At 67.9% G+C, this 91475-nt stretch carries 87 protein-coding genes and 3 tRNA genes (1 of these 90 only partly in view); 42 read left to right on the forward strand and 48 right to left on the reverse strand.

Features of this window, described 5'->3' with window-relative positions; genetic code table 11:
* The 5 genes from B3D50_RS04190 to B3D50_RS04210 form a co-directional block, all read left to right on the forward strand.
* On the forward strand, positions 1 to 1066 hold the 3' portion of the coding sequence (locus B3D50_RS04190; protein WP_286949583.1) for an aspartate kinase. 224 nt of this gene lie to the left of the window's left edge; the window shows 1066 of its 1290 coding nt (coding positions 225-1290); the start codon falls outside the window, past its left edge; its stop codon occupies positions 1064 to 1066.
* Positions 1067 to 1128: 62 nt separating this feature from the next.
* Positions 1129 to 3408 carry a phosphoenolpyruvate--protein phosphotransferase gene (ptsP, locus tag B3D50_RS04195; protein WP_286949585.1) on the forward strand — a complete coding sequence of 760 codons (2280 nt, stop codon included), beginning with the start codon at positions 1129 to 1131 and terminating at the stop codon, positions 3406 to 3408.
* 98 nt (positions 3409 to 3506) lie between these two features.
* Positions 3507 to 4631, forward strand: coding sequence for a helix-turn-helix domain-containing protein (locus B3D50_RS04200; protein ID WP_286949587.1), 1125 nt, complete (start codon positions 3507 to 3509; stop codon positions 4629 to 4631).
* Positions 4632 to 4709: 78 nt separating this feature from the next.
* Entirely contained in the window at positions 4710 to 5861 is a 1152-nt protein-coding gene (gene ispG, locus B3D50_RS04205; protein WP_003164167.1) for a flavodoxin-dependent (E)-4-hydroxy-3-methylbut-2-enyl-diphosphate synthase, read from the forward strand.
* Positions 5858 to 6460, forward strand: a complete 603-nt coding sequence (locus B3D50_RS04210; protein WP_286949588.1) for a glutathione S-transferase N-terminal domain-containing protein — start codon at positions 5858 to 5860, stop codon at positions 6458 to 6460. The genes ispG and B3D50_RS04210 overlap by 4 nt, the downstream gene beginning before the upstream one ends.
* Positions 6461 to 6466: 6 nt before the next feature.
* On the opposite strand, the gene B3D50_RS04215 is transcribed toward B3D50_RS04210, so the two are convergent.
* A complete protein-coding gene (locus B3D50_RS04215) occupies positions 6467 to 7246 on the reverse strand; it encodes a sulfite exporter TauE/SafE family protein (protein ID WP_286949589.1) in 780 nt (259 codons plus the stop codon).
* A 79-nt stretch (positions 7247 to 7325) separates the two neighbouring features.
* The gene (locus tag B3D50_RS04220; protein ID WP_269300476.1) at positions 7326 to 7958 is read right to left on the reverse strand and encodes a response regulator; all 633 of its coding nucleotides are present in this window, start codon (positions 7956 to 7958) and stop codon (positions 7326 to 7328) included.
* 187 nt (positions 7959 to 8145) lie between these two features.
* Here B3D50_RS04220 and prfA point away from each other — a divergent pair, with 187 nt between their 5' ends.
* The 6 genes from prfA to B3D50_RS04250 all read left to right on the forward strand — a co-directional run bounded on the left by prfA (position 8146) and on the right by B3D50_RS04250 (position 12393).
* Positions 8146 to 9213: a peptide chain release factor 1 gene (gene prfA, locus B3D50_RS04225; protein ID WP_046654433.1), complete on the forward strand. Its 1068-nt coding sequence runs from the start codon at positions 8146 to 8148 to the stop codon at positions 9211 to 9213.
* Between the two features lie 72 nt (positions 9214 to 9285).
* Positions 9286 to 10500, forward strand: a complete 1215-nt coding sequence (locus B3D50_RS04230; protein WP_286949590.1) for a DNA recombination protein RmuC — start codon at positions 9286 to 9288, stop codon at positions 10498 to 10500.
* A gap of 94 nt (positions 10501 to 10594) precedes the next feature.
* On the forward strand, positions 10595 to 11023 hold the full coding sequence (locus B3D50_RS04235) for a hypothetical protein (protein ID WP_235362878.1): 429 nt from the start codon (positions 10595 to 10597) through the stop codon (positions 11021 to 11023).
* A 10-nt stretch (positions 11024 to 11033) separates the two neighbouring features.
* Entirely contained in the window at positions 11034 to 11231 is a 198-nt protein-coding gene (locus B3D50_RS04240; RefSeq protein WP_003164157.1) for a helix-turn-helix transcriptional regulator, read from the forward strand.
* Positions 11232 to 11267: 36 nt separating this feature from the next.
* The gene (locus tag B3D50_RS04245) at positions 11268 to 12221 is read left to right on the forward strand and encodes a TraB/GumN family protein (RefSeq protein WP_286949591.1); all 954 of its coding nucleotides are present in this window, start codon (positions 11268 to 11270) and stop codon (positions 12219 to 12221) included.
* 97 nt (positions 12222 to 12318) lie between these two features.
* Positions 12319 to 12393: transfer RNA gene (locus B3D50_RS04250), tRNA-Gly, on the forward strand.
* Positions 12394 to 12536: 143 nt separating this feature from the next.
* On the opposite strand, the gene B3D50_RS04255 is transcribed toward B3D50_RS04250, so the two are convergent.
* Positions 12537 to 15320 carry a M14 family metallopeptidase gene (locus B3D50_RS04255; protein ID WP_286949592.1) on the reverse strand — a complete coding sequence of 928 codons (2784 nt, stop codon included), beginning with the start codon at positions 15318 to 15320 and terminating at the stop codon, positions 12537 to 12539.
* A 399-nt stretch (positions 15321 to 15719) separates the two neighbouring features.
* Between B3D50_RS04255 and B3D50_RS04260 the strand changes: the two genes are divergently transcribed.
* Together B3D50_RS04260 and B3D50_RS04265 are read left to right on the forward strand one after the other, a co-directional pair.
* Positions 15720 to 17003, forward strand: coding sequence for a dicarboxylate/amino acid:cation symporter (locus tag B3D50_RS04260; RefSeq protein ID WP_286949593.1), 1284 nt, complete (start codon positions 15720 to 15722; stop codon positions 17001 to 17003).
* A 390-nt stretch (positions 17004 to 17393) separates the two neighbouring features.
* Complete coding sequence (locus B3D50_RS04265; protein ID WP_269300459.1) at positions 17394 to 17963, forward strand: helix-turn-helix transcriptional regulator; 570 nt, start codon at positions 17394 to 17396, stop codon at positions 17961 to 17963.
* A 10-nt stretch (positions 17964 to 17973) separates the two neighbouring features.
* On the opposite strand, the gene B3D50_RS04270 is transcribed toward B3D50_RS04265, so the two are convergent.
* Positions 17974 to 18225 carry a hypothetical protein gene (locus B3D50_RS04270; RefSeq protein ID WP_286949594.1) on the reverse strand — a complete coding sequence of 84 codons (252 nt, stop codon included), beginning with the start codon at positions 18223 to 18225 and terminating at the stop codon, positions 17974 to 17976.
* Positions 18226 to 18398: 173 nt separating this feature from the next.
* Positions 18399 to 18929: a hypothetical protein gene (locus B3D50_RS04275; RefSeq protein ID WP_269300456.1), complete on the reverse strand. Its 531-nt coding sequence runs from the start codon at positions 18927 to 18929 to the stop codon at positions 18399 to 18401.
* A gap of 149 nt (positions 18930 to 19078) precedes the next feature.
* Between B3D50_RS04275 and B3D50_RS04280 the strand changes: the two genes are divergently transcribed.
* Entirely contained in the window at positions 19079 to 20281 is a 1203-nt protein-coding gene (locus tag B3D50_RS04280; RefSeq protein ID WP_286949595.1) for a threonine ammonia-lyase, read from the forward strand.
* Positions 20262 to 20804, forward strand: a complete 543-nt coding sequence (locus B3D50_RS04285) for an FKBP-type peptidyl-prolyl cis-trans isomerase (protein ID WP_286949597.1) — start codon at positions 20262 to 20264, stop codon at positions 20802 to 20804. Before B3D50_RS04280 ends, B3D50_RS04285 begins: the two co-directional genes overlap by 20 nt.
* Before the next feature lie 83 nt (positions 20805 to 20887).
* Here B3D50_RS04285 and queG read toward each other — a convergent pair whose 3' ends face one another.
* The 3 genes from queG to B3D50_RS04300 form a co-directional block, all read right to left on the reverse strand.
* Positions 20888 to 22063, reverse strand: a complete 1176-nt coding sequence (gene queG / locus B3D50_RS04290; protein WP_286949598.1) for a tRNA epoxyqueuosine(34) reductase QueG — start codon at positions 22061 to 22063, stop codon at positions 20888 to 20890.
* A 25-nt stretch (positions 22064 to 22088) separates the two neighbouring features.
* On the reverse strand, positions 22089 to 22775 hold the full coding sequence (locus B3D50_RS04295; RefSeq protein ID WP_138142049.1) for a glutathione S-transferase family protein: 687 nt from the start codon (positions 22773 to 22775) through the stop codon (positions 22089 to 22091).
* Between the two features lie 64 nt (positions 22776 to 22839).
* Positions 22840 to 23820 (reverse strand): cation diffusion facilitator family transporter, encoded by a 981-nt coding sequence (locus B3D50_RS04300; protein ID WP_286949600.1) that lies wholly within the window; start codon positions 23818 to 23820, stop codon positions 22840 to 22842.
* Positions 23821 to 23947: 127 nt separating this feature from the next.
* On the opposite strand from B3D50_RS04300, the gene B3D50_RS04305 reads away from it, so the two are divergent.
* Complete coding sequence (locus B3D50_RS04305) at positions 23948 to 24754, forward strand: undecaprenyl-diphosphate phosphatase (RefSeq protein WP_046654460.1); 807 nt, start codon at positions 23948 to 23950, stop codon at positions 24752 to 24754.
* Between the two features lie 75 nt (positions 24755 to 24829).
* On the opposite strand, the gene B3D50_RS04310 is transcribed toward B3D50_RS04305, so the two are convergent.
* Together B3D50_RS04310 and B3D50_RS04315 are read right to left on the reverse strand one after the other, a co-directional pair.
* A complete protein-coding gene (locus B3D50_RS04310; RefSeq protein ID WP_286949602.1) occupies positions 24830 to 25801 on the reverse strand; it encodes a complex I NDUFA9 subunit family protein in 972 nt (323 codons plus the stop codon).
* 145 nt (positions 25802 to 25946) lie between these two features.
* Complete coding sequence (locus tag B3D50_RS04315) at positions 25947 to 27611, reverse strand: amidohydrolase (RefSeq protein ID WP_286949604.1); 1665 nt, start codon at positions 27609 to 27611, stop codon at positions 25947 to 25949.
* A 75-nt stretch (positions 27612 to 27686) separates the two neighbouring features.
* Between B3D50_RS04315 and B3D50_RS04320 the strand changes: the two genes are divergently transcribed.
* Positions 27687 to 28118, forward strand: coding sequence for a DUF488 family protein (locus tag B3D50_RS04320; protein ID WP_286949607.1), 432 nt, complete (start codon positions 27687 to 27689; stop codon positions 28116 to 28118).
* 6 nt (positions 28119 to 28124) lie between these two features.
* On the opposite strand, the gene B3D50_RS04325 is transcribed toward B3D50_RS04320, so the two are convergent.
* The 10 genes from B3D50_RS04325 to hppD form a co-directional block, all read right to left on the reverse strand.
* Positions 28125 to 30095 (reverse strand): M1 family metallopeptidase, encoded by a 1971-nt coding sequence (locus B3D50_RS04325; RefSeq protein ID WP_286949610.1) that lies wholly within the window; start codon positions 30093 to 30095, stop codon positions 28125 to 28127.
* 52 nt (positions 30096 to 30147) lie between these two features.
* Positions 30148 to 31434, reverse strand: a complete 1287-nt coding sequence (locus B3D50_RS04330) for a multidrug effflux MFS transporter (protein ID WP_286949612.1) — start codon at positions 31432 to 31434, stop codon at positions 30148 to 30150.
* Positions 31435 to 31569: 135 nt separating this feature from the next.
* A tRNA-Leu gene (locus tag B3D50_RS04335) sits at positions 31570 to 31654 on the reverse strand.
* 72 nt (positions 31655 to 31726) lie between these two features.
* On the reverse strand, positions 31727 to 32581 hold the full coding sequence (locus tag B3D50_RS04340; protein WP_286949615.1) for a hypothetical protein: 855 nt from the start codon (positions 32579 to 32581) through the stop codon (positions 31727 to 31729).
* Between the two features lie 76 nt (positions 32582 to 32657).
* Positions 32658 to 33665 (reverse strand): fumarylacetoacetate hydrolase family protein, encoded by a 1008-nt coding sequence (locus B3D50_RS04345; RefSeq protein ID WP_003164036.1) that lies wholly within the window; start codon positions 33663 to 33665, stop codon positions 32658 to 32660.
* A gap of 66 nt (positions 33666 to 33731) precedes the next feature.
* Positions 33732 to 34022, reverse strand: a complete 291-nt coding sequence (locus B3D50_RS04350; protein ID WP_286949618.1) for a hypothetical protein — start codon at positions 34020 to 34022, stop codon at positions 33732 to 33734.
* On the reverse strand, positions 34013 to 34486 hold the full coding sequence (locus tag B3D50_RS04355) for a methyltransferase family protein (protein ID WP_286949620.1): 474 nt from the start codon (positions 34484 to 34486) through the stop codon (positions 34013 to 34015). The genes B3D50_RS04350 and B3D50_RS04355 overlap by 10 nt, the downstream gene beginning before the upstream one ends.
* On the reverse strand, positions 34483 to 35568 hold the full coding sequence (locus B3D50_RS04360) for an isoaspartyl peptidase/L-asparaginase family protein (protein WP_286949622.1): 1086 nt from the start codon (positions 35566 to 35568) through the stop codon (positions 34483 to 34485). Before B3D50_RS04360 ends, B3D50_RS04355 begins: the two co-directional genes overlap by 4 nt.
* A 111-nt stretch (positions 35569 to 35679) precedes the next feature.
* The gene (locus B3D50_RS04365; protein ID WP_003164030.1) at positions 35680 to 35865 is read right to left on the reverse strand and encodes a hypothetical protein; all 186 of its coding nucleotides are present in this window, start codon (positions 35863 to 35865) and stop codon (positions 35680 to 35682) included.
* A complete protein-coding gene (gene hppD / locus B3D50_RS04370) occupies positions 35866 to 36951 on the reverse strand; it encodes a 4-hydroxyphenylpyruvate dioxygenase (protein WP_286949625.1) in 1086 nt (361 codons plus the stop codon).
* A gap of 224 nt (positions 36952 to 37175) precedes the next feature.
* Here hppD and B3D50_RS04375 point away from each other — a divergent pair, with 224 nt between their 5' ends.
* Genes B3D50_RS04375 through B3D50_RS04385 form a run of 3 tightly spaced genes read left to right on the forward strand, consistent with a single transcriptional unit; the run spans position 37176 to position 38955 of the window.
* Positions 37176 to 37757 (forward strand): YqaA family protein, encoded by a 582-nt coding sequence (locus B3D50_RS04375; RefSeq protein ID WP_286949627.1) that lies wholly within the window; start codon positions 37176 to 37178, stop codon positions 37755 to 37757.
* A gap of 55 nt (positions 37758 to 37812) precedes the next feature.
* Positions 37813 to 38352, forward strand: a complete 540-nt coding sequence (locus tag B3D50_RS04380; protein ID WP_003164027.1) for a disulfide bond formation protein B — start codon at positions 37813 to 37815, stop codon at positions 38350 to 38352.
* A gap of 12 nt (positions 38353 to 38364) precedes the next feature.
* Complete coding sequence (locus B3D50_RS04385; protein ID WP_269300399.1) at positions 38365 to 38955, forward strand: demethoxyubiquinone hydroxylase family protein; 591 nt, start codon at positions 38365 to 38367, stop codon at positions 38953 to 38955.
* Between the two features lie 67 nt (positions 38956 to 39022).
* Here B3D50_RS04385 and B3D50_RS04390 read toward each other — a convergent pair whose 3' ends face one another.
* From B3D50_RS04390 to B3D50_RS04410, 5 genes are all read right to left on the reverse strand, one after another.
* Positions 39023 to 39976 carry a hypothetical protein gene (locus B3D50_RS04390; RefSeq protein ID WP_286949630.1) on the reverse strand — a complete coding sequence of 318 codons (954 nt, stop codon included), beginning with the start codon at positions 39974 to 39976 and terminating at the stop codon, positions 39023 to 39025.
* Positions 39977 to 39978: 2 nt separating this feature from the next.
* The gene (locus B3D50_RS04395; protein WP_286949632.1) at positions 39979 to 42630 is read right to left on the reverse strand and encodes a fimbria/pilus outer membrane usher protein; all 2652 of its coding nucleotides are present in this window, start codon (positions 42628 to 42630) and stop codon (positions 39979 to 39981) included.
* Positions 42627 to 43511 (reverse strand): hypothetical protein, encoded by an 885-nt coding sequence (locus tag B3D50_RS04400; protein WP_286949634.1) that lies wholly within the window; start codon positions 43509 to 43511, stop codon positions 42627 to 42629. Before B3D50_RS04400 ends, B3D50_RS04395 begins: the two co-directional genes overlap by 4 nt.
* Before the next feature lie 142 nt (positions 43512 to 43653).
* A complete protein-coding gene (locus B3D50_RS04405; protein ID WP_286949635.1) occupies positions 43654 to 44415 on the reverse strand; it encodes a hypothetical protein in 762 nt (253 codons plus the stop codon).
* A gap of 156 nt (positions 44416 to 44571) precedes the next feature.
* Positions 44572 to 45102, reverse strand: a complete 531-nt coding sequence (locus B3D50_RS04410; RefSeq protein WP_286949636.1) for a hypothetical protein — start codon at positions 45100 to 45102, stop codon at positions 44572 to 44574.
* Between the two features lie 207 nt (positions 45103 to 45309).
* Between B3D50_RS04410 and B3D50_RS04415 the strand changes: the two genes are divergently transcribed.
* Complete coding sequence (locus tag B3D50_RS04415) at positions 45310 to 46170, forward strand: hypothetical protein (RefSeq protein WP_286949637.1); 861 nt, start codon at positions 45310 to 45312, stop codon at positions 46168 to 46170.
* Between the two features lie 18 nt (positions 46171 to 46188).
* On the opposite strand, the gene B3D50_RS04420 is transcribed toward B3D50_RS04415, so the two are convergent.
* From B3D50_RS04420 to B3D50_RS04455, 8 genes are all read right to left on the reverse strand, one after another.
* Positions 46189 to 46695 carry a helix-turn-helix transcriptional regulator gene (locus B3D50_RS04420; RefSeq protein ID WP_286949638.1) on the reverse strand — a complete coding sequence of 169 codons (507 nt, stop codon included), beginning with the start codon at positions 46693 to 46695 and terminating at the stop codon, positions 46189 to 46191.
* A 330-nt stretch (positions 46696 to 47025) separates the two neighbouring features.
* Positions 47026 to 47460, reverse strand: coding sequence for a hypothetical protein (locus B3D50_RS04425; protein WP_040344483.1), 435 nt, complete (start codon positions 47458 to 47460; stop codon positions 47026 to 47028).
* Positions 47461 to 47675: 215 nt separating this feature from the next.
* Positions 47676 to 48644, reverse strand: a complete 969-nt coding sequence (locus B3D50_RS04430) for an esterase-like activity of phytase family protein (protein ID WP_286949639.1) — start codon at positions 48642 to 48644, stop codon at positions 47676 to 47678.
* The gene (cobT, locus tag B3D50_RS04435) at positions 48641 to 50524 is read right to left on the reverse strand and encodes a cobaltochelatase subunit CobT (RefSeq protein ID WP_286949640.1); all 1884 of its coding nucleotides are present in this window, start codon (positions 50522 to 50524) and stop codon (positions 48641 to 48643) included. The genes B3D50_RS04430 and cobT overlap by 4 nt, the downstream gene beginning before the upstream one ends.
* A 121-nt stretch (positions 50525 to 50645) precedes the next feature.
* Positions 50646 to 50996, reverse strand: coding sequence for a hypothetical protein (locus B3D50_RS04440; RefSeq protein ID WP_286949641.1), 351 nt, complete (start codon positions 50994 to 50996; stop codon positions 50646 to 50648).
* 75 nt (positions 50997 to 51071) lie between these two features.
* Complete coding sequence (locus tag B3D50_RS04445; RefSeq protein ID WP_003164024.1) at positions 51072 to 51812, reverse strand: NYN domain-containing protein; 741 nt, start codon at positions 51810 to 51812, stop codon at positions 51072 to 51074.
* Between the two features lie 206 nt (positions 51813 to 52018).
* Complete coding sequence (locus B3D50_RS04450) at positions 52019 to 54871, reverse strand: M16 family metallopeptidase (protein WP_286949644.1); 2853 nt, start codon at positions 54869 to 54871, stop codon at positions 52019 to 52021.
* Between the two features lie 130 nt (positions 54872 to 55001).
* Positions 55002 to 55523, reverse strand: coding sequence for a MarR family winged helix-turn-helix transcriptional regulator (locus tag B3D50_RS04455; protein ID WP_286949647.1), 522 nt, complete (start codon positions 55521 to 55523; stop codon positions 55002 to 55004).
* A gap of 3 nt (positions 55524 to 55526) precedes the next feature.
* On the opposite strand from B3D50_RS04455, the gene B3D50_RS04460 reads away from it, so the two are divergent.
* Positions 55527 to 56219, forward strand: a complete 693-nt coding sequence (locus tag B3D50_RS04460) for a glutathione S-transferase family protein (protein WP_286949649.1) — start codon at positions 55527 to 55529, stop codon at positions 56217 to 56219.
* Positions 56219 to 56572, forward strand: coding sequence for a DUF3883 domain-containing protein (locus B3D50_RS04465; protein WP_286949651.1), 354 nt, complete (start codon positions 56219 to 56221; stop codon positions 56570 to 56572). The genes B3D50_RS04460 and B3D50_RS04465 overlap by 1 nt, the downstream gene beginning before the upstream one ends.
* Before the next feature lie 51 nt (positions 56573 to 56623).
* On the opposite strand, the gene B3D50_RS04470 is transcribed toward B3D50_RS04465, so the two are convergent.
* Positions 56624 to 57370, reverse strand: coding sequence for a TetR/AcrR family transcriptional regulator (locus tag B3D50_RS04470; RefSeq protein WP_286949653.1), 747 nt, complete (start codon positions 57368 to 57370; stop codon positions 56624 to 56626).
* On the opposite strand from B3D50_RS04470, the gene B3D50_RS04475 reads away from it, so the two are divergent.
* Positions 57369 to 58079, forward strand: coding sequence for an HD domain-containing protein (locus B3D50_RS04475; protein ID WP_286949654.1), 711 nt, complete (start codon positions 57369 to 57371; stop codon positions 58077 to 58079). The two genes, B3D50_RS04470 and B3D50_RS04475, sit on opposite strands and share 2 nt — an antisense overlap.
* 108 nt (positions 58080 to 58187) lie before the next feature.
* Here B3D50_RS04475 and lepA read toward each other — a convergent pair whose 3' ends face one another.
* Entirely contained in the window at positions 58188 to 59996 is a 1809-nt protein-coding gene (gene lepA / locus B3D50_RS04480; RefSeq protein ID WP_286949655.1) for a translation elongation factor 4, read from the reverse strand.
* A gap of 330 nt (positions 59997 to 60326) precedes the next feature.
* Between lepA and B3D50_RS04485 the strand changes: the two genes are divergently transcribed.
* Genes B3D50_RS04485 through B3D50_RS04500 form a run of 4 tightly spaced genes read left to right on the forward strand, consistent with a single transcriptional unit; the run spans position 60327 to position 62934 of the window.
* Complete coding sequence (locus tag B3D50_RS04485; RefSeq protein WP_286949656.1) at positions 60327 to 61046, forward strand: hypothetical protein; 720 nt, start codon at positions 60327 to 60329, stop codon at positions 61044 to 61046.
* Between the two features lie 57 nt (positions 61047 to 61103).
* Positions 61104 to 61508, forward strand: coding sequence for a hypothetical protein (locus tag B3D50_RS04490; RefSeq protein ID WP_286949659.1), 405 nt, complete (start codon positions 61104 to 61106; stop codon positions 61506 to 61508).
* Entirely contained in the window at positions 61505 to 62236 is a 732-nt protein-coding gene (locus tag B3D50_RS04495) for a C39 family peptidase (protein WP_286949660.1), read from the forward strand. The genes B3D50_RS04490 and B3D50_RS04495 overlap by 4 nt, the downstream gene beginning before the upstream one ends.
* A gap of 5 nt (positions 62237 to 62241) precedes the next feature.
* Positions 62242 to 62934, forward strand: coding sequence for a hypothetical protein (locus tag B3D50_RS04500; RefSeq protein ID WP_286949661.1), 693 nt, complete (start codon positions 62242 to 62244; stop codon positions 62932 to 62934).
* Positions 62935 to 62987: 53 nt separating this feature from the next.
* On the opposite strand, the gene B3D50_RS04505 is transcribed toward B3D50_RS04500, so the two are convergent.
* From B3D50_RS04505 to B3D50_RS04515, 3 genes are all read right to left on the reverse strand, one after another.
* Positions 62988 to 64253 (reverse strand): transporter, encoded by a 1266-nt coding sequence (locus tag B3D50_RS04505; RefSeq protein ID WP_286949662.1) that lies wholly within the window; start codon positions 64251 to 64253, stop codon positions 62988 to 62990.
* 117 nt (positions 64254 to 64370) lie between these two features.
* Entirely contained in the window at positions 64371 to 65126 is a 756-nt protein-coding gene (locus tag B3D50_RS04510; RefSeq protein WP_286949663.1) for a Crp/Fnr family transcriptional regulator, read from the reverse strand.
* A gap of 242 nt (positions 65127 to 65368) precedes the next feature.
* A tRNA-Arg gene (locus B3D50_RS04515) sits at positions 65369 to 65445 on the reverse strand.
* 194 nt (positions 65446 to 65639) lie between these two features.
* On the opposite strand from B3D50_RS04515, the gene B3D50_RS04520 reads away from it, so the two are divergent.
* Positions 65640 to 67376: a gamma-glutamyltransferase family protein gene (locus tag B3D50_RS04520; RefSeq protein WP_409516112.1), complete on the forward strand. Its 1737-nt coding sequence runs from the start codon at positions 65640 to 65642 to the stop codon at positions 67374 to 67376.
* A 15-nt stretch (positions 67377 to 67391) separates the two neighbouring features.
* On the opposite strand, the gene B3D50_RS04525 is transcribed toward B3D50_RS04520, so the two are convergent.
* Both B3D50_RS04525 and B3D50_RS04530 read right to left on the reverse strand, forming a co-directional pair.
* Positions 67392 to 68222, reverse strand: coding sequence for a lipid A-modifier LpxR family protein (locus B3D50_RS04525; protein WP_286949668.1), 831 nt, complete (start codon positions 68220 to 68222; stop codon positions 67392 to 67394).
* A gap of 186 nt (positions 68223 to 68408) precedes the next feature.
* A complete protein-coding gene (locus B3D50_RS04530) occupies positions 68409 to 70292 on the reverse strand; it encodes a ribonucleoside-diphosphate reductase subunit alpha (protein ID WP_286949670.1) in 1884 nt (627 codons plus the stop codon).
* 279 nt (positions 70293 to 70571) lie between these two features.
* Between B3D50_RS04530 and B3D50_RS04535 the strand changes: the two genes are divergently transcribed.
* A complete protein-coding gene (locus B3D50_RS04535) occupies positions 70572 to 71309 on the forward strand; it encodes a phosphatase PAP2 family protein (RefSeq protein ID WP_286949671.1) in 738 nt (245 codons plus the stop codon).
* Positions 71310 to 71433: 124 nt separating this feature from the next.
* The gene (locus B3D50_RS04540) at positions 71434 to 72753 is read left to right on the forward strand and encodes an acetyl-CoA hydrolase/transferase family protein (protein ID WP_286949672.1); all 1320 of its coding nucleotides are present in this window, start codon (positions 71434 to 71436) and stop codon (positions 72751 to 72753) included.
* Between the two features lie 3 nt (positions 72754 to 72756).
* Here B3D50_RS04540 and B3D50_RS04545 read toward each other — a convergent pair whose 3' ends face one another.
* A complete protein-coding gene (locus B3D50_RS04545; RefSeq protein ID WP_286949674.1) occupies positions 72757 to 73413 on the reverse strand; it encodes a glutathione S-transferase family protein in 657 nt (218 codons plus the stop codon).
* 149 nt (positions 73414 to 73562) lie between these two features.
* Here B3D50_RS04545 and B3D50_RS04550 point away from each other — a divergent pair, with 149 nt between their 5' ends.
* Complete coding sequence (locus tag B3D50_RS04550) at positions 73563 to 74609, forward strand: ribonucleotide-diphosphate reductase subunit beta (protein WP_286949676.1); 1047 nt, start codon at positions 73563 to 73565, stop codon at positions 74607 to 74609.
* A gap of 72 nt (positions 74610 to 74681) precedes the next feature.
* Here B3D50_RS04550 and B3D50_RS04555 read toward each other — a convergent pair whose 3' ends face one another.
* The 3 genes from B3D50_RS04555 to B3D50_RS04565 form a co-directional block, all read right to left on the reverse strand.
* Positions 74682 to 75200, reverse strand: a complete 519-nt coding sequence (locus tag B3D50_RS04555) for a cell wall hydrolase (protein WP_286949678.1) — start codon at positions 75198 to 75200, stop codon at positions 74682 to 74684.
* Positions 75201 to 75302: 102 nt separating this feature from the next.
* Positions 75303 to 76808, reverse strand: coding sequence for a sensor histidine kinase (locus tag B3D50_RS04560; protein WP_286949679.1), 1506 nt, complete (start codon positions 76806 to 76808; stop codon positions 75303 to 75305).
* On the reverse strand, positions 76805 to 77533 hold the full coding sequence (locus B3D50_RS04565; protein ID WP_088411018.1) for a TVP38/TMEM64 family protein: 729 nt from the start codon (positions 77531 to 77533) through the stop codon (positions 76805 to 76807). The genes B3D50_RS04560 and B3D50_RS04565 overlap by 4 nt, the downstream gene beginning before the upstream one ends.
* A gap of 180 nt (positions 77534 to 77713) precedes the next feature.
* On the opposite strand from B3D50_RS04565, the gene rpmH reads away from it, so the two are divergent.
* The 6 genes from rpmH to B3D50_RS04595 all read left to right on the forward strand — a co-directional run bounded on the left by rpmH (position 77714) and on the right by B3D50_RS04595 (position 82441).
* Positions 77714 to 77848, forward strand: coding sequence for a 50S ribosomal protein L34 (rpmH, locus tag B3D50_RS04570; protein WP_003164000.1), 135 nt, complete (start codon positions 77714 to 77716; stop codon positions 77846 to 77848).
* 33 nt (positions 77849 to 77881) lie between these two features.
* Positions 77882 to 78310, forward strand: coding sequence for a ribonuclease P protein component (gene rnpA / locus B3D50_RS04575; RefSeq protein ID WP_040344591.1), 429 nt, complete (start codon positions 77882 to 77884; stop codon positions 78308 to 78310).
* A gap of 5 nt (positions 78311 to 78315) precedes the next feature.
* Positions 78316 to 80118 carry a membrane protein insertase YidC gene (gene yidC, locus B3D50_RS04580; protein WP_138142017.1) on the forward strand — a complete coding sequence of 601 codons (1803 nt, stop codon included), beginning with the start codon at positions 78316 to 78318 and terminating at the stop codon, positions 80116 to 80118.
* 4 nt (positions 80119 to 80122) lie between these two features.
* On the forward strand, positions 80123 to 80791 hold the full coding sequence (gene yihA, locus B3D50_RS04585) for a ribosome biogenesis GTP-binding protein YihA/YsxC (RefSeq protein WP_286949681.1): 669 nt from the start codon (positions 80123 to 80125) through the stop codon (positions 80789 to 80791).
* A 73-nt stretch (positions 80792 to 80864) separates the two neighbouring features.
* On the forward strand, positions 80865 to 81374 hold the full coding sequence (locus B3D50_RS04590; protein WP_286949684.1) for a DUF3617 domain-containing protein: 510 nt from the start codon (positions 80865 to 80867) through the stop codon (positions 81372 to 81374).
* Between the two features lie 71 nt (positions 81375 to 81445).
* Entirely contained in the window at positions 81446 to 82441 is a 996-nt protein-coding gene (locus B3D50_RS04595; RefSeq protein ID WP_286949686.1) for an LLM class flavin-dependent oxidoreductase, read from the forward strand.
* Here B3D50_RS04595 and B3D50_RS04600 read toward each other — a convergent pair.
* The 4 genes from B3D50_RS04600 to B3D50_RS04615 are packed head-to-tail and all read right to left on the reverse strand — an operon-like array spanning position 82438 to position 86394.
* On the reverse strand, positions 82438 to 82944 hold the full coding sequence (locus B3D50_RS04600; RefSeq protein WP_286949688.1) for a hypothetical protein: 507 nt from the start codon (positions 82942 to 82944) through the stop codon (positions 82438 to 82440). The genes B3D50_RS04595 and B3D50_RS04600 overlap by 4 nt on opposite strands.
* 5 nt (positions 82945 to 82949) lie before the next feature.
* Positions 82950 to 84098, reverse strand: coding sequence for a polysaccharide biosynthesis/export family protein (locus B3D50_RS04605; protein WP_286949690.1), 1149 nt, complete (start codon positions 84096 to 84098; stop codon positions 82950 to 82952).
* A gap of 35 nt (positions 84099 to 84133) precedes the next feature.
* The gene (locus tag B3D50_RS04610; protein WP_286949692.1) at positions 84134 to 85399 is read right to left on the reverse strand and encodes a glycosyltransferase family 4 protein; all 1266 of its coding nucleotides are present in this window, start codon (positions 85397 to 85399) and stop codon (positions 84134 to 84136) included.
* Positions 85399 to 86394 (reverse strand): KpsF/GutQ family sugar-phosphate isomerase, encoded by a 996-nt coding sequence (locus B3D50_RS04615; protein WP_286949694.1) that lies wholly within the window; start codon positions 86392 to 86394, stop codon positions 85399 to 85401. The genes B3D50_RS04610 and B3D50_RS04615 overlap by 1 nt, the downstream gene beginning before the upstream one ends.
* A 177-nt stretch (positions 86395 to 86571) precedes the next feature.
* Between B3D50_RS04615 and otsB the strand changes: the two genes are divergently transcribed.
* The 4 genes from otsB to B3D50_RS04635 form a co-directional block, all read left to right on the forward strand.
* Positions 86572 to 87357 (forward strand): trehalose-phosphatase, encoded by a 786-nt coding sequence (gene otsB / locus B3D50_RS04620; protein WP_286949696.1) that lies wholly within the window; start codon positions 86572 to 86574, stop codon positions 87355 to 87357.
* Positions 87354 to 89138, forward strand: coding sequence for a glycoside hydrolase family 15 protein (locus B3D50_RS04625; RefSeq protein ID WP_286949698.1), 1785 nt, complete (start codon positions 87354 to 87356; stop codon positions 89136 to 89138). Before otsB ends, B3D50_RS04625 begins: the two co-directional genes overlap by 4 nt.
* Entirely contained in the window at positions 89135 to 90511 is a 1377-nt protein-coding gene (locus B3D50_RS04630; RefSeq protein WP_286949700.1) for an alpha,alpha-trehalose-phosphate synthase (UDP-forming), read from the forward strand. The genes B3D50_RS04625 and B3D50_RS04630 overlap by 4 nt, the downstream gene beginning before the upstream one ends.
* A 213-nt stretch (positions 90512 to 90724) precedes the next feature.
* Positions 90725 to 91475 (forward strand): outer membrane protein (locus tag B3D50_RS04635; protein WP_286949702.1); only part of this gene is annotated, 751 nt, incomplete at its 3' end.

The following is a 91475-nucleotide window of genomic DNA, read 5'->3' on the forward strand; positions in this document are numbered from 1 at the left end:
GTCGGATGACGAATATGACGTGGTGGTCGCCTCGGGCGAGCAGGTGACGTCGGGTCTTCTGGCCCTGACCCTGCGCAACATGGGCCTGAAGGCGCGCAGCTGGATGGGTTGGCAGATTCCGATCCTGACCGACGACGCCCACGGCCGCGCCCGCATCGAAGAGGTGCCTGGCGACGCGCTGGGGGCTGCGCTGGACGCGGGCGAGATCGCCATCGTGCCGGGCTTCCAGGGCGTGACCCGCGAGGGGCGCATCACCACCCTGGGCCGGGGCGGCTCGGACACCTCGGCCGTGGCGGTGGCGGCGGCCCTGGGCGCGCCGTGCGACATCTACACCGACGTGGACGGCGTCTATACGACCGATCCGCGCATCCAGAGCCGCGCCCGGCGTCTGGAGAAGGTGTCCTACGAAGAAATGCTGGAGATGGCGTCGCTGGGCGCCAAGGTGCTTCAGACCCGCTCGGTCGAACTGGCCATGCACAAGCGCGTGCCGGTGCGCGTCCTGTCCAGCTTCATCGAGCCGGACGAAAACGGAAACCTGCCGCAACACGCCGGCACCCTGATTTGCGACGAGGATGAGATCGTGGAAAAGCGCATCGTTTCCGGCGTGACCATGAGCCGGGACGAAGCCCGGATCACGCTGCTTGGCCTGTCGGACCGGACGGACGCTCCGGCCGACGTCTTCACCCGCCTGGCCGAGGCCGAGGTCAACGTCGACATGATCGTGCAGAGCCAGGCCCGCACCGAAGGCGCGGTCAACCTGACCTTCACGACCGGCCGCCGCGACGCGCGCCGCGCCGCCGACCTGATGACCGCCGCCAAGGCCGAGATCGGCTTCGAGGAACTGCGGGTCGACGACGACGTGGCCAAGGTCTCGGTGATCGGCGTGGGTATGCGCAGTCACGCGGGCGTGGCCCAGACCATGTTCCGCGCCCTGGCTGACAAGGGCGTGAAGTTCCAGGCCATCTCGACCTCCGAGATCAAGATCAGCGTACTGATCGATTCGGATTACGCCGAGCTGGCGGTCCGGGCGCTGCACGCGGCCTACGGTCTGGACGCGGAAGACTAGGATATCGGAAGGGCCGCCCTATCTGGAAACTGAAACCAGAGGGCGGCAAGGCGGGAGCAGGCATGGTGAAGGGCGTGGCAGTGACGGCGAGGGGGCCCCGCCTTCTGCTGCGCCAGATCCGCGAGGCTCTGGCCGGGGCCGACGGCGCCGTTCCCGCCCAGGACCGGCTGAACATGGTGGTGCGGATCATCGCCCGCTCCATGGTGGCCGAGGTCTGCTCCATCTATTTGCGGCGCGCCTCGGGCGAGTTGGAGCTGTTCGCCACCGAGGGTCTGAACCCCGAGGCTGTCCACAACACCCGCCTGAGCCCCGGCGAGGGCCTGGTCGGCGAGGTGGCGCGCACGGCCGCGCCGATCAGCCTGTCGGACGCCCAGTCGCATCCCAGCTTCTCCTACCGGCCCGAAACCGGCGAAGACCCCTATCACGCCTTCCTCGGCGCGCCCCTGCTGCGCGGCGGCCGGGCCATCGGCGTCCTGGTCGTCCAGAACCGCGCCGCCCGTCGTTATGACGAGGAAGAGGTCGAGGACATCCAGACCATCGCCATGGTCCTGGCCGAGACGGTGGCTTCGGGCGAGCTGCTGGCGCTGGAGGAGCTGCGCGACGTCGAAGTCGCGCCCCATCGGCCCGAGCGGCTGAAGGGGCAGAAGTTCGCCGAGGGCCTGTCGTTCGGGCAGGCCGTGCTGCACGAGGCGCCGATCGCGCCGGAGCAGCTGCTGTCCGACGATCCGGCCGCCGAAGAGGTGCGGCTCAAGGAGGCGCTGGAGCGTCTGCGCACCAGCATCGACGCCCTGCTGGAAGGCAGCCAGGGCAAGCTGGGCGGCACTCCCTATGAGGTGCTGGAGACCTATCGGATGTTCGCCGACGACCGGGGCTGGAACCGGTCGCTGGAGGAGGCGGTGCGTTCCGGCCTGACGGCCGAGGCCGCCGTGGACCGCGTCCGCAACGAGCACCGCGCCCGCTTCGCCAACGCCCGCGATCCCTATATCCGCGAGCGGCTGCACGACTTCGAGGATCTGGCCAACCGCCTGCTGCGGCTGATGGCGGGCGATCATCCGGGCCAGCGCGACCTGCCCGACGACGCCATCCTGGTGGCCAAGAACCTGGGACCGGCGGACCTGCTGGAGTATCCGCGCCACAAGCTGCGGGGCCTGTTGCTGGAAGAAGGCTCGGCGGCCGCCCACGCGGCCATCGTCGCCCGCGCCCTGCAGATTCCCTGCGTCGGCCGCCTGCAGGGCCTGCGCGATCGCCTGACCGAGGGCGATCAGGTCATCGTCGACGGCGAGACGGGCGAGGCCTACTTGCGGCCCCGCCCCGACATGCTGGCGGCGGTCGAGAGCCGCATGGCGGTGCGCGAACAGCGCCGCGCCGAGTTCGACCAACTGCGCGACACCCCCGCGGTCACCAGGGACGGCAAGCGCATCATGCTGCTGACCAACGCCGGCCTGGCGGTGGATCTGGAGAATCTGGACGCCACGGGCGCCGAGGGCATCGGCCTGTTCCGCACCGAATTCCAGTTCATGGTCTCGGACGAGCTGCCGCGCCTGGACGCTCAGGCGGCGCTCTACAAACTGGTGCTGGATGCGGCGGGCGACCGGCCCGTCACCTTCCGCACGCTGGACATCGGCGGCGACAAGGTGCTGCCCTACCTCGACAATGAGCGCGAAGAGAACCCGGCGCTGGGCCGCCGCGCCATCCGTCTTGGGCTGGATCGTCCGGCCCTGCTGCGGATGCAGCTGCGCGCCCTGCTGAGCGCCGCCGCCGGGCGCGAGCTGCGCGTCATGTTCCCCATGATCGCCACGGTGGACGAGTTCCGGGCCGCCCGTGAACTGGTCGACGTCGAATGCGACTGGGCGCGGCGCCGGGGGCGGCCTCTGCCGTCCCTGCTGCGGGTTGGGGCCATGATCGAATGCCCCAGCCTGCTGTGGCACCTGGACGCCCTGCTGCCGCTGACCGACTTCGTTTCGATCGGCACCAACGACCTGCTGCAGTATATGTTCGCCGCCGACCGGACGAACCCGCGCGTGTCGGATCGCTACGATCCCCTGTCGCCGCCCTTCCTGCGCGCCCTGGCGGATATTCAGCAGAAGTGCGCCGACAGCGCCACGCCCGTCTCCGTCTGCGGCGAACTGGCGGGCCGCCCGCTGGAAGCCTTCGCCCTGATCACCCTGGGCTACAGCCGTTTGTCCGTTCCGGCGGGCGGGGTGGGACCGGTCAAACGCATGATCCTGTCGGCTGATCTGAACGCGGCGCGGCGGGGGATGAACGCCCTGCTCGGCTCCTCGGCCGGGTCGGTGCGCGGCGAGATCGAGTCCCTGGCGCGCAAGCTCAATGTCGAAGTCTGAGAAAGCGGGGCCGCTTTCCCGCGTTGCCCGCGCTCCCGGCCTCGTCTAAGCGGGGGTGACGGGCGCATCGGCGCCCAGCGTGACGGAACACCGACCCTATGGACCAGGATCGGCAAGCCGCGTTCGACTTCGACGCCGACGCGACGCTGGATCAGACCCCGGAGGCGACGCCCGAAGCGGCGCCTGAAGAACCCTCGGACGATTCCCTGGGCGCGTCCCTGCGCGCCGCGCGCCTGGCGTCGGGCCTGTCCATGGCCGAGCTGTCGACCAAGACGCGGGTGCATCCGCGTTTCCTGACCGCGCTGGAGCAGGGCGAGTACGCCGTCCTGCCGTCGCGCATCTTCTCCATGGGCTATGTGCGCGCCTACGCCGGCGCCCTAGGCCTGGACGAGTTGAACGCGGTCGAGCGGTTCAAGCAGGAATACCCCGATGCGGCCGTGCCGCTGCAGCCGCCGACGGGCGCCGCCCTGCAGCAGATGCGCCAGAACTCGCCCAAGATCCTGGGCGTGATCGGCGTCTTCCTGGCGGTGGTGATCGGCTGGAACGTCTTCCAGCGCATCAACCGGATCGAGGCGCCGCACCCCTCCGACCTGGTCGCCGTGCCCAAGGACTGGGCCGAGCAGGCCGATCATCAACGGGACCGCGCCCTCTATCTCGGCGCGCCCAAGGCGGCGCCGCCGGACCAGACGACGCCGGCCATGTACATCACCCCGGGGCTGGAGGCTCAGCTGACCGGGATCGACCCGGACGACCCCAACGCCGCGCCTCCGCCCGCGCCGCCGGTGCAGGCCGCCTTTAACCCGCGCGGGGCCATCTACGGCGCCTCGGCCACGGTCTCCCAGGTCACGCTTCAGGCGCGCAAGCCCGCCATCCTGGTCATCCGCCAGGGCGACGGCCGCATCCTGTTCGCGCGTCAGCTGGCCGCGGGCGAGGCCTGGCGCGCGCCGCCCGGCGTGGCGGCCACCATCGACACGCCCGATCCGGCGGCCTTCGACGTCTATCTGAACGGCGAACACGGCGGCGTGCTGCCCGCGCCGCAGTCGCCGCTCGGGTCGCTGAACAACCGCGCCCAGGCGGCGGCGCGCGAGTCCGAGGCCCGCGCCGCCGCCGCCGTCGAGGCCCGGGCCCGCGCGGCTCAGGCGGCTGCTGCTGCTGCGGCCGCCGCGACGCCTTCGCCGACGCCGACCCAGGCCGCCGCCGCGGCTCCCGCGCCCGCCGCCTGATCCTTTCCTCGACGAAGGCGCGATCTTTCGCCGCCTGTCGTGGTTTTGCCGCTCTTCCTGTCCTATGTTCCCGGCGTCATGAGCGACCATTCCGAACTCGGCCATATCCGCCCCTGGCGCCACATCGAGCGCCGCAAGAGCCGCCAGATCATGGTCGGCTCCGTCCCTGTCGGCGGCGACGCCCCGATCAGCGTCCAGTCGATGACCAATACGCCGACGACCGACGCGGCGGCGACGCTGGAGCAGATCCGTCAGCTGGAAGAGGCCGGGGCCGACATCGTGCGCGTCTCCTGCCCGGACGAGGAATCGACGGCGGCCTTCAGGACCATCGCGCGCGAGGCCCGCGTGCCGCTCGTGGCCGACATCCACTTCCACTACAAGCGCGGCATCGAGGCGGCCCAGGCGGGCGCCGCCTGCCTGCGCATCAACCCCGGCAACATCGGCTCGATCGAGCGGGTCAAGGAAGTCGTTCAGGCCGCCCGCGACCACGGCTGCTCCATGCGCATCGGCGTCAACGCCGGCTCGCTGGAGAAGGAGCTGCTGGAGAAATACGGCGAGCCCTGTCCGGATGCGATGGTCGAAAGCGCCCTGAACCACGCCCGGATTCTTCAGGATCTGGACTTTCACGAGTTCAAGATCTCGGTGAAGGCGTCGGACCCCTTCCTGACGGTCGCCGCCTATCAGCAACTGGCTGACGCCATCGACTGCCCCCTGCACCTCGGCGTGACCGAGGCGGGCCCCTTGCGCACCGGCACCATCAAATCGGCCATCGGCATGGGCAATATGCTGTGGTCGGGCATCGGCGACACCATTCGCGTGTCCCTGGCCGCTGATCCGGTCGAAGAGATCAAGGTCGGCTTCGACATTCTGAAGTCGCTGGGCCTGCGTCACCGGGGGGTGAACATCATCGCCTGCCCGTCCTGCGCGCGTCAGGGCTTCAACGTCATCGAGACGGTGGGGATTCTGGAAGAGCGACTGGCGCATGTCTCGACGGCCATGTCGCTGTCGATCATCGGCTGCGTGGTCAACGGGCCGGGCGAGGCCCTCTATACCGACATCGGCTTCACCGGCGGCGGCAAGGGGGCGGGCATGGTCTATCTGAACGGCAAGATCGCTCACAAGCAGGCCAATGAGGGCATGATCGACGAGATCGTCGCCCAGGTCGAAGCCAAGGCCGCCGAACTGGACGCCGCACGCGCCGCCGCCATCGCTCTCAACGCCGCCGAATGACCATGAAGCTCTACATCACCACCCCGTCGCCCTTCGCCCGCAAGGTTCGCATCGTCGCTCGCGAAAAGGGGCTGGCCGACCGGATCGAGGAGATCGTCGTCGATCCCTACGCCGACGCGCCGGAACTGCTGTCGACCAACCCCGTGGTTCAGGTTCCGACGCTGATCGCCGCGGACGGCCTGCCGCTGACCGACAGCCCGGTCATCGCCGAGTATCTGGACGCCCTGGGTTTGGGACCGCGTCTGCTGCCGTCCCAGGGGGCGGAGCGCCTGCGGGTAAAGCGGCTTGAGATCCTGGCCAACGCCGCGTTGGAGATGGGCGTCAAGCTGGTGCTGGAGAAGCGGCGACCCGAGCATGAACGCTCGCCGTCGTGGATCGCGCGCTGGACCGTAAACATGGGCCGCGCCCTGGATGCGCTGGAGACCGCCGCCCCGGACGCCGAGGCGCTGGACATGGGCGTGCTGACGGCCGGGATCGCCGTCACCTGGATCGGCTTCCGTCACCCGGACTACGACTGGAAGACGGGCCGCCCGAACCTGGTCGCTCTGCAGGCGGCGCTGGAGCAGCGTCCCAGCTTCATCGACACCTTCCCGCGCTAGACGGGATCAGCCGATCAGTTTCAGCAGTTGCGCGCCCTGGAAGGCGGCGAGGATCAGCAGCAGGAAGCCGACCGCAAAGGTTAGGGCCTTGCGCGGGACTTTCTTGACGATCAGTCCGGCGAAGGGGGCGGCGATCAGGCCGCCGACCACCAGGCCGCCGACGGCCGCCGCGTGGTTCTGGAGCGCGCCCGCCTCTTCCCAGTGGCCGCTGACCAGGGCCCAGACGAAGGTGGCCGAGACGGCCACGGTCAGGAAGAACTCGGCCGTGTTCACCGTGCCGATGGCCTTGCGCGGCTCATGCCCGGCGCCGACCATGGTCGAGGAGACGGTCGGCCCCCAGCCGCCCCCGCCCACGGCGTCCAGAAAGCCGCCGACCAGCCCCAGCGGCGCCGTGACCCAGGCGGGCAGGTGGCGCGGGCGGATGTCATGCCCGGCGCGCCACAGGATCCACACCCCGACCAGGGCCAGGTAGCCGATCACGAACGGCTTGATGGTCGAGGCCTCCAGCCCCGTCAGCACATAGGCGCCCAGCACCCCGCCGATCACGCCGGCGACGGCCAGGGGCAGCAACAGCCGCCACTCGACGTTCTTGTGCCAGACATGGCTTCCGGCCGAGGCGGCGGTGGTGAAGACCTCGGCGGCGTGGACGCTGGCCGAGGCCGTGGCCGGGGGCACGCCCAGCGCCAGCAAGACGGAGGAGGAGATGACGCCGTAGGCCATGCCCAGGGCGCCGTCGACCGCCTGAGCCAGCACGCCGACCAGAAGGAACAGGAAGAAGGTGTCCATTCAGCGCCTCGGGCCGGTGGGGTTGAGGGCCATCAGGCGCAGGTCGCGCGCCGCCTGGCAATGGCCGTCATGAGCCGGCTCAGGCGGACTCCAGCCGGGACAGGGCGTCCAGCACGTCGCGACCGCGATAGGGCTTGATGACCATGGCGGCGGCCAGTTCGGCGTTCTGCGCCGCCGCCGTCACGTCGCCGGACAGGAAGATCACCGGCACCCCCCAGCGCGATTTCAGGCTGCGGGCCAGGTCCACGCCCGTGTTCTCGCCCGACAGGTTGATGTCGAGCAGGGCCACGTCGATGGGGTGAAGCGCGGTCGCCGCCGCTGCGGCTTCGGCGCTGTGGAAGGGACCGACGACGCGGTGCCCGGCGGCGTCCAGCGCCTCGGTCAGGTCCAGGGCGGCGTCGGCGTCATCCTCGACCAGCAGGACGGTCAGGGGGGCGGCTTCGGCCGCCGGGGTCGTGGTCGGTTCGGTCGAGGTCCGCTCCGGCGCCGGGGCCTGGCGCACCAGGACGGCGCGGACATAGGGCCACAGTTCGGCGGCGGGGCGCTCGGCGTCCAGGTCGAAGATCTTGGCCAGGGCTCTCAGCTCGCGCTCGGCCTCGGGCGACACGGCTCCGCCCGCCTGCAACAGGCCGTCGTAGAGGGCGCACAGTCGCGCCGCATCGGTATTCGCCGCGCCCGGCGGGGCGGCGTTCTGAGGCGTGATGACGGTCATGCCCCTGTCTCCTTCTGTTTCAGCCTCACAGGAGCTAGGGGTTTTGCAGTTGCGAAAAAACCGGCCTGACGGGCTTGTGACGGCTGTTCACGATTGCTCCATGAACGCGTGTAGAGGCGTTTTTATCGACACGGCGGCGCGTCGCGGGTAAGGCTCCGCGCTCGATTTTCTCAGCAAGGACACGCCGTTGCGACTGCCTCAGGCCCGGCTCGATCAGGTGCTCGACCGCTTCCATCAGGTGGAGGCGCGCATGGGCGCAGCCACGGACGGCGCCGAGATCGTGCGCCTGTCGAAAGAGCACGCCGAGCTCAAGCCCGTGGCCGACGCGGTTCAGGCCCTGGCCCGCGCCCGCGCCGAGGCGGACGATCTGAAAGCCATGGCCGCCGACCCGGAAATGGCCGCCCTGGCCGCCGATGAACTGGACGCCCTGACCGAGCGCCTGCCGACGCTTGAGCGTGAAGTCGCGCTTCTGCTGGCCCCGCGCGACGCCGATGAAAACGCCTCGGCCGTGCTGGAAGTGCGCGCGGGCACCGGCGGCGACGAGGCGGCGCTGTTCGCGGGCGACCTGTTCCGCATGTACTCGCGCTACGCTCAGTCGCGCGGCTGGCGGGTCGAGATCGACAGCGCCGCCGAGGGCGACGCCGGCGGCTTCAAGGAGATCATCGCCACCGTCAGCGGCGAGGGCGTCTTCGGCCGCCTGAAGTTCGAGAGCGGCGTCCACCGCGTCCAGCGCGTGCCGACGACCGAGGCGGGCGGCCGCATCCATACCTCGGCGGCGACCGTCGCCGTCCTGCCCGAGGTCGAAGACGTCGAGATCGAGATCCTCGACAAGGACATCCGCATCGACACCTACCGCTCGTCCGGCGCGGGCGGTCAGCACGTCAACAAGACCGACTCGGCGGTGCGCATCACCCACCTGCCCACCGGCATCGTCGCCACCTCTTCGGAAAAGTCGCAGCACGTGAACCGCGACAAGGCGATGAAGAACCTGCGTGTGCGCCTCTACGACATGCAGCGCCAGGCCAAGGACGCCGCCCGTTCCGACGCACGCAAGTCCCAGGTCGGCTCGGGCGACCGCTCCGAGCGCATCCGCACCTACAACTTCCCGCAGGGACGGGTGACGGATCACCGCATCGGCCTGACGCTGCACAGCCTGCCGCAAATCCTCGAGGGCGACCTCGACCCCATGCTCAACGCCCTGATCGCCGAAGACCAGGCCGCCCGCCTGGCCGATCTGGAAGCCGAACTGGGCTGAGGGCGCCGAGGCGCGTCCGCGTCTGACGCGGCCCCGCTTTAACCTGGCTCCGACTCCCGCTAGGAACGGAGCATGAACATGCTGGACATCATCCTGTTGGCCTTTGCGGCGGTCGCCGCGGGGGGCTTCCTGTGGGCCTATATGGGCTGGCAGAAGACACGCGGCGCGCTGGACGCCGCCGATGCGCGGCTGGCGCTGATGGAGGAGAGCCGGGACTCCATGGCCGAGTTCCTCAAGGCGCAGGCCGCCCAATCGGCCGAGGCCGTGGCGTCCAAGCTGGTCGCCCGCGCCACGGAGACCTTCCAGGCCCAGGACCGCGTCGCGCGCGAGCGGATGGAGGCCCAGCTCAAGCCCGTCTCCGAAACCCTGGCCAAGTTTCAGGAACACGTGACGGCCTTGGAGAAGGCGCGCGCCGACGAGACGGGCGGGCTGAAGGAGCAGCTCGGCCTGCTGATGGCGGCCTCCACCGCCACCCGCGACGAGGCGCGGCGCCTGACCGAGGCGCTGAAGGGCAACACCGGCCGTCGCGGCCGCTGGGGCGAGCAGACCTGCCGCAATGTGCTGGAGGCCGCAGGCATGGCCGGCCGCTTCGATTTCGAGGAGCAGAACTCGTCGGCGACGGACGAGGGCCGCCAGCAGCGCCCGGACTTCATCGTGAAGTTGCCCGGCGGCGGCATGTTCGTCATCGACGCCAAGGTGTCCCTGGCCTTCGCCGACGAGGCGGACGGCGATGAAGAGGCCCAGGCCCGCGCCATGTCCCTGCGCACTGCGGCCAGCATGAAGACCCACGTGCGCCAGTTGTCGTCCAAGGCCTATCAGGATCAGTTCAAGCCCAGCCCCGACTTCGTCGCCATGTTCGTGCCGGGCGACGCCTTTCTGGCCGCCGCCCTGGACCATGAGCCGGACCTGATGACCACGGCCATGGCCTCGCGCGTGGTCATCGTCACGCCCACCACCCTGTTCGCCCTGTGCAAGGCGGTCGCCTACGGCTGGCGCGCCGAGGAGCAGGCCCGCAACGCCGAGGACGTCGCCAAGCTGGGCAAGGAGCTCTACAAGCGGCTGTCGGTCATGGGCGGCCACGCCGCCTCGGTCGGCAAGGCGCTGGACGCGGCGGTTTCCCGCTACAACCAGTTCGTCGGCTCGCTGGAAAGCCAGGTCATGGTCTCGGCCCGCCGCTTCGAGGATCTGAAGGTCGATCACGAGGGCAAGGAGTTGCCCGAACTGAACGCCGTCGAACAATCGCCCCGCGCCGTCAGCCGCCCGGAGTTGCTGAACGCGCCGGAGTGACGACTGAGTGTGACAAACATGCTTGACGCCCTGCGGCCGGGCTGTAAAACTTGCTTGTCAAGTCAGTTTTACGCGCGGCGAGCCTATGAAATCGATGAAACCCCTCGGCCTGAAAGGCGTCGCGACCATGTTCGGCCTGGTCATGCTGATCGGCTTCGTCGGGGGCTTGGGCAGCGGTTTCCTGGCCGACCAACCCGGTACGGCGGCGTTTTGGACGACCGTCGCCTTCACGACGGTGATGATGGCTGCCGTCTTGGGCGTATCCTTCTGGTGGTGGAGCCGTCTCGACGAGGCCGCGCGCGAGGCGCACAAATGGGCCTGGTACTGGGGCGGCAGCACGGGAATGTTGGTCGGTCTCGTCCTCATGCTGATGCTGACCACGCGTCCGGGCGACATCGCCATTCCCGCCAGCCTGGGCGAGACGCCGGCTGATCTGGTCGCCGCCGGCATGATCATGATCTTGGGCTTCCAACTCATCGGCTACGGCCTGGCCTGGGTCTGGTGGTGGCTGGGCCGTCGTTGAGGAGGACGCCGTGAAGAACCGCCTCAAGGTGCTGCGCGCCGAGCGCGACTGGAGCCAGGCGCACCTGGCCGACGAACTGGGCGTGTCGCGTCAGACGGTGAACGCGCTCGAGACCGGCCGCTACGACCCCTCCCTGCCGCTGGCGTTCAAGATCGCCCGGCTGTTCCAGATGCCGATCGAATCCATCTTCATCGACGAAGAAGGCTGACGGCTGTTTCTCTTTTGCGACCCTAGGAGCCTGACCATGATCCGCCGACTCTGGAGCCGCGCCGCCGCTTCCGTCTCCGCCGCCGCCCTGACCGCCGTCCTGCTGGCGCCGACGACGCCCGCCTTCGCCCAGGCCGCGCCCGCCGCCGCCGATCCGGCCGCCGTGACCGTCGCCCCGGCCGGGTCCGGTCCGCGACTGTGGGTGGTCAAGGATGCGGACTCCACCCTCTATCTGTTCGGCACCGTCCATGTGCTGAAGCCCGAGACGCCTTGGGGCAGCGCCAAGCTGGATCGCGCCTTCGCCGCCGCCGACGAATACTGGTTCGAGATCGCCGATCTGAACGACGTCGCGGGCGCCGTGCCGATCATCCAGTCCAAGGGCGTCTCGCCCGATCGTCCCCTGTCGAGCCTGCTGACCGCCGAGGAACAGGCCGACCTCGACGCCGCCGCCCGCTCCATCGGCGCGACGGCCGCCCAGTTGGACCCGCTGCGCCCGTGGTTCGCGGCCCTGCAGCTGGCCATGGCCAGCATCACCAAGGCCGGCTATCTGCCGCAGAACGGCGGGGACCAGGTGCTGCACGCCCGCGCCGCCGCCACGGGCAAGCCGATCAAGGGCTTAGAGACCATGCCCCAGCAGGTCGGCTTCATCGCCGACATGTCGGAAGAGGCGCAGCTGGCCATGCTGCGCTCGGGCCTGAAGGAGTTCGATCAGGCGCCGGAGTTCCTGGGCCGCATGGTCGGCGCCTGGTCGACCGGCGACGTGGACGGTCTGGACGTCTTGATCGGCCAGGAGATGAAGGCGGAATCGCCGGAGATGTACGAGGTCATGCTGACGCGCCGCAACGCCGACTGGACCAATCAGATCGTGACCCTGCTGGAAGGCTCGGGCACGGCCTTCATCTCGGTCGGGGCCGGCCACCTGGCGGGGGCCGACAGCGTTCAGGCCATGCTGGCCAAGCGCGGCGTCACGGTCGAGGAAGTCCGCGACTGATCCGTCGCGACCTCTGTCAAAAAAACCAAAGGCCCGGTTCGCCGGGCCTTTTCTTTTGCCCCGCGCCCTATATCTTCACGCTCCGCCTCGGCGCGGCGCGGGTATAGTTCAGAGGTAGAACGTCAGCTTCCCAAGCTGAATGTCGCGAGTTCGATTCTCGCTACCCGCTCCAATATTTTCCTGACCAGGGAGATTGCGGCAGCCGTTCAAGCGACGGTTTGCGACGTGCGCCCAAGACGTGGACCCGAGCAGTCAAGAAAACGGCCGCCCGGTTGATCGCCGGGCGGCCTTCCTATCCGTGGCGACGCTTGAGACTTAGCGCGCCGTTGTCGCGGGGCCGTAGAACAGGGCGTTGAACAGCAGGCGGCTGGAGGCGCGGGCCTGGGCGCGGTTCACCACGTCGGGGCCCAGGACGATGACCCGGCCCTGGCCGTGCTCCAGATCCAGTACGGCGTCGGCGCCCGCCAGCCTGTCCGAGCCGATGGCCCAGCCGCTGGAGACTGAGACCTGTTGCGGATAGCGCACCAGGGACGCGCCGTCGCCCGCATGGCGGAAGCCCGCATTGCGGTTGAAGAAGACGTCCATCTGACGCGGCGCGCCGAAGGTCAGGGGGCGGCTGTTGTCGACCTCAGTCTTCATCACCGCGCCGGGGATGAAGAAGTCGGTCGAGGCCAGAGGCTTGCCGTCGGCGCCCGTCAGCACGTCCTGCACCGGCGCGCCCATGGCGGCGGCCAGGCGGTGGGCCGAGCCGATGGTGACGACGCTGCCGCCGGCCCGGGCGAAGGCGTCCAGCTGGGGCACGGTCTTCTCGGCGGTGATGTGGCCCAGCCAGCTGCGGTATTCGGCGGGGATGCTGTCCGGCGCCGGTTGCGGGCGCTGGGCGGCGGCGGACAGGTCGGCCGGGATCATGTCCGAGGCGAACAGCAGGACGTCGAAATCCTTGTTCAGGTCGCCCGCGTCGAGGCGCTGCGGATAGACGACCTCGAACGGATATTCGAACTGCTCCAGCATCCACTTCGTCCAGCCCGAGGCCATCGAGCCGCCGTAACGGTCGACCAGGCCGATGCGGACCGGCTTCAGCGTGATCCGCTCGCCGCCGGGAGCGCGGGCGACGGCGTGGGCGTTCAGGCCCAGGTCGCGCACGGCGGCCTCGACGATCGGGCGGGCCCTGTCGTCGGCGGGAATCCACAGGGCGCCGGGCGCCAGGGTCGCCCGGCCCGCACGGGTTTCGCCTTCCTGCCAGTAGACCGGTACGCCCGCCGCCAGCAGGCGGTTGGTCAGCAGATAACCGTTGAGCGGCGCATGGTCGATCAGCCAGCCGGCGCGGCCATTGCCTTCGATCCTGCCGGGCGGCGGGGCCATGACGTCGGCGACGCGCTCGGTCGGCGCCTCGAAGCCGTCGAGGATGCGGTCGAACGTCACGCCCATCTGCATGGCCAGGGTGTAGCCGGTGGCGTCATAGGGCAGGGCGGGCGGGCCGCCCGGATACTGCAGGTCATGCGGGTGGTCCTGCGGCTCGAACATGTCCAGCACATGCGGGCGATAGGCCTGGGCCGTCTTCACCACATAGGAGCCGGCCGGATAGGTCTTGCCGCCCACGGTGAAGGCGCGGACAGCGCGTTCGACGTCGACGCCGGTCTTGATCAGGCTGTTCAGGAAGGCGACGGCGGTCGGCAGGTCGGCCTGATCCGCGGGGATGACATAGCCGCGCGGGTCACGCCGGGCCGGGTCGCGCATGATGCGCTCATACAGGGCCGGATCGACCCCGCGACGGGCGTCGGCCTGCGTTCCGGCCGCGGCGTTCAGCGCATCCACCGCCGAGGGGGTGAGGCGCCAGGTGTCGGTATTGCCCTTGTCGATGGCGTTCTGGCCCATGCGCCAGATGTTGAACAGCACCCGGTCCTTGTTGCGCGAGGCGTAGTTCAGCACGGCGCGGTTGATCGACTGCGAATAGTCGATCGACTGGGCGAAACGCCAGGTCTGCGGCGCGACCGGCATGGGCAGGTCGTTGCGCGGCAACTGGTTGTCCGGGATCAGGCGGATCTGGCTGGGCGTCGGGTGGCCCGTGATCTCGGTCAGCAGGCCGACGGCGTTGTGGAAATAGGTGACGGAGCGCTCCATCCCGTTGTTCCACGTCGAATAGTTGGCCCCGCTGCGCATGGTCGAGCCGGGCTTGCCCTCTTCGATCAAACGGCTGTGCATGGCGGCGCCGACCTCGGACAGGGTGCTCATGACCAGCGGGTCGTAGTTGTAGTTGAAGGGGTCGCGGAACGGCGGCATGAAGACCACGGTCCCCGCCGGCGCCGTCTGGTGGTGGTTGTAGATGATTTGCGGGAACCACTCGCGGAAGAACTGCCGGTTGACGTTGGTCGTCTCGGCCATGGCCGACAGGTAGTAGTCGCGGTTGTTATCGTGGCCGACGTACTTCTGGTACAGCACCGGGATGCTGTCGTACTCGCGCTTCAGCGGGTCTTCGTTGCGCATGTACCAGGTGGAGACCAGCTCCCACCCGTCCGGGTTCAGCGGCGCGAACAGGATGACCACATCGTCCAGGATGCGCTTGGCCTCGGCGTCCTCGGCCGTCAGCCATTCATAGAGGGCGGCGATCAGGGCCTGGGGCGGCACCGTCTCGGTGGAGTGCAGGCCGCCGTCGATCCAGACCACGGCCTTGCCCTCGGCGGCCAGGGCGCGGGCCTCCTCCTCGCTGACGCCTTCGGCCTTGGCCAGGCGGCGCGCGATCTCCTGATAGCGGTCGATATTGGCCAGGTTCTGCGGCGAGGAGACGACCGAGAGGTATTGCGTCCGCCCTTCCGACGAGCGGCCGATCTCCAGCAGCTTCATCCGGTCCGACTGTCCGGCCAGGGTGTGCAGATAGCGCTCGAACTGGGTGTAGGTGATCAGGCGATAGTCCGCCCCGACCTCATGGCCGAACGCTTCCATCGGCGTGGTCAGGGCGCGGGCGGGCGCAGCGGCCGCCGCGGCCGGGGCGGGAGAGCGGGAGGCCGCCGCCTCCAGCGCCAGGGCGCTGGTCGATGAGAGGGCCAGGACAGCCAGTCCGGCGGCCAACCGGCGTGCGGAACCAAGGATGGGGCGGGACATGCGGACTCCTGATGCGTTCACTCGATCAGCCTTCTGCGAGGCTTGGACGCAGCTTGGCGTCTTCCAGGCGCGGACGCAATTTGCGCCGCATCAGTCTCCGGCGCCTCAGGCGCGTAATTTTCCTGCGCCATATCAGACAATTCGGGTGAGATCGCTCCTTTCGGAAATTTCCTTCAAACGGAGAGGAATTTCCGGGCCTTCGGCCGCAAAACATTCGTTTTCGCGCCGAAATTCGGCGGCCAATCCATGTCTCGCGCGCCTAGACCTCCAGGAGTTCGTTGGAGGTCAGAGGATTTTCGTTTATTCGCTGCCTCTTCCTTTTGGGCGGGTGGGGATCCTCCATCGGTTTGTAACTGCGGTCCAGCGACGCTGGGCCTGCAAAGCTGGACGACTTTTTGTATGAAACGCTTGTTCGCCTATTTCATCGTCGGAGCGATGATATTGGGGGTTCTCACGGGGTGGGGCCTCAATCATTTCCTGACGGCGGATCAGGCCTCGGCCGCAGCGTCGAACCTGAATCTGATCACCGACGTCTTCCTGCGCCTGATCAAGATGATCATCGCGCCGCTGGTGTTCACGACCCTGGTGGCGGGCATCGCGCACATGGAGGACGCTGCTTCGGTGGGGCGGATCGGCGTCAAGACCATGACATGGTTCATCGGCGCCTCGATCGTGTCGCTGGTGCTGGGTCTGGTGATGGTCCAACTGCTGCAGCCGGGCGCGAACATGCATCTGCCTGAAGCCGTGGCGGCCAGCGCGCCGGCGGCTTCGACGGACGCCTTCTCGCTGCATGGCTTCATCACCCATCTGGTGCCGACCTCGATCTTCGACGCCATGGCCAAGAACGAGATCCTGCAGATCGTCGTCTTCTCGGTCTTCGTCGGCACGGCGGTCGCCGCCCTGGACGACAAGGCTCCGGCGGTGCTGCACCTGGTTGAACAGGCCGCCTCCATCATGCTGAAGGTGACCGAGTTCGTGATGAAGCTGGCGCCCTTCGCCATCTTCGCCGCCCTGGCCTCGACCATCGCCACGCAAGGGTTGGAGATGCTGGGCACCTACGCCAAGTTCGTGCTGGGCTTCTACGGCTCCATGGGCGTGCTGTGGGGTCTGTTGTTCCTGGCCGGCGCCGCGGTGCTGGGCAAGCGGGTGATCCCCCTGTTCCGCGAGATCCGCACTCCGACCCTGCTAGCCTTCTCGACGGCCAGCTCGGAAGCGGCCTACCCGCGCATCCTGGAGGCCCTGCCCAAGGTCGGCGTGCGCCGTCGCATCGTCAGCTTCGTCCTGCCGCTGGGCTATTCGTTCAACCTGGACGGGTCGATGCTCTATTGCACCTTCGGCACCATGTTCATCATGCAGGCCCACGGCGTGCAGCTGAGCGTGTCGCAACAGATCTTCATGCTGCTGCTGCTGATGGTGACGTCCAAGGGCATCGCCGGCATTCCGCGCGCGTCGCTGGTGGTGATCATGGCGACCCTGACCTACTTCGGCCTGCCTGAGGCGTGGATCGCCATCGTTCTGGGCGTCGACCACCTGCTCGACATGGGCCGCTCGGCCACCAACGTCGTCGGCAACTCGGTCGCCGCGGCGGTGGTCGCCAAGTGGGAAGGCGAACTGGACGACATGCCTGTGGGCGACGGTCCTGTGGCCGGGGCTGACGGCGCGGAGCGCCCGGCGACGGCCTGACGGTCTTTCAGACGATCAAGCGAGAGCGGCGGCCCTGTGAAGGGCCGCCGTTTTCAATTGCGTTTCGGGCGACGCGCAGCGCCTACATTAAGCGATCAGATGGGTCGCGAATCTGTCAATTGCAGCTACGCTTTGCTCAAAAATGCAAAATTCAAGACTCAAAAAGCAATAAGCGTGCGTCTTCTGTGGATATGCGTTAAGATGTCGTTAGTGCTCAGGCGTAGCTTAGGTTGAAGAGGCCGCCGGTTTCGAGCGAGGCCGTGCGCCAGTCCTGGAGCGTTGGCGTTGGAACAAGCTGTGTGGGAGGCCGGTCGGGCGGGACGCCGGGCCGCAGAGGGGGCGTGGTTCGCCCCGGACAGACGATCAAACCCGGATCGCCGTCGACGGCCATTGACGGCGGCCGCCGACGATGTCGAGGGGCAGTGCAATCGCGCCCTGGCCGCCTGGATCGATCACGAGATGCGCGCCCGCCTGCTGGTCACGCGCACGCTGGAAGTGGTGTGGCTGAATGAGGCCGCGCGCGCGCTCCAGGAAGACGGCGACCTGTTCGGGGTCGAAGGGGGGCGGTTGTCCATGAAGTCGCGCGCCCTGCCGCGTTTGATGGCGCAGGCGCGGTCAGATGAGACGCGGTGTCTGGCGACGCCGGGGTCTGACGGACGGACCTGGGTGATCTGGGCGCGCGAGGTGGCGTCGGCCCCGACCTGCCTGATCGGCCTGACCCTGCAGTGCGTCGGCGGCGAAGCGCGCTTCCAGGCCCTGATCGAGACCCACCTCTTGTCGCCGTCCGAAGGGCGGATCGTGGAGATGTTGCTGGCGGGGAACGAGACCGGCCGCATCGCCCAGATCATGGACGTCTCGCTGGAGACGGTCCGCTCCCACCTCAAGCGCGCCTATCAGAAGATGGGCGTGCGCAGCCGCGGCGAACTGTTCGCACAGGCCCTGGCTTTCGTGGTCCCTTGAGCGAAGGCGTTTAGGGCGCGCTTGGCGTCGTCAGCGGCGCGGCCGCCGCCGCCGGGGCTTCGACGGCCTTGTCGATCAGCAGGGGCCCCATGGCGAAGGCGGCCACGGCGGCGCCGGCCGACAGGGCCAGCACGGCCACCACCCCATAGGCGATCAGCGAGCGCGACCGGCGACGGCGAAACCCGCCCGGCCGCACGTTTCGCACCAGCACATAGGGGCGGTTGGTGAAGGCCTCGGAGCCGATGATGTTGTGCTGGGACAAAGAAGACGCTCCCGACTTTTCCTTGAACGGAACGCCTCAGAGAGCGGCTTCTTGGGGCCAAAGGATGGCGAACGCCGGTCAAACGACGACGGCCGCGCAGGGGCGCGGCCGCCGAAAAACTGCTCAGCTAACGGCCTAGTTTACGGCCCAGCTAACGGCTCAGCTGAGGGGGCTCAGCCCCCCAGGGTGACGTTGACGGCGCGGCCGCCGCGCGTCTGCACCCGGCGCATCAGCACCATGACGCTGTCGTCGGCCTTGACCGGGGCGATCAGGAACCAGCTTCCGTCCGGCAGGCCGGAGAAGCGGAAGCCGCCGTCGGCGCAGGGCTCGGCCCGTTCATAGGAGCGATAGTCGGCGCCCTGCTCGCCGGCCGACCGGGCGCGCACCACGGCGGCCGGGACGGCGGCGCGATCGGCGGCGCCGTACAGGCGGTCGATGCGGGCGCGAGTATAGCGGGTGTCGGGGATCAGGCCGACGTTGCCGGCGCACTGGAAGACGCGACCGTCCTGAGCGAAGGCCACGCGACCCTCGATCGAGGCCTGGCCCGCGCGGGTCGACCAGGCGAAGTCGTCGGCGTTGAAGACGGCGGGGCCGACGGCGCTGCCGCCCATCGGGGTCGTGGCGCAGGCGGAAAGGGCCAGACCGCCGATCACGAGGGCGGCCAGCCCCTTGAGGCGGGCGGGCGAGCGCGAGAAGGTGGTCATGAGGGCGGCTCCCGGTTTCAGTTCAGGCGTCGGCCCGGCATGACCTTGCAGGGCGGGGCGAGTCAAGGTTGCTCGCCGTCGCGCCCTGTTCCAAAAGGAGGCCGTAGACCGGACGAAAGAGGCCGGCCGTAAACAAAATCAGGGAATTCATGACCGTCACCATCGACGACATCCGCGCGGCGCAAGAACGCATCGCCGGTCAGGTCGACCGCACGCCCGTCCGCTATTCCCGCCGCCTGTCGCAACTGACCGGCGCCGAGATCTGGATCAAGTTCGACAATCTGCACTTCACCGGCAGCTTCAAAGAGCGCGGCGCCCTGAACCGGCTGCTGCAGCTGACGCCGGACGAGAAGAAGCGCGGCGTCGTCGCCGCCTCGGCGGGCAACCACGCCCAGGCCCTGGCCTATCACGGCGGCCGTCTGGGCGTGCCCGTGACCATCGTCATGCCCGAGGGCACCCCCTTCGTGAAGGTGGACGGCACCCGCGCCCACGGCGCCAATGTCGTCATCCACGGCCTCGACTTCTCCGGCTCGACCGAGGAGGCCAAGCGGCTTCAGGCCGAGCACGGCTATGTCTTCGTCTCGGCCTTCGACGACGAGGGCATCGTCGCGGGGCAGGGTGTCTGCGGCCTGGAGTTTCTGGAGGACGCGCCGGACCTCGACGCCCTGATCATCCCCATCGGCGGCGGCGGCCTGATCGCGGGCAGCGCCATCGCCGCCAAGGCGATGAAGCCGGAGATCAAGATCTTCGGCGTCGAGGCCGCCCGCTATCCGTCCTTCACCGCGCGCCGTCGCGGCGAACCGGCCAAATGCAGCGGACAAACGATCGCCGAGGGCATCGCCATCAAGGCCGTGGGGGAAATTCCCTTCGCCCTGGCCGACAGCCTGATCGACGAGGTCTTCGTCTGCGAGGAGGCCGACTTCGAAAAGGGCGTGGCCCTGCTGGCGACCTTGGAGAAGACGGTGGCCGAGGGCGCCGGGGCCGGCGGCCTGGCCGCCATCCTGGCCAACCCGGAACGCTTCAAGGGCATGACGGTCGGCGTCGAGCTGACCGGCGGCAACATCGACGCCCGCATGCTGGCCGTGGTGCTGAACCGCGAAATGGTCCGCGAGAAGCGGCTGATCGTCTATCGCATCCTGGGCGACGACCGCCCCGGCATGCTGTCGGCCATGGCCGCCGTGATCGGCGGGCGGGGCGGCAACATCATCGACGTGGTGCACAACCGGCTGGCGCTGGACGTGCCCGCCAAGGGCGCCGAGTTCGACATCATGGTCGAGACCCGCGACTCCCGTCATGCCGAGGAAATCGGCGCCGCCTTGAAGGACCAGGGTTATGAACTTCGCATGGGCTAAACGCCCTCTCGCCGCCGCCATGGCCGCGACCGCTCTTCTGGCCCTCTCCGCTTGCAGCCGACCGTCCGGCGCGCCTGAAGACCTGGCCAAGAACGCGGCTGAAGCCGCCGCCTTCATGAAGCAGAACGCCTCGGAAGAAGGCGTGCAGACCCTGCCGTCCGGCCTGCAGTACAAGGTCGTGGCCTCCGGCCCGGCGGGCGGCGTCCAGCCTGACCGCAATGATCTGGTTAAGGTCGACTATGAAGGCACGCTGACCGACGGCACGGTGTTCGACAGCTCGTTCAAGCGCGGCGCTCCGGCGGTCTTCTCGCCCGAGGGCGTGGTGCCCGGCTGGACCGAGGCCCTGCAGATGATGAAGCCCGGCGACGAGTGGATTCTCTTCCTGCCGCCCGAGTTGGGCTACGGCGAGATGGGCGGCCCGCCGATGATCCCCGGCAACGCCGTGCTGGTGTTCCGCCTCAAGCTGCTGGACGTGGCCCCCGTGCCCGGCGGCGGCCGCGGCGTGGGCCACGCGATGGGCTGACCGCATCCTTCTCCCCTTGCGGGAGAAGGTGGCAGGCGGAGCCTGACGGATGAGAGGTTTCTCCACGAGGGAAGCCCTTTTTGCTAGGTCTGAGGCCGGCGTGACCCCTCATCCGACCCGCTGCGCGGGCCACCTTCTCCCGCAAGGGGAGAAGGACGCCATTCCTGCTTCACCGCGTCATCCGCTTCATCCGCCAGTCGTACTTCGCGTTCGGCCTCGAACCGCTCCGGCGACAGGCGTGACAACGCCCACACCGCCGCCCCGCGCACCACGGGGGCCGGATCGTCCAGCAGCCGCTCGACCGCTTCGACCAAGGCCGCCTCGCCCGAGTTCCCGGCCGCATAAAGGACGTTGCGGATGAAGCGATCGCGGCCGATCCGCTTGACCGGGCTCTTGGTGAACAGGGCGCGGAAGGCGGGGTCGTCCAGCGCCAGCAAGTTCGCCAGCGGCGGCGACTTCAGCGCATCGCGGGCCTGCAGCCGCGTCTCCGAGGCCTCTTGCGCGAACTTGTTCCATGGGCAGGCGGCCAGGCAGTCGTCGCAGCCGTAGATGCGGTTGCCCGTCGCGATGCGGAACTCGCGCGGCCAGGCGCCCGCATGTTCGATGGTCAGGTAGGAGAGGCAGCGTCGGGCGTCGATCTGGAACGGCGCTGGAAAGGCCTGGGTCGGGCAGGCGTCGAGACAGGCGGTGCAACGGCCGCAATGCTCGACCTCGGCCTCGTCCGGCTCGATCTCGGCGGCGGTCAGTATGGTCCCCAGGAACAGCCAGTTGCCGTGGGTGCGGCTGAGCAGATTGGTGTGCTTGCCCTGCCAGCCAAGGCCCGCCCGCTGGGCCAGCGGCTTCTCCATCAGGGGGGCGGTGTCGACGAAGACCTTGACCTCCTGGCCCAGCCGCGCGGCGATCTGGCCCGCCAGGATCTTCAGCCGCCCCTTGATGACCTCATGATAGTCGTCGCCGCGCGCATAGACGGAGATATAGCCCGCCGAGGCCTCCTCCAGCTCGGGCCGGGGGTCTTCGTCGGGGCCGTAGTTCATGCCCAGGACGATGGCCGTCTTCGCCCCGTCCCACATGGCGGTGGGATGGGCGCGGCGCTCCAGCGTCGTCTCCATCCAGCCCATGTCGCCGTGACGGCCCGCGTCGACGAAGTGGGCCAGCTTCTCGCCCGCGCTCCACGGATCGCTGGCCGAGGCGAAGCGGCACACGCCGAAGCCCAGTTCGGCGGCGCGCTGTCGGATGAAGATGCGGGGATCGGCCGCCATGAGGGCGCTTTAGCCCTGAGGGGCCTCAGAAGTCGAGGTCGGCGTACCAGGGCGCCGGGTGCACGCCGGGGAAGCGGTCGCCCAGCAGGGGGCGGAAACAGGGGCGCGACTTCAGCTTGGAGTACCACAGCTTCAGCGACGGCCAGGACGCCCAGGCGATCTCGCCGAAATAGTCCAGCACCGACAGATGGCCCGCCGCGATCAGGTCGGCCTGGCTGAGACGGCGTCCGGCCAGCCACTCGCGTCCCGCCGCCAGCGGCTCCAGCACCGTCAGATGGCTTTTCAGCGCCTCGCGGCCTTCACGCAGCATCCGCGCGTCGGGCGGGCCGAGCCGCAGCAGAGGCTTCTCCATCCGCTCATGCAGCAGGACGGCGTCCACCTCGTCGGAGAAGCGACGGCTGAACCAGGTCGCCAGACGGCGCGCCTCCGCCCGCTCGGCCGGATCGGCGGGCAGCAGGAAGTCGCCCTTGGAACGGTCTTCCAGCCAGCCCAGGATGGCGTCCAGCTCGCACAGGGTCAGAGGCCGGTTCTTTTCCGTCGTCGTCAGCACCGGCGGCATGCCCGAGGGATTCATCTCGAACAGGGGGCAGTCGTCCTCCCACGGGCGGACCGCCTCCTCGCTATAGTCGACCTTGGCCTCGCCCAGCGCCAGCCGCGCCGTGCGCGAGGCCGGGTGATAGGCGAAATGATAGAGGACGGCGGGCGTGGACATCGTCCGCCTTCATGCGCCCGCGCGCGTTAAGGCTCCGTTTACCGCGCGCGATTGTCGCAGGGGGTCAGGACCAGGGTCCGGTTTGCGGCGAGGGCGCTTCGGGCGAGGCGGCGTCCGACGTCTCCGGCCGCGTCGTCGAAAAGGCGCCGCCGTGCGGTTCGGCCGCGCCGCGCGGGTCGGCGTGGATCAGGATGTCGGCGTGGGGAAAGACCTTCAGCACCCGCTTCTCGGCGTCCAGGATGATGTCGTGCGCGGCCTTCAGGCTGAGGTCGGGGTCCAGGTCGACGTGCATCTGCACCATCAGGGCCTGGCCCGCCATGCGGGTGCGCAGCTGGTGGACGTTGGCTATGCGGTCGTCCTCGGTCACGGCGGCGACGATGGCGGCGCGCTCCTCGTCCGAGGCGGCCCGGTCCAGCAGGTGGCCGGCCGCGTCCTTCAGCAGGCTGACGGCGCCCCAGGCCAGCCAGACCGCGACCACCAGGCCCGCCGCCGCGTCCAGTCCCGGCGCCTGGAGGAAGGCGCCCGAGATCACTCCGACCAGCACCACCACATTGGCGGCCAGATCGGCGGCGTAGTGGGCGCGGTCGCCCGCCACGGCCAGGGAGCCGGTCTTCTTCATCGCCTGGGTCTGCATCCACACAAGACCCGCCGTGACGGCGATGGATAGGAGGACCACGCCCACGGCCCAGCCGCCCGAGGTGACGGGGCGGGGATCGAAGATGCGCTGCACCGCCTCCCAGCCGATGAAGACGCCCGAGGCCAGCACCATGCCCGCCTGCACCAGGGAGGCCAGGCCCTCGGCCTTGCCGTGACCATAGCGGTGGTCGTCGTCGGGCGGGGCGGCGGCCCAGCGCACGGCGAAGAAGGTCGCCAGCGACGCCACCAGGTCCAACGCCGAATCCGCCAGGCTGGCCAAGATGGAGACCGAACCGGACGCCCCCAGGGCGAAGGCCTTCATGACGATCAGCAGGACCGCCGTCGCCACCGACAAGGTGGTGATCCGGCGCGTGGTCTCATGGGCGGCGTCGAGGGGAGAGGCGGTCATTTCCCTGCCCTTGTCGCCCAAAACAGCGCCCGCGCCAATGGCGGCGGCGGGGCGGGGACGCTAAGGAGAGGAGACGGGACGCCGCAGGGCGCAGCGCGCCCGAAGTAAAGATCGAGACGGAGCATTCATGGCGGACTGGCTGACGGCGATCCTTCTGGGTCTGGTCGAAGGGTTGACCGAGTTCATTCCGGTGTCGTCCACCGGCCACCTGCTGCTGCTGGGGCATTTCCTCGGCTTCGAGAGCACCGGCAAGACGTTCGAGATCGTCATCCAGCTGGGCGCCCTGCTGGCCATCATCAGCGTCTATTTCAAGCGGCTGTGGACGCTGGCGACGCGCTGGCCCTTCGACCCGGAGGCGCGGCGCTTCCTGATCGGCCTGCTGGTCGCCTTCCTGCCGGCGGTGGTGATCGGCTTCCTGGCCTACGGCTTCATCAAGACGGTGCTGTTCGAGACGCCGCTGGTGATCTGCGTCGCCCTGATCATCGGCGGGGTGCTGCTGCTGTGGCTGGACCGGATGCGCAAGGTTCCGGCCTATCTCGATGCGGACCGCTATCCCTTCCGCGTCTATTTCCTGATCGGCCTGTTCCAGTGCCTGGCCATGATCCCCGGCGTGTCGCGTTCGGGCGCCACCATCGCCGGCGGCCTGCTGCTGGGCACGGACAAGCGGTCGGCGGCCGAGTTCAGCTTCTTCCTGGCCCTGCCGACCATGGGGGCGGCGGTCTTCTATGATCTGTTCAAGAACCGCGACGTGCTGGACTTCAGCGACCTGGGTCTGATCGCCATCGGCTTCATCGCCGCCTTCGTCTCGGCCCTGGCCGTGGTGCGCTTCCTGCTCGACTTCGTGTCCAAGCGCGGCTTCGGCCCCTTCGCCTGGTGGCGCATCGTGGTCGGCGTCGTCGGCATCATCGGCCTGGGCGTGACGGGCGCGCTGTAGCGCCCTCATGCAGCGTGATTAAAAAACCCCTCGGGACGCCGGTCCCGAGGGGTTTTTCTTGAGCCGTATCTGAGATCAGGCGGCGGGGCTTTCGGCGTACTGGCCGCCCTCGCGGTAGCGCCACAGATAGCCCGGCGCGATGGCTTCCAGACCCGAAGGCTCGACGCCCAGATCGGCCAGGCCCTTGGCCCCCGGCGTCACGACGTTGTCGTTCTCCAGCAGCACGACCTGATCCTTGGTCAGGGCCGGCGCCAGGCCGATCACGGCCGGGATCTGGGCCAGCGAGCCGATCAGACGCGCGACCGGGAAGGGCAGGGGCAGCAGGATGTTCCTGCGGTTGGTCTCGCGCAGGATGAACTTCAGGATGTCCTCGAAGGTCCAGACCGACGGGCCGCCCAGTTCATAGGTCTCGCCCTCGGCGCCGCGGGCGACGGTCGCGCGGGCGACGGCCTCGGCGACGTCGGCGACGTAGACGGGCTGGAACCTGGTCCGGCCGCCGCCGATTAGCGGCAGGACCGGCGACCAGGTCGCCATGGCGGCGAAGCGGTTCAGGAATTGGTCGCCCGAGCCGAAGACGATCGACGGGCGCACGATCACTGCGCCGGGGAAGGCGGCGCGCACGGCGGCCTCGGCCTCGCCCTTGGTGCGGGCGTAGTCGGCCTTGCCGTTGGCGTCGGCGCCCAGGGCCGAGATGTGGGTCAGGCGCTTGACGCCCGCCGCCCTGGCCGCCTCGGCGACATTGGTCGCGCCCTCGACGTGCAGGGTCTGGAACTTGCGGCCGCCGGTCTCGAACAGGATGCCGACCAGGTTGATCACGGCGTCGGCGCCGCGCACGGCCTCGGCCACCGCCGCCTTGTCGGTGATGTCGCAGCGGACGACCTGAACCTGGCCGACGTCGCCGGCCATGTGCAGCAGGGGCGCGCTCTTGGCGTTGCGCGCGGCGACGCGCACGCGCCAGCCGCGACGGGCCAGGGCGCGCACCACCTGGGTTCCGATGAAGCCCGAGCCTCCGAACACGGTGACCAGACCGGGGGCGAAATCAGCCATCTCAGACGCTCCAACGCCAAGCCCCGGCCGCAAGGGGCAGCCGGAGGCGAAAATCTCATGGGCGGGGCTTAACCGAAGCGGCCCCGCCCCGCAACGAGAAGGGACGGGATTCCGCCCGATCCGCCAGCCCCTTCAGCCGGCCGCCTCAGTCCGCGCGGTGGACGATGCGCCCGCCCACGACCGTCAGCACGGCTCGGCCCTTGGGGATGTCGGCGGCGGGGACGGTCATCAGGTCGATGTCGAAGGCGGTGAAGTCGCCGCGCTTGCCCACCGCGATGGTGCCCAGTTCGTCCTCGCGGAAGCTGGCGTAGGCGGGCCACAGGGTGAACATCTTCAGCGCGGTCGCCCGGTCCACCGCCTCGTCCGGGCGCCAGTCCGGCCCCTGGAAGCCGTTCAGGTCGCGCCGCGCCACGGCGGCGTAGAACTCGATCAGGGGATCGCCCCGCTCGACCGGCGCGTCCGAGCCGCCGACCACGATCACCCCGCGATCCACCAGCGTATGCCAGGCGTAGGCCCCGTCCAGCCGCGCGTCGCCCAGGCGGTCGGCGGCGAAATGCAGGTCGCCGATGGCGTGGCTGGGCTGCATGGAGGCGATGATCGGCAACTCGTCGAAGTAGTGATAGTCGCTGGGGCGGATGATCTGGGCGTGCTCGATGCGCCAGCGCGGATCGGCCAGCTTCCACTCGGCCTTCGGCACGGCGCGCAGGGCTTCCTCATACCAGGCGGCGACGTCGTGGTTGCCTTGATCGCCGATGGCGTGGGTGGCGATCTGGACGCCGGTGCGCAACGCCTCTTGATACAGCGGCATGACCTCCTCGCGCGAGGTTCGCATCAGGCCGGTGGTGTCCGGGCGGTCCGAATAGGGCTCGAACAGCTTGGCCCCGCGCGAGCCCAGGGCGCCGTCGGCGTAGAATTTGATCGCCCGCGTGATGACCAGGCCGTCGCCCGCGTCGCGCGGACCGCCCGCCATCAGGGCGCGCGCGTCGCCCATGTCGATGTTGTTGTAGACGCGGGCCGTGACCTCGCCGTCGCGCGCCATCTGCTCCAGCAGGGGCACGTCCTTCCACGGCGCGCTCATGAAGTGGATGCCGGTCCAGCCGTAGCGGGCGTAGACGTCGAAGCCCGCGCGATAGGCCGCGCGCGTCGCCGCCGCATCGGCTTGCGGCGCCAGGCCCGAGATCAGGTCGCCCGAGGCGTCGACCAGCAGGCCCGTCGGCCGGCCGTCCGGGCTCTTCAGAATGTCCCCGCCCGAGGGTGAGGGCGTCGAGGCGTCGATCCCCGCCGCCTTCATCGCCGCGCTGGACACGGCCACCGCATGGCCGTCGGCGCGGGTCAGCATGACAATCCGGCCCGGCGCGGCGGCGTCCAGATCGGCGGCGGTCAGGAAGCGCTTCTCGGGCCAATGGGTCTCGATCCAGCCGCGGCCGACGATGACGCCCTCGGGATGGGCCTCGGCCCAGGCGCGGAGCCTCTGCATGGCTTCGACGACCGAAGCGGAGCCTTCCAGGTTCAGCGTCGTCTCGCGCCAGCCGATGCCGTCCAGATGGGCGTGGCCGTCGGTGAAGCCGGGGAACAGCGCCGCCCCCTTCAGGTCCACCACCTCCAGTCCCTCGGCCGATGGCGCGCGGTTCGCCGCGCCGACATAGGCGATGCGCCCGTCGCGCACGACCACCACCTCGGCGGTCGGCCGGGCCTCGTCGCCGGTGTGGATCGGCCCGCCCCGGATCAACAGGTTCTGGGCGTAGGCCGCAGGCGCGGCCGCCAGCATCAGGGCGGCGGCCAGGGACAGGGTCTTCAGGGTTCGGATCATCAGCGCCTCCAGTCGCGGCGCAGGGGAGCCTCAGCCGAGCTTGGCGTCAAGCGATCCTGCGCGCATCATCGCCGCATGAAGCTGTTCACCATCGGCTATGAAGGCGCGACGCAAGCCCAGGTCATCGACCGGCTGAAGGCGGCGGGGGTCGAACTGGTCGCCGACGTGCGGGCGGTCGCTTCGTCGCGCATCGCCGGCTTCTCCAAGACCGTCCTGGGCGAAAGCCTGAAGGCCGAGGGGCTCGATTATCTGCAGCTGCGCGCCCTGGGCACGCCCAAGGCCGGGCGCGACGCGGCGCGCAAGGGCGACGCCGCGACCATGCGCGCCGTCTTCAGCGCCCATATGCAGGAGCCGGACGCCGAGGCCGCCTTCCAGCAACTGCGCCATGCGGCGGGCGAACGGCGCGTCGCCCTGTTGTGCTTCGAAGCTGACGCCTGCGGCTGCCATCGCTCCATCCTCGCGGGCCGGCTGGCGCGCGAGGACGGGGCGGAGGTGGTGAACCTCTAGGCGATCTTACGGACGCCCCACCACCTGATCGACCGAGTTGCTCGTGACCGGGTGATACAGCGGGCGGGCCTTGGCGTAGATGCGCGTGGCGATGGGACGGCCCCAGTCGCCCTCGGCCCACAGGGTCTGGAACAGCGGCAGGACGAATTTGCGCCGTCCCTGGCTGGTCAGGAAGCGGTCGGCCGTGGCGACGGCGGGCTCGTAGCGGTTGGCCAGGGCGGCCTGCAGCCAGGCGAAGACCAGTTCGGCGTTGCCTTCGCGGTCCAGCTTCAGCGTGCTTTCCAGATCGGCCAGCTGGGCGGGGCTCAGCCAGTCGGCGCCCGCCGCCAGCCCCTCGGGCCGCCACGACAGGAAGCGCAGGCGCTGCTGGGTGTTCCAGTCCTTCCACGGCACGGCCGAGGCCGGGCCCTTGGCGACGTAGAAGGCGCGGGCGGCCGCATCGACCGGCTCGAAGGCGTGCGACACCGGCGCCTGGACGTTGGACGGCAGGCCCGGCTCATAGACCCAGGCGTTTAGTTGCAGCTTCTGCTCCAGACCCGCGTCGCCCTTGATCAGGTGCGTACGGATGTCCTCAAGGAAGCGTTCCGACGTCATGGGCCGCCAGGCGTTGCGCTCGAAATAGCCGCGCAGCCAGGCGTCGAAGGCCTCGCGCCCGGCGATCTGTTCGATGGTCCGCAGGAAGGCGGCGCCCTTGTCATAGGCGATGGTGTTCATGCCGTCGTCGGGATCGCGCCCGGTCAGCTCCAGGTGCAGGCGGGTGTCGGCGGGAGCCAGCGCCTTCAGCTCGTCCTGCAGCCCGCCCCAGGCCAGAACCTGCTCCTGCACGGCGGCGTCGCGGCCGTAGACGGCCTCCATGATCCGGTTCTCGAAATAGGAGGTGAAGCCCTCGTTCAGCCAGAAGTCGTCCCAGGTGGCGTTGGTCACCAGGTTGCCCGACCAGGAGTGCGCCAGTTCGTGCGCCACCAGCGAGACCAGCGAGCGGTCCCCGGCGATGATGGTCGGGGTGGCGAAGGTCAGCATGGGGTTCTCCATGCCGCCGAAGGGGAAGCTGGGCGGCAGGACCAGCAGGTCGTAGCGGCCCCAGCGGTAGGGGCCGTACAGGGCCTCGGCCGCGTCCACCATCTCGGCGGTAGGCTGAAGCTCGTGCGCCGAGGCCTGAAGTTGGCTCGGCTCGGCCCAGACGCCGGTGCGCTCGTCGAACGGGGCGAAGGCCAGGTCGCCGACGGCGACGGCGATCAGATAGGGCGGGATGGGGTTGTCCAGCTTGAAGCGCCAGGCCCTGGTTCCGGCGCCGGCCGCCTCGCCCTTCGGCGTCAGCTGCTCGGCCGACATGACCACGGTCAGATCGGCCGGGGCGGTGATGCGGGCGGTGTAGGACTGGCGGACGCCCGGGCTGTCCTGGGTCGGGATCCAGGTGCGGGTCAGGATCGCCTGGCCCTGGCTGAACAGATAGGGCTTCTGGCCGCCCGCCGTCTGTTGCGGGCTGAGCCACTGCAGGGCCGAGGCGTCGGGGCGGGTGGAATAGTCGATGACGATCTTCTGCGTCTCGCCGCCCTGGAAGGCCGGGATGCGCACCGTCAGGGGCTGGCCCTTGATCGGATCAGACGCGCCCAGGCTCCATTGCAGGGCGCGGCCCTGAGCGTCGGTCACGCCCTTGATGTCCAGCATCTTGGCGTCCAGCACCACCTCGGTCGCGCCGGGACGGCCGGTCACGTCCAGCGTGGCCTTGCCCGACAACGTCTTGGCGGCGAAGTCGGCGGCCAGGTCCAGGTCGACGTGCGTCACCCGCGCCTCGGCCGGGCGGGCGTAGGAGTGGGCGTCGTTGACGTAGTCGGTGGCGGGGGCCGGGGCCGGCGCGGCGGGGACCAGCGGAGTCATGGGGGTGATCTCTCCGGTCGTGGCGCAGGCGCCCAGGGACGTGGCGAGGGCGGCGGCGAGGGCGAGGGCGGAAACCCGCCCGACCAGCTTCAGGGTCATCGAACGCTCCGTATTCAGATGCGCCCGAAAAGGCCCCCTCGCGCCCGAAAGATCAAGCCTTTGCTGCGGGCGGCGGCAGGTGATGCGCCTTGAACAACCGCCCCTTCTCGGCCGCCAGCACCAGCGCCAACGCCGCGACGCCCAGCAGAACGAAGCCCATGGTCATCGGCACGGTCGAGCCGTCGAACTGCTGGCCGATGGCGAAGCCCAGCAAGGCCCCGCCGATCGAGGAGATGAAGCCCTGGGCCGAGGAGGCCGTGCCCGCGATATGGCCCATCGGCTCCATCGCCATGGCGCCGAAATTGCCGGCGATGAAGCCGAAGCAGAACATCTTGCAGGCTTGCAGGGCGGCGAACATCCACAGGCTGTCGTGGCCCAGGTAAGCGATCAGGGCGTGCAGGGCGCTGAAACCGATGAAGCCGATCAGGGCCGTGTGGGCGATCAGGCGCGAGCCCAGTTTCTCGACCAGACGCGCATTCAGGATCGAGGCCACGGCGATGCCCGCCGCCACCAGGGCGAAGACCACCGGGAAGAGGCCCGGCGCCTTGAACACGTCGAAGAAGATCTGCTGCGAGGAGTTGATGAAGCCGAACAGCGCCCCGCTGATGACGGTCATGGCCAGGGTGTAGCCCATGCCCTGGCGGTGGGTCAGGGCGAAGCGGAAGGCGCCGGCGATGCGGCCGATGTTGATCGGCATGCGATCTTCGGCGTGCAGGGTCTCGGGCAGGCGCAGCCCCGCCCAGATCATGAAGGCCCCGCCCGCCAGGGCGAAGACGCCGAAGATCCACGGCCAGGGCGCGACCAGCATGATCAGCTGACCCACGGCGGGGGCGATGATCGGCACGCCCAGGAAGACCAGGAAGCTCAGAGACATGACGCGCGCCATGGTCCGCCCGACATAGCGGTCGCGCACGATGGAGACGGCCAGCACCCGCGTCGCCGCTGCGCCCACGCCCATGCCGACGCGCGACAGGATCAGCAGGTCGAAGCTGTGGGCGAAGGCGGCCAGCACGCTGAAGGCGACATAGACGCCGATGCCCGCGAACAGCACGGGGCGTCGTCCGTAACGATCCGACAGCGGGCCATAGAACAGCTGCGCCCCGCCGAAGCCCAGCAGATAGGCGGTGATGATCCACTGACGGCTGTTCTCATTGGTCACGCCTAGGTCTTGGCCGATGTGGGGCAGGGCCGGCAGCATGGCGTCGATCGCCAGGGCGTTCAGCGCCATCATCACGGCGATCAGGCAGACGAATTCGGCGAAGCCAGGTCCTTTGAGATTCGGCCCCTTGGCGGGAAGCGACGGCTGGGTCGTGATCGCGGCGGAGGGGGGGCTTTTCATCGGACCCAGATGCGGCCTGCGTCAGGCTGACGCAACCCTGAGAGGATGAAGTTTTTTGCGCTGCAGCAAGGCGACGGGCCGAAATGAAGGCGTCGGCCGAATGAGCAATTGCAGGGGAAGGGCCTTGAAGTCAGCTGGTGCCGGTGGTCGGACTCGAACCGACACTCCTTGCGGAACCGGATTTTGAGTCCGGCGCGTCTACCAATTTCACCACACCGGCACGGCTAGGCTCAAGGCGGCGCAATCTAGCGGCGGCGAAGCCTCCGTCAATCGAAGATCGCACCGTGTCGCATCATTCGTCGCCGCGACGGAGGCGGCTGCCCGTCGAGAATTCCGAATCGGACATGGTGTAGTTGACGCGATAGACGATCAGCCGGGCCGGAATGGGCCCGTCGCCGCCCCCGCGGTTTTCCAGCCGTCCCTTGCGCGTTCCTCGCATGGCGGCCGCGCCGAAGCCGCCGCCGACCGGAAATTCCGTCTCGACCACGCAATCATCAACCCGGCCGTCGGCCTGACTGAGGCAGGTGACGACAGCAAACCCCGCCGTATAGGTCCGACCTTGGGGATACTCAGGCTGAGGCACCCGCTTCCAGGCCAGGTTGACCGGGAGGCCGTCATCCTTCAGCTCATCCAACTGCTGGTCGCGCGGATCGACAAGCGGTCGGCCGCAAGCCGTTAAAGACTGATCTATTGCGGCGTTGGATGCAGGCAGCTCCACCAGATAGCGCAGGTTTCGACCGCCTTCGCCGCCTCCGGGCGCCACAATCGTCATTGTTCCCCCTTCTCGCATCTGACGCGCCAGAGGCGCCGGCAGTTCTGAAAAGGCGACGCTGGGATTATCGCCCAGCAGGAAACGTTGCTCCGCCTCCTCTTCGTCACCGATGCCGATGACGAGAATTCGGTTGGCTTTATGGAAGTCCTTGCTCTCCGGCGCCGTCGGCAGGCCGCCGACCATGACTTGATAGATCCCCCGCTGGCATCGGGCGGCCAACAGAAGGCCATTGTCGAATTGGGTGTAGGCTACGGTCAGCTCGTTTTCAGGCTGAACCAGCAGATCCCAGTCTTCAGAGTCCTGGGCCGCCGCCGCCGAGGCCGCCGTCAAACTCAAGACGGCAGCCGTCAGGCCCTGAAAAATCCCGTTCTTCATCAACCTTCTCCGCACGATGACCGAAGAAGGTAGCCGGTCCGCACCTTGCTGCAAGCTAAAACGGACCGGCGTTCGCTCAGGCCGCCGCCACCGTCTGTTCGATGGCGCCGAACAGGGTGTGGTGCTTGTCGTCCAGCATCTCGATGCGGACGGTGTCGCCGTGCTTGAGGAAGGGGGTTTTGGCCGCGCCGGTTTGGATGGTCTCCACCGTGCGGATCTCGGCGATGCAGCTGTAGCCCAGGCCGCCTTCGGACACCGGCTTGCCGGGGCCGCCGTCGGCGTCCTTGTTCGACACCGTGCCCGAGCCGATGATCGTCCCGGCGCCAAGGGCGCGGGTCTTGGCCAGGTGGGCGATCAGCGTGCCGAAGTCGAAGGTCATGTCGACGCCCGCGTCGGCGCGGCCGAAGTCCTGGCCGTTGACCTGAACCAGCAGGGCGCCCGACAGCTTGCCGTCCGTCCAGCGGTCGCCCAGGGCGTCCGGCGTGACGAAGACCGGCGACAGGGCGCTGGCCGGTTTGGACTGGACGAAGCCGAAGCCCTTGGACAGTTCGGCCGGGATCAGGTTGCGAAGCGAGACGTCGTTGACTAGGCCGACCAGGCGGATCGCCGCCAGGGCCTCTTCGCGCGTCGCGCCTAGGGGCACGTCGCCGGTCACGACCACGATCTCGGCCTCCAGGTCGCAGCCCCAGGCCTCGTCCTTCAGCGGGATGGCGTCGCGCGGCGACAGGAAGCCGTCGGAGCCGCCCTGATACATCAGCGGATCGGTCCAGAAGCTCTGCGGCATCTCGGCGCCGCGCGCCTTACGCACCAGCTCGACGTGGTTCACATAGGCCGAGCCGTCCGCCCACTGATAGGCGCGGGGCAGGGGGGCGGCGGCGTCGCGCTCGTGGAAGCGGCCGCGCGGCACGGCTTCGTGCTCCAGGCTCTCGGCCAGGGCGCGCAGCAGCGGCTCGCACCGCTCCCAGTCGTCCAGCGCCGCCTGCAGCGTCGGCGCGATCAGGAAGGCGTCCGTGAACCAGTTCAGGTCGTTGGAGACGACGACGAGGCGGCCGTCACGGCCGTGCTTGAGCGAGGCGAGTTTCATAAGGCGAGGCTAGTCTTGGCTGAGGCGATTGGGAAGCGGGGAGATGAGGGGGCTGACGTCGTTCGATCAACTGTTCGGGGGCGAGATGACGGCGCGGGCTTCGGCGCCGGTCTGCTGGGCCGGGTCGCGGACCTCGACCTCGACGATGACGGCGCCCGCGGGTTCGTGCGCCCACAGGTAGCGGCGCTCGATCTCGACCGCGCGGCCGGACGGGGCCATGCCCTCATAGGTGTCGCCCCAGGGCGTGACGGCCTTCAGCTCGACCCAGCGCAGACCGCAGGCGGCGTCCAGCTCTTCAATGGCCATTTCCGACAGTTCGTCGGCATGGGGCGCGGGAGGTTCAGGGCTCACAGCCATCGACGGACCTTCTGGCGATAGGCGTCGTATTCGGCGCCGAAACGAGCAGACAGATAGCGTTCCTCGCGGGCGATGACGAAGCGGTCGATCACGATCAGGCAGGGGATCAGCAGGCCCAGGGCGATCGGGCTGTCCATGGCGATCGCCAGCCCCAGGTAGGTGACGGCGAACCCCAGATAGATGGGGTTGCGGCTGAAGCGGTAGAGGCCGCCCGTGGCCAGGACCGTCGTCGGCTTCCACGGCTCGGGCGGGGTGCCCAGACGGCGGAAATGGCCCGCCGCCGCTCCGTCCAGCAGCAGGCCGCCCAGGATCAAGGCCAGGGCGACGCCGCGCCGGGCCTCGGTCGCCAGACCCAGCGAGGGCTCGGCCAGCCATTGGCCCAGCCCCCAACCGCCCAGCAGGAAGGCGAAATAGATCACCGGCGGCGGCACGACGACGCCGGAATGGTCGCCTTTAGGTCTCAACGCGCGCCTGCTTCGTCGCCGTAGATGGCCACGCGCGCGGGCGAGGTCGATGAGACGGCGCCGCGATACATGCCCGAGGTGTTCATCGAGAAGGCGTGGACGCCGTCCTTGCCCATGACGATGACGCCGCCGTCGCCGCCGATGCTTCCGACCTCGGCGATTTCCGCGTCAGCAGCGGCCTGGACGGTCGCACCTTCGGCGGTGCGACGGCAGATGTCGCGCGCGACGGTGGCGCGGATGAAATACTCGCCCGTGCCGGTGGCCGAGACGGCGCAGCCGTCGGCGTTGGAGGCGTAGGTGCCGGCGCCGATGATCGGCACGTCGCCGACCCGGCCCCAGCGCTTGGCCGTGGTGCCGCCGGTCGAGGTGCCGGCGGCCAGGCGGCCCTGGCTGTCCACGGCCACGGCGCCGACGGTGCCGAATTTGCGCTCGTCCAGCGGCGCCTCATGAAGGTTGAAGGCCAGCGGCGCCGCCGGGCCCAGGCGGGCCGGTTCGGGGGGCGCGCCTTCCGGGCGCGGCGGCAGGGGCTCGCCCCGATCGCGCAGCGCCTTCAGCAGGGCCTGCCAGCGGCTTTCGGTGAAGAAGAAGGACGGCGCCACCTCCTCCAGCCCGGCCGAGCGGGCGAAGGTCTCGGCGCCTTCGCCGATCAGCATGACGTGGGGCGACTTCTCCATCACCGCGCGGGCGGCGGCGATCGGGTGACGGGTGCGGGTCAGGCCCGCGACGGCCCCGGCGTTCAGGTCCGTTCCGTCCATGACGGCGGCGTCCAGTTCGTTCTTCCCGGCCGAGGTGAAGACGGCGCCGCGCCCGGCGTTGAACAGGGGGTTCTCCTCCATCACCTCGATGGCGGCCTGAACGGCGTCCAGCGACGAGCCGCCGCGCGCCAGCACGGCCGATCCGGCGTCCAGTGCGGCCTCCAGGCCTGCGCGATAGGCGGCGTCGCGTTCGGGGCTCAGCTGGGCGCGCTCGATCACGCCCGCGCCGCCGTGGATGGCGAGCGACCATTGCGGCGCATCCTGAGCGATGGCCGGGCAGGCCAGCAAGGCGGCGGCCGCTGCGACGGCCAAGGCGATGGATTTCATTTCAAGCTCCCCATTCATTCTTTTCCTCCGCTTCGCGAGGGAGGCGGATCGGCCGCGATGGCAGACGAGCCGGAGGGGCGACGTCAATCGCCGAAACCCCTCCGCCTTGGTCTAGCGTTTATGATGCAGGCGTCGCCACAGGCGGTGGGCCAGGATGGGGGCGAAGCCGCAGACCAGGGCGGCGGCCAGAACCATCCAGAAGCCGCCCCCCAGCCAGTACTCGCCCGCCAGCGCCCCGGCCCCGGCCGCCAGAAGCGGGCCGAGCCAAGGCAGCCAGTGCGGAGGCCGAAACCGCATTCAGGCGTCGACCTTGATGACGCCGCGACGGATCTGGTCCAGCTCGATCGAGTCGAACAGGGCCTGGAAGTTGCCGTTGCCGAAGCCTTCATTGCCCTTGCGCTGGATGATCTCGAAGAAGATCGGGCCGAAGGTGTCCTGGGTGAAGATCTGCAGCAGCAGGCCTTCCTCGTCCGAACCGTCGATCAGGATGCGGTTCTTGCGCATCCGCTCCACGTCCTCGCCGTGACCCGGCAGGCGTTTGTCGATCAGCTCGAAATAGGTCTCGATGGTGTCCTGGAAGTCGACGCCGCGTTCGCGCATGGCCTCGACCGTCTCGAAGATGTTCTCGGTGGTCAGGGCGATGTGCTGGATGCCTTCGCCGTTATAGCGGCGGATGAATTCCTCGATCTGGGAATTCTCGTCCTGGCTCTCGTTCAGCGGGATGCGGATGGCGCGGTCGGGCGCGATCATGGCCTGGGAGAACAGACCCGTCGCCTTGCCCTTGATGTCGAAATACTTCTGCTCCTCGAAGTTGAACACCGAGCTGTAGAAACCCGACCAGGTGCGCATCTCGCCGCGACGGACGTTGTGGGTCAGGTGGTCCAGGATCTCCAGACCCACGGAGTTCTTGCGCTCGGCCTCTTCCCAGCCCTCGATCTCGTCCCAGGCGTCATACAGCGAGCCCTTCTCGCCGTACTGGTCGATGACGTACAGCAGGCTGCCGCCGATGCCCTGCAGCACATAGGGGTAGTCGCCGGCCAGGGCGCCGCCGCCCGTGCCTTCGGCCTTGCGGGCGCCGCGCGCCAGCGCGCCCTCATAGGCGGCCTTGGCGTCGGCGACGCGGAAGGCCATGCCGTTGGCAGATGGGCCGTGGTCCTTGGCGAAGTCCGCCGCCTGCCCGGCGGGCGTGCGGTGGACCAGCATGGTGATGTCGCCCTGCTTCAGGCGCACCACGCCGTTGGCCGGGTTCACATGGGTGGGGGTGAAGCCCATCAGCTCCAGGCGCGAAATCATCGCTTCGGGCTCGGGGCCGGTGAATTCGACGAACTCGAAGCCATCGACGCCGAGGGGGTTTTCCTGGTCGAGTTTGGCGGCGTCCTGCATGACGCGTCTCCTCTCTCTTATGGTTTGACGCGGCTCAGGCCGACATGGCGCGGCCGCTGATTGGGGCGGAACCTACTGGCGGGGCGGTATCGGGCGCAAGGCGGCTGTGGGTTGAAACGGCACACGTTCCGGTGTCGCAGTCGATGCATCGCCTCTCGCCCCCGTTCGCGCGGCCTGCTATCGGGCGGGGGATGAGAGGCGGGGGCCTCGATCGGGACGCCTGAATGCTTCGCAAGCTCTACGACTGGGTCTTCTCTCTGGCCCGCCACCGTCACGCCACGCGCTCGTTGGCCGTCGTTTCCTTCGCCGAAAGCTCCTTCTTCCCGATTCCGCCGGACGTCATGCTGGCGCCCATGGTGCTGGCCAGGCCGGACCGCGCCTATTTCTACGCCACGGTCTGCACCATCGCTTCGGTGTTGGGCGGGATCCTGGGCTACGCCATCGGCTACTTCCTGGAGCCGGTCGGCATGTGGATGCTGGCCCTGCTGGGCAAGGCGGATGCGTTCGAGGCGTCCAAGGCCCTGTTCCAGCAGCACGGCGCCTGGGTCATCCTGATCAAGGGGCTGACGCCGATCCCGTTCAAGCTGATCACCATCGCCTCGGGCATCTTCCAGTTCAATCTGGCGCTGTTCATCGCCCTGTGCGTGCTGACGCGCGGCGCCCGCTTCTTCCTGGTGGCCTTCGTGCTCAAGCGCTGGGGGCCGCCCATGCTGGCGATCGTCGAAAAGCGGCTGGCCCTGTTCACCGTCCTGTTCCTGGTCCTGCTGGTCGGCGCCTTCTTTATGGTCAAGCTGATCGGTCACTGATCGACGCCGCTCTCCGCTCAGTTTATGAGAGGCGCCTGGTTCCTGTGAGGCGCAGATGAGCGCGATCTACAAATTGCTGACCCGCTGGTGGACCGCCTTTGCTCTTGGGGCGTCGCTGGCCATGCTGGGCGCGGCCCATGCGTTCGAGCGGTTCGGCGGAATGCCGCCGTGCAGCCTGTGCCTGAAGCAGCGCGAGGTCTATTGGGCCGCCGTCGCCATCGCCGGGGCCGCCACCTTCTGGGCTCTGTTCAGCCGGGCCAGCCGGGGCACGCCGCGCATCGCCTCCTTCCTGCTGGCGGCGATCTTCCTGACCGGGGCGATCACGGCGGGCTATCACGCCGGGGGCGAGCTGAAGTGGTGGGCCTTGCCGGCCACCTGCATGGCCGCGCCGAGCACCACCATCGACCTGTCGGCCCTGACGGCCCTGATCGACGGCACGGGCGGAAGCGCGGGCTTCGTCTCCTGCGGCGACATTCCGTGGAGCTTCGCGGGCCTGTCGATGGCGGGCTGGAACTTTGTGATCTCCCTGGCGCTGGCTGTCTTCAGCCTGCTGGCGGCGAAACGTCCCAAGGACGCCCGCGCGCCGAGGAGCTAGGATAGAGGCGTCATGACCCAATCAGCCGAAGCCGTCTCCGCCGCCCGTCGCATTCCCCTGGCCCGCCCCGGCGGGGGGCAAGACAAGGCGCGCCTGGCTGAGATGCTGCGCGTCGACCACGCGGGCGAGTTCGCCGCCGTCCACATCTACCGCGCCCAACGCGCCGTGCTGGAGGGCCGCAAGGGCAAGGACGCCATCGCCGCCGACCTGACCGAGATGGAGGGGCACGAGGCCGTCCACCTGGCCCGGTTCGAGGCCCTGCTGAACGAAAATCGGGTGCGCCCCACGGCCATGATCCCGCTGTGGAAGCTGGCGGCGACGGCGCTCGGCGCCGGCACGGCCCTGATCTCGGAAAAGGCGGCCCACGCCTGCACCGAGGCGGTCGAGAGCGTCATCGAGAAACACTACGCCGACCAGATCGAGGAAATCCGGGACCGCGATCCCGAACTGGCCGCCGAACTGACCAAGTTCCGCGAAGAGGAACTGGCCCACCACGACCACGCCATCGAGCACGGCAGCCGCGAGGCCCCCGCCTACCGCCTGCTCAGCAGCGTCATCAAGGTCGGCTGCAAGGCCGCCATCAAGATCAGCGAACGCATCTAAGTCCTGGTGGACTTCCAGCCTGTCATTTTGCGCCTGTCAGGCTGGCCTATCCGTCGCTCGCCGCTGCCTAGATCGGCGCCACGGTCAACTCGATGAGGTCAGAGTAGAGGCCGGCTCGGCGGCGCGCGGTCTCGCCCACCTGCAGTTGCAGGTCATAGGCGTCTTCGCCCAGGCCGGTGCCCTTGCGGCTTTCCACCTGGCCGCCCGTGCCCAGGTTGATGGGACGGTTGCCCAGGCTCAGGCGATAGGGCACCCACCAGGACGAGTCCTCGGCCAGCACCAAGCGGCCCTTGTTGCGCGACGACACCGCGACGCGATAGCCGCCGGTGCTCTTGACCCACACCTGCAGCGGCAGATTGGTCCCGCCTTCGGCCAGTTCGCCCAGTTCGATCCGTCCGCCGCCGTCCGTGCGGGTGAATGCGCCGCGCAGGCCCATGACGGCCGACGGCTGGACGTTGAGCGCAAGCACCAGCAGCTTGTCTGCTGAAATGCGGTTGTCCTTGGCGCGGAAGGCGAATTGCACCGGCTGTTCGAACAGGCCGTCCTGGCTGAGTTGATCGACATCGACTTCGAGACGATAGCGGCGCAGGACGCGCGCGCCCGGCTGAAGCGTCAAGGCCGCGCCGCCTGGGCGGGCTTGGGATCGGCCCGCGACCGGGGTCAGGTTCGCCGCCGAAAACTCGTCCGTCAGGCTGTAGGGCAGGGTGGACCAGCGGCCGCTCGGTCCGGTGGTCGGCCGCAAGCCGAACGGCTGGCCTACGGTGGTGACTTCCACCTCGCCCTCGCAGGCGGCCGCGCCGTCGTTGGACCAGGCGATGTCGAAAGTGGCGAAGGCCGCATCGTCGCCATAGGGATCATAGCCGCGGATCTCCCACCGCGCCTGCTGCGGCTCGATCCGCACCTGGCAGCCGGGGGCGGCGGGCCGCGACGCCTGCGCCGTGGCGACTCCGGCCGCCGCGAGCGACGCGATCAGCGCCATGCCGGCGAAGGCGGACGACGCACGTTTTTGAAGAACGCTCATGCTCAATCTCCTTCAGGCGCAGCGATGTCGACGTGGACGACGCGCAGATTGTAGAGGCCGTCGTTGTCGGCCGGGACGGTGAAGTCGAAGCCGCCTCTGGGATCAGTGAAGAGTTCGACGCGATAGCGCCCGCCCGGCTTCAGCCCCTGGACGGCGAAGCGGCCGACGCTGTTGGTGAAGAAGGGCTGGGAAGCGGCGTCGGGCTCGTCCAGGGCGATCACGCGCCCGCCGATCAGCGACAACGGCGTCGGGCCCGCGGCTCCGCGCCCGGTGACGGAGCCCACGGCGCTGACGAAGGCGTCCGAACCGATCTCGAAGGCGTAGCCGCTGCGATAGGCCGGCCGCACCCGCCGTACGCCCTCGCCGATGTCATAGCCGGCGGGCGCGTCGATGACGTCGTAGTAGACGGAATCGTTCACATACGACCCCAGGTGGGGATAGAGCACCGGACCCAGGGGCCCGCTGGCGGCCGAATAGCGGCCGTCGCGCAGGACTTCGCCGGCGATGACCGGACGATCTTCCAGGCTCGGGTGGCCGTACAGGATGGCGAAGCTGTCGGCGACGCGCCGGCCGATGGCGGCCTTGCCGCCCGCGAAGGCGATGGCGGTAGAGACGCTGGCGGTCGTGACCTGCTGGTCGCTGATCGAGCCGAAGTCCTGACCGTATCCGGCGTGCGAGATCGAGGCGTTGAAGCGGTTGCCGACATAGTCGACGCCGCCCAGAAGGCTGGCGGGACCGTCGTCATAGGTGGCGATGGCGGAGTAGCCGATCGAACCGGCCAGATTCTCCGGGATCTTGTAGAAGGAGGCGGAGGCGCTGTTCAGGTTGGAATCGTAGCGCGCGTCGGCGCGTACATCGCTGGACGGCCGCCAGGTCAGGGCGAAGGTGAAGCCCCAGCCGTCGCGGTCGCGGCGGCCACCGGGCGTGTCTTCGTACTTGAGGTAGTTCACCCCCGCCTGAGCGCTCCACTGACGGTTGATGGCGTAGTTGGCCGTCAGGTCCGAGCGGAAGGAATCGCCCAGGCCCGCGCTGTCCCGCGACTTGTTGTAGGCCAGGCCCACGCTGCCGTAGAGGCGGTCGGAGAAGACGCGCGAGTACTGGCCGTAGGCCTGCCAGGCGATGGGGTTGGAGGCGTCCGGGTCCGAAAGCGTCGCAAAGCCTTCCGACACATGTTCGAACTGAACCGTGAAGAAGTCCGACGTCGTGGGGCGGTCGATATAGAAATCATAGGCTGCGACAAGGGCGTAGCCGCCGCCGGCCGTGTCGCTGTTGCTGGCGCCGACCTGGAAGTTCAGACGAGACCCGTTGCGCAGGATGAACTGGGTCTGGGCGTTGGCCATCTGGACCCGTTCGCTGGCCTGCAGGCCGACGCCCAGGGCGGGTTTGTCGATGAAGGCCTTGCGCCAGTACCCCGTGAAGGCGAGGTCGCCGTCAGTATAGTCCGGCTGGCCGAAGCTGGGACGTCCGGCCACCCCGAGATATCCGCCGTATTCGTACTCGCCGGGATCGAGGTCGATCGAGTCGATATAGGCGCTGTAGCGATAGGATTGGGAAGCGCCCGATCCGTCGACCACGACGACTTCCAGGTCGTTGCTCCCGGTCTGCACCGGCAGGTTGGACAGGTCGTACTGGCCGGGATCCAGGCGCAGTTCGCGCACCAGGGCGCCGTTGCGCAGGATACGCACCGTGGACTCGCTCTGCAGCAGCAACTGCCGGTCCTGGCGGAACACGTTCGGACGATAGGGGTCGAAGCGGCGCCGCTGGCGCGTCACGCCCACGCCGCCCACGTCGGCATAGCCTTGCAGACCGCGGAACTCGGGGTTGAGATCGCCGACGGTCCAGCGGCGGTATTCCTGGGGCTGGTCGTAGACGAAACGGGCGTAGCGCCGCAGCCATTCATAGTCGCCGGACCCCAGGGTCTCGCGGCCCTGAACCTCGGCCTCCAGAACCAGGCCGCGCCAGCGGCCGGCGCCGTTCAGATAGACGTTCGGCGCAGGGGCGTCGCCGGTCGCGTGGCGATAGCTCCACGATGTCGCCGCGTTCAGGAAGGCTGAGAAGGGCAGGGGCGCCAGGCCTTCCGCCTCGGGGCCGCCGCGCTCGAACAGGACTTCCAGGCGTCGAAGATTAGGGGCGATGCGCACCACCAGCAGCGACAGGGCTGTGGGGTCGTATTCGAGCGACACCCCTTGAGCGGCCAATTCCTCGCCTTCGAAACCCTGTTGGCCGGCCAGTCGCGCCGTGAGCGCCGCAGCGGCCTCGTCGGTGAGCAGGGGCGTGATCAGTTCGAGGAAGCCTGCGGAATCGACGATGAAGCGGTCATCGCGCGTCAGGGTCACAGGAACTTCGCCCAGAGGCCGCCGGTTGAACGTCAGCGGCGCGGTCAGGGTGATGTCGCGATTGTAGGGATTGATGTCAGGACGCACGACCGCTGCCGGGGGGGCGGCGGTCGGGGAGGCGGGCTGGGGGGCACTCTGGGCCGCGCCCGGCGGCGGATTCTGCGGAGGTTGGGCCTGAACCTGCGCTGGCTCTTCGAACCGAGGCGGCGCCGTGATGATGGGCGCGTCTTCGCTCAGCGGCGCCGCGCTGGCGGGCGCTGCGCCGTTCGAGACCAGAACCGAGGCCAGGATCGCCGTAGGGACTAGCCGAGGCTTCATTGGCTGAAGCGCACCTTGATCGGCGCATCCGGCGAGAAGGCGACGGTGGTGGGCAGGTAGAAGGTCCGATCGCCCTTCAGGGGCTCGAGATAGCCGGCGCCGACGGCCTCGTTGACGGTCGAGGCGTCCAGGCGGATTTCGGTGCGCGCGCCGTCGGGACCACGCCCCTCGACCCACCAGGTTGCGCCGCTCATCAGGGCGTAGCGGCGGCCAGCGTTGCGCACGCGGACCTCGACGCCGGGAACCTTGGCGGCGTTCGGCGTCGGGGCGGCCTCGCCCGTGCCGCCGACGCTTTCGTCGATGACGGGGGCGGCCGGGGCGGCGTCGATTTCAATCGCGCGGGCGCTGACGACCGAGACGTCGGCCGTTGCGCCCGGAGGCGCGACGGTGACCAGCGACTTCATATGGTAGACGACCTGCACCTGGGCGGCGAGGTCGCCGCCGGCGCCTTCCTCCAGTTCGACGGGAAGCTGGCGGATGCCGACGTAATAGGCGCGCGACACGTCGATGTCGGGGTCGCCGACCCACTGAACCCGGATCACCTGGCGTCCGCGCACGGGCACGACGCCCTGCGGCGGGAAGACCAGGAAGTCCTCATCGGCCGCGGTTTCCACAAGCTTGCCGTTCTCGTCGAAGGAGATGCGCGTGATGCGCGTTTCATAGGGCAGAGCCTTGGCGGCCAGGTTCTGCACCTCGATCCGGGCGGAAGATCCGGCGCCGCGCGACGAGATTTCCGCGACCATGGGCGAGACGCGCATCGCCTCGACGGCGGTGGCGGTGATCCCCAGGAACAGGGTGGCGGCCAGGACCAGTCCGATGCGGGACTTCTTTTTCTGTCGTTCGACGCGAGGCGCGGCCCGCTGTTTCAGCCCTAGTCCCATATTGATCTTCCCCCCTCAGCCTGCAGGCTCGTGTACCGAGGTCATGCAGAATTCGTGCCGCTGATACGCAAATGACGTCCTTCTGACGCTCGAAGCCCGCCCGACAGGGCGGGCGGGCTTCTTCGCATCTTGCCGGGCCGTTTTAGATGGCGGCCAGTTCGATCGTCAGGGTGTCCTGATAGGTGCCCGAGACCAGCGACTTGCTCGGGACCGGCACGTTGATGTTGACGTTGAAGTGCGACTTCCAGGCGCCTTGGACCTTCAGGTCGCCGGCTTCGGTGGTGTCGACCGTCAGCGTCTGCGTCGAGGCGGTCGCCGAACCGGCGCCGGCGGGAACGCCGGTCCAGGTCGCATCCACCTTGTACGGCAGGTTGGCCTGGAACTGGGCGCCGTCGAAGGCGCCGGCGTAGTTCGACTTCATGCCGGCGACGCCGTTGGCCTTGGTGATGCGCACTTCGTTGCGGGTGTTGCAGCCCGCGGTGTTGGTCTCGATCGAGGCGTTGGCCGCGCTGACCATGTCGAAGGCGTCGTCAACGCCGCCGTTGTCCAGGGTGTTGATGCCGATCTGGCCGAAGTTCAGAACGGTGTTGATGTTGCCCGAGTAGAAGGAGCAGTCCTGCGAGACTTCGCCGCGCAGGGTGAAGCTGGCTTGGGCGTTGCCGGCGGTGCCGATGTTGTTGGCGACGCTGCCCGAGGCCGAGATCCACGACGCGACTTCCTCGCCGCCGAGGAAGGCCGACAGGGCGTTGGCGCCCTGGCCCGCGAGGGCCGAGCCCTGGCCCGAGCCGCTGATGCTGCCGATGATCGGCAGGTGAGCCGCGCTCTGGCTGAAGCTGCCGGCCGAAGCGGCGGTCGCGGAGAGGGCCAGCGCAGCGACGCCGGCGATCAGTTGATAGGCTTTCATTTCAGTCTTCCTCCAAGAAGTGCGCAGGATTGCGCCAGTCACACCCGCTTTGGCCGCGCCGCACGCGCCGAGCTTCCGCACAGTCCGCTCAGCTGCCCCACGGGGGCGCCAGGCATCCGCTCGACGCTCGATGTGCTTCGCGTTCATCGCCGGTCTCTACAGCCTCGGCACGAGGCTGATCTCCACGGTTTCCCAGTAGCGTCCGGCCAGCAGGCCGGCGCCTTCGGGCTCCATCATCTCGATGTTCAGGCGGCCGCCGTCGAAGGCGACGCCGCCTCGGCTCGAGATCACCTGTCCCGCCTGAAGCTGCCGGCTGGTGAAATCGCCGGTCGCCGCGCCGCCGCGTCCGCCGCGGCCGGGGGTTCCGCTTTCCAGGGGCACGTTGATGGCCAGGCGATAGGCCGCCAGGCCGCTGTACGGGCCTTGCCCGCGCGGCAGGGTTTCATGCGCCAGGCCGCCGTTGGCGGAGCGCAGATTGATGTCGAAGGGAACGTTGCAGCTCAGGCCGAAGCGCGTCTCGACGGCCAGTCCGCTGCGCCGCAGGTCGCCGAAGTCGACGCCGCCCAAGGCTCCGATGTCGCACCGCGGCGAAATCCGGCCCACGGCTTCCAGCACCAGGGACTTGCGCCCGGCGTCGGCGGCCTCGGCCGCCGTTCCGGCTGCGGCCAGCATTGCGGCTGCAAGCAAACAGGCTGTTCGCATCTGCTCCCCGGCGTATGTCGCCGCCCCCTCGTTCGAGGGCTAAGGAGCACGTTAGGCTTTTGTTAATCGTCCCCCATTTGGGGTACGCGCTCAAAGAAAAAATAGTTAATTTCATGATTATTCGATGAAATTCGCCGCGTGGGCGAATTGGGGCGACCCCCGCCTCGTGTCGAGGTCGTCGGGGAGCCTGACATGAAGATGCTTTTCGCGGCCCTTTACGTCCTGGCGCAGGCCGTCTCTCAGAACCCGCCGGCCGCCGCCGGGCCTGCCGACGCCTCGATCCCGGCCCTTGAGGTTCAGCGCCGACCCGACGCCGTCGGCGATCTGCGCGTGTTCGTCAGCGAGACCGAGCTGACATCCTACGCCGAAGGCGGCGAGGCGCGTCAGGTCAACCGCCAGAAGTTCGAGCTGGAGACCCTGGCGGCCTCGACGGAACGGATGACCCTCCGGTTTCGGTTGCTGGAAGCCTCCCTGACCGACAGCCGCGATCCCGGTCTGGAGCGGCTTCTTCAGGCCTGGGTCGGCGTGGATGTAGTCGTCGCCGCTGACGCCTCTGGACGACCCGTGGCTTTTGCGGACTGGCCCGCCGTGCGGGAGGCGTATCGCATGCGTCTGAGCGAACTGGGCCTGCAACAGGAACAGGCGGACGTTCTGGCGGGGGGGCTGGACCGCTTGCCGCCGGAGGATTTGCTGTCCCTGCTGCTGAGCGATGTCGCCTTGCTGGCGGAAATGCAGCCCCGACAGCCTCTGCCGGAGGGCCGTGTCGAGCAGCCGCTTCAGAATACGGACCAGGTGGCGCGATCCGGCGTGCAATCGGTTGCGCGCACCGCCGATGGATGCGGCCTGCTGCTCACGCGCTCGTTCAGCGCCGAAACGCCTGGCTCGACCGGGACTGCGAACAGCATGAAGCGCGATACCCGCGCCACCCTCCATGTCGCGGACGGTTGGGTGTCCGAGGTCAGCCGCACGACCGCGATGCGCGCGGGCGAGCAGCGGTCGGATGAGGTGGTGCGCATCCGGCGCGATCCGGCGCCCCAGTGTCCCGCCGCCTGATCGTCAGCCGCAGACGGATCAGGACAGCCGGAAGGGCGATATCTTGGCGAACATCTCTTCGCGGCTGCTGACGCCCAGCTTGGCGTAGGCGCGTTTGACGTGCGTGCGGGCGGTTTCCAGGCTCACGCCGAGGTCTTGCGCGGCTTCTGTGACCGTGGCGCCGTCGACCAGCCGCTTCAGCAGAGTGGTTTCCGCCGAGGTGAGATCGAGCGCCGGACCGAAGTCGGCCCACAGGCGGCGCGATCCCGCGGTGTCGCTGAAGGCCAGGATGACCGCTTGGGCGTCGCCCAGCGCGATCCGCACCGCGCGGATGATCAGGCAGTCCCCGCCGCCGTCGCGTCGAGCCAGAACCCAGGCTCGAGGCTCGTCGCCCAGGGTCTCAAGAAAGGTCGAGAAGGCGAACAGGCCGGTGCGCTGGGCGAAGCTCAGTCGGCCCCCAACTTCACCAAGATCGCGGTCGATGGTGAGAAGCCGGCGCCCTTCTTCATTGCTCCACAGAAGGTGCAGGCTGGGCGTGATGATCATGGCCGCACGGCTGCAGCTCTTGCTCCAGGCTTCTGAGCAAGCGGTCTCATTGATCGATTCAATATTGAATCGATGTGTCTCTGCCGTACCGTGCAGGCCCACCCCGTTCTCTCCCCGTCGACGATCCGAGGCGTCGCCCCGTGTCGCTCGCTGATGTGATCGCGATCAACGAACGGCGGCATAATGTAAAATCAAGGGTGTTAACTGTAAAGTTTGAAACTTGATCGGCGTCATGTGATGCGCGTCGATGAGGCGCGGCGCGTGGAATGACAAAGCCCCCCGCCAGGGCGTCGGCGGAGGGCTTTGTGACGTTTGGACCGAAACCGTCGCTTAGATCGGCTGAATCGTCAGGGCCAGAACCAGAGGTTCGTCCAGCTGCACCTCGTCGAAGCGGTAGGCGATGGTGCGGATGGCCGCCATATTGGAGCGACGCAGTTCCAGATTGCCGGTCTTCGTCAGGTTCAGCGATCGCTCGCCATAGGTCATGCGGGCGGTCTCTGTGGCCTTGAGCGGACGATAGGCGGCGGAGACGGTGAAGCCTCCGGGGCTGTTGCAGGCCTCGATAACGGACCCTGTCCGGCCGGTCTCCGCAACGACGGTGGTGTCGGGCCGCACCCAGCAGGCGACGGGTACGACCGCGCGCAACTGGTAGGAACCGCCCGCCCTGGGGCCCGCCGCAGCGATCTGCGGCGAAGCGAAGGCCGTCACGCCGGCGGCGACGGCGACAAGAAGCGCACAGCGGCGCAGCCGCATCAACTTGGTCATGGCGTCCTCATGGCTCCTGATTGCCACGAGACCATAAAGGGGGCGCCCTTAACGCCTGCCGATCAGACAGGCTTAGTGCGCGCTTAAGTACTATAATGAACCGATGCTTACTGATCCGGCGCAGAGCGCGTCTGCAGGACGCTCGGTGAGCCTTCCGCACGAGCGGCATGGAGCCCCGGAGGTCACTCTCCTTCCTGCAACAAAGGGAAGAAGGATCAGCGAACGTCAAACGCCAGCATCAGGGTCTTCTGCGCCGGATTGGCGTTGTCGTCGGACAGGATGTAGAGGCGCGTTCTTTCCGCATGGCGCTCGGCGGCGATCCCCTCGAAATTATCCGTCAGGCCCGGCAGCTTCAGCTCGATCAGCACCGGCCCCAGCGCGCCGTCGGAGCCCATGCGGCGCACGCGGGCGCGGACGTCGAAGGGCGGGCGCCACGACCGCTGCACCGCGAACCAGCCGTCGCCGCCGGGATCGCGCTCCAGCCCCGTCAGCCGCCAACCGTCAGCGGGCGCCGTCGGCTCGACCACGGGGCGGCAACCTTCCAGCGAGCAGTCCCAGACCCCGCCGCCTTCGCCGCCGACGCGCCAACCGTCGGGCGCCGTCGCCAGCGCCTCCAGGCCTTCGTTCAGCGGGAAGTCGACCGCAGGATGCGGCCGCGCCTGCGGCCGGGCGCTGAGCGCGTCCAAGGGACCGTAGCTCCAGATGCGATGTTCGCGCTCGAAGCTGATCAGAACCTCGCCGTCTACGCCCAGAGCGAGCCCCTCGGCGTCGCCCGCGGCCTTGTCGGCGATCGGCTCGCCCTCGGCCGTCGTCAGCCGCCGCACCCGCAGATCGTGCAGCCCCGACAGCTTGCCGTCCGCATCCAGCTCAAGCCGCCCGCGCACCAGATCGCCGGAATCCGACACGGCGACGAAGCCGCCGTCGCCCGTCAGCTTGAGATCGGATAGTCCGTGCAGGCTGGAGACGGGCGCCGCGATCAACTGCACTCCGCCCGCATAGTGCACGCCCTTCGCCAACCGTGCGCCGCCGGGCCAGCCCAGGCCGACCTGTCGCGTCGAACCGCCCGCGGGCGCCCAGCCGTCGGCCGTCGCCTCGGGCGTCCAGGGGCGTGACATGACCGCCGCCCCGGCGCAGGCGGCCAGGGCGAGGGAGATCAGGGCGGCGACATAGAGGCGGCGATTCACGCCGCGCGCTTGTGCGGAACCCGCCCGCCCTTGCCGCCGACGGTCTTCGGTTCGGCCTCGAACAGTTCGGCCAGTTTTTCGGTCATGGCGCCCGCCAGTTGCTCGACGTCGACGATGGTCAGGGCGCGGCGATACCAGCGGGTCACGTCGTGGCCGATGCCGATGGCCAGCAGCTCGACTGGGCTGCGCGTCTCGATCTTCTCGATCACCTGGCGCAGGTGCTTGTCCAGATACAGGGCCGCGTTGGCCGACTGGGTGGAATCGTCGACCGGCGAGCCGTCCGAGATGACCATCATGATCTGCCGCGCCTCGGGCCGGGCCAGCAGGCGGTCGTGCGCCCATTCCAGCGCCTCGCCGTCGATGTTTTCCTTCAGCAGGCCCTCGCGCATCATCAGGCCGAGGTTCTTCTTAGCCCGGCGCCACGGCGCGTCGGCGCCCTTGTAGATGATGTGGCGCAGGTCGTTCAGGCGACCGGGGTTGGCGGGCTTGCCGGCGCTGATCCACGCCTCGCGGCTCTGTCCGCCCTTCCAGGCGCGGGTGGTGAAGCCCAGGATCTCGACCTTGACGCCGCACCGCTCCAGCGTCCGCGCCAGGATGTCGGCGCACACCGCCGCCACCATGATCGGCCGCCCGCGCATCGAGCCGGAGTTGTCGATCAGCAGGGTCACGACCGTGTCGCGGAACGGACTTTCGCTCTCCATCTTGAACGACAGAGGGCTGGTCGGGTCGGTGATGACGCGGGTCAGGCGCGCCGTGTCCAGCATCCCTTCCTCAAGGTCGAACATCCAGCTGCGGTTCTGCTGGGCCAGCAGACGCCGCTGCAGCTTGTTGGCGAGGCGCGAGACCACGCTGCCCAGGGTCGACAGCTGGGCGTCCAGCAGGGCGCGCAGCCGGTCCAGCTCCATCGGGTCGCACAGTTCGGCGGCGTCGATGATCTCGTCATAGGCGGTGGTGAAGGCGCGATAGACCTCGACCGCCCGGCCGTCGTCCTGGGTCTGCTGATGGTTGGGGCGGTCGCCCTCGCTCAGTTCGGGGGCGTCTTCCTGGCCCTCGCCGTCGGGTTCGCCCGGCGTGCCGTCGGGACGGGCCTGACGCTCGTCCTCGGCGGACTGGTCGTCGGCCGTGCCGTCCAGGGAGTCGCCGCCCTCGCCGCCGTCCTGTTCTTCCTGCTCGTCCTGATCCGCCTGGTCCTGATCGGGCTTGTCGGCGTCGTCCTCGCCGTCCTCCTCGGGCGAGTCGCCGCCGTCGGCGTCGCCGGGGTCGAGATCCAGCGCGCGCAGCAGATCCTTCATCCGCGCGCCGAAGGCCGCCTGGTCGTCGCCTAGGGCCGCCAGGGCGTCCAGCTCGGCGCCTGCCTTGGCCTCAAGGTCGGCGCGGACCCGGTCCAGCATGGCCTTGGCGCCGTCCGGCGCCGGTTCGCCCGTCATCCGTTCGCGCAGCAGCAAGGCGGCCGCCTCGGCTACCGGCACCTGGGCCGCCTCGGCGCGCAGGGCGCCTGACTTCTCCAGCCGGGTGATCAGGGCGGATTCGAGGTTGCGCCGCACGCCCTTCAGCTCGCGCGCGCCGACGGCCTCGACGCGGGCCTGTTCGACGGCGTCGAACACCTCGGCGGCGTTCATGTCGACCGGGCGCAGCCGCGCATCCAGCGCCGGATCATGATTGGCCAGGCGCAGGGCCAGCCGGTCGGCCTGGCCGCGCAGGGCGGCGCTTTCGGGCGCGGCCGGATCGCGCGGCGGGTGTGGCAGGGACAGGACGCCGTTCGACAGACGCGGCCCGTCCGAGCCGAAACGCACCTCCAGCTCGGCCTGTTCGGCCAGCGCCCTCGCGGCGTGCGACAGGGCGCGTTTGAACGTCTCTACGGGGGTCTCTGCGGCGGCCATCCGCCACACATAGACCATACTGCGGCGGGGGAAAGGGGACGAGGCGTCCTAGGCTGGGATTCCGTCACGGCGGCTCTTGGCGGCGCGCGACCCGTTCGTCTGACCCGGCAGGTCGTGGGGTTCAGCCCACAGGCCGGCCGCCAGGCGAACGCGCGACGGGCAGTTCGCCCCAGCGCGCTCCCTGCATTTCTCGCATCATATCTGTCGACATGCGTTCGCGCTGACTGCTGTTCAGGGGAACCTTGCGGCAGACGCGTTGCTGGATGGTGCTGCCCATGGCGCGCTCCCAACCGCAGACCGTCCGCGTCGGGCCGTTCGTCACCGTAGGCGGCCGGGCGGAGATGGTGCGGCTGGGCGAAGTCGAAGCGATAGGCGAGCGCAGATCGGCCTCGGCGGCGCTGTCGTCCTGCATCGGCGCACCGCTCAGAACTAGGAGGGCGAGGGTCGAGATCAGCATGGCGAGAACTCCCATAGGGACGTCAGACGGTCACCATGCGGGCAATCGGCTCATGTTGCAACGTTGTTCGCTCAACGGCTTCGCTTGAGCCTAGCGGGGCTTCAACCGCACCCGCATGACGCCGCCGGGGCCGACCTCGACGTCGAAGCGGCCGGTGGCGCGGACCAGTTCAGACAGTTTGGCGTGGCCGTAGGTGCGCTGGTCGAAGTCGGAATAGGTGTTGCGCAGGCGGTTGGCGACGCCGCCGATATTGACCCAGCCGTCGCCGTCCTCGTCCATGTCGGCGATGGCGGCGGCGATCAGGGGCACGGCCTCGGCGGGGTTGCGCTCGGCCGGGGGCGCCGCGTCCGCGCCCGCCTCGGCGGCGGCCCGTCCGGTCAGGTTCTCGGTGTAGATGAAGCGGGTGCAGGCCTGGCGGAAGCTTTCGGGCGTCTTGCGCTCGCCGAAACCGTAGACCGGAACGCCCTGTTCGCGGATGCGCGCCGCCAGTCGGGTGAAGTCGCTATCCGACGACACCAGGCAGAAGCCGTCGAACCGGCCGGAATGCAACAGGTCCATGGCGTCGATGACCAGGGCGATGTCGCCTGAATTCTTGCCCTTGGTGTTCTGGAAATTCTGCTGCCATTGGATCGCCCAGCGCGGCAGGACGTCGATCCATCCCCGCAACGCCGGACTGGCCGCATCGCCGTAGATGCGCCGCGCCGAGGCCTCGCCCAGGGTCGCGATCTCGGTGAACAGCGCCTCGGCGATGCGGGCCGAGGCGTTCTCGCCATCGATCAGCACGGCCAGGCGCGGGGCGCGGGCGGCGGGGTTGAAGGCGTCGGTCGGCATGTAGACTCCGGCGAGGGGAGGAGAGGCGGGAAGGCTCGCCCCGGCCGCGTCCGGGGTCAACCAGTTCCGTCTTTTATAACGCTCATCCCGGCGTCCGCCGGGACGAGCGGGAGCTGCAGTCATCGCTGGCTGAGAGGCGCCTAAAACAAAACGACCGGCGAGGTCGTCCCCGCCGGCCGTCTCATTTCAATCCGGTCGAAGCCGCCTTACTGGGCCGGCTTCGGCGCCTCGGCGGCGCGCACCTCGACCGGCAGACCCAGGGCGTCCAGCTGCGGCTTGACCACCGCGGCGTCGCCGACCACCACCCAGACGAAGCGCGAGGGCTGGATGGCGGCGCGGGCGGCGGCGTCCATCTCCTGCGCCGTCAGGGCGTTGATGCGGCCCGCCAGGGTCTCCGGATAGTCGTCCGGGCGGCCGTAGAGGGCGTTGGACTGCAGGGCGCCCAGCACCTGAGACGAGGTCTCATAGCTGCCCGACAGGGCGCGGGTGCGGCCCAGGACGGTGCGCTCGCGCTCTTGCGCCGTTACGCCCTCGGCGCCCAGGAAGCGATCGTACTGGCTGACCAGGGCGGCGATCGACTCGCCCGTGCGGTCGGCCTGGACCGGGGCGTTGACGATATAGGGCGCGCGGTTCTCCAACTGGCTGATCGTGCCGCGCACGCCGTAGGACCAGCCCTTGGTCTCGCGCAGATCGGCGTTGATGCGCGACAGGAAGTCCGTGCCCAGCACCGTATTGGCCGTGGTCAGGGTCAGGATGTCGTCCGTTCCCGACACCGGCAGCACCTGGCCGCCGTAGATCAGCGACTGCGGCGACTGCGGCCGGTCGATCAGCACCACCCGCGCCGAGGTCTGCGGCAGGGCGGCGTCGAAGGCCTTGGCGCCCTTGGCCGTCGCCGGGGCGCGCCAGTCGCCGAAGGCGGCTTCCAGCTGCGGCTTCAGTTCGGTCAGCGGCAGGTCCGACACCACAAACAGCTGGGCGTTGTCCGGACGGATCCAGCGGGCGTGCTCGGCCGCCAGGTCGTCGCGCGACAGGCCGCGGATCACCGCCTCGTCGCCCGTGCCGCCGAACGAACGGCCGTAGGGGTGGCTCTCACCATAGATCAGCGGCGGCAGGGCGCGGCCGGCGATGGCGGCGGGCTGGGTCTTCTCATTGGCCAGGGCGGCCAGGCGCGTGGCGCGCAGACGCTCGATCTCGGCCGGAGCGAAGGCCGGGTTGCGCACCACGTCCGACAGCAGGGCCAGCGACGGCTGCAGATTGGTCGTCACCGCCGACAGGCTGGCGATGGTGCGGTCCATCGACGAGCCGACGGAGACGTTGGCGCCCAGACGTTCCTGCGCCTCGGCCAGGGCCTTGGAGTCGCGCGTCGTCGTGCCTTCCTGCATGACGCTTAGCATCAGGGTGTGGGCGCCCAGGCGGTCGGCGCGGTCGGCCGCGACCCCGGCGTCGAACTCCAGCGCCACGCGGGTCACCGGCACGGTGGTCGAGCGGGCGTAGACGATCTCGACGCCGTTCGACAGAGCGGCGCGCTCCACCGCCGGGAAGTCGACGTTGGACACCTGGCCGATGGCCGGGGCGGGGTCGCGAGCCACGCGCTGGATCGGCTCGGCCGGCGTCGGGGTCGCGCCCGACGGGGCGGCGGCGGCCTCGGCGTAGGCCTCGCGCTCGCCCGGCATGACGATCTGGCTGTAGACGGGGCGGCTCAGCCATTTCTGCATCGCCGCCTGGACCTGGGCCGGGGTCACGGCGGCGTAGGCCGCCAGCTCCTTCTTGTAGAAGTCCGGATCGTTCGAATAGAGCTGCCCCTCGGCCAGGACCGAGGCCTTGCCGTTGGCGGTCTCCAGCCCCTGGATGCGCTGCGAGGCGTAGCGCGTCACCACGCGGTTGATCTCATCCTGGGTCGGGCCGTTGGCGATCAGGTCGGCAAGCACGGCGTCCATGCGCTGGGCCACGGCGTCCGCATCGGCGCCCGGCTTGACCATGGCGGAATAGCTGAACATGCCGAGCCGCTGGAAGGTCTGGTTCGAGGCCGAGACGCTGGAGGCCGTCTGCTCGTCGCGCACCAGCACATTGTCCAGGCGCGAGCTGGCCAGGCCGCCCAGCACCGAGGCGCCGACGCTCAGCGGTACGGAGTCCGGATCGCCCAGGCCCGGCACGGCCCAGGTGCGGCTGATGCGGGTCTGGGCCACACGGTCGTGCAGCACCTGTTCGACCGGCGCCGCCAGGGTCGGCACGGGGGCGGCCGCCGGGGTGTTGACCGGGCCGCGCGCGATGGCGCCGAAATACTTCTGCGTCAGCTCGCGGGCCTCGGCCTCGTCGATGTCGCCCGACAGGACCAGGACGGCGTTGTTGGGGCCGTAGTTCTCACGGAACCAGTCGCGCACCGTCTCCATGCTGGCGGCGTCCAGGTCAGCCATGGAGCCGATGGTCGAGTGGCGATAGGGGTGCCCTTCAGGGAACAGGGCTTCCAGCGTGGCGTAGTAGGTCATGCCGTAGGGCTGGTTGTCGCCCTGGCGCTTCTCGTTCTGAACGACGCCGCGCTGCAGGTCCAAGACCTCCTGGCTGACCTGCCCCAGCAGATAGCCCATGCGGTCGGATTCCAGATAAAGCGTGTACTCCAGCGCCGGGGTCGGCACCGTCTGGAAATAGTTGGTGCGGTCGAACCAGGTCGTGCCGTTCAGGCTGGTCGCGCCGGCGGCGTTCATCGTCTGGATGTGGCTGGAGGGCGAGTTCTCCGACCCGCCGAACATCAGGTGCTCGAACAGGTGCGCAAAGCCGGTCGAGCCCTTGGGCTCGTCCTTCGACCCGACATTGTACCAGACCGACACGGCCACGACGGGGGCCTTGCGGTCCTCGTGGACCAAGACGGTCAGGCCGTTGTCGAGCTGGAAGCGCTTCCACGGAATGTCGACGCGGGCGATCAGCTCGGACACGGGCGCGCCGCGCAAAGGCTCGGCCTGGGTCGTCGCCACAGCGGAGGCGGCGGCCGCAGGCGCGGCGATGACGGGCGTGCTCACGGCCAGCAGGGCGGCGAGCGCAACGGAAGAGGCGGCAAGGCGCATGATGATTTCAGTCCCCAACGGATCATGTTGAGGCGGACCTTAACCGCGCGCGTCGCCGCCGCAACGCGACACATTGTTATATGGATAATTCTTCATCTTCGGCGCGCCCGGCCCGCCCCAAGTCGGCTTCCTAAGTTGTGGCAAGCTTCAGCAACGCCCTTAGCGCGGCTCCGTCGCCGATCTCGCTCTCAAGGGCCGCATGTTCCTGGATCCAGACCGGCGTCGCCTTGCCGAGCGCGTTTCGGCCTGCGTCGGTCAAGGCGACCCGCCGTCCGCGCCGGTCTTTCTCGTCTACCGCTATGGTGACCAGGCCAGCCCGCTCCAACGGTTTCAAATTCGCGGTCACGGTTGAGCGGTCCATCGCCAGCAGTTCGGCCACGGCGCCGATCGTGGGCGGTTCGGGCCTGTTCAGTCCGTTCATCAGCGAGAACTGGCCGCTGGTGATCCCATAAGGTCGAAACGCCTCGTCGAACCGTCGGGACAGGGCCCGCGCAGCGCGCTGGGCGTGCAAGCAAAGGCAATGATCTCGAATATGCAGTGTTTGAGAAAAGGTGGTTGGCGGATTTGACATGACTGAAATTATGTTGATATCAAACTTTATGTCAATGCGAGGGGGCGACGTCGAGAGCGTCCGGACAAGCTGAAGGAGCATCCCATGATCCAGGTCACGGCTTTCAAGTGGGTGCCTGACTTCGCCCAGGGGTCAGTCCGCGATATCCGCGTCCGCTGGGCGCTGGAGGAGGCGGGCCTCGGCTATGATGATCGGCTGATTGGGTTTGAAGATCAGTCAACGCCTGCATACCGATCCCTGCAGCCTTTCGGTCAGGTTCCCGCCTACAGCGACGGCAAGGTGCAGATGTTTGAGAGCGGGGCCATTGTTTTGTGGATCGCGCAGAATTCGTCTGAACTCATGCCTGACGACCTCCCCGGACGTGCGATGGTCATGACATGGCTCTTCGCCGCCATGAACAGCGTCGAACCTCTTGTCGCCGAACTGGCCGGGATCGATTTTTTCAACGCTGACAAGGCTTGGGCGAAGGAGCGCCGGCCAGAGGTTGAAGCCGCTTTGCGCGGGCGATTGAGCGACTTGCAGGATGCCTTGGGGGATCGGTGGTGGTTCGCCAACGACCGCTTCAGTGCGGCGGACATCCTGATGGCGCACGTGCTGCGAGACCTGCGTCACACGGACATCATCGCCAGCTTTCCTGCGCTAGCCGCCTATGTCACGCGCGCCGAGGCGCGCCCTGCGTTCAAGCGCGCGCTCGCTGATCAGTTGCGGCCGTTCGGCGAGTACGAGGCGATTCAGCGGGCCGCCCCTACGTCAGGGCGCATCACGCCCGCGACCTGATGGCGCGCACAGGCCGTTCGCACCGCTCGGTTGAGTTCAAGCACATGAACCTGTCCTCGGTCCTGGCCGACCTCGGCCTGCCGACCATCCGCGGCGACGGCGCCGGCTACGACATCCGCAGCTTCGATCCGGCGGGCCGCGAGCGCCTGATCGAGGTCAAGGCCACGCGCGGCGGCCCCGCCACCGACTTCTTCCTGACCCGCACCGAGCGCGAGGTCTCCGCCGAACGCCCCGACGCCTGGCGCCTCTACCGTCTCCACGACCTCGCCGCCGCGCCGGGGCTATTCCAGCTCAAGCCCCCGCTTGAGGAGGCGGTGACGCTGACGGCGGAGACATGGCGGGCGGGGTTCTGAGGGCTGACAGTCCAGGCGGCGCGGTCTGGCCTTGCGGCAGGGGGGGATGGTCTAGGCGGCGGGCGTCAGGATCAGGAGCGCCGCCGAACGGGCGTCGGCGCGAAGCGTCGCTTCATCGAGCCCCAGCCTCGCCTCGATCGCCACATCGACCAGCAGGGCCCTCAACATCTTGACGCGAGACGCCAAGGTTTGCGGCAGGGGGGCTCCTTCCGTGGCCTGTTCCAGGCGTTGGGTCAGATCGTCCTCTATCCGCTGGAACGCGCCTGTTAGAGCGTCTCGGATGTCGCAATCCGAGGGCGCTTCCGTCACCGCCGTACAGAACAGCAGGCAGCCGCGCGCGGGACCGGCGCAATAGAAGCGCACCGCAGCGTCGAAGAAGGCGCCGATAGCCTGCGCCGGCGGACCTGGCGTCGCCAGGGCCGGGCGGACGGCTTGAGCCATGTCCTGCTCGAAGCGATCCAGGGCGGCCAGATACATCGCCTTCTTGTTGCCGAAGGCGCTGAAAAGGCTGGGTCGGTTCATCCCTGTCGCCTGGGTGATGTCGTCGAGCGATGTCGCCGAGAAACCCTTGGCGAGAAAGGTTGATGCGATGGCCCCCAAGGCGATCTCTCGATCATAGGCCGGGGGGCGGCCTCGGCGAGCGTTCATTTTGTACCATCTTGCAAAAATATAGATGTCCCATATTTTGTTCTCATCAGTACAAAAGCAAGGGCGTGCGCCTATGACACCGATCGATTCAATTAAACGGCGCCCCGCAATGGGATCCTTGGCGTGGGGCGAGGGCGCAGCGGGCTGCATGACGACGCTCGAGACCGTGGGTCTGGTCGGCAACCTCATGCAGGCTCAAGTACGGGGCGCTGTCGATGCGGCGCGAAGCGCCCTTGGTCTGCTGCGGCCCTCCGAGGCGGCCATTGAGGCGCTTGCGCCTCCTCAGACCTCCCTGGTGCAGGACGCTCTGGCCTTGGCCGAAGAGACGCATGAGGCCGCCCTGCTGCATCATAGCTGGCGGACGTATTTCTTCGGCGCCCTGTTCGCGAAGCATGAGCGGATCGCCTATGATCGTTCGTTGCTCTTCGCCGCCGCCATCCTGCATGATGTCGGCCTGACTCGAGATCACGAACCCAGTCTTTGCAAACGGTGTTTCGCCCTCAGCGGCGGTGAGCGGGCGCAACGATATCTCGACGCTTGCGGGCATCCGCCTGAAGTCGGGCGCAAGGTCGGCGACGCCATCGCCCTGCACCTGAATGGTTGGGTGTCTCGACGTCTTCATGGCGCAGAGGCTCAGCTCGTGTCGCGCGGCGCTTTCTGCGATCTGTTCGGCGTCGGCCGTCGCCGTGTCGCCACCCCCACATTGAAAGCGGTTCTGGCCGCCCATCCGCGCGCGGGGGTCATGGAAGCGCTTCAGTTCGAGACGGCGCAGCATCATCGCGGTACGCGGCCTGCGGTCATGACCGCCATGTCGGGCCATAAGGCGCCGCGCGATCCCTTTATTGAGCTGACGAATTGACCTTCACACAGGCCTTCGTCAGGGCGCGCCGTTCCCGAACAAAAAAGGCCCCGCCGATCGAAAAGCCGATCAAGCGGGGCCTTTTCCTGACTGGAGCGACGCTGACGATCAATCCTCGTCCATCTTGAGCGCGGCGATGAAGGCTTCCTGCGGGATCTCCACCTTGCCGAACTGGCGCATGCGCTTCTTGCCGGCCTTCTGCTTCTCCAGCAGCTTCTTCTTGCGGGTGGCGTCGCCGCCGTAACACTTGGACGTCACGTCCTTGCGCAGGGCGCGGACGGTTTCGCGGGCGATGATCTTGCCGCCGATGGCCGCCTGGATCGGGATGGTGAACATGTGGGGCGGGATCAGCTCCTTCATCTTCTCCACCATGCCGCGGCCGCGCGTTTCGGCGCGGGCGCGGTGGACCAGCATCGACAGGGCGTCGACCGGCTCGGCGTTGACCAGGATCGACATCTTCACCAGGTCGCCGACCTTGTAGTCGGTGATCTCATAGTCGAACGAGGCGTAGCCCTTCGAGATCGACTTCAGGCGGTCGTAGAAGTCGAAGACGACCTCGTTCAGCGGCAGCTCATAGACGACCAGGGCGCGGCTGCCGACGTAGGACAGCTCGATCTGGCTGCCGCGACGGTCCTGACACAGCTTGATCACCCCGCCCAGATATTCGTCGGGGGTCAGGATGGTGGCCTTGATCCACGGCTCGCTGATGGTCTCGATCTGCATGACGTCGGGCAGGTCAGCCGGGTTGTGCAGGTCGATCTCGGTCCCGTCGCGCAGGCCGATCTTGTAGACGACCGAGGGGGCCGTCGCGATCAGGTCCAGGTTGAACTCGCGGCTCAGGCGCTCCTGGATGATCTCCAGGTGCAGCAGGCCTAGGAAGCCGCAGCGGAAGCCGAAGCCGAGGGCGGCCGAGGATTCCATCTCATAGGTGAAGCTGGCGTCGTTGAGGCGCAGCTTGCCGATGGCGGCGCGCAGGTCTTCGAAATCGGCGGCGTCGACCGGGAACAGGCCGCAGAAGACCACCGACTGCACGTCCTTGAAGCCCTTCAGCGCTTCGGCCGTGGGTTTCTTCTCATCGGTGATGGTGTCGCCGACGGCGGCGTGGGCGACTTCCTTGATCTGGGCGGTGATGAAGCCGACCTCGCCGGGGCCGAGCTGCTCGACCGGCGTGTTCTTGGGCAGGAAGACGCCGACGCGGTCGACCAGGTGCGTCGAGCCGGTCTGCATCATCTTCACGCGCATGCCGGCCTTCAGCACGCCGTCGAACACGCGCACCAGCAGCACCACGCCCAGATAGGGGTCGTACCAGGCGTCGACCAGCATGGCCTTCAGCGGGGCGTTGATGTCGCCCTTGGGCGCCGGCAGACGCGCGACGATGGCCTCCAGCACGTCCTCGATGCCGATGCCCGACTTGGCCGAGCACATGACGGCCTCCGAGGCGTCGATGCCGATGACGTCCTCGATCTGGGCGCGCACCCGGTCCGGCTCGGCGGCGGGCAGGTCGATCTTGTTCAGGACCGGGACGATCTCGTGGTTGTTGTCGATCGCTTGATAGACGTTGGCCAGGGTCTGGGCCTCGACGCCTTGCGATGCGTCCACCACCAGGATCGAGCCTTCGCACGCGGCCAGCGAACGCGACACCTCATAGGCGAAGTCGACGTGCCCCGGCGTGTCCATCAGGTTCAGGACGTAGGTCTCGCCGTCCTTGGCCTTGTAGTTCAGGCGCACGGTCTGCGCCTTGATGGTGATGCCGCGCTCCTTCTCGATGTCCATATTATCAAGGACCTGTTCCGACATTTCGCGCGCGGTCAGGCCGCCCGTGAACTGGATCAGGCGATCGGACAGGGTCGACTTGCCGTGGTCGATGTGGGCGACCACCGAAAAGTTGCGGATGCGTTCGATAGGGGGCGTCGTCATGGTTCGGCGCGCGTAGCACGGCCGGAGCGATTGCGCCACGGGAGCCGTTGAGCGGAGACTCGAACGCTACGGCGCATCCGCCTTGAAAAAGTCACGACTTCGCCAAGTTTATTGTGGGTGGTCTTTTGATCAAATGACGGGATGCCGAGCGTCCTGGCCGCAGGCCTCCACTCCATTTGATCAAATCTTCTCCCGCAAGATGGCGGGAGTGCACGAATTCTCGAGGAAAATCAGGGATTCTCTCAAGGGGAACGACCCGTGTCACTCGACGATTTCGGCCTTCGGAGGTGGAGGAGCCTCCTTAAATCACCTTTGATTGGAGGCAAGGAAATGCGTGCCAAACTAATGACGTCTGCTGCGGTCCTGGCGGGGGCTCTGGCTTTTGCGGGCATGGCTCAGGCCCAGTCCTCGAACGGTCCGAACGGCCCGGTCGGCGGCAACACCACGGCGACCGATTCCTATAACAGCGGCGGCAACAGCACCGATGTGGACGTTGATGACTCGTTCAACACCGACAACTCGACGGATCTGGATGTGGGCATTTCGGACTCGCTGAACGACAATTCGGACAATTCCACCAACACCAACCTGGAGTTGGGGGTCTCGGATTCGTTCAACGACAACTCGGACAATTCAACCAACACCGAGGTCGGCATCGACGACTCGTTCAACACGGATAACTCGACTCATACCGACAATTCGACCAACACCAACCTGGAGCTGGGGGTCTCTGACTCCTTCAACGACAACTCGGTGAATGACTCGGGTAACGACAACTCCACCAATATCGGCGACATCCGTATGTCCCTGAACATGCAGGAGCTCAGCGCCAACGTCAGCAACCTGAGCTTCGACATGTCGGAAGACAATGACGGTCCGCAAAACGCGCGTATCCGCACAGGCAATATCAACCAGAGCGGCGGCGCCTTCGCGGGCTTCGCCGGCATCCAGACGGTGAGCAACAACACCGGCCTGGCTTCGGTTGGTCAGGCTGCCACGGCGATCAGCGCCAACGCCAACATCACCTTCGGCAACGGCGGCGGCAACTAGGCCTTCGCTTTCGGCGGCCGGTTCTCCGGCCGCCGACCTTCTTCCTGGGAGGGAACCATGCTCAGCCTTTTGTCGACCCTGGCGTTGCTGGGGGCGGCCGATCCGAATTCGGCCTCTCCGCCGACGCCCCCTCCGCCTTTCATCATCATCGCCCCGGCTCCCGTTGACGCTGCGACTGCGGCTGTGAGCGGTCCACGTTCTCTGGCGGTGGACGAGCTGGATGCGTTGCACGGCCGTCAAGGCGCGTCATCGGTGGTCATCGCCAGCGACCAACTGCTGCAGGCGACCAACAGCGGCAACAGCGTCAACGCCAACACCGTGACGACGGGCGGCATGCGCATCGACGCCAACGCCTTTTCCGGTTTCAACGGCATCGGCAACTTCGTCATGAACAGCGGCAACAACAACAACCTGCAAGGCGCGATCACGATCAATATCGTGACGACGGCTCCGAACCCGTGACACGCTCGTCCGCCCGGCTTCTGCTCAACCTGGGGCTGGCCGCCGTGGCGGGTTCGCCGGCCCTGACTGCGGCCTCGGCCCAGGCCGAGATTCTGCTGAACAACGGTCCCGCCGCGGGCCGGGTGAAGGTGGTCAGCTATCGCGACCTGCCGTTCCGCACCGTGGTGCGCCAGCAGTACGACTTCAGCTGCGGCTCGGCGGCTCTGGCCACCCTTTTGCGCCATCACTACGGCCGCGATGTCGGCGAGGCTCAGGTGTTCCGCGCCATGTTCGCCGACGGGGACCAGGAGACCATCCGGCGCGTGGGCTTCTCCCTGCTGGACATGAAGCGTTACCTCGATGCGCGCGGCTATCCCGCCGACGGCTTCCGGCTCAGCCTGGACGAGTTGATCGAGATGAACGCCCCGGCCATCGTGATGATCGACACGGCCGGCTACAAACATTTCGTGGTCTTCAAGGGCGATGACGCGGGCCATGTCCTGGTCGGCGACCCGGCCCTTGGCCTGAAGATCTATTCGCGCGACCAGTTCACCGCCATGTGGAACGGGGTCGCTTTCGTCGTCCGCCAGCCCGCGGACACCTTCAACGACGCCGAGGAGTGGCGCATCTGGAACCGGTCGCGGCCGGGGCAGGCGCTTCAACCCATGTCCTTGGCGGAACTGACGCGGGAGTTGCCGCCGCTGTATCAAGTGACGACGCGTTTCTCCCTCGATCCCTATCTGAGGTGACGACCATGAGACGTGCGCGTTCAAGCCTTCTGCTCGTCATGACCTGCCTGGCGCCGGTCAGTCTGGCGGCGCCGGTCTCGGCCGAATCTGTCGCCTTCGCCGCCGAGCTTGTCGGCGACGCCTCTGTGGAGCCCTTCGTGATCCCGCCGCCGGCGGCGTCAGCGCCGGTTGCTCCGCCGCATGTGGTCATGAGCGGGCCTCAAGTCATGACTGACGCAGACATGTCCGAGGCGCGCGGCGGCTTCATGACGGCGGGAGGCTTCACCTTCGGCTTCGGCGTCGTGGTCCGTTCCTATGTGAACGACCAACTGGCCCTGCAGACGCAACTGACCTGGACTCCCACCGGACCTGTAAGTCAGCAGGTTCAGCACAACGTCCCTGGCGTGGCCGATCTGGCGGGCGCCATGGCCAGCCTGGTGGCGGGCGGCATCGACCTTCGCGGATTGAACAACACCGGCGGGGTGGCGGTGGTCGACGGCTCGGGCGCGACGGCGATCCTGCACAACATCACGACCAGCCAGTTGCAGAACCTGATCATCAACAACGCCGACAATCGCAACATCCGCCAGGACATGGAACTGAACCTGGTCCTGCCTGACCTGGCGACGATCCAGACCAACAGCCAGATGCACAACTACGGATCGAACATCGCCCGCGACATTGACTGGGCCGGACTCAGGAGCCTGGGCGGCTTCTAGGCCGCAACGTTCGAGTCTCTCAGGGGCCGCCGTCGGGCGGCCCCTTCTTCATGTCAGAAGACGATCGGCAGGCGCAGGATGAAGCGCATGTCCGGCGCATCCTCGGTTACGCCGAACTCGAAATTGCCGTTCAGGCTGTAGCGGTCGTTCAGCAGGTAGGACATGCCGAATTGCAGGGCTCCGACCTGAAGCGCATCGGACTTTTCGGTGATATCGTTCAACTCGCTCGTCGTCGGCCGAATGTAGTTGTGCTTGTAGCCCAGCGAGAAGGAGAAGCGCGGATTCAGCGAGAAGCCGAAACCGATCGACAGGCCGATGGCGTCGCCGGGATCGACCTCGCCGATGCGGATCTCGCCCTCGGTCTTGTTGATGTCGCGCGGCAGGTGGGCGAAGTAGCTCAGGCTGCCGAAAATGACCGCCGGATCGCTGGGGTACAGGAAGCTGATGCTGGGCTCGACGCCCCAGAATCCCGAGCCTGTGGCCAGGCGGGTGGCGATGCCGAACTCGTCGCGATCGATGTCGAACGGCCCTTCGCCCGTGTCGCTCTTGACCCTCAGGCCGGCGATGAAGATGGGGCGTCCGCGCTCGCCGCCGTTGATCTGATAGCGCAGGGCCGCTTCGACGTCGCCGACGCCGTCGCCGCTCAGATCGATGGTCCGCGTCACCGCTTCGTCGCGCTGCTGCACGGTGGTGATGGTGTCGTTGCGCCAGACATAAGGCACGCGCAGCTCCGCCTCCATGCGCGGCCCGATGCCGTATTTCCCCGCCAGGGTGACGACGCCGGTGTCGCGATCGGCTTCATTGGCCTCGATCACCCCGATCTGCACGCCGGGCACGATCTCGATGCCTCGGAACACCAGGCGGTTGGCGCTGGAGCGCGTGTACTCGGTCGAGACGTCCAGGGTGAATTTGCCCGGTTGGCTCAACACGGCGATGCCTTCGGGAATGGCGGCCAGCTGCTCGCGCCGCACCTCTGGCGCGGGCGGCGGCGGGGCTTCGCTCGGGGGCAGAGTCGGTTGAGCCGGACCGTTGGGCGCGATGGTGCTGGCGACCTGCTGGCCGGCGCGCAACTGGTTCAGGGTTCGATCTGCGAAGACCGCTCGGCCCGAAGCGTCGGTCTGCACTTGCCAGCGCGGATCGACGGACGGCGGCGCCATGGCGGCGCGTTCGTTCAACAGGGCTTCCTGCGCCTCGATACGGCGTTGCTGCTCGATGACCAGAGCTTCCAGCCGCGCGACCCGCGCCGCCAGCTCCTTGTCCTGGGCCAGGGCGGCGCCAGGGGCCAGCAGGGCCGTCATGGCGACCGAGGCGCCGATCATCCGCAGTGTGGATCCGGTCCGGCGCGGCGGTTGATGCGGTGAAAGAGGCGGGCGGGGCCGAGACGGTTGTCGGTGGGGGCTCATGACGCTCGCTCTCTCTTTCTTTTCGTTCGGGTTTCAGTGAAGGACGTGATCGTCGACGCCATAGTCGCTGGCGGCGCGCAGATAGGCCTCGTCTAGAAGGGTGACCCAGCCGCTCTGCATGGCGATCAGCCTTCCACGCCGCATCTGGCCCAGGGTGCGGCTGACATGGACCAGGCTCAGCCCCAGGGCGTCGGCCAGGGTCTCCTGGGTCAGCGGCAGATGCAGGCGGTCGCTGGTGCACAGCCCGGCGCGCTGCAGCCGGTCGCGCAACTCCAGCAGCAGGTGGGCCAGACGCGCCTGGGCGGATTGCCGGCCCAGCCGCACCACATGGTTCAGCAGGCAGGTTTCCTCGTATCGGCGCGACGTCGCCAGGGCGCGGCGCAGCCGGTCGTGGCGCGGGTCTTGAAGCGCCAGGATCTCGCGCAGCATCAGGGCGTCGACATACTCGACCCGCGTCAGGGCGATGATGGTCGTCTCGTCCAGCGGACGCGGATCAAGGCTCAGCCCTACGGAGTCTCCGGGCAGCAGGAAGCCGAAGATCTGGCGCTGACCGTCAGCAAGGATACGTTGGCGGCACGCCCATCCGCTCAGGATCAGGCGCGGCGAGGCGGCTCGGCCGTCGGGATCGAAAAGCTGGCCTGCGGGCACCGCCTCCTGGAACACGCACAACCGTCGGATCAGGGCGCGTTCTTCATCGCTCAATCGGGTGATGGAGGCGAGATTGCGCAGGGCGGCCAGATCGGCCGGCGCGGATACGGAACGGCGCACGCTGACCGCGCGCGTCACCATGCCCTTGCGGGCAGGCGCGACCCACCACCTCCGGCGGTCCGGCTTCCGTCCCTCTCGCACACCATCTCAGGCGTTCCTCCGGACAAGAAACGGCCACAATGCGACGGTCGTTCCTGCCAAGGCGCAGAAACGTTGATTTTATATTAACTTGGCGATGGAGGGCGTGAGTCGTGCGTCGCGCAGCCAGAGCTAACGGCGCATATTACGGCCGTCCCGCCTTATATCATCATGATAAGGAGAGATGGCGCACCCGAAGAGATTCGAACTCCTGACCCCCAGATTCGTAGTCTGGTGCTCTATCCAGCTGAGCTACGGGTGCGCACTGCCTTGCGGGCAGGGCCGGGTATCTAGCGGGTCGCCTTCGGGCTGGCAAGCAGGTTTTCTCAGAAAATCTTGAGAAAATGCGGGGTTGGCCTCGGAGGCCCGCGGGCCTAGGCATAAAGCCTCCCTGTAATGTCCCGGAGTGCTTGAGTGCGCGCCTTTTCCTTCTCCCATCTGCGCCCTGCCCGCAGGATTTCCTCTCTCGCGGCCGGAACGGCGCTTGCGGCCCTGTTGCTGACGGGATGCGCGACGACGGCGGAAGGGGTTCAGGCCGAGGCGGCGCCGGATTCGGCTGAAGCGCCTGCGGCGGCCCAGGCATCCGTCGCCAGGGGGCCGTTCGTGTCGGCGGCCAACCCCCTGGCGGTCGAGGCGGGGATGAAGGTGCTGGCTCGAGGCGGTTCGGCCGTGGACGCGGCGGTGGCGATCCAGGCGGTGCTGGGCCTGACCGAGCCGCAGTCCTCGGGTTTGGGCGGCGGCGCCTTCATGATGTTCTACGACGCCGAAAGCGGCGCGATCACCGTCTATGACGGACGTGAGACGGCCCCCGCCTCCGCCACGCCCGAGCTCTTCTATGAGAACGGCAAGCCGCTGGCCTTTGTCGATGCGGTGTTGAGCGGGCGCTCGACCGGGGCGCCGGGCGTGGTGCCCATGCTGGCCCTGGCTCAGCAGAAGCACGGCGCCTTGGCCTGGTCCGAGCTGTTCGGCGACGCTGAGAAACTGGCGCAGGACGGCTTCGTCGTCAGCCCGCGTCTGGCTGGCATGATCAACGGCGATGCCCCCCAGGCGAAGACGCGCTGGGCGACCGAATATTTCACCAAGCCGGACGGCGCGCGCTATCAGGCGGGCGAGACCTTGCGCAATCCGGCCTACGCCGAGACGGTGCGCCGCATCGCGCGCGAGGGCGCGGCCGCACTGCAGCAGGGCCCGCTGGCCGAGGCCATCGTCGCGGCCGTGAACGAAGGCCCGCGACCCGGCGCCCTGACGACCGCCGACATCGCCGGCTATCGCCCCGTGGTGCGCGAGGCCGTGTGCGGTCCTTATAAGATCTACACCATCTGCGTGCCGCCGCCGCCGTCCAGCGGGGCCTCCATCCTGGAGCTGCTGGCCATGGCCGAGCAGACGCCGGACATCGACAAGGGGCCGAACAGCCCCGAGGCCTGGGCCGCCTTCGGCCAGCTGCAACGTCTGATGTACGCCGACCGCGACCGTTATTTCGGCGATCCGGCCTTCGTCTCCGTGCCGGTCGCAGGCCTGCTGGACCGGGCCTATGTCGCTGAGCGGGCGGCCCTGGCGCCGGCTCTGCGCGGCGCGGCGCCCTATGGCGTGCCGGCGGGGGCGCCGAACGTCGGCGCGGACGCCACGCGCGAACCGGCGGGCACCTCGCACCTGGTCGTCGTCGATGCGAAGGGCGACGCCGTCAGCATGACCACCACGGTCGAGAGCCTGTTCGGTTCGGGCCGGATGGCGGGCGGCTTCTTCCTGAACAATCAGCTGACCGACTTCTCCCTGGTCCCGACGGCGTCGGACGGCACGCCTGCGGCCAACGCCGTGGCGGCTGGCAAGCGGCCGCGCTCGTCCATGTCGCCGGCCCTGATCCTGGATCGCGAAGGACGTTTGATCGGCCTGCTGGGCTCGCCCGGCGGATCGTCCATCCTGGCCTATAACGCCAAGGCCCTGATCGGCGCCCTGGCCTGGGGGCTGCCGCTGCAACAAGCCTTCGACCTGCCGAATCTGGTGGCCAAGGGCGACGGCTTCGGCGCCGACACCGAAGGGTTCCCCGAGGCGGTGCGCGACGGCATGGCGGCGCGGGGCGTCGAGCTGCGGCCCAATACGACCGAGACCTCGGGCCTGCATGGCGGGCTGTGGCGGAATGGGCGCTGGGACGGGGCGGCCGACAGCCGCCGCGAGGGCGTGGCGCGGACGCAGTAAGGGGCGCGAGGCCGCCTAGCGCGGCGGGCGGATCGTCAGTTGGAAGGCCACCAGGCCTTCCGACACGTCGGTTCTGATGCCCTGATAGCCGCGCAGGCCCTTGGCCTCGATCTCGCGATAGACGACGCCGAAGGAGCTCTGCACCGCGCCCCGGCGATAGGCTACGCCGATGGAGGCGTCGCCCAGGTAGGTTCCGGCGTCCTGGCTGACGCCGGACCGGGCGAAGTCGCCGTCGCGCGTGCGGGCGAAGTTGTAGCCGACCGCCCGTTTGGAGCCTGCGGCGTACAGATACCAGCGCGGCCGCTCGCCGAAGGCCTCGTCGCCGTTGGGGGCCAGGCGGTCCAGATTCTCGCCGATGCGCAGGGTGGCGCCCGCCTCGGCCGAGGGGCCGTCGCTGCCGACGCCGAAGCCGGCGTGGGGCGTCAGCGACACCTCCAGACCCGAGGCCGTGCGGCCCTTGGCGGCGGTCCAGCCGCGCGTATAGGTGACGTCATAGCTCTCGCCCGAGAAGGCGACGGGATCGAGGGCGCGCGGCGGCACGGGCGAGCCGTCGGCGCGGCGCAGTTCCCCGGTCGTGGTGATCCGCAGTCGGTCGGTGAAGCCGTCGCCGGCGAACCAGGCCTCCTGGCGCAGCTCGCCCTGATCGGCGCTCAATCGGGCGACATCGTTGAACTGCACCGGGGCGCCGAAGGCGGCGTCAGGTTCGGCGATGAAGGGCAGGCGGTTGTCCAGCCGGGCGGCGGCGTCCTCGAACCGGACAGCGTCGCCGCCGCGCGCGACGATGGGGCCTTCCACAAGGGTTTGCGGCATGGCGAAAACGGTCGTCGGGGCGACCGCCGCGATCATCCATCCTGCCCATGCCATCCGACGCATCAACGGTGCCTCCCGATCCGTTAACGCTCCCACTGTGCACGAACGCCGGGGAACCGCAACGGACTCTTTTACGCCATATTCCTTTATGACGAACGAAACCGCCCGGAGAGGGTTCCCCGGGCGGCTCAAAGGCGATGGCGTCGAGTGTGAGGGCCGGCCTTACTGGCAGGCCAGGCACTCGTCGTAGTCGGTGCGGGCGATGGAGAAGAGATCCGGCTGGTTCGGATCGATCTCTTCTTCCTTCTTGTCCTCGGCACCGGCGAAGGCGGCGCGCTGCACCGACTTGGACCGCAGATAATACAGCGACTTCAGGCCCCGCTCCCACGCCGACCAGTGCAGCATGTGCAGATCCCACTTGTTGACGTCGCCGGGGATGAACAGGTTCAGCGACTGTGCCTGGCAGATGTCGCCGGTGCGGTCGGCGGCCAGTTCGATGACCCAGCGCTGATCCAGTTCGAAGGCGGTCTTGTAGACGGCCTTCTCGTCGTCGCTGAGGGCGTCCAGGTGCTGGACCGAGCCTTCGTTCTCGAGGATCGAAGACCAGACGGCCTCCGTGTCGATGCCCTTCTCGGCCAGCAGATCCTGCAGATAGGGGTTCTTGACCGCAAACGAGCCCGACAGGGTCTTGTGGGTGTAGATGTTGGCCGGGATCGGCTCGATGCCCGCCGACGTGCCGCCGCAGATGATCGAGATCGAGGCGGTGGGGGCGATGGCCAGCTTGTGGCTGAACCGCTCCATCACGCCGCGATCGGCGGCGTCGGGGCAGGGGCCCTTTTCTTCGGCCAGGGTGCGGCTGGCCTTGTCGGCCTCGCGGCGCAGGTGCTTGAACAGGCGCATGTTCCAGCTCTTGGCCATGGCCGATTCAAAGGCCACGCCCTGCGACTGCAGGAAGGAGTGGAAGCCCATCAGGCCCAGACCCACCGAACGCTCGCGCTGGGCCGAATAGACGGCGGCGGCCATCGACGACGGGGCGCGGGTGATGAAGTCCTCGAGCACATTGTCGAGGAAGCGCATGATGTCCTCGATGAAGCGCGGCTCTTCGCGCCACTCCAGGAAGGTCTCGGCGTTGACCGACGACAGGCAGCAGACGGCGGTGCGCTCGACGCCCTTATGGTCCAGCCCCGTGTGCAGCATGATTTCAGAGCACAGGTTGGACTGCTTGACCGACAGGCCCAGGTCCTTCTGGTGCTGCGGCATCTGCCGGTTCACCGTATCCGAGAAGATCAGATAGGGCTCGCCCGTCTGCATCCGGATTTCCAGGATCTTGGTCCACAGGTTGCGGGCGTCGACGGTTTTGCGGACCTCGCCGGTCTTGGGCGAGATCAGGTCGAACGGCTTGCCGTCGCGGACCGCCTCCATGAAGGCGTCGGTGATGTTGATGCCGTGGTGCAGGTTCAGCGAGCGGCGGTTGAAGTCGCCCGACGGCTTGCGAATCTCGAGGAACTCTTCGATTTCCGGGTGGTGGATGTCCAGGTAGACGGCGGCCGAGCCGCGACGCAGCGAGCCCTGCGAAATCGCCAGGGTCAGCGAATCCATCACGCGGATGAAGGGGATGATGCCGGAGGTCTGGCCCGCGCCCTTGACCTTCTCGCCGATGGAGCGGACGCCGCCCCAATAGGTGCCGATGCCGCCGCCGTTCGAGGCCAGGGAGACGTTCTCGTTCCAGACGTTCTGGATGCCGTCCAGGCTGTCGTTGACCGAGTTCAGGAAGCAGGAGATCGGCAGGCCGCGATCCGCGCCGCCGTTCGACAGCACCGGCGTCGCCGGCATGAACCACAGCTTCGACATATAGTCGTAGACGCGCTGGGCGTGATCCGCGTCGTCGGCGTAGGCCGTGGCCACGCGGGCGAACATGTCCTGATAGCTTTCGCCCGCCAGCAGGTAGCGGTCTTCCAACGTCTTCTTGCCGAAGTCGGTCAGCAGGGCGTCACGCGTGCGGTCCAGTTTCAGGCCGTTCACCACCGTCAGCTCCGGCTTGGTCTCGGGCGGAGCCGAGGAAACCGTAGAGAATTCCGTCGTCTGCAACGCTTCGCCGCCAGCCATTTTCGTCCCTGTCCCGAACAAATGCGATTAGAAGGCCGTACCGGTTTGAGACACTACATCTAGTGGCTGCTTGCCGGTGTTCGGCTACATATATGGGTGCATATCCCTAACCGCAGGTAAAGCTCTTGACGGGAGCTTTTCTGACGAATCGGTGGGCGGCTGATCACACCCTGTGGAAATGACTCAGGAAAATAGCGGGATCACATTTTTCACCGAACCGTCGTCGATTTCTGCGAGGGCTGACAGGGAACACCGCAACAGCTTGGCCGTTAGCGCCCCATGGCCCCGCATCCCACCGCCTTCCTGACCCGCGCCCTGCGCGTCGCCCGCACGGAGATCGCCGCCGTGGCCGCCATGCTGGTGGTCGCCCTGGGGGTGCTGACCTTCATCGAGGTGGCCGACGACATGCGTGAAGCGGACGGCCAGGGCTTCGACCATGCGGTATTAGCGGCGGTGCGGCCCTTCGCCGATGATCCGGGGCGCCCCTGGGGGCCGTGGTGGCTGCACGAGGCGGCGGCGGACCTGACCTCGCTCGGCGGCATATCGGTGCTGACCCTGTTCGCCGTCATCGCCATCGGCTTCCTGCTGATCATGGGCAAGCGGCTGTCGGCGCTGATGCTGGTCGTCGGCCTGGCCGGCGGGGTGGCCCTGAGCGAAGGCCTGAAGGCGCTGTTCGAGCGGGAACGGCCGCCCGAAATCTATCAGGCGGTGGAGACGCTGAACGCCAGCTTCCCCTCAGGCCACGCCCTGCTGTCGACCGTATTCTATCTAACGCTGGGGGTCATGCTGACGCGCGCTTTTCCGCGCAAGCGGCTGAAAGCCTATGTTCTGGGCTGCGCGGTGGTGATCGCCCTGCTGATCGGGCTGACGCGCATCTATCTGGGCGCGCACTGGGCGTCGGACGTGTTCGCGGGGTGGAGCGTGGGCGCCGCCTGGTCGATGGCCCTGTGGCTGATCGCCTACGCCGCCGAGCGGCGCCAGCGCCTGCACGACGCGCCCCTGCAGGACGCGCCCTAGGCGTATGGTTTTTTAGACCAAGGTCTAGCGCCGCGAAGGCGCGCGGCTGTCGGATAAGGGCGATCAGAAGCCGTCGCCACGCAAGCGACGGACGCCCTCAAGGACGACGCTTCAGGAGTTTGCCATGACCGATTTCGCCGCCCTCTACGCCGAACGCCTGACGACGCCTCAGGCGGCGGCCGCCCTGATCCCGTCGGGCGCCAAGGTCGCCATGGCCCTGGGCGTCGGCCAGCCGCCCGCCCTGCTGAGGGCCCTGGCCGACCGGGCCGAGGCGCGGCAGGTGGGGGACGTCAACCTCTACTACCTGCTGTCCACCGCCATCGCGGGCGAGACGGTGATGCGCTTCGAGCTGACGGACCGCATCCGCCCGCACAGCCTGTTCCACGGCGCCATCGAGCGGAAGCTGGAGGCGCGCGGGATCGAGGAAGGCCGTCGCGCCGTCTGGTTTGTGCCGACCGGCTTCCAGCAGACGCCGCGCGTGCTGACGCGCGAGATCGGCGTCGACACCCTGCTGGCGACGGTCTCGCCGATGGACGCCGAGGGCTATTTCAGCCTGGGGACCAATACCGACTACGCCCTAGCTGTCTCCAAGAGCGCCGAACGGGTGATCCTCGAGGTCAATCCGCACATGCCGCGCGTGTTCGGCGATTGCCGCGTTCATGTCTCGCAGGTCGCGGCCCTGGTCGAGCATTCGGCCCCCTTGCTGGAGGCGGGCAAGGCGCCGCAGCAGCCGCAGGATCTGGCCATCGGGGCCTTGATCGCCGGCATGGTCGAGGACGGCTCGACGCTGCAGATGGGCATCGGCGCCCTGCCGGACGCGGTGTGCGCGGCGCTGCATGACCATCGCGACCTCGGCATCCACACCGAGATGCTGACGCCGGGCCTGGTCGAACTGATGAAGGCGGGCGTCGTCACCAATGCGCGCAAGACCCTGCACCTCGGCAAGACGGTCTTCACCTTCTCGATGGGGAACCGCTCGACCTATGAGTTCCTGCACGAGAACCCGGCCTTCGAGGCCCGCCCTGTCGACTATGTGAACGACCCGGCGGTCATCGCCCGCAATGCGAAGATGATCTCGGTCAACGCGACCTTGCAGATCGACCTGTTCGGCGCCTGCTGCTCGGAATACCTGAACGGGCGGCAGTACACGGCGTCGGGCGGCCAGCTGGACTTCGTGCGCGGCGCGGCGGCGTCCGAGGGCGGAAAGTCGATCATCGCCTGCCACTCCACGGCGGCCAAGGGGACGGCCTCGCGCATCGTGGCGCGTCTGGACGGCCCGGCGACGACCCCGCGCAACGACATCCACTACGTCGTCACCGAGCATGGGGCGGTCAATCTGAAGGGGCTGACCGACGACGCCCGCGCCCGCGCCCTGATCAGTCTGGCCGCGCCCGAATTCCGCGAGGGGCTGGAGCGTGAGGCGAAGGCGATGGGCCTGCTCTAGGCCTTAACCCTCCCAACCTTCGTCGAACGGGAACCGCTCGGCCCAGAAGGATTGAAGCTCAGGCAGGGCGTCCACGCGGCGGACGACCTCGGCCATCCCGGGCGCTTCGGCGTAAAAGCGGCGACGCCGAGGCGTCCAGCGGCTTGCGACGGCGATATAGAGGTCCAGCACCGTCATCTCCTCGCCCAGCAGGAAGCGGCCCGGCGTGATCTGGGCGTCCATAATCCGCCAGCAGTCGGCGATGCGTTCGATGGTGCGGCGCTGGATTTCAGCCTGGGCCTGCGGATCGTCTCCGGCCAAGCGAGACGGCTCGTCCCGCACCCAGAACATCGAATAGACGGCGGCGGGGATGAAGCTCATCCAGCGCAGAAACTGCGCCCGGCGCGGATCGTCCAGCGCGGGCGACAGCCGGGCCTGCCGGTGAGAATCGGCCAGCCAGATCAGGATGGCGGCGCTTTCGGTGATGACCTCGCCGCCCGGCGTGACCAGGGCCGGAATCTGCCGCATCGGATTGACGGACGCCACCTTGCGCCGTTCGGCTTCTCCCTCCCATGTCGGAGCCTCGATGACGCGATAGTCCTGCCCGATCAGCCGCAGCGTCGCCTCGACCGGGACCGAGCCGGACCCGGCGGCGCCGTAGAGCGTGAAAACCATCCCCATCTTCCTCCCCAATTTCCTGTCACGGAAACACCATATCTAGCGGTTGGTTGAAAAGTGATCGCTAGATGTGCGCATCTTCCCTTGTCCCCGCGCGCCGGCGGACGCATGGTGAAACGCACTTCTTCCGGATTCGCCCCAGGTCTTCTTCGATGAACGCTCCCGCCACGATCATTCGTCCCGGCACGCCCGGTCTGCTGACCCCCTCGGCCGCCTACAAGCCCTTCCGCTATCCGTGGGCCTTCGACATGTGGAAGAAGCAGCAGCAGGTCCACTGGATGCCGGAAGAAGTCCCGATGGGCGAGGACGTCAAGGACTGGGCCGCCAATCTGAACGACGGCGAGCGCAACCTGCTGACCCAGATCTTCCGCTTCTTCACCCAGGCGGACATCGAGGTGCAGGACAACTACATGGAGCGCTACGGCCGGGTGTTCAAACCGACCGAAGTGAAGATGATGCTGGCCGCCTTCGCCAATATGGAGACCATCCATATAGCGGCCTACGCCCTGCTGCTCGAGACGATCGGGATGCCGGAGAGCGAGTTCGGCGCCTTCATGGAATACGAGGCCATGAAGGACAAGCACGACTACATGGGCCAGTTCGGGGTCGACAGCGACGCCGACATCTGCCGCACCCTGGCCATGTTCGGGGGCTTCTCGGAAGGGCTGCAGCTGTTCGCCAGCTTCGCCATGCTGATGAACTTCCCACGCCAGTCCAAGATGAAGGGCATGGGGCAGATCGTGTCCTGGTCGGTGCGCGACGAGAGCCTGCACTGCGAAGGCATCATCAAGCTGTACCACGCCTTCAACAAGGAGACGGGCGCCGTCACCAAGGCCGTGGCCGACGACATCGTCGACTGCTGCAAGACGGTGATCGAGATGGAGGACAAGTTCATTGATCTGGCCTTCGAAATGGGCCCGGTGAACGGCATGACGCCGGACGACATCAAAGCCTATATCCGCTTCATCGCCGACTGGCGCCTGCGTCAGCTGCATCTGCCGGAAGTCTATGGCGTGACCGAGAATCCGCTGCCGTGGCTGCAGGCTCTGCTGTCGGGCGTCGAGCACGCCAACTTCTTCGAGGCGCGCGCCACCGAATACTCCAAGGCCGCCACGCAAGGCGCCTGGCACGGCGCTGACGGCGTCTGGGACAGCTTCGACAACATGATGAAGCGCCGCACGGAATCCGCAGAGGTCTGATCCGGTCCAGCGGCAAGCGAGAAAAAGGGCGCCCCGACGCAGGTCGGCGGCGCCCTTTCCTTGTCTGAAGCCTCAGTTCGGCGTCTTGCGGCCCGCGTTGCAGCGCGCGGTGTCGCCGCGCTGACAGGCGGCGGCGGTGGCGCGCCAGTCGGCCATGTCGCGCTCATAGCGGGCTTGGGCCTCGTCGGCGGCGCGCAGATCCGCCTCATGTCGTTCGCGATCGGCCCGCGCCTGCGCTTCCGTCTGCGCCACTTCGGCCTGCCAGCGCCGCTGGGCCTCGGCCTGGGCGGCCTGATTGGCGCGGTCTTCGTTCTCGGCCAGGTCGTTCTGGGCCACAATCTCGGCGTTCAGGGCCTGGGTTTGGCGCAGCTCGTCGGGATCCTGGGCCGAATCCGGCGCGCGGCGATAACGCTCGCCCTTGGATAGCAACATCTCGGCCACGGGATCTTTCGGCGCCGGTTGCGGACGGGTCTGGCTCTGGCTCTGGGCGTAGGCGGAGCCGGCCGTCAGCGAGAAGGCCAGGGTCGTGGTCAGCATCAGCGCCGCCAGGGGACGGACGGGTCGGATTTGCGAGGACAGGGGGCGGGTCATAGTGCGCTCCTGGCAGGAGGAATAAGAAGGACCGCAAGCTTGGCGCTTTCGGCGTTCAAAGGAAACAACGTCCGGGACGGCGTAAGGCTGCCGTCCGGCGCCCTAGAGCGGCAACAGAAGCTCGAAGCGCGTGCCCTGCGGCCCGGTGTCCAGCAGCGTCAGGGCGCCCCCGTGGTTGGCCGCCAGCTCGCGTGAAATGGTCAGGCCCAGGCCCGTGCCGTCGGCCCCGCCGCCGCTGACGAAGGGCTCGAACAGGCGATCGGCCAGGCGCGGCGGAATGCCGGGGCCGTCGTCGCGCACGGTGACGGCGGCCATGCCGTCGCGGGTCTCGGCGCTGACGGTGACGGCGCCCTTGCCGCTCTTGTCCTTGCTCTGGGGCGCGGTCTCGATGGCCTGGCGGGCGTTGCGCATCAGATTGACCAGAATGCGGTGAAGTTGGTCCGGGTCGGCGTTGACGGTGAAGCGGGCGGGCAGGTCGCGCACCAGCCGCACGCCGTCCGGCTCCAGCCCCGCGTCCTCGGCGGCGGCCGCCACCGCACGGGCCAGCAGCATCTTCTGAAGCTGGGGCGCGGGCTCCTCGGTCTTGCCGTAGGCCAGGACGTTGCGCGCCAGGGTCGAGGCCCGGTCCAGCGCCCGCTCCAGCCGGGGCAGGGCGGTCGCCACCAGGGGGTCGGACGAGGTCGACAGCCGCTCGGACGCCATCTGGGCCGAGGTCAGCATGTTGCGCAGATCGTGGTTGATCTTGGCCACCGCCTCGCCCAGCGCCGCCAGGCGGGCGCGCGAGCGCAGGGACTGGCGCACCTCCTCCTGCATCCGGGCCAGTTCGCGTTCGACTCGGCCGATCTCGTCCTGACGGTCCGAGGGCGTTTCGGCCGGGCTTTCCGGATTGGCGGCGAAGCGTTCGATCGAGCGGGTGACGCGCCGCAGGGGCTGCAACACCAGCATCGACAGGGCGGCGTACAGCAGGCCGCCCGCCACCGCCGCGATTAGCAGCGACATCATCAGGCTGTTGACCAGGAAGCTCTCCAGCTCCTTCTTCAGCGGCTGGGCGGGGGCCAGGATCTCGACCAGATCGCCCGAGCGATACCGCGGCGCCGCCTGCACCCGCAGCGAACGGTCGGGGTGGCCGAACAGGGTCTTCCACGGGTCCAGCAGCCGCGCCCCGACGTTGCGCTGGCGCAGGTCGATCAGTTCGGGCGCGCGCGGCAGGTTGGGGGCTTGCAGCAGCAGTCGCCGCACCCCCTGTTCGCCGATGACGACCGACTGCACCCCGCCGATGCTCAGCAGCTGTTCGGCGGTGGAGTCCTCGACGGCGGAATAGGGCAGGGCCTCGACCCCGACCGAGGCCAGTTCGGCCGCCTGCAGCCGGTCCATCAGCCACCGCTCCTGGAAGGAGGCGGCGCTGGGTACGATGATCAGGGCGGCGACCGCCAGGGTGAAAGCGACGGTCAGCAGCAGCAGGCGGCTGGACAGGCCGTCGGGCGCGCGGGGCTGCAGCCGCTGGCGCAGGACGCGCCATGGTGCGGGCGATGTCGCAGGCGGTCTGGCCGTCGTCGTCGGGGCCAGCGGCGTTTGAAGCTCCGTCGGAAGGGCCTCGCGTTCGGTCATGACGCCTCCATGCGGGGGCGCGCACGCAGCTTCTGGGCCAGCTTGAGCAGCAGGGGCAGCAGCATGGACAGGAAGGCGACTCCCATCAGAGGCCAGAAGAATTCCGCGAACAGGCTCCGAATGTCAGGATTCGGGTCCGTGACCAGAACGTCGTGCAGGCTGTCGCCGATCCAGCAATAGATGGTGTGGGCGGGCAAAAGGCCGATGAAGGTGGCGATGACATAGGGGCGCAGCGGCGCCGCCATCACGCCCGCCGCCACATTGATCATGTGGAAGGGCACGGTGACCACCAGCCGCGCGACCAGCACGTACCAGAAGGTGTTCTTGTCCACCCCGGCGCAGACCTTGTTCAACAGGCCCGTATCGGCGGCGGCGCGGCGGCGCAGGGAATCGCCCAGGGCGGTGCGCCCCACATAGTAGACGGCCAGGGCGCCGACGGTGGCGGCGAAGGCGGTGGCGACGCCGCCGACCCACGGCCCGAACAGATAGCCCGCCGTCACGGTGATGAAGACCACGCCCGGCACCACGCTGGCCGTCAGCAGGCTGAAGATCAGCATCAGGGCGCCCAGCATCAGCAGGTAGCGCTGGGCGGTCAGGGCCTCCAGCGCCGTTCCGTGCTCGCGCAGGGTATCCAGCGACAGATAGCGATTCCAGCCCATGCCGAAGATCAGGGCGACAGCGGCCAGCAACACGGCCAGGGGCAGAAATCTTTTGACCCGGTCCAAGCCGCGCTCCGTCTTCTTCGTTCCGGCATCCTTAGCGGATTTCCTTGCGCTGCGCGCCCCTGCCGGAATTGCGGGAAAGCGGCTTCGGCGTTGACTCTCGTCCTGTCGCCGCTTATACGCCCGCCTCTCTCGCGGCTGACGCTTGTGTCTGTCGCCAACCCCAGTAACCCGGAGCCGACCGTGAAGCGGACCTATCAGCCGTCGCGACTCGTGCGCAAGCGCCGTCACGGCTTCCGTTCTCGGATGGCCACCAAGAACGGTCAAAAGATTGTCGCGCGTCGCCGCGCCAAGGGCCGCAAGCGCCTGACGGCCTGACGTCACGCGCCCATTACCCTTCAGGGCGGGCGCATGACCGATCTGATGAAAATCGATCGCCTGTTGAGGCGGCCCCAGTTTCTGGCGGCCGCCAAAGGCGTTTCTCAGGCTCGCGGCGCCGTGGTGGTCCAGCAACTGGATCGCGCCGACGGCGACCCGACGGTGCGCCTGGGATTCACCGCCACCCGCAAGATCGGCGGCGCCGTCGTGCGCAACCGCGCCAAGCGCCGTCTACGCGAAGCTGCGCGCCTGCTGACGCCCCTGCACGGGCGGGCGGGATGCGACTATGTGTTCATCGCCCGCATGGGCACGGCGGACCGCGACTGGGATCGCTTGCTTGACGATGTGAAATCGGCCCTTACAAGGCTCGCAACCCCGCGCACGGCTTCCGATATGGGAGACCGGGCCGTTTCGACCGCCCGCGCCGCCCCCGACCCGCGCCCCGCCGACCAGGACCGCTGATCCCGATGCAGAACGAGAACTCGCGCAACACCATCATCTTCTTCGTGTGCGCGGCCCTGATCATGGGCGTCTACTACTTCATGGTGATGCGCCCGCAGGCCGAGAGCCGCCGCCAGGCGCAGATCGTCGCCGCCGAGCAGCAGAAGGCGCGCGAGGCTTCGGCCGACGCCGGCCTGACGCCGTCGGGCGCCGCGCCGGGCGTCTTCATCAAGGATCGCGCCCAGGCCTTGGGCACGGTCGCGCGGGTGCCGATCCAGACCCCGACCCTGAAAGGCTCGCTGTCGCTGCAGGGCGCGCGCATCGACGACCTGTACCTGACGAACTACAAGGAAACGCTGGACAAGAATTCGCCCCCGGTCGAGCTGTTCCGTCCGCAGGGCATGGAGCACGCCTATTTCGCCCAGTTCGGCTGGAGCGGCCCGAATGTCGCCGGCGGCGTACCCGGCCCCAACACCGTCTGGCGCCTGACCAAGGGCTCGACCCTGACGCCGACCACCCCGGTTGAACTCACCTGGGACAACGGTTCGGGCCTGCGCTTCACGCGCGTCGTCTCGATCGACGACCAGTACATGTTCACGGTCAAGGATACGGTCGCCAACCTGGGAACCCAGGCCATCGCCATCGCTCCTTACGGCCGCGTCGAGCGCCAGGGCGTTCCGGTCGATCTGGGCAAGCAGATGATCCTGCACGAAGGCGCCATCGGCACCTTCGGCGACGGGGACGGCTATTCGACCGAACAGGTCAAGTACAAGGACTGGGCCAAGAAGCCGCGCATCGAGAACCAGTCGACCGGCGGCTGGCTGGGCATCACCGACAAATACTGGCTGGCGGCCCTGATCCCCACCCAGGACGAGACCATCGAGGGCCGTTTCTCGGTGCGCGACGCCCAGGGGATGAACATCCACGAAGCCGCCATGCTGGGCGCCACCCACACCATCCAGCCGGGCCGCCAGATCGAGGAGACCCAGCGTCTGTTCGCCGGGGCCAAGCGCGCCGAGGTGCTGAAGGCCTATGAGCAGTCGCTGAACCTGCCGCGCTTCGTCTACGCTATCGACTGGGGCATGTTCTGGTTCCTGACGCGCCCGATCTTCACGGTGGTGGAGTTCTTCTACGGCGTCCTGGGCAACTTCGGCCTGGCCATCCTGGCCCTGACGGTGGTGGTCAAGCTGATCCTCTTCCCGCTGGCCAACAAGTCCTACGAGAGCCTCTCGAAGATGCGGAACCTCCAGCCCAAGATGGAGGAGATCAAGAAGAAGCACGGCTCCGAACCGCAGAAGCAGCAGCAGGAGATGATGGCCCTGTATCAGCGGGAGAAGATCAATCCGCTGGCGGGCTGTCTGCCGATGGTGGTGCAGATCCCGGTCTTCTACGCCCTGTACAAGGTGCTGTTCGTGACCATCGAAATGCGTCACGCGCCCTTCTTCGGCTGGATCCGCGACCTGTCGGCGCGCGACCCTTCGACGATCTGGAACCTGTTCGGCGCCATTCCGTGGGATCCGGCGACCCTGCCCATCCTGGGCGGCATCCTGAACGGCCCGCTGCACCTGGGCGTGCTGCCCCTGGTCTATGGCTTCACCATGTGGCTGCAGATGGCGATGAACCCGCCGGCGCAGGATCCGATGCAGCGTCAGATCTTCGCCCTGATGCCGATCGTCTTCACCTTCATCATGGCCCCGTTCGCGGCCGGCCTGCTGATCTACTGGGCGTGGAACAACGTGCTGTCGATCATCCAGCAGTATGTGATCATGCATCGCTTCAAGGCCGAGAACCCGATCGACGCCTTCCTCGCCCGCTTCAAGAAGGCCTGATCGGTTGGACGCGTCTGACGAGCCCAAGGTCGGGGAATACTCCGACGTCGAGATCGAGGCGGCGCGCGTCCTGTTCGCGCGCCAGGCCAGCTTCGTCCTGGGCTGCGCCAAGATCGAGCAGCTGCCGACTCCGGACCTGCCCGAGATCGCCTTCGCCGGCCGCTCCAATGTGGGCAAGTCCAGTCTGATCAACGGCCTGGTCGGCATGCACAAGCTGGCCAGGGCCTCCAACGAGCCGGGCCGCACGCGCGAGGTCAACTTCTTCGACCTGGACGGGCGGATGCGTCTGGTCGATCTGCCCGGCTACGGCTGGGCCAAGGCGTCCAAGACCACGGTCAAGAAGTTCCAGGATCTGGGTCGCGACTATCTGCGCGGCCGGGTGACGCTGAAGCGCGTCTATCTGCTGATCGACGCCCGCCACGGCCTGAAGAAGGTGGACGACGAGGCCCTGGATGCGCTGGACCTGTCGGCCGTCTCCTATCAGATCGTCCTGACCAAGGCCGACAAGCTGAAGAAGGGCGAGGCCGAAAAGGTCCAGGCGGCGACGCTGAAGGCCATCTCCAAGCGCCCGGCCGCCTATCCGCACGTCGCCGTCACCTCGTCGGAAAAGGGCTTCGGCCTGCCCGAGCTGCGCGCCGAGATCATGCGCACCACGGGCGTCGTCCTCGACTGAATCTCACATCCGCGTGAACCGTTAAGCCAGACCGGCGTTGACCCCTCGGTTCTTAACGAGAGGGGAGCGCTCCATGCGTTCAGCGATTATCGGCGGCGTCGCCGTCGCCTGCCTGCTGGGTCTGTCGGCCTGCGGAAACAACAACAAGGCCGAAACTCCGGCCGCCGACGGGGCTGAGACCGCTTCGACGGCCGCTGCGCCGGCGACGCTCGATGCGCCCAAGCCGGGCCTGTGGCGCGTTTCCACGGCCATGGAAGGCATGCCGGGCGGCACCGCCGTCCCGCCGCAGGAAGTCTGCATCAAGGAAGCCAAGCTGGAGGCTCCGGCCAACGCCCAGCAGCCGGGCGCCGACTGTACGACCAAGCCGTTCGCGCGTGAGGGCGACGCCATGGTCGCCACCTCGTCCTGCACCTTGCCGGGCAATATGAAGGCCGACTCCACCATCCGCGTGACCGGCGACTTCAACAGCCGCTACGTCACCGAGGTCACGACCAAGATGGACCCGGCCCCGACGCCGCAGATGGCCCAGACCAAGGTCACCATGACCGCCGAGCGCATCGGCGACTGCCCCGCCGGTCAATAAGCGCCCGCCCATAGACGATTGATCGTCACGGCCGGTATGGCGTCGCTGAAAAGCGGCCCCATATCGGTCGGATGATCCCTCTGTCCATTCTCGACCTCGCCCCCGTGCCGGAAGGCTCCGACGTGGGGCAGGCGCTCGCCAATACCATTGATCTGGCCCGCCACGCCGAACGGCTGGGCTACAGCCGCTACTGGCTGGCCGAGCATCACAACATGCCGGGCATCGCCAGCGCCGCGACCTCCATCGTCATCGGCGCGGTGGCGGCGGCGACGAAGGCCATCCGCGTCGGCGCCGGCGGGGTCATGCTGCCCAACCACGCCCCCCTGGTCATCGCCGAACAGTTCGGCACCCTTAACGCCCTTCATCCCGGCCGGATCGACCTGGGCCTGGGCCGCGCGCCTGGATCGGATCAGGCGACGGCGCGCGCCTTGCGTCGCACGCTTCAGGGCGACCATGACGCCTTCCCGCAGGACGTGATGGAGCTGATGCAGTGGTTCGCGCCCGCCACGCCGGATCAGCGCATCATCGCCAATCCGGGCGAGGGTCAGGCCGTGCCGATCTGGATCCTCGGCTCATCGACCTACGGCGCGCAGCTGGCGGCGCACCTGGGCCTGCCTTACGCCTTCGCCAGCCATTTCGCGCCGGGCGAGATGATGCGGGCCCTCGACATCTATCGCCAGACCTTCCGTGCGTCGCCGCATCTGGAAAAACCCTATGTCATGCTGGGATACAACGCCTTCGTGGCCGAGACGGACGAGGCGGCGCGGCTGCTGTTCACCTCGGTCCAGCAGGCGTTCGTCAACCTGAGAACCGGCCGTCCGGGCAAGCTGCCGCCGCCGGTCGAGGGCTATTACGAGCGGCTGGACGGCGCGGCGCGCGGCATGATCGACGCCGCCCTGGCCTGTTCGGCGGTGGGCGCGCCAGCGACGGCCAAGGCGGCCCTCGACGCCTTCATCGCCCAGACCGACGCGGACGAGCTGATGCTGACCAGCCAGATCTGGGATCCGGCCGCCCGCGTGCGCTCGCTCGAGCTGCTCGCCGCGGCGACCGGGCTGGCGTCCGCCTAGCGGCTGCTGGCGGGCGGTTCGAACAGCAGGGGAGAAGCGGCGCTTTCGGCGTCCAGGCGACGCCAGGCGGCGCCCAGGCGGATGGCGTCGGCCAGGTCCTGCGGCGTTATGGGTTCGGCGTCGGTCAGTCTCTGACGCAGGCCGCGACAGGCCGCCAGCACGGCGGAGGCATGTCGTATCTCAGGGATCGTAGAGCGCGCGCCTATGCCGTCCAGCGAGGCGAAGCGCCAGCCTTCTTCGGGCGGCGCAGCCTGGATCATCGACCATTTCTCGGCAGGGGTGAGTTGATCCGCCAGTTTCTCCCAGGCGCCGTTCTCGCCCTGTCGACGATACTGACCCGGCTGGGCGGGCAAGCCGTGACGGCCATAGACGTCGCACGCCGCCGCCTCTATGGCGGCGATTTCCGCAAGCAGGCTGTCCACGCCGTCCGACAAGGCGTCAGAAGGCACGACAGCCTGCTCGCCGCCTCGGTCGTCGCGGCGGCGTCCGAAGCGGCTCAGCATCGCCTTTAGTTCAGGCTCAGGTTGCCGGTGACCGAGACGTCATAGACGACGCGGGTGATGCTCTGGACCACTTCGAAGAATTTGCGCATCTCAGCCGCGCCTGCACGCGGCGTGTAGATGAGATCGTCCGACTGCATCTGGAAATTGCTGGCGATGAAGAAGCCTTCGCCCTCGTTCAGGTTCAGGCGATAGACTACCGGCACCCCGCGCGAGGTGACGGGCTGCTGGATGCCTAGGGCCTGCGCCACTTCCGGCCGCTCGAAACGGAAAACCAGAACCGAACGGGCATTGGCGATGTTGGAATCCAGGCCGCCGACGCCGCTGAGGGCTTCGGCCAGGGTCAGCGGGCCGGGAGGCAGTTCGCTGCGCGCCACAGCGTTGAAGGCGCCGAAGGAGCTGAAGCGGCGAGGCTTGTAGACCAGGTTGACCTGATCGCCCCGCTGCAGGCGCACGTTCTCGTTGAACTCGGTGGTGACGATCGACATCGGGGCCGTATAGACCTTGCCGTCGCGCTGGATGCGCACGTCGATGTCGTGCAGCGAACGCGACGGGCCGCCGGCGGCGGCGATGACGTCGAGGATGCGGTCGCTGTTGGCGGATAGAGGCTGGCGTCCGGGGCTGCGCACGTCCCCAAGCACGGTGACGGCGTTGGAAGCGTTACCCGCGATGGTGACGATCACCTGGGGATTGGCGACCTTGCCGACCAGGGCGCGGCGCACGGCCGCCGAGGCTTGTGATGGAGTCAGGCCTTGCACGGGCACTTCGCCGGCGAAGGGGATCGGGACGGCGCCGTTTCGGTTGACCATCAACGGCGGCAGGGTCTGGTTGCCGCTGCTGGCGCCGTCGCTTGACGAGCCGCCGCCGAACAGGCTGCCGCCGGGTTCGAAGATGCTGACGGCAAGGGTGTCGCCGACGCCGATCACATCCGTAGGCGCTTCGCTGGAGGCGAGCGCCAAGCTTGAGAAGGACGGCGGGGGCGCCGCCTTCAGTCGTTCGCTCAGTGCGAAGTCCAGATCGACGAGCGCATAATCGCCCGCCCGCTCCGGGGAGGACGAGCCTTGAACCACGTTGCGGCCGGACGGCCCGTCGCGGGGCAGGGTCGAGCACCCGGCCAGAAGAGCGACGATGAGCAGGCTGGCGGCGGTTCTGGACATAGGGCCTCGGTTCAGTTCCATCAGATGCTTACCCTTCAGGCGGCTGCGCCGCCAGAGGCGGACAGCACCCGTTGCTGGACGACATCGAAATGCTGCTCCCAGTTGGGCGGAGAATAGGGCGGCGCGACCGGCGAATTGCGTGTCCAGTCCTCAAGCGCGGCCAGCCATCCCAGGCCGTCCAGCGGATCGATCAGGCGGGCGTGCGGGACCAGTTCGCGGTGGGCGGCGATGTCCGAGGCGATGAGGGGCACGCCCATGGCGCTGGCCTCGACGGCGGGCAGGTCGAAGCCTTCGACCGATGAGGGCGCGACCATGGCGCGTGCGCCCCGCATCAGAGCCGAAAGGGCGCAGTCAGGCAGGTTTTCGGCCTGGTGCACGAGGCCGCGTAGATTGGGCGAGCGTTGCAGGTGGTCCAGCACGGCCTCGTTTTCCCAGCCGTATCGGCCGACCAGGACCAGGCGCGGCGTTTCGGCGCCCATGGTTTCCTGCAACCGGCGCCAGACGGTCAGCAGGAAGGCCAGGTTCTTTCGCGCCTCGATCGTGCCGACGTGCAGGAAGTAGGGGCGAGCGGGGGCGATCGTCGTGCGGCTGTCGAAGGTGCGCTCCAGTCCCAGATGCGCGACTTCGATCGGCGGGGCGGCGATGTTCGACAGGTCGGCGAAGCCTTTTAGTTCGTCGGCTGTGTACTGGGAATTGACGATGATCCGCGAAGCGTGGCGCAGCACGTTGGTCATCCGTCGCACATGCTTCAAACCGTCGCCGGGGCGGCAGAACTCGGGATGGGTCACGGGGATCAGGTCGTGGACCATGATGATCCGCTCAATACCTCCGCCGGCTAGGGACGTAAGGATGTCGGGCGTATTCAGGCTCGTATGCCCGACATTTATATAGGCTCGCGCCGACGGAGGTGCGGCGATGCGGCGCGACCTGAAGTACTGCTTCCAGATCCGCTTCGGCTTGGTCTTGGGCGGCGCCTGTTCTTCGGGCGCGCGTCCTATGATTGAGGCTCCGTCGTCTGGCGAGCGCAGGGCGTCGAACAGCTTGCGGGCTTCGGGGTCCAGTTCCGTCACGGCGCCGGGGCCCGTCCAGCGGGTGCGCAGTTCGGCGAGGCGTTCGCGGAACCATTCGTTGTCGACGCGCGCCAGCTGATCCTTTCGCGCCCGTACGGGCGTCATCCGATAGGTCGGGTGCTCGATCAGCCATTCGGCATAGGCCAGGCAGACCCGGTCTACCCCGGTCGGGGCGCTGCGCTCGGTTCGGCTGAGCAGCCGGCTGGCGTCGAAGAGCACGTCCTCGATCATCAGGAGACGTAGCCCGCCTGCATCAGCTCGGCGATGTGGATAATGGCGACCGGGCGGCGATCCTCCAACACGAACAGATTGCTGATCTTGTTGGCGGACAGCAGGTCGACGACGTCGCTCATGCGCGCCTCGGGATCGACCGTGATCGGGCTACGGCTCATGATGTCTTCCGCCCGGACGGCGCTGACGTCGCGAGTGAGGGCGCGGCGCAGGTCGCCGTCGGTGATCATGCCGGCCAGGGCCCCGTCGGCGGCCAGGACGGCGACCGCCCCCTTGCGCCCTTCGGTGATCGCCGAGACGACGGCGCCGAAGTCGGCGTCCAGGGGCACGCTGGCCGGGGCGGCGGCGTTGTCGCCCATCCACTCGCGTACGGTCTGCAGGCTCATGCCCAGGGCGCCGCCGGGGTGGTGCAGGCCGAAATCTTCCCGCGTGAAGCCGCGTCGGTCCATCAGCACCATGGACAGGGCGTCGCCCATGGCCAGGGACATCAGCGTCGAGGTCGTCGGCGCCAGGCCGTTGGGGCAGGCTTCGGCCACCTTGGGCATGGTCAGGCAGACGGCGGAATGACGGCCCAGGAAGCTCTGGGGCCGCTGGGTGACGCCGATCACCGGAATGTCGTTGCGCGCGCAGAAGATCAGCGGATCGCGCAGTTCGCGGCTCTCGCCCGAGTTGGACAGCGCCAGCAGGGTGGTGTCGGGGCGCAGCATGCCCAGGTCGCCGTGGCTCATCTCGGCCGGGTGGACGAAGAAGGAGTTGGTGCCCGTCGAGGCCAGGGTGGCGGCGATCTTGCCGCCGATGTGGCCCGACTTGCCCATGCCCGTCACCACGACATAGCCGGGGCGCGACAGGATGATGTCGGCCGCGCGCGCGATCGAGGAATCCAGCGAACGTTCCAGCGCCTCCAATGCTTCTATGTTTAGACGCACGACTTCGCGCGCCCGGTCGGACATGGCGGCGAGTTGTTCAGGAGAGGAAGGAACGGAGAAAGCAGTCATGACGGCTCCAGGCGCCGGGGCCGCTTCTGCGGCTCTATCGTAGCGCAGTGGCAAATGCCTCATTCGAGAGTTCGGCACAATGGCGTCGCCTCAGGTGAATGAACGATGAATAGCGACAACCATTCCAGGCGTCATGCGTTGCCGTATGGTCCACACATAGAAAGCACTTTGAAACGCATGTCTTCTGCACAGGGGTTTGCGCGCCCCCCATTGCCTGCGCCGCCGGAACGTCTGAGTGGAGCGGCGCTCTTCCTTGATCTGGACGGGGTTCTGGCCCCGCTGGCGCCGACGCCGGACGCCGTGGGACCGGAACCGCGCCGCACCCGGACGGTCGAACAATTGACCCACGCTCTGGGCGGCCGGGTCGCGGTGGTCAGCGGCCGCACCCTGGCCGAAATCGATCGCATCGTCGATGGCGCGGCGCGCGCAGCCTCGGGCGTGCATGGACTGGAGCATCGTCGCGCCGACGGCGTGCTGAGCGCCCGCGACCCTGCCCCCTCGGTAAAGACGGCCCTGGCTGCCTTTCACGACTTCGCCGAAGCTCGCCCCGGCGTCCTGGTCGAGGACAAGGGTCTGTCTGCCGGGTTGCATTTCCGCCAGGCGCCCAGTCAGGCCGATGCGGCCCTGGCCTTGGCGACCGCCCTGGCGGACGAAACCGGTCTGGCGCTTCAGCCGGGATCGATGGTGCTGGAGCTCAAGACGCCTGGCTCGGACAAGGGCACGGCGGTCGCGGGCTTCATGGCCGAGGCGCCTTTCTTGGGCGCCACGCCCGTCATGGTCGGCGACGACCTGACCGATGAGGCGGGCTTCCAGGCGGCGGAAGCTCTGGGCGGTTTCGGCGTTCTGGTCGGGCCGGATCGGCCGACGGCGGCCCGCTATCGGCTCGAAAACGTGGAGGCGGTGCTCGACTGGCTCGGCGCTCTGGCCTCGGCCGCTCTAGAGGAGAAGGAGGCGCGGGCATGACCCCCAACCTGGATCTGGCCCCCATCGGCAATTGTTCGGTCAGCGCCCTGGTCGATCGGCAGGGGCGGTTCGTCTGGGCCTGCGCGCCGCGCATCGATGGCGATCCCGTCTTTTCCGCCCTGATGGACGGGGCGTCGCCCGAGCACGGCTTCTGGGCTGTCGAGCTGGAGGGGCAGGTCGCGGTCGAGCAGGCCTATGTCCGCAACACCGCCGTCCTGCGCACCGTGCTGACGGCGGCGGACGGCGGGGCGGTCGAGATACTGGATTTCTGTCCGCGGCATCTGAAGCACTCGCGCATCTATCGGCCGATCGCCTTTGCGCGCGTGATGCGGCCTCTGTCGGGCGCGCCGCGCGTCACCATGCGTCTGCGTCCGTCGACCGACTGGGGCGCGCGGGCGGCTGAGCGCACCTCGGGCTCCAACCACATTCGCTATCTGTGCAGGGATGTGACCTTGCGCCTGACCACCAACTGCCCGGTCAGCCACGTGTTGAACGAACGCGCCTTCCGCCTGGAGGAGGAGATGGCCTTCTTCCTCGGCCCGGATGAGGGCTACGACCAGTCGGTGCTGGCGGGCGTCACCGCCGCCCTGGACCTGACCATCGCCCATTGGAAGCACTGGACCCGCACCCTCTATCTGCCGCTGGACTGGCAGGAGGCGGTGATCCGCGCCGCCATCACGCTGAAGCTTTGCGTCTATGAAGAGACCGGCGCCATCGTCGCCGCCATGACGACCTCCGTGCCGGAGTTTCCGGAGAGCGGACGCAACTGGGACTATCGCTACTGCTGGATCCGCGACGCCTACTATACGGTGCGGGCGCTGAACCGTCTGGGCGCGGCGGACATCCTCGAGAGCTATCTCGGCTATCTGCGCAACCTGGTCGACGCCTCGGCGGGCGGTCATGTTCAGCCGGTCTATGGCGTGGGTCTGGAGCCCGCCATCGTCGAGCGCATCGTCGACAGCGTCGAAGGCTATCGCGGCATGAAGCCGGTGCGCGTCGGCAATCAGGCGCACGAGCACCTTCAGCATGACGTCTATGGCCAGATCGTCCTGCCGCTGGTGCAGGCCTTCTTCGATCACCGGCTGTTGCGTCCCGGCACGATCGAGGACTTTCGCGCGTTGGAGAAGGTCGGCGATCGCGCCTTCGCCATGCACGATCAGGTCGACGCAGGTCTGTGGGAGTTCCGCACCATCGCGCGGGTGCACACCTATTCCTCGGTCATGTGCTGGGCGGCCTGCGATCGCCTGGCCAAGGCGGCGCATCATCTGGGGCTGGACGATCGCTGCGAGCTGTGGCGCGAACGCGCGCGCATCATCCGCGAGCGCATCGAGGCCGAGGCCTATCTGCCGGACGAGGGCCGCTTCGCCGCCAGCTTCGGCGGGACGGAGCTGGACGCCTCCCTGCTGCAGATGACGGACCTGGGTTTTCTAGACGCCCATGACCCGCGTCAGGTCAAGACCTTCGAGGCGGTCGAGCGCAATCTGAAGCGGGGCCCCTATCTGTTCCGCTACATCCACGCCGATGACTTCGGCGAGCCGGAGACCGCCTTCAACTTCTGCACCTTCTGGTACATTGAGGCGCTGGCCCTGAACGGTCGGGTCGAAGAGGCGCGCGTCATCTTCGAGGAGATGCTCAGCCGCCGCACCCATGCGGGCCTGCTCAGCGAGGACATCGCGATCCAGGACGGCGAACTGTGGGGCAACTACCCCCAGACCTATTCCCTGGTCGGCATCATCAACTGCGCGGTCCTGCTCAGTCGTTCGTGGACGGATGCGCGATGAGCCGCCTGATCGTCGTCTCCAACCGCGTTTCAGCGCCCAAGGATCCGGCGGCGGGCTCGGCCGGCGGTCTGGCCATGGCTCTGTCGGCGGCGCTGCGCAAATATGAGGGTCTATGGTTCGGCTGGTCCGGCGAGACGGTCGAGCATTTCACCGGCGAACTGAACACCGAAGACCGCGCGGGCGTCGCCGTCGCCACCGTCGATCTGGAGCCGCAGGACGTCGACGAATACTACAACGGCTACGCCAACAAGACGCTGTGGCCGCTGTTCCATCATCGTATCGACCTGACCGCCTATGAGCGGTCCTACGGTGAAGGCTATGAACGCACCAACCGCCGTTTCGCCGAAGTGCTTCAGCCGCTGCTCCAGCCCGACGACGTCATCTGGATCCACGACTACCACATGATTCCCATGGCGCGGGATCTGCGACGACTGGGGGTGAAGAACCGCATCGGCTTCTTCCTGCACACGCCCTGGCCGGCGCGCCAACTGCTGGTGACGTTGCCGCATCACCGACGGTTGGTGGAAACCATGTTCGACTTCGACCTGCTGGGCTTCCAGACGCGCGAGTGGCTGGGTCTGTTCCAGCGTTATGTCGAGGTCGAGGCGGGAGGCAAGGTGCGGGCTGACGGCCGGGTCGAGGCCTTCGGCCGCAGCGTTCAGACGGGGGCTTTCCCCATCGGCATCGATGTGGACGGCTTCCTGGCGGCGCGCGACTCGCCGCTGGGGCGACGAACCTATGATCGGATGTCGGCTTCGGCGGCCTTCCGTTCCATGATCGTCGGCGTAGACCGGCTGGATTACTCCAAGGGGCTGGAGCAGCGCCTGCTCGGCTATGAACAGTTTCTGGAGGACAATCCCGAACTGCGCGGCGAAGTTTTCCTTTTGCAGGTCACGCCGATTTCGCGGGATGAGGTGGATACGTATCAGGATATGCGCGTGCGCCTGGAAGCTCTGGCTGGGCGGGTCAACGGCGCCTACGCCGACATGGACTGGCAGCCGATCCGCTATCTGAACCGCACCTTCCGCCGCGACCAACTGGCGGGGATCTATCGCGCGGCCAAGGCGGGGCTGGTGACGCCCCTGCGCGACGGCATGAATCTGGTGGCCAAGGAGTATGTGGCGGCGCAGGATCCTGAAGACCCCGGCGTCCTCATCCTGTCGCGCTTCGCAGGCGCCGCCGAACAGATGGGGGAGGCGCTTCTGGTCAATCCTTTCAGCCGCGAGGAGCTGTCCGAGGCGATCCAGAAAGCCCTGACCATGCCGCGGGAGGAGCGGATACGGAAATGGAAGGCTTTGATGAAGGTCGTGCGCGACACTGACGTCGCCCGCTGGCGCGACGACTATGTCCAGGCGCTCATGGCGGCGTCGTAGCACGGCCGGTTCATCTACCATTCATCCTGATCCGCACAGTGAAGCTGTATTGCCCAAATGCGCGGCGGTAATCCGATTTATGTTGAAATGGCGCCACAGTGGACACATTCAACGCTCAAATGTGGAACCGCTGCACTGCAATATCGTTCGGCTTTCGAGCGCCTTCGCGGTATCGCATTGGCTTTCGGATCAACTAGAGAGTGTGAGGACACCATGAAGCTGAAACTTCTGGCCAGTGTCGCTGCTGCGGGGCTGTTCGCGGCCGGCGCTGCATCGGCTGAGCCCGATGGCTGGTACGGCGCGATCGACGCCGGCTACCACATCATCGACGACATCAATACGGAAGCGTCGGCGACCGGCCACAACTGGAACTGGGAAGTCAACGACGGCTGGGCGGCGTTCGCTCGCCTTGGCTACCGTTTCAACCCGAACTGGCGCATGGAACTCGAAGGCGGCTACCGCTCGGGCGACATTGGCAAGGTGCGCGCTGTCTCGGGCCCGAACGGTTTGTGCAACCTGACGCCGGCCACCGGCCCGTGCCACTCGCCGGAAGGCGACATTGAGTCCATGTCGTTGATGGCGAACGTCCTGTACGACTTCGGCTCGCCGGACTGGACCATTCGCCCGTTCGTCGGCCTGGGCGCCGGCTTCAACCGCGTCAGCACCGACGCCGTCGGCCGTCTGCGCCAGAACCCGGGCGTCACCTTCACCGCCGACGACAGCTCGACCCGTTTCGCCGCTCAGGCGATCGCCGGTCTGGCTTGGGCCGTGGGCGACCGCGCCAACATCGATCTGACGTATCGCTACCTGACCGGCGATATGCGTTTCGACACCACGCAGTCGGCCGCTCCGGCCTTCGGCACCCTGGAAGGCGACTATGACCAGTCGCACACCGTGACGCTGGGCCTGCGCTATGCGTTCGGCGCCGAGCCGGCGGCTCCCCCGCCGCCGCCGCCGCCGCCGC

Origin of the sequence: Brevundimonas sp. UBA7507, assembly GCF_002478355.1 — a bacterium.
Lineage (GTDB): Bacteria > Pseudomonadota > Alphaproteobacteria > Caulobacterales > Caulobacteraceae > Brevundimonas > Brevundimonas diminuta_D.

What these genes read in the sequence shown, in the direction of transcription:
- B3D50_RS04305 (WP_046654460.1), top strand. Translation starts at nt 23,948, where the DNA reads ATGGCGGACTGGCTGACGGCGATCCTTCTGGGTCTGGTCGAAGGGTTG.
- B3D50_RS04310 (WP_286949602.1), bottom strand. Translation starts at nt 25,801, where the DNA reads ATGGCTGATTTCGCCCCCGGTCTGGTCACCGTGTTCGGAGGCTCGGGC.
- B3D50_RS04490 (WP_286949659.1), top strand. Translation starts at nt 61,104, where the DNA reads ATGCTCAGCCTTTTGTCGACCCTGGCGTTGCTGGGGGCGGCCGATCCG.
- B3D50_RS04320 (WP_286949607.1), top strand. Translation starts at nt 27,687, where the DNA reads ATGAAGCTGTTCACCATCGGCTATGAAGGCGCGACGCAAGCCCAGGTC.
- B3D50_RS04470 (WP_286949653.1), bottom strand. Translation starts at nt 57,370, where the DNA reads ATGCAGCCCGCTGCGCCCTCGCCCCACGCCAAGGATCCCATTGCGGGG.
- B3D50_RS04260 (WP_286949593.1), top strand. Translation starts at nt 15,720, where the DNA reads ATGAAACGCTTGTTCGCCTATTTCATCGTCGGAGCGATGATATTGGGG.
- B3D50_RS04505 (WP_286949662.1), bottom strand. Translation starts at nt 64,253, where the DNA reads ATGATCGGCGCCTCGGTCGCCATGACGGCCCTGCTGGCCCCTGGCGCC.
- B3D50_RS04350 (WP_286949618.1), bottom strand. Translation starts at nt 34,022, where the DNA reads ATGGCTGTGAGCCCTGAACCTCCCGCGCCCCATGCCGACGAACTGTCG.
- B3D50_RS04500 (WP_286949661.1), top strand. Translation starts at nt 62,242, where the DNA reads ATGAGACGTGCGCGTTCAAGCCTTCTGCTCGTCATGACCTGCCTGGCG.
- B3D50_RS04540 (WP_286949672.1), top strand. Translation starts at nt 71,434, where the DNA reads ATGACCGATTTCGCCGCCCTCTACGCCGAACGCCTGACGACGCCTCAG.
- otsB (WP_286949696.1), top strand. Translation starts at nt 86,572, where the DNA reads ATGTCTTCTGCACAGGGGTTTGCGCGCCCCCCATTGCCTGCGCCGCCG.
- B3D50_RS04535 (WP_286949671.1), top strand. Translation starts at nt 70,572, where the DNA reads ATGGCCCCGCATCCCACCGCCTTCCTGACCCGCGCCCTGCGCGTCGCC.
- cobT (WP_286949640.1), bottom strand. Translation starts at nt 50,524, where the DNA reads ATGGCCGCCGCAGAGACCCCCGTAGAGACGTTCAAACGCGCCCTGTCG.
- B3D50_RS04380 (WP_003164027.1), top strand. Translation starts at nt 37,813, where the DNA reads ATGAGCGCGATCTACAAATTGCTGACCCGCTGGTGGACCGCCTTTGCT.
- queG (WP_286949598.1), bottom strand. Translation starts at nt 22,063, where the DNA reads ATGGCGGCCGATCCCCGCATCTTCATCCGACAGCGCGCCGCCGAACTG.
- yidC (WP_138142017.1), top strand. Translation starts at nt 78,316, where the DNA reads ATGCAGAACGAGAACTCGCGCAACACCATCATCTTCTTCGTGTGCGCG.
- B3D50_RS04215 (WP_286949589.1), bottom strand. Translation starts at nt 7,246, where the DNA reads ATGGACACCTTCTTCCTGTTCCTTCTGGTCGGCGTGCTGGCTCAGGCG.
- B3D50_RS04530 (WP_286949670.1), bottom strand. Translation starts at nt 70,292, where the DNA reads ATGGCTGGCGGCGAAGCGTTGCAGACGACGGAATTCTCTACGGTTTCC.
- B3D50_RS04615 (WP_286949694.1), bottom strand. Translation starts at nt 86,394, where the DNA reads ATGACTGCTTTCTCCGTTCCTTCCTCTCCTGAACAACTCGCCGCCATG.
- B3D50_RS04330 (WP_286949612.1), bottom strand. Translation starts at nt 31,434, where the DNA reads ATGAAAAGCCCCCCCTCCGCCGCGATCACGACCCAGCCGTCGCTTCCC.
- B3D50_RS04630 (WP_286949700.1), top strand. Translation starts at nt 89,135, where the DNA reads ATGAGCCGCCTGATCGTCGTCTCCAACCGCGTTTCAGCGCCCAAGGAT.
- B3D50_RS04360 (WP_286949622.1), bottom strand. Translation starts at nt 35,568, where the DNA reads ATGAAATCCATCGCCTTGGCCGTCGCAGCGGCCGCCGCCTTGCTGGCC.
- B3D50_RS04625 (WP_286949698.1), top strand. Translation starts at nt 87,354, where the DNA reads ATGACCCCCAACCTGGATCTGGCCCCCATCGGCAATTGTTCGGTCAGC.
- B3D50_RS04525 (WP_286949668.1), bottom strand. Translation starts at nt 68,222, where the DNA reads ATGATCGCGGCGGTCGCCCCGACGACCGTTTTCGCCATGCCGCAAACC.
- B3D50_RS04230 (WP_286949590.1), top strand. Translation starts at nt 9,286, where the DNA reads ATGAACATGCTGGACATCATCCTGTTGGCCTTTGCGGCGGTCGCCGCG.
- B3D50_RS04550 (WP_286949676.1), top strand. Translation starts at nt 73,563, where the DNA reads ATGAACGCTCCCGCCACGATCATTCGTCCCGGCACGCCCGGTCTGCTG.
- B3D50_RS04375 (WP_286949627.1), top strand. Translation starts at nt 37,176, where the DNA reads ATGCTTCGCAAGCTCTACGACTGGGTCTTCTCTCTGGCCCGCCACCGT.
- B3D50_RS04235 (WP_235362878.1), top strand. Translation starts at nt 10,595, where the DNA reads ATGAAACCCCTCGGCCTGAAAGGCGTCGCGACCATGTTCGGCCTGGTC.
- B3D50_RS04210 (WP_286949588.1), top strand. Translation starts at nt 5,858, where the DNA reads ATGACCATGAAGCTCTACATCACCACCCCGTCGCCCTTCGCCCGCAAG.
- B3D50_RS04425 (WP_040344483.1), bottom strand. Translation starts at nt 47,460, where the DNA reads ATGACCAAGTTGATGCGGCTGCGCCGCTGTGCGCTTCTTGTCGCCGTC.
- B3D50_RS04395 (WP_286949632.1), bottom strand. Translation starts at nt 42,630, where the DNA reads ATGAAGCCTCGGCTAGTCCCTACGGCGATCCTGGCCTCGGTTCTGGTC.
- B3D50_RS04555 (WP_286949678.1), bottom strand. Translation starts at nt 75,200, where the DNA reads ATGACCCGCCCCCTGTCCTCGCAAATCCGACCCGTCCGTCCCCTGGCG.
- B3D50_RS04220 (WP_269300476.1), bottom strand. Translation starts at nt 7,958, where the DNA reads ATGACCGTCATCACGCCTCAGAACGCCGCCCCGCCGGGCGCGGCGAAT.
- B3D50_RS04315 (WP_286949604.1), bottom strand. Translation starts at nt 27,611, where the DNA reads ATGATCCGAACCCTGAAGACCCTGTCCCTGGCCGCCGCCCTGATGCTG.
- B3D50_RS04510 (WP_286949663.1), bottom strand. Translation starts at nt 65,126, where the DNA reads ATGGTGACGCGCGCGGTCAGCGTGCGCCGTTCCGTATCCGCGCCGGCC.
- lepA (WP_286949655.1), bottom strand. Translation starts at nt 59,996, where the DNA reads ATGACGACGCCCCCTATCGAACGCATCCGCAACTTTTCGGTGGTCGCC.
- B3D50_RS04405 (WP_286949635.1), bottom strand. Translation starts at nt 44,415, where the DNA reads ATGAAAGCCTATCAACTGATCGCCGGCGTCGCTGCGCTGGCCCTCTCC.
- B3D50_RS04280 (WP_286949595.1), top strand. Translation starts at nt 19,079, where the DNA reads ATGACCGTCACCATCGACGACATCCGCGCGGCGCAAGAACGCATCGCC.
- B3D50_RS04485 (WP_286949656.1), top strand. Translation starts at nt 60,327, where the DNA reads ATGCGTGCCAAACTAATGACGTCTGCTGCGGTCCTGGCGGGGGCTCTG.
- B3D50_RS04255 (WP_286949592.1), bottom strand. Translation starts at nt 15,320, where the DNA reads ATGTCCCGCCCCATCCTTGGTTCCGCACGCCGGTTGGCCGCCGGACTG.
- B3D50_RS04465 (WP_286949651.1), top strand. Translation starts at nt 56,219, where the DNA reads ATGGCGCGCACAGGCCGTTCGCACCGCTCGGTTGAGTTCAAGCACATG.
- B3D50_RS04200 (WP_286949587.1), top strand. Translation starts at nt 3,507, where the DNA reads ATGGACCAGGATCGGCAAGCCGCGTTCGACTTCGACGCCGACGCGACG.
- B3D50_RS04285 (WP_286949597.1), top strand. Translation starts at nt 20,262, where the DNA reads ATGAACTTCGCATGGGCTAAACGCCCTCTCGCCGCCGCCATGGCCGCG.
- B3D50_RS04605 (WP_286949690.1), bottom strand. Translation starts at nt 84,098, where the DNA reads ATGTCCAGAACCGCCGCCAGCCTGCTCATCGTCGCTCTTCTGGCCGGG.
- B3D50_RS04385 (WP_269300399.1), top strand. Translation starts at nt 38,365, where the DNA reads ATGACCCAATCAGCCGAAGCCGTCTCCGCCGCCCGTCGCATTCCCCTG.
- B3D50_RS04295 (WP_138142049.1), bottom strand. Translation starts at nt 22,775, where the DNA reads ATGTCCACGCCCGCCGTCCTCTATCATTTCGCCTATCACCCGGCCTCG.
- B3D50_RS04455 (WP_286949647.1), bottom strand. Translation starts at nt 55,523, where the DNA reads ATGCTCCTTCAGCTTGTCCGGACGCTCTCGACGTCGCCCCCTCGCATT.
- B3D50_RS04345 (WP_003164036.1), bottom strand. Translation starts at nt 33,665, where the DNA reads ATGAAACTCGCCTCGCTCAAGCACGGCCGTGACGGCCGCCTCGTCGTC.
- rnpA (WP_040344591.1), top strand. Translation starts at nt 77,882, where the DNA reads ATGACCGATCTGATGAAAATCGATCGCCTGTTGAGGCGGCCCCAGTTT.
- B3D50_RS04445 (WP_003164024.1), bottom strand. Translation starts at nt 51,812, where the DNA reads ATGCCGACCGACGCCTTCAACCCCGCCGCCCGCGCCCCGCGCCTGGCC.
- B3D50_RS04400 (WP_286949634.1), bottom strand. Translation starts at nt 43,511, where the DNA reads ATGGGACTAGGGCTGAAACAGCGGGCCGCGCCTCGCGTCGAACGACAG.
- ptsP (WP_286949585.1), top strand. Translation starts at nt 1,129, where the DNA reads ATGGTGAAGGGCGTGGCAGTGACGGCGAGGGGGCCCCGCCTTCTGCTG.
- B3D50_RS04595 (WP_286949686.1), top strand. Translation starts at nt 81,446, where the DNA reads ATGATCCCTCTGTCCATTCTCGACCTCGCCCCCGTGCCGGAAGGCTCC.
- B3D50_RS04610 (WP_286949692.1), bottom strand. Translation starts at nt 85,399, where the DNA reads ATGATCGAGGACGTGCTCTTCGACGCCAGCCGGCTGCTCAGCCGAACC.
- B3D50_RS04415 (WP_286949637.1), top strand. Translation starts at nt 45,310, where the DNA reads ATGAAGATGCTTTTCGCGGCCCTTTACGTCCTGGCGCAGGCCGTCTCT.
- B3D50_RS04475 (WP_286949654.1), top strand. Translation starts at nt 57,369, where the DNA reads ATGACGACGCTCGAGACCGTGGGTCTGGTCGGCAACCTCATGCAGGCT.
- B3D50_RS04560 (WP_286949679.1), bottom strand. Translation starts at nt 76,808, where the DNA reads ATGACCGAACGCGAGGCCCTTCCGACGGAGCTTCAAACGCCGCTGGCC.
- B3D50_RS04390 (WP_286949630.1), bottom strand. Translation starts at nt 39,976, where the DNA reads ATGAGCGTTCTTCAAAAACGTGCGTCGTCCGCCTTCGCCGGCATGGCG.
- B3D50_RS04440 (WP_286949641.1), bottom strand. Translation starts at nt 50,996, where the DNA reads ATGGGAGTTCTCGCCATGCTGATCTCGACCCTCGCCCTCCTAGTTCTG.
- B3D50_RS04600 (WP_286949688.1), bottom strand. Translation starts at nt 82,944, where the DNA reads ATGCTGAGCCGCTTCGGACGCCGCCGCGACGACCGAGGCGGCGAGCAG.
- B3D50_RS04275 (WP_269300456.1), bottom strand. Translation starts at nt 18,929, where the DNA reads ATGACCACCTTCTCGCGCTCGCCCGCCCGCCTCAAGGGGCTGGCCGCC.
- B3D50_RS04245 (WP_286949591.1), top strand. Translation starts at nt 11,268, where the DNA reads ATGATCCGCCGACTCTGGAGCCGCGCCGCCGCTTCCGTCTCCGCCGCC.
- ispG (WP_003164167.1), top strand. Translation starts at nt 4,710, where the DNA reads ATGAGCGACCATTCCGAACTCGGCCATATCCGCCCCTGGCGCCACATC.
- hppD (WP_286949625.1), bottom strand. Translation starts at nt 36,951, where the DNA reads ATGCAGGACGCCGCCAAACTCGACCAGGAAAACCCCCTCGGCGTCGAT.
- B3D50_RS04545 (WP_286949674.1), bottom strand. Translation starts at nt 73,413, where the DNA reads ATGGGGATGGTTTTCACGCTCTACGGCGCCGCCGGGTCCGGCTCGGTC.
- B3D50_RS04325 (WP_286949610.1), bottom strand. Translation starts at nt 30,095, where the DNA reads ATGACCCTGAAGCTGGTCGGGCGGGTTTCCGCCCTCGCCCTCGCCGCC.
- B3D50_RS04450 (WP_286949644.1), bottom strand. Translation starts at nt 54,871, where the DNA reads ATGCGCCTTGCCGCCTCTTCCGTTGCGCTCGCCGCCCTGCTGGCCGTG.
- B3D50_RS04420 (WP_286949638.1), bottom strand. Translation starts at nt 46,695, where the DNA reads ATGATCATCACGCCCAGCCTGCACCTTCTGTGGAGCAATGAAGAAGGG.
- B3D50_RS04590 (WP_286949684.1), top strand. Translation starts at nt 80,865, where the DNA reads ATGCGTTCAGCGATTATCGGCGGCGTCGCCGTCGCCTGCCTGCTGGGT.
- B3D50_RS04300 (WP_286949600.1), bottom strand. Translation starts at nt 23,820, where the DNA reads ATGACCGCCTCTCCCCTCGACGCCGCCCATGAGACCACGCGCCGGATC.
- B3D50_RS04365 (WP_003164030.1), bottom strand. Translation starts at nt 35,865, where the DNA reads ATGCGGTTTCGGCCTCCGCACTGGCTGCCTTGGCTCGGCCCGCTTCTG.
- B3D50_RS04340 (WP_286949615.1), bottom strand. Translation starts at nt 32,581, where the DNA reads ATGAAGAACGGGATTTTTCAGGGCCTGACGGCTGCCGTCTTGAGTTTG.
- B3D50_RS04460 (WP_286949649.1), top strand. Translation starts at nt 55,527, where the DNA reads ATGATCCAGGTCACGGCTTTCAAGTGGGTGCCTGACTTCGCCCAGGGG.